This is a genomic window from Polynucleobacter sp. JS-Fieb-80-E5 (genome assembly GCF_018882015.1).
GTDB lineage: Bacteria > Pseudomonadota > Gammaproteobacteria > Burkholderiales > Burkholderiaceae > Polynucleobacter.
Genome location: NZ_JACVPH010000004.1, coordinates 168,528 through 283,870 on the forward strand (window position 1 = coordinate 168,528; position 115,343 = coordinate 283,870).

General features: G+C 45.9%; 108 protein-coding genes and 3 pseudogenes (2 of these 111 cut by a window edge). 78 read left to right on the top strand and 33 right to left on the bottom strand.

Annotated features, from left to right (window positions below; translation table 11 throughout):
* Nucleotides 1-723, bottom strand: the 5' portion of a protein-coding gene (bioF, locus tag ICN44_RS07540; protein WP_216263352.1) for an 8-amino-7-oxononanoate synthase. The gene continues 516 nt to the left of window position 1, outside the view; the window shows 723 of its 1,239 coding nt (coding positions 1-723); it begins with the start codon at nt 721-723; its stop codon lies off the left edge, out of view.
* Nucleotides 720-2,066: an adenosylmethionine--8-amino-7-oxononanoate transaminase gene (gene bioA, locus ICN44_RS07545; protein ID WP_216263353.1), complete on the bottom strand. Its 1,347-nt coding sequence runs from the start codon at nt 2,064-2,066 to the stop codon at nt 720-722. The genes bioF and bioA overlap by 4 nt, the downstream gene beginning before the upstream one ends.
* 89 nt (nt 2,067-2,155) lie before the next feature.
* Between bioA and bioB the strand changes: the two genes are divergently transcribed.
* From bioB to lpxC, 19 genes are all read left to right on the top strand, one after another.
* Entirely contained in the window at nt 2,156-3,205 is a 1,050-nt protein-coding gene (gene bioB, locus ICN44_RS07550) for a biotin synthase BioB (RefSeq protein ID WP_216263354.1), read from the top strand.
* Between the two features lie 12 nt (nt 3,206-3,217).
* Nucleotides 3,218-3,847, top strand: coding sequence for a 2-polyprenyl-3-methyl-6-methoxy-1,4-benzoquinone monooxygenase (coq7, locus tag ICN44_RS07555; RefSeq protein WP_216263355.1), 630 nt, complete (start codon nt 3,218-3,220; stop codon nt 3,845-3,847).
* 303 nt (nt 3,848-4,150) lie between these two features.
* Complete coding sequence (gene mraZ / locus ICN44_RS07560) at nt 4,151-4,579, top strand: division/cell wall cluster transcriptional repressor MraZ (protein ID WP_216263474.1); 429 nt, start codon at nt 4,151-4,153, stop codon at nt 4,577-4,579.
* Between the two features lie 12 nt (nt 4,580-4,591).
* Nucleotides 4,592-5,542, top strand: coding sequence for a 16S rRNA (cytosine(1402)-N(4))-methyltransferase RsmH (gene rsmH / locus ICN44_RS07565; RefSeq protein ID WP_216263356.1), 951 nt, complete (start codon nt 4,592-4,594; stop codon nt 5,540-5,542).
* Nucleotides 5,539-5,805 (top strand): cell division protein FtsL, encoded by a 267-nt coding sequence (ftsL, locus tag ICN44_RS07570; RefSeq protein WP_216263357.1) that lies wholly within the window; start codon nt 5,539-5,541, stop codon nt 5,803-5,805. Before rsmH ends, ftsL begins: the two co-directional genes overlap by 4 nt.
* The gene (locus tag ICN44_RS07575) at nt 5,802-7,574 is read left to right on the top strand and encodes a penicillin-binding protein 2 (RefSeq protein WP_216263358.1); all 1,773 of its coding nucleotides are present in this window, start codon (nt 5,802-5,804) and stop codon (nt 7,572-7,574) included. Before ftsL ends, ICN44_RS07575 begins: the two co-directional genes overlap by 4 nt.
* Nucleotides 7,571-9,121 carry a UDP-N-acetylmuramoyl-L-alanyl-D-glutamate--2,6-diaminopimelate ligase gene (locus ICN44_RS07580; RefSeq protein ID WP_216263359.1) on the top strand — a complete coding sequence of 517 codons (1,551 nt, stop codon included), beginning with the start codon at nt 7,571-7,573 and terminating at the stop codon, nt 9,119-9,121. The genes ICN44_RS07575 and ICN44_RS07580 overlap by 4 nt, the downstream gene beginning before the upstream one ends.
* On the top strand, nt 9,121-10,569 hold the full coding sequence (gene murF, locus ICN44_RS07585) for a UDP-N-acetylmuramoyl-tripeptide--D-alanyl-D-alanine ligase (RefSeq protein WP_216263360.1): 1,449 nt from the start codon (nt 9,121-9,123) through the stop codon (nt 10,567-10,569). The genes ICN44_RS07580 and murF overlap by 1 nt, the downstream gene beginning before the upstream one ends.
* A complete protein-coding gene (gene mraY, locus ICN44_RS07590; protein WP_216263361.1) occupies nt 10,560-11,729 on the top strand; it encodes a phospho-N-acetylmuramoyl-pentapeptide-transferase in 1,170 nt (389 codons plus the stop codon). Before murF ends, mraY begins: the two co-directional genes overlap by 10 nt.
* 52 nt (nt 11,730-11,781) lie before the next feature.
* The gene (gene murD, locus ICN44_RS07595) at nt 11,782-13,365 is read left to right on the top strand and encodes a UDP-N-acetylmuramoyl-L-alanine--D-glutamate ligase (RefSeq protein ID WP_216263475.1); all 1,584 of its coding nucleotides are present in this window, start codon (nt 11,782-11,784) and stop codon (nt 13,363-13,365) included.
* Nucleotides 13,362-14,633 carry a putative lipid II flippase FtsW gene (gene ftsW / locus ICN44_RS07600; protein WP_216263362.1) on the top strand — a complete coding sequence of 424 codons (1,272 nt, stop codon included), beginning with the start codon at nt 13,362-13,364 and terminating at the stop codon, nt 14,631-14,633. Before murD ends, ftsW begins: the two co-directional genes overlap by 4 nt.
* Before the next feature lie 20 nt (nt 14,634-14,653).
* Complete coding sequence (gene murG / locus ICN44_RS07605; RefSeq protein WP_216263476.1) at nt 14,654-15,703, top strand: undecaprenyldiphospho-muramoylpentapeptide beta-N-acetylglucosaminyltransferase; 1,050 nt, start codon at nt 14,654-14,656, stop codon at nt 15,701-15,703.
* Nucleotides 15,700-17,136 carry a UDP-N-acetylmuramate--L-alanine ligase gene (gene murC, locus ICN44_RS07610; protein WP_216263363.1) on the top strand — a complete coding sequence of 479 codons (1,437 nt, stop codon included), beginning with the start codon at nt 15,700-15,702 and terminating at the stop codon, nt 17,134-17,136. Before murG ends, murC begins: the two co-directional genes overlap by 4 nt.
* A complete protein-coding gene (locus ICN44_RS07615) occupies nt 17,129-18,142 on the top strand; it encodes a D-alanine--D-alanine ligase (protein ID WP_304608639.1) in 1,014 nt (337 codons plus the stop codon). Before murC ends, ICN44_RS07615 begins: the two co-directional genes overlap by 8 nt.
* A complete protein-coding gene (locus ICN44_RS07620) occupies nt 18,139-18,993 on the top strand; it encodes a cell division protein FtsQ/DivIB (protein ID WP_216263364.1) in 855 nt (284 codons plus the stop codon). The genes ICN44_RS07615 and ICN44_RS07620 overlap by 4 nt, the downstream gene beginning before the upstream one ends.
* Before the next feature lie 12 nt (nt 18,994-19,005).
* On the top strand, nt 19,006-20,235 hold the full coding sequence (ftsA, locus tag ICN44_RS07625) for a cell division protein FtsA (RefSeq protein ID WP_216263365.1): 1,230 nt from the start codon (nt 19,006-19,008) through the stop codon (nt 20,233-20,235).
* Between the two features lie 48 nt (nt 20,236-20,283).
* A complete protein-coding gene (ftsZ, locus tag ICN44_RS07630) occupies nt 20,284-21,624 on the top strand; it encodes a cell division protein FtsZ (RefSeq protein WP_216263366.1) in 1,341 nt (446 codons plus the stop codon).
* 112 nt (nt 21,625-21,736) lie between these two features.
* Nucleotides 21,737-22,237, top strand: a complete 501-nt coding sequence (locus ICN44_RS07635) for a peroxiredoxin (RefSeq protein WP_216263367.1) — start codon at nt 21,737-21,739, stop codon at nt 22,235-22,237.
* A gap of 47 nt (nt 22,238-22,284) precedes the next feature.
* A complete protein-coding gene (gene lpxC / locus ICN44_RS07640) occupies nt 22,285-23,199 on the top strand; it encodes a UDP-3-O-acyl-N-acetylglucosamine deacetylase (RefSeq protein WP_216263368.1) in 915 nt (304 codons plus the stop codon).
* Between the two features lie 21 nt (nt 23,200-23,220).
* On the opposite strand, the gene ICN44_RS07645 is transcribed toward lpxC, so the two are convergent.
* Complete coding sequence (locus ICN44_RS07645) at nt 23,221-23,748, bottom strand: hypothetical protein (protein WP_255537498.1); 528 nt, start codon at nt 23,746-23,748, stop codon at nt 23,221-23,223.
* A gap of 24 nt (nt 23,749-23,772) precedes the next feature.
* Between ICN44_RS07645 and secA the strand changes: the two genes are divergently transcribed.
* The 6 genes from secA (at nt 23,773) to ICN44_RS07675 (ending at nt 31,925) form a co-directional block, all read left to right on the top strand.
* On the top strand, nt 23,773-26,538 hold the full coding sequence (gene secA, locus ICN44_RS07650; protein WP_216263369.1) for a preprotein translocase subunit SecA: 2,766 nt from the start codon (nt 23,773-23,775) through the stop codon (nt 26,536-26,538).
* A gap of 173 nt (nt 26,539-26,711) precedes the next feature.
* Nucleotides 26,712-27,170 carry a (2Fe-2S)-binding protein gene (locus tag ICN44_RS07655; RefSeq protein ID WP_216263370.1) on the top strand — a complete coding sequence of 153 codons (459 nt, stop codon included), beginning with the start codon at nt 26,712-26,714 and terminating at the stop codon, nt 27,168-27,170.
* Nucleotides 27,171-27,184: 14 nt separating this feature from the next.
* The gene (locus tag ICN44_RS07660; RefSeq protein ID WP_216263371.1) at nt 27,185-29,308 is read left to right on the top strand and encodes a molybdopterin cofactor-binding domain-containing protein; all 2,124 of its coding nucleotides are present in this window, start codon (nt 27,185-27,187) and stop codon (nt 29,306-29,308) included.
* Between the two features lie 81 nt (nt 29,309-29,389).
* Entirely contained in the window at nt 29,390-30,625 is a 1,236-nt protein-coding gene (gene argJ / locus ICN44_RS07665; RefSeq protein WP_216263372.1) for a bifunctional glutamate N-acetyltransferase/amino-acid acetyltransferase ArgJ, read from the top strand.
* A 15-nt stretch (nt 30,626-30,640) separates the two neighbouring features.
* Nucleotides 30,641-31,498: an ATP-binding protein gene (locus ICN44_RS07670; protein ID WP_216263373.1), complete on the top strand. Its 858-nt coding sequence runs from the start codon at nt 30,641-30,643 to the stop codon at nt 31,496-31,498.
* 10 nt (nt 31,499-31,508) lie between these two features.
* Nucleotides 31,509-31,925 carry an NUDIX domain-containing protein gene (locus ICN44_RS07675; RefSeq protein ID WP_216263374.1) on the top strand — a complete coding sequence of 139 codons (417 nt, stop codon included), beginning with the start codon at nt 31,509-31,511 and terminating at the stop codon, nt 31,923-31,925.
* Here the strand turns inward: ICN44_RS07675 and zapD are convergent.
* The 6 genes from zapD to ICN44_RS07705 are packed head-to-tail and all read right to left on the bottom strand — an operon-like array spanning nt 31,922 to nt 37,232.
* Nucleotides 31,922-32,674, bottom strand: a complete 753-nt coding sequence (zapD, locus tag ICN44_RS07680; RefSeq protein ID WP_216263375.1) for a cell division protein ZapD — start codon at nt 32,672-32,674, stop codon at nt 31,922-31,924. The two genes, ICN44_RS07675 and zapD, sit on opposite strands and share 4 nt — an antisense overlap.
* Before the next feature lie 11 nt (nt 32,675-32,685).
* Complete coding sequence (coaE, locus tag ICN44_RS07685; protein ID WP_216263376.1) at nt 32,686-33,372, bottom strand: dephospho-CoA kinase; 687 nt, start codon at nt 33,370-33,372, stop codon at nt 32,686-32,688.
* Nucleotides 33,327-33,827 (bottom strand): A24 family peptidase, encoded by a 501-nt coding sequence (locus ICN44_RS07690; RefSeq protein WP_216263377.1) that lies wholly within the window; start codon nt 33,825-33,827, stop codon nt 33,327-33,329. Before ICN44_RS07690 ends, coaE begins: the two co-directional genes overlap by 46 nt.
* Nucleotides 33,827-34,873 carry a type II secretion system F family protein gene (locus ICN44_RS07695; RefSeq protein WP_216263378.1) on the bottom strand — a complete coding sequence of 349 codons (1,047 nt, stop codon included), beginning with the start codon at nt 34,871-34,873 and terminating at the stop codon, nt 33,827-33,829. The genes ICN44_RS07690 and ICN44_RS07695 overlap by 1 nt, the downstream gene beginning before the upstream one ends.
* Nucleotides 34,864-35,943 (bottom strand): GspE/PulE family protein, encoded by a 1,080-nt coding sequence (locus ICN44_RS07700; protein ID WP_216263379.1) that lies wholly within the window; start codon nt 35,941-35,943, stop codon nt 34,864-34,866. Before ICN44_RS07700 ends, ICN44_RS07695 begins: the two co-directional genes overlap by 10 nt.
* Nucleotides 35,940-37,232 carry an HlyC/CorC family transporter gene (locus tag ICN44_RS07705; protein ID WP_216263380.1) on the bottom strand — a complete coding sequence of 431 codons (1,293 nt, stop codon included), beginning with the start codon at nt 37,230-37,232 and terminating at the stop codon, nt 35,940-35,942. Before ICN44_RS07705 ends, ICN44_RS07700 begins: the two co-directional genes overlap by 4 nt.
* Before the next feature lie 118 nt (nt 37,233-37,350).
* On the opposite strand from ICN44_RS07705, the gene ICN44_RS07710 reads away from it, so the two are divergent.
* Nucleotides 37,351-37,863 (top strand): methylated-DNA--[protein]-cysteine S-methyltransferase, encoded by a 513-nt coding sequence (locus tag ICN44_RS07710; RefSeq protein WP_216263381.1) that lies wholly within the window; start codon nt 37,351-37,353, stop codon nt 37,861-37,863.
* Nucleotides 37,864-37,869: 6 nt separating this feature from the next.
* Here the strand turns inward: ICN44_RS07710 and ICN44_RS07715 are convergent, their stop codons facing one another.
* Nucleotides 37,870-38,844, bottom strand: a complete 975-nt coding sequence (locus ICN44_RS07715; RefSeq protein WP_216263382.1) for a squalene/phytoene synthase family protein — start codon at nt 38,842-38,844, stop codon at nt 37,870-37,872.
* A gap of 118 nt (nt 38,845-38,962) precedes the next feature.
* Between ICN44_RS07715 and ICN44_RS07720 the strand changes: the two genes are divergently transcribed.
* Nucleotides 38,963-40,378, top strand: coding sequence for a sodium:solute symporter family protein (locus ICN44_RS07720; RefSeq protein WP_216263479.1), 1,416 nt, complete (start codon nt 38,963-38,965; stop codon nt 40,376-40,378).
* A gap of 105 nt (nt 40,379-40,483) precedes the next feature.
* The gene (locus ICN44_RS07725) at nt 40,484-41,503 is read left to right on the top strand and encodes a 2-dehydropantoate 2-reductase (RefSeq protein WP_216263383.1); all 1,020 of its coding nucleotides are present in this window, start codon (nt 40,484-40,486) and stop codon (nt 41,501-41,503) included.
* Between the two features lie 82 nt (nt 41,504-41,585).
* Here the strand turns inward: ICN44_RS07725 and ICN44_RS07730 are convergent, their stop codons facing one another.
* The gene (locus ICN44_RS07730; RefSeq protein WP_216263384.1) at nt 41,586-42,353 is read right to left on the bottom strand and encodes a fumarylacetoacetate hydrolase family protein; all 768 of its coding nucleotides are present in this window, start codon (nt 42,351-42,353) and stop codon (nt 41,586-41,588) included.
* A gap of 56 nt (nt 42,354-42,409) precedes the next feature.
* On the opposite strand from ICN44_RS07730, the gene ICN44_RS07735 reads away from it, so the two are divergent.
* Nucleotides 42,410-43,345 carry a glycine/sarcosine/betaine reductase selenoprotein B family protein gene (locus ICN44_RS07735; RefSeq protein WP_216263385.1) on the top strand — a complete coding sequence of 312 codons (936 nt, stop codon included), beginning with the start codon at nt 42,410-42,412 and terminating at the stop codon, nt 43,343-43,345.
* On the opposite strand, the gene ICN44_RS07740 is transcribed toward ICN44_RS07735, so the two are convergent.
* The gene (locus ICN44_RS07740) at nt 43,342-44,346 is read right to left on the bottom strand and encodes a polyprenyl synthetase family protein (protein ID WP_216263386.1); all 1,005 of its coding nucleotides are present in this window, start codon (nt 44,344-44,346) and stop codon (nt 43,342-43,344) included. The genes ICN44_RS07735 and ICN44_RS07740 overlap by 4 nt on opposite strands.
* Before the next feature lie 75 nt (nt 44,347-44,421).
* On the opposite strand from ICN44_RS07740, the gene rplU reads away from it, so the two are divergent.
* From rplU to proB, 4 genes and pseudogenes are all read left to right on the top strand, one after another.
* Entirely contained in the window at nt 44,422-44,733 is a 312-nt protein-coding gene (rplU, locus tag ICN44_RS07745; protein ID WP_011902040.1) for a 50S ribosomal protein L21, read from the top strand.
* 19 nt (nt 44,734-44,752) lie between these two features.
* Nucleotides 44,753-45,013, top strand: coding sequence for a 50S ribosomal protein L27 (gene rpmA, locus ICN44_RS07750; RefSeq protein ID WP_011902041.1), 261 nt, complete (start codon nt 44,753-44,755; stop codon nt 45,011-45,013).
* Between the two features lie 88 nt (nt 45,014-45,101).
* Nucleotides 45,102-46,190: a GTPase ObgE gene (gene obgE / locus ICN44_RS07755; protein WP_072583369.1), complete on the top strand. Its 1,089-nt coding sequence runs from the start codon at nt 45,102-45,104 to the stop codon at nt 46,188-46,190.
* A gap of 21 nt (nt 46,191-46,211) precedes the next feature.
* Nucleotides 46,212-46,991, top strand: a pseudogene (gene proB / locus ICN44_RS07760) (glutamate 5-kinase); the annotation flags it as partial.
* A gap of 29 nt (nt 46,992-47,020) precedes the next feature.
* Here proB and ICN44_RS07765 read toward each other — a convergent pair.
* Both ICN44_RS07765 and ICN44_RS07770 read right to left on the bottom strand, forming a co-directional pair.
* Nucleotides 47,021-47,584, bottom strand: coding sequence for a CNP1-like family protein (locus ICN44_RS07765; RefSeq protein WP_216263388.1), 564 nt, complete (start codon nt 47,582-47,584; stop codon nt 47,021-47,023).
* Nucleotides 47,581-48,180, bottom strand: coding sequence for an RNA pyrophosphohydrolase (locus ICN44_RS07770; protein WP_216263389.1), 600 nt, complete (start codon nt 48,178-48,180; stop codon nt 47,581-47,583). Before ICN44_RS07770 ends, ICN44_RS07765 begins: the two co-directional genes overlap by 4 nt.
* 48 nt (nt 48,181-48,228) lie before the next feature.
* On the opposite strand from ICN44_RS07770, the gene ICN44_RS07775 reads away from it, so the two are divergent.
* Entirely contained in the window at nt 48,229-49,971 is a 1,743-nt protein-coding gene (locus ICN44_RS07775; RefSeq protein WP_216263390.1) for a proline--tRNA ligase, read from the top strand.
* Here ICN44_RS07775 and ffh read toward each other — a convergent pair whose 3' ends face one another.
* Complete coding sequence (gene ffh, locus ICN44_RS07780) at nt 49,972-51,354, bottom strand: signal recognition particle protein (RefSeq protein WP_216263391.1); 1,383 nt, start codon at nt 51,352-51,354, stop codon at nt 49,972-49,974.
* A 20-nt stretch (nt 51,355-51,374) separates the two neighbouring features.
* Between ffh and ICN44_RS07785 the strand changes: the two genes are divergently transcribed.
* The 5 genes and pseudogenes from ICN44_RS07785 to ICN44_RS07805 form a co-directional block, all read left to right on the top strand.
* Entirely contained in the window at nt 51,375-52,223 is an 849-nt protein-coding gene (locus ICN44_RS07785) for an inner membrane protein YpjD (protein ID WP_216263392.1), read from the top strand.
* Nucleotides 52,224-52,226: 3 nt separating this feature from the next.
* On the top strand, nt 52,227-53,045 hold the full coding sequence (ampD, locus tag ICN44_RS07790; RefSeq protein WP_255537499.1) for a 1,6-anhydro-N-acetylmuramyl-L-alanine amidase AmpD: 819 nt from the start codon (nt 52,227-52,229) through the stop codon (nt 53,043-53,045).
* A 374-nt stretch (nt 53,046-53,419) separates the two neighbouring features.
* Nucleotides 53,420-56,284: a ribonucleoside-diphosphate reductase subunit alpha gene (locus ICN44_RS07795; RefSeq protein WP_255537522.1), complete on the top strand. Its 2,865-nt coding sequence runs from the start codon at nt 53,420-53,422 to the stop codon at nt 56,282-56,284.
* 43 nt (nt 56,285-56,327) lie between these two features.
* Nucleotides 56,328-57,512 carry a ribonucleotide-diphosphate reductase subunit beta gene (locus ICN44_RS07800; RefSeq protein WP_216263394.1) on the top strand — a complete coding sequence of 395 codons (1,185 nt, stop codon included), beginning with the start codon at nt 56,328-56,330 and terminating at the stop codon, nt 57,510-57,512.
* Nucleotides 57,513-57,849: 337 nt separating this feature from the next.
* A pseudogene (locus ICN44_RS07805) lies at nt 57,850-58,274 on the top strand (histone); the annotation flags it as partial.
* A 97-nt stretch (nt 58,275-58,371) separates the two neighbouring features.
* Here the strand turns inward: ICN44_RS07805 and ICN44_RS07810 are convergent.
* The 7 genes and pseudogenes from ICN44_RS07810 to ICN44_RS07835 all read right to left on the bottom strand — a co-directional run bounded on the left by ICN44_RS07810 (nt 58,372) and on the right by ICN44_RS07835 (nt 64,041).
* Nucleotides 58,372-59,331: a carbohydrate kinase family protein gene (locus ICN44_RS07810; protein ID WP_216263395.1), complete on the bottom strand. Its 960-nt coding sequence runs from the start codon at nt 59,329-59,331 to the stop codon at nt 58,372-58,374.
* A 53-nt stretch (nt 59,332-59,384) separates the two neighbouring features.
* On the bottom strand, nt 59,385-60,005 hold the full coding sequence (locus tag ICN44_RS12335) for a DUF3426 domain-containing protein (RefSeq protein WP_370624886.1): 621 nt from the start codon (nt 60,003-60,005) through the stop codon (nt 59,385-59,387).
* A pseudogene (prmA, locus tag ICN44_RS12340) lies at nt 59,994-60,914 on the bottom strand (50S ribosomal protein L11 methyltransferase); the annotation flags it as partial. The pseudogene prmA and the gene ICN44_RS12335, both read right to left, overlap by 12 nt.
* Nucleotides 60,915-60,929: 15 nt before the next feature.
* Complete coding sequence (gene accC, locus ICN44_RS07820) at nt 60,930-62,294, bottom strand: acetyl-CoA carboxylase biotin carboxylase subunit (RefSeq protein WP_215362568.1); 1,365 nt, start codon at nt 62,292-62,294, stop codon at nt 60,930-60,932.
* A 52-nt stretch (nt 62,295-62,346) separates the two neighbouring features.
* The gene (gene accB / locus ICN44_RS07825) at nt 62,347-62,808 is read right to left on the bottom strand and encodes an acetyl-CoA carboxylase biotin carboxyl carrier protein (protein WP_216263397.1); all 462 of its coding nucleotides are present in this window, start codon (nt 62,806-62,808) and stop codon (nt 62,347-62,349) included.
* A 36-nt stretch (nt 62,809-62,844) separates the two neighbouring features.
* The gene (gene aroQ / locus ICN44_RS07830) at nt 62,845-63,294 is read right to left on the bottom strand and encodes a type II 3-dehydroquinate dehydratase (RefSeq protein WP_083564265.1); all 450 of its coding nucleotides are present in this window, start codon (nt 63,292-63,294) and stop codon (nt 62,845-62,847) included.
* 219 nt (nt 63,295-63,513) lie between these two features.
* Entirely contained in the window at nt 63,514-64,041 is a 528-nt protein-coding gene (locus ICN44_RS07835) for a TlpA disulfide reductase family protein (protein ID WP_216263398.1), read from the bottom strand.
* Nucleotides 64,042-64,067: 26 nt separating this feature from the next.
* On the opposite strand from ICN44_RS07835, the gene mpl reads away from it, so the two are divergent.
* The 6 genes from mpl to mtgA are packed head-to-tail and all read left to right on the top strand — an operon-like array spanning nt 64,068 to nt 70,857.
* Complete coding sequence (gene mpl / locus ICN44_RS07840; RefSeq protein WP_216263399.1) at nt 64,068-65,468, top strand: UDP-N-acetylmuramate:L-alanyl-gamma-D-glutamyl-meso-diaminopimelate ligase; 1,401 nt, start codon at nt 64,068-64,070, stop codon at nt 65,466-65,468.
* A 29-nt stretch (nt 65,469-65,497) separates the two neighbouring features.
* Entirely contained in the window at nt 65,498-66,232 is a 735-nt protein-coding gene (locus tag ICN44_RS07845) for a beta-ketoacyl-ACP reductase (RefSeq protein ID WP_216263400.1), read from the top strand.
* Nucleotides 66,233-66,234: 2 nt separating this feature from the next.
* Entirely contained in the window at nt 66,235-68,259 is a 2,025-nt protein-coding gene (locus ICN44_RS07850) for a ribonuclease catalytic domain-containing protein (RefSeq protein ID WP_216263401.1), read from the top strand.
* Nucleotides 68,243-69,130, top strand: coding sequence for an energy transducer TonB (locus ICN44_RS07855; protein ID WP_216263402.1), 888 nt, complete (start codon nt 68,243-68,245; stop codon nt 69,128-69,130). Before ICN44_RS07850 ends, ICN44_RS07855 begins: the two co-directional genes overlap by 17 nt.
* Nucleotides 69,131-69,186: 56 nt before the next feature.
* The gene (gene aroE, locus ICN44_RS07860; protein ID WP_216263403.1) at nt 69,187-70,092 is read left to right on the top strand and encodes a shikimate dehydrogenase; all 906 of its coding nucleotides are present in this window, start codon (nt 69,187-69,189) and stop codon (nt 70,090-70,092) included.
* A gap of 9 nt (nt 70,093-70,101) precedes the next feature.
* Complete coding sequence (gene mtgA / locus ICN44_RS07865) at nt 70,102-70,857, top strand: monofunctional biosynthetic peptidoglycan transglycosylase (protein WP_216263404.1); 756 nt, start codon at nt 70,102-70,104, stop codon at nt 70,855-70,857.
* 17 nt (nt 70,858-70,874) lie between these two features.
* Here mtgA and pyrF read toward each other — a convergent pair whose 3' ends face one another.
* Nucleotides 70,875-71,720: an orotidine-5'-phosphate decarboxylase gene (gene pyrF / locus ICN44_RS07870; RefSeq protein WP_216263405.1), complete on the bottom strand. Its 846-nt coding sequence runs from the start codon at nt 71,718-71,720 to the stop codon at nt 70,875-70,877.
* 73 nt (nt 71,721-71,793) lie between these two features.
* Between pyrF and corA the strand changes: the two genes are divergently transcribed.
* Nucleotides 71,794-72,759, top strand: a complete 966-nt coding sequence (corA, locus tag ICN44_RS07875; protein WP_216263406.1) for a magnesium/cobalt transporter CorA — start codon at nt 71,794-71,796, stop codon at nt 72,757-72,759.
* Nucleotides 72,760-72,779: 20 nt separating this feature from the next.
* Here the strand turns inward: corA and ICN44_RS07880 are convergent, their stop codons facing one another.
* Genes ICN44_RS07880 through thiL form a run of 3 tightly spaced genes read right to left on the bottom strand, consistent with a single transcriptional unit; the run spans nt 72,780 to nt 74,841 of the window.
* The gene (locus tag ICN44_RS07880; protein WP_216263407.1) at nt 72,780-73,259 is read right to left on the bottom strand and encodes a CinA family protein; all 480 of its coding nucleotides are present in this window, start codon (nt 73,257-73,259) and stop codon (nt 72,780-72,782) included.
* Nucleotides 73,259-73,819 (bottom strand): phosphatidylglycerophosphatase A, encoded by a 561-nt coding sequence (locus ICN44_RS07885; protein ID WP_216263408.1) that lies wholly within the window; start codon nt 73,817-73,819, stop codon nt 73,259-73,261. The genes ICN44_RS07880 and ICN44_RS07885 overlap by 1 nt, the downstream gene beginning before the upstream one ends.
* Complete coding sequence (gene thiL, locus ICN44_RS07890; RefSeq protein ID WP_216263409.1) at nt 73,819-74,841, bottom strand: thiamine-phosphate kinase; 1,023 nt, start codon at nt 74,839-74,841, stop codon at nt 73,819-73,821. The genes ICN44_RS07885 and thiL overlap by 1 nt, the downstream gene beginning before the upstream one ends.
* A gap of 105 nt (nt 74,842-74,946) precedes the next feature.
* Between thiL and ICN44_RS07895 the strand changes: the two genes are divergently transcribed.
* Both ICN44_RS07895 and ICN44_RS07900 read left to right on the top strand, forming a co-directional pair.
* Nucleotides 74,947-77,268: an NADP-dependent malic enzyme gene (locus ICN44_RS07895; protein WP_216263410.1), complete on the top strand. Its 2,322-nt coding sequence runs from the start codon at nt 74,947-74,949 to the stop codon at nt 77,266-77,268.
* A 128-nt stretch (nt 77,269-77,396) separates the two neighbouring features.
* Nucleotides 77,397-78,017 carry a barstar family protein gene (locus tag ICN44_RS07900; RefSeq protein WP_216263411.1) on the top strand — a complete coding sequence of 207 codons (621 nt, stop codon included), beginning with the start codon at nt 77,397-77,399 and terminating at the stop codon, nt 78,015-78,017.
* Between the two features lie 33 nt (nt 78,018-78,050).
* Here ICN44_RS07900 and ICN44_RS07905 read toward each other — a convergent pair whose 3' ends face one another.
* Nucleotides 78,051-78,812, bottom strand: coding sequence for a 16S rRNA (uracil(1498)-N(3))-methyltransferase (locus ICN44_RS07905; protein ID WP_216263412.1), 762 nt, complete (start codon nt 78,810-78,812; stop codon nt 78,051-78,053).
* 43 nt (nt 78,813-78,855) lie between these two features.
* On the opposite strand from ICN44_RS07905, the gene tkt reads away from it, so the two are divergent.
* Both tkt and gap read left to right on the top strand, forming a co-directional pair.
* A complete protein-coding gene (gene tkt, locus ICN44_RS07910) occupies nt 78,856-80,847 on the top strand; it encodes a transketolase (protein ID WP_216263413.1) in 1,992 nt (663 codons plus the stop codon).
* A 41-nt stretch (nt 80,848-80,888) separates the two neighbouring features.
* A complete protein-coding gene (gap, locus tag ICN44_RS07915; RefSeq protein WP_216263414.1) occupies nt 80,889-81,917 on the top strand; it encodes a type I glyceraldehyde-3-phosphate dehydrogenase in 1,029 nt (342 codons plus the stop codon).
* Between the two features lie 146 nt (nt 81,918-82,063).
* On the opposite strand, the gene fur is transcribed toward gap, so the two are convergent.
* Complete coding sequence (gene fur, locus ICN44_RS07920) at nt 82,064-82,516, bottom strand: ferric iron uptake transcriptional regulator (RefSeq protein ID WP_216263481.1); 453 nt, start codon at nt 82,514-82,516, stop codon at nt 82,064-82,066.
* A gap of 82 nt (nt 82,517-82,598) precedes the next feature.
* Here fur and ICN44_RS07925 point away from each other — a divergent pair, with 82 nt between their 5' ends.
* From ICN44_RS07925 to hemL, 10 genes are all read left to right on the top strand, one after another.
* Nucleotides 82,599-83,282 carry an outer membrane protein assembly factor BamE gene (locus ICN44_RS07925; RefSeq protein ID WP_255537501.1) on the top strand — a complete coding sequence of 228 codons (684 nt, stop codon included), beginning with the start codon at nt 82,599-82,601 and terminating at the stop codon, nt 83,280-83,282.
* A 68-nt stretch (nt 83,283-83,350) separates the two neighbouring features.
* A complete protein-coding gene (gene dapB / locus ICN44_RS07930; protein ID WP_216263482.1) occupies nt 83,351-84,151 on the top strand; it encodes a 4-hydroxy-tetrahydrodipicolinate reductase in 801 nt (266 codons plus the stop codon).
* A 42-nt stretch (nt 84,152-84,193) separates the two neighbouring features.
* On the top strand, nt 84,194-86,866 hold the full coding sequence (gene leuS, locus ICN44_RS07935) for a leucine--tRNA ligase (RefSeq protein WP_216263416.1): 2,673 nt from the start codon (nt 84,194-84,196) through the stop codon (nt 86,864-86,866).
* Between the two features lie 14 nt (nt 86,867-86,880).
* Nucleotides 86,881-87,408, top strand: a complete 528-nt coding sequence (gene lptE / locus ICN44_RS07940; RefSeq protein ID WP_216263417.1) for an LPS assembly lipoprotein LptE — start codon at nt 86,881-86,883, stop codon at nt 87,406-87,408.
* Between the two features lie 14 nt (nt 87,409-87,422).
* Nucleotides 87,423-88,484, top strand: a complete 1,062-nt coding sequence (gene holA / locus ICN44_RS07945; RefSeq protein ID WP_216263418.1) for a DNA polymerase III subunit delta — start codon at nt 87,423-87,425, stop codon at nt 88,482-88,484.
* A gap of 18 nt (nt 88,485-88,502) precedes the next feature.
* Nucleotides 88,503-89,780: a glutamate-5-semialdehyde dehydrogenase gene (locus ICN44_RS07950; RefSeq protein ID WP_216263419.1), complete on the top strand. Its 1,278-nt coding sequence runs from the start codon at nt 88,503-88,505 to the stop codon at nt 89,778-89,780.
* Between the two features lie 29 nt (nt 89,781-89,809).
* On the top strand, nt 89,810-90,235 hold the full coding sequence (locus ICN44_RS07955; RefSeq protein WP_216263420.1) for a CopD family protein: 426 nt from the start codon (nt 89,810-89,812) through the stop codon (nt 90,233-90,235).
* A 67-nt stretch (nt 90,236-90,302) separates the two neighbouring features.
* A complete protein-coding gene (locus ICN44_RS07960; protein ID WP_216263421.1) occupies nt 90,303-91,739 on the top strand; it encodes a class I SAM-dependent RNA methyltransferase in 1,437 nt (478 codons plus the stop codon).
* 29 nt (nt 91,740-91,768) lie between these two features.
* Complete coding sequence (locus ICN44_RS07965; RefSeq protein WP_216263422.1) at nt 91,769-91,939, top strand: rubredoxin; 171 nt, start codon at nt 91,769-91,771, stop codon at nt 91,937-91,939.
* 13 nt (nt 91,940-91,952) lie between these two features.
* The gene (gene hemL / locus ICN44_RS07970; RefSeq protein ID WP_216263483.1) at nt 91,953-93,254 is read left to right on the top strand and encodes a glutamate-1-semialdehyde 2,1-aminomutase; all 1,302 of its coding nucleotides are present in this window, start codon (nt 91,953-91,955) and stop codon (nt 93,252-93,254) included.
* 35 nt (nt 93,255-93,289) lie between these two features.
* Here the strand turns inward: hemL and ICN44_RS07975 are convergent, their stop codons facing one another.
* Complete coding sequence (locus ICN44_RS07975) at nt 93,290-94,129, bottom strand: symmetrical bis(5'-nucleosyl)-tetraphosphatase (RefSeq protein ID WP_216263423.1); 840 nt, start codon at nt 94,127-94,129, stop codon at nt 93,290-93,292.
* Nucleotides 94,130-94,178: 49 nt separating this feature from the next.
* Nucleotides 94,179-95,651 carry a deoxyribodipyrimidine photo-lyase gene (locus ICN44_RS07980; RefSeq protein WP_216263424.1) on the bottom strand — a complete coding sequence of 491 codons (1,473 nt, stop codon included), beginning with the start codon at nt 95,649-95,651 and terminating at the stop codon, nt 94,179-94,181.
* 211 nt (nt 95,652-95,862) lie between these two features.
* Here ICN44_RS07980 and ICN44_RS07985 point away from each other — a divergent pair, with 211 nt between their 5' ends.
* The 8 genes from ICN44_RS07985 to ICN44_RS08020 all read left to right on the top strand — a co-directional run bounded on the left by ICN44_RS07985 (nt 95,863) and on the right by ICN44_RS08020 (nt 102,322).
* Nucleotides 95,863-96,537, top strand: a complete 675-nt coding sequence (locus ICN44_RS07985) for a YdcF family protein (protein WP_255537506.1) — start codon at nt 95,863-95,865, stop codon at nt 96,535-96,537.
* A gap of 126 nt (nt 96,538-96,663) precedes the next feature.
* Nucleotides 96,664-97,203 (top strand): YqgE/AlgH family protein, encoded by a 540-nt coding sequence (locus ICN44_RS07990; protein WP_255537523.1) that lies wholly within the window; start codon nt 96,664-96,666, stop codon nt 97,201-97,203.
* Nucleotides 97,196-97,609, top strand: coding sequence for a Holliday junction resolvase RuvX (ruvX, locus tag ICN44_RS07995; RefSeq protein ID WP_216263427.1), 414 nt, complete (start codon nt 97,196-97,198; stop codon nt 97,607-97,609). Before ICN44_RS07990 ends, ruvX begins: the two co-directional genes overlap by 8 nt.
* Nucleotides 97,610-97,664: 55 nt before the next feature.
* Nucleotides 97,665-98,165 (top strand): bifunctional pyr operon transcriptional regulator/uracil phosphoribosyltransferase PyrR, encoded by a 501-nt coding sequence (gene pyrR, locus ICN44_RS08000; protein ID WP_216263428.1) that lies wholly within the window; start codon nt 97,665-97,667, stop codon nt 98,163-98,165.
* On the top strand, nt 98,165-99,124 hold the full coding sequence (locus tag ICN44_RS08005) for an aspartate carbamoyltransferase catalytic subunit (protein WP_216263429.1): 960 nt from the start codon (nt 98,165-98,167) through the stop codon (nt 99,122-99,124). Before pyrR ends, ICN44_RS08005 begins: the two co-directional genes overlap by 1 nt.
* A gap of 13 nt (nt 99,125-99,137) precedes the next feature.
* A complete protein-coding gene (locus tag ICN44_RS08010; RefSeq protein ID WP_370624884.1) occupies nt 99,138-100,493 on the top strand; it encodes a hypothetical protein in 1,356 nt (451 codons plus the stop codon).
* 15 nt (nt 100,494-100,508) lie between these two features.
* Nucleotides 100,509-101,408 (top strand): DUF6492 family protein, encoded by a 900-nt coding sequence (locus tag ICN44_RS08015; RefSeq protein ID WP_255537508.1) that lies wholly within the window; start codon nt 100,509-100,511, stop codon nt 101,406-101,408.
* Entirely contained in the window at nt 101,408-102,322 is a 915-nt protein-coding gene (locus ICN44_RS08020; protein ID WP_216263430.1) for a glycosyltransferase family A protein, read from the top strand. Before ICN44_RS08015 ends, ICN44_RS08020 begins: the two co-directional genes overlap by 1 nt.
* A gap of 13 nt (nt 102,323-102,335) precedes the next feature.
* Here the strand turns inward: ICN44_RS08020 and ICN44_RS08025 are convergent, their stop codons facing one another.
* Entirely contained in the window at nt 102,336-103,220 is an 885-nt protein-coding gene (locus ICN44_RS08025) for an alpha-1,2-fucosyltransferase (protein ID WP_216263431.1), read from the bottom strand.
* 86 nt (nt 103,221-103,306) lie between these two features.
* Between ICN44_RS08025 and ICN44_RS08030 the strand changes: the two genes are divergently transcribed.
* From ICN44_RS08030 to waaC, 7 genes are read left to right on the top strand one after another with little or no spacing between them, the layout of a single operon-like run.
* Nucleotides 103,307-104,371, top strand: a complete 1,065-nt coding sequence (locus ICN44_RS08030; protein WP_216263432.1) for a glycosyltransferase family 10 domain-containing protein — start codon at nt 103,307-103,309, stop codon at nt 104,369-104,371.
* A 17-nt stretch (nt 104,372-104,388) separates the two neighbouring features.
* Entirely contained in the window at nt 104,389-105,327 is a 939-nt protein-coding gene (locus tag ICN44_RS08035) for a hypothetical protein (protein ID WP_216263433.1), read from the top strand.
* A 15-nt stretch (nt 105,328-105,342) separates the two neighbouring features.
* Nucleotides 105,343-106,401 (top strand): dTDP-glucose 4,6-dehydratase, encoded by a 1,059-nt coding sequence (rfbB, locus tag ICN44_RS08040; protein ID WP_216263434.1) that lies wholly within the window; start codon nt 105,343-105,345, stop codon nt 106,399-106,401.
* A complete protein-coding gene (gene rfbD, locus ICN44_RS08045) occupies nt 106,361-107,383 on the top strand; it encodes a dTDP-4-dehydrorhamnose reductase (protein WP_370624885.1) in 1,023 nt (340 codons plus the stop codon). The genes rfbB and rfbD overlap by 41 nt, the downstream gene beginning before the upstream one ends.
* Before the next feature lie 43 nt (nt 107,384-107,426).
* On the top strand, nt 107,427-108,356 hold the full coding sequence (gene rfbA / locus ICN44_RS08050) for a glucose-1-phosphate thymidylyltransferase RfbA (protein ID WP_216263435.1): 930 nt from the start codon (nt 107,427-107,429) through the stop codon (nt 108,354-108,356).
* Nucleotides 108,357-108,379: 23 nt separating this feature from the next.
* Nucleotides 108,380-108,919 carry a dTDP-4-dehydrorhamnose 3,5-epimerase gene (gene rfbC, locus ICN44_RS08055; protein ID WP_255537515.1) on the top strand — a complete coding sequence of 180 codons (540 nt, stop codon included), beginning with the start codon at nt 108,380-108,382 and terminating at the stop codon, nt 108,917-108,919.
* 41 nt (nt 108,920-108,960) lie between these two features.
* A complete protein-coding gene (waaC, locus tag ICN44_RS08060) occupies nt 108,961-110,043 on the top strand; it encodes a lipopolysaccharide heptosyltransferase I (protein WP_216263437.1) in 1,083 nt (360 codons plus the stop codon).
* On the opposite strand, the gene ICN44_RS08065 is transcribed toward waaC, so the two are convergent.
* Nucleotides 110,024-111,649 carry a TolC family protein gene (locus ICN44_RS08065; protein WP_216263438.1) on the bottom strand — a complete coding sequence of 542 codons (1,626 nt, stop codon included), beginning with the start codon at nt 111,647-111,649 and terminating at the stop codon, nt 110,024-110,026. The genes waaC and ICN44_RS08065 overlap by 20 nt on opposite strands.
* A 120-nt stretch (nt 111,650-111,769) precedes the next feature.
* On the opposite strand from ICN44_RS08065, the gene ICN44_RS08070 reads away from it, so the two are divergent.
* The 3 genes from ICN44_RS08070 to trmB are packed head-to-tail and all read left to right on the top strand — an operon-like array spanning nt 111,770 to nt 113,895.
* Nucleotides 111,770-112,615 (top strand): undecaprenyl-diphosphate phosphatase, encoded by an 846-nt coding sequence (locus ICN44_RS08070; RefSeq protein ID WP_216263439.1) that lies wholly within the window; start codon nt 111,770-111,772, stop codon nt 112,613-112,615.
* Nucleotides 112,616-112,654: 39 nt separating this feature from the next.
* On the top strand, nt 112,655-113,119 hold the full coding sequence (locus ICN44_RS08075) for a DUF2721 domain-containing protein (RefSeq protein WP_216263440.1): 465 nt from the start codon (nt 112,655-112,657) through the stop codon (nt 113,117-113,119).
* Nucleotides 113,116-113,895, top strand: coding sequence for a tRNA (guanosine(46)-N7)-methyltransferase TrmB (trmB, locus tag ICN44_RS08080; RefSeq protein ID WP_216263441.1), 780 nt, complete (start codon nt 113,116-113,118; stop codon nt 113,893-113,895). The genes ICN44_RS08075 and trmB overlap by 4 nt, the downstream gene beginning before the upstream one ends.
* A gap of 44 nt (nt 113,896-113,939) precedes the next feature.
* On the opposite strand, the gene ICN44_RS08085 is transcribed toward trmB, so the two are convergent.
* Nucleotides 113,940-115,343: the 3' portion of an NAD-dependent succinate-semialdehyde dehydrogenase gene (locus ICN44_RS08085; RefSeq protein WP_216263442.1), read on the bottom strand. 69 nt of this gene lie beyond the right edge of the window; the window shows 1,404 of its 1,473 coding nt (coding positions 70-1,473); the start codon falls outside the window, past its right edge; its stop codon occupies nt 113,940-113,942.

The window sequence follows — 115,343 nt, forward strand, 5'->3', positions numbered from 1 at the left end:
GATATTTTCCTGCTCCAAAATGCCATGACCTTGTTTGCCCAATACTCCGAAACCATGAGCATCATCCACAAGTAACAGCGCATCGTATTGCTCAGCAAGTTTTAATAATTCTTTTACTGGAGCGAGGTCACCATCCATGCTAAAGACGCCATCGGTAACGATGATCTTTAGTGGATGTTGATCTGTTTTTAGTAATTCATTTAATGTGTTAAGTTGCGTGTGATCAAACAGCGCGACATTTGCCTGAGTCTGCGCAGCCGCTAAACGAATGCCATCAATTAAAGAAGCATGGTTGAGCTTGGCCGAATAAATGCTAGTGGACTTTTGCGGCGCAAGTCTTGCTAGACCTGTGATGGCGGTAAGGTTGGCGAGATAGCCGGTACTAAAAAATAGGGCACGCGCATTCGGAATATGTTGCTTTTGAAAAGAGGCCAATTGGTTTTCAAGCAGCTCATGAGCCCTGCTGTGACCGCTAATGAGATGGGAGGCGCCGCTGCCTACCCCATACTTCTGAGCGCCTTCAGCAAACGCTTGAATTAACGCAGGATGGTTTGCTAGCCCTAAATAGTCATTGCTACAAAATGCTTTGAGCTCGCGTCCATCGACTAAGGCTTTGGTATCGCATGGAGATTCTGTTGCTCTGAGTTTGCGTTTGAGTAATTGCGACTCAAGATCTGCAATTTGCTCTTGCGCTAACTTTAAGGCCTGATATGTATTTGTCATGCCAAGGTTTTCTCAAGGGCAACTTGCACAGCATGACCTAGTTGCGCGGTTTCTACTGTAGACAAAATATACGGTGGCATGACGTAAATAGTATTTTCGATTGGTCTAATTAATACACCTTCGCTTAAACAGTTTGAGAACATCGTTCGGGCAAACATCTTAGGCTTTTTTAGAAACTCATTTTTAATATCGAATGCCAAGATCATTCCTTGCTGGCGCCAATGCTCAATGCGGGAATCCGTTTTTGCCCACGCAAATGTATTTGCTAAATCCTTTGAGCGCTCAATATTTTTTTCTAATACTTTGTCAGTTTCGAAAATCTCTAGACACGCCAGTGCAGCAGCGCACGCTAGTGGATTACCGGTATAAGAATGAGAATGTAAAAACCCTTGCTGAGTTTGATCCCCATAAAAAGCTTGATATATCTGGTCTGTAGTGAGGCAGAGTGATAGTGGGAGATAGCCGCCGCTAATCCCTTTAGACAGGGTTAAGAAGTCTGGCCAGATACCAGCATGCTCACAGGCAAAGAACTTGCCACTCCGCCCACAGCCCACCGCAATCTCATCTGCAATCAGATGTACTTCATAGCGATCACATAAATCCCTGACTAACCGAAGGTATTCAGGAGAATGCATGGCCATTTGCCCTGCGCACTGGACCAAAGGTTCGACAATGATGGCAGCAATATTGTCATGTTCTTTTACAAATAATTCTTCGAGTTGTTTTGCTGCATATCTTGCTACATCTTTTGCGCTCTCACCAGCTTTTGCTTTGCGTGCATCAGGTGATGCGATAGTAAATACATCTTGCAAGAGTGATCCATAGGCTTCCCGGAAAATAGCAACATCCGTTACTGCTAATGCACCAAGCGTTTCTCCATGATAACCATTTTCCAAACAAACAAATTTCTTCTTTTGTGGTTTGCCGTTGAGTTGCCAGTAGTGGTGACTCATCTTGAGCGCTATTTCTACTGCAGACGCACCATCAGAAGCGTAGAAGACATGGCCTAAATGGTGATTGGTGAGTGCAGACAGTTTTTCAGATAGCTCTACTACGGGCGCATGCGTAAATCCGGCGAGCATCACATGCTCAATTTTTTCGAGTTGCGCGGTAATGGCTTGATTGATGCGTGGGTTGGAGTGGCCAAATAAATTCGTCCACCAAGAACTAATGGAGTCGAGTAAGGCTTTTCCGTTTTCGTCATAGAGCCAAGCACCCTTACCTTTTGTAATGGCAACCAGCGGAAAGGACTCATGCTGTTTCATCTGAGTGCATGGGTGCCATACGGCTGCAAGGCTGCGATCAACGAGGGGAGCTTGATTTAAATCAGAAATAACCTTCATGTTTGATATTTGAACACTAGTTTTTCCAAATTCAGGCCTGTATCTGTTATGTTTATGACTTGAATCCCCTCATTTTTTGGAATTTACCCATGCAGGACACTCAAACCGTTGAAAAACCCTTAACCCAATTCAAATCTAAAGCAGATTTGCATCAGGGCGTAAACGTAGGTGTCGAGGCATCTGGCGAGTGGTCGGTGGCTCAAATTGAGGCCTTATTTGCACTCCCTTTGAATGAATTGATGCTGAAGGCTCAGGAGACTCATAAAGCCTATTTCCCAGAAGGTGATGTTGAATTAGCCACTTTACTGTCAATTAAGACGGGTGGCTGTCCTGAGGATTGTGGTTATTGCCCGCAAGCTGCTCGTTATGACACCGATGTTAAGGCTGAGAAGTTAATGGGCTTAGAAGAGGTCTTAGAGGCTGCCAAAGCTGCTAAAGCCGCTGGTTCTAACCGTTTCTGTATGGGTGCCGCTTGGCGCGAACCCAAAGACCGCGATATTGAAAAAGTGACTGCCATGATTAAGGGCGTAAAAGCCTTGGGCCTGGAGACCTGTGCCACCTTAGGCATGCTGGAGGCAGACCAAGCCCAGGCACTGCAAGAGGCTGGGCTAGACTTTTATAACCATAACTTAGATACCAGCGAAGATTTTTACCGCTCTGTGATCTCAACCAGGGGCTACCAAGACCGCTTGGATACGATATCCAATGTCCGTACCGCTGGCATGTCCGTTTGTTGTGGCGGCATTGTTGGCATGGGCGAGTCTAGGCAGCAGCGCGCCGCATTTTTGGCACGTTTGGCGAATTTGAGTCCTTATCCAGAGTCCGTTCCCATCAATCATTTAGTGCCAGTAGCCGGTACGCCCTTAGCTGAACAAAAGCCTTTAGATCCACTGGAGTTTGTGAGAACGATTGCGGTTGCTAGGATCACGATGCCTAAAGCCCGTGTGCGTTTATCTGCTGGTCGTCAGCAGCTTGGCAGGGCAGTTCAGGCCATGTGCTTTATGGCTGGAGCGAACTCTATTTTTTATGGTGAGCAACTACTCACTACCGGTAATCCCGAGGCAGAACAAGATCGTGAGCTTTTGGCAGAGTTGGGCTTAAATACTAAAAAAAGCTGCAAAGCAGAGGTTTTGGTTTAATTTCCCACACGCATGTCCCCGATTGATCGCCTCATCCTGGAATTTGATACCGCCCTTCGGTCAGTGGTCGGAGGCGCTCATGCCCATAGACCTACCCCAGGATCTGATTTTGGAGGTAATTCCGGTTTAGATGGAGCCGAACGTAAACATGCAGCAGGACTCATGCGAGTCAATCATGTGGGTGAAGTTTGTGCACAAGCGCTGTATCAATCGCAAAAATTGGCTGCTCGAAATCCTGAAATTCAGGAGATGTTAGATCACTCTGGGCAAGAAGAAATGGATCATCTAGCATGGTGTGAAAATCGTCTTCAAGAGCTCGGGTCACACACTAGTTATCTCAATCCACTGTGGTACGCGGGATCCTTTGCAATTGGCTTGGCAGCAGGCTTAGCGGGCGATAAGTGGAGTTTAGGTTTTGTTGCTGAAACAGAAAAACAAGTCGAGAATCACTTAGAAAGTCATCTCGAAAAATTACCAAAAGAAGATCAACGATCTCGTGCAATTGTGGATCAAATGCGCATAGATGAAATTGCTCACGGACAAGCCGCAAAAAATGCTGGCGGTGCAAATTTGCCAGAACCTATTCAAAAAATAATGCAGGCAATGTCCAAGGTAATGACCACTACTGCTTACAAAATTTAATACGGAAATAGGTTTTTATTCTCAAAACTCACCTCTGATTAATTTTGAGATATTTTTTTACGTATTACTGTTTTTAAATACAGTGTATTTAGGTATTATCTAGCGCAATAGCTAAGATCTATTCTTAAGTATATTTTCCAAGCCATTGTTTCAAGTAGCTATTTTATTATCACCATTTTCTTAACACATGACGCTAAGTGTTTGTAAACACTAGAGAAATTCCTAAAAAAACACCTAAAAACACTTGACCCTCTTACTGCGATCCTCTAAAGTGGGAGGAAGTGTGAAAAAGTGGGGTAAATGGTGTTTCAAGGTGCGTCAGCTCTCAATTTAGATGCAAAAGGCCGCATGTCTGTGCCGGCCAAGCATCGTGACGCCTTGTTGGTACAGGGCGACGGCCGCATCACGCTTACAAAACACCCCGATGGCTGCTTGCTTCTCTTCCCAAGGCCTGAGTGGGAAACCTTCAGAGCAAGAGTTGCGCAGCTTCCGATGGATGCACATTGGTGGCGCCGTATTTTTTTAGGCAACGCAGCAGAAATGGATTTGGATGGTGCTGGTCGTGTGCTCGTAAGTCCAGAGTTGCGCGCTGCTGCCGGCATTGAAAAAGAAGTGATTTTGCTTGGCATGGGAAGTCACTTGGAGTTGTGGGACGCAGCCACATACGCTGCAAAAGAACAGGCTGCGATTGCGCAAGGCATGCCTGAAGCACTCAAGCAATTTAATTTTTGATGACAGGGTGCCATGAATATAACTCATCGCCCAGTGTTACTGGCCGAGGCGGTGACAGCGCTAGTTGGCGGTCCGCTGATTCGGAATCAAGATACAGAAAACAAAATTTTGGTGATCGATGGAACCTTCGGGCGTGGCGGTCATACACAAGCTTTGCTCAAGGAGTTGAATCCTTCGGCGCGCATGATTTCTTTCGACAAAGATTTGGATGCGATTGCAGTGGCGCAAAAAATCAACGACCCAAGATTGAAAATCGTGCACGACAGTTTTGCGCAGATGGATCAGTACGCGGAAGCGGAATCAGTCGATGGAATTTTGTTGGACTTGGGTATCAGTTCGCCCCAAGTGGACGAAGCGCATCGAGGATTTTCTTTTCGTCGCGAAGGTCCGCTTGATATGCGCATGAATACCGATCATGGTTTAACTGCGGCAGCGTGGTTGGAGCAGGCACCACCAGAGGAAATCACTCACGTGATTAAGACTTACGGAGAAGAGCGCTTTGCATTTCAGATCGCAAAAGCCATTGTGGCTAAGCGAGAAGAGGGCCTTTCCCCTAAAACGACTACTCAGTTGGCAAGCCTAGTTGCAAGCGTGGTACGTACGCGCGAAGCTGGCCAGGATCCTGCAACTAGAACTTTTCAAGCATTGCGTATTTTTATTAATCGCGAGTTAGAAGATTTGGAGCTCGGTTTGAAGGCGGCTTTGAAATTATTAAAGCCCGGCGCAAGACTTGCAGTGATTAGTTTTCATTCGTTAGAAGATCGCATTGTGAAGCAGTTTATGCAAGCACATGCAAAAGTAGAAGTGCCTCGCGGTTTACCGGTACGCGAAAAAGACTTGCCACAAAGTGCTCTAGAAATTATTGGTCGAGTTAAGCCAAGCGATGCCGAGGTTTCCGAGAATCCTCGTGCCCGCTCGGCAATCATGCGCGTAGCTGAAAAGCGCACAGGAGTGTCTGCGTGAATCGTGCTACTTTGACTCTGCTCGCATTGCTATTGATTTGTTCCCTATCTCTGGTTGCAGCTCAGCAGAGTGCACGAAAATTATTCATCCTTCAAGAGCGCGCTCAGATAGAAGAGCGTAAGTTAAACCAAGAATGGTTACGCTTAGAGTATGAGCAGCGGAATTTATCAAAGTCTGCACGTATTCGTGATGTTGCTCGCAATCAATTACATATGTCTCCGATTTCTCCTGAGCGCACCTTGTATCTTAAGGAAACGAAATGAGACCGGTTGGCTTCTCTACTACGCCAAATTTAGTTTTACGTCTGCCAATGTGGCGGTCGCGTTTGATGCTATTCCTCTTGTTCTTTGTATTCATGATGCTGCTACTTCGTGCGTTTTGGATTCAGGGCCCAGGAAATGCGTTCTATGAAGCTAAAGGTGTGCGTGGCACTCAGCGCGAATTAGAGCTACCCGCTAGTCGCGGAAAAATTTTGGATCGTAATGGACAAGTGATTGCAACGAGCTTGGAAGCCAAGTCGGTGATTGCCTATAACGACACCGTTCCAGATGACTTGGCTGCAGATAAAGTGCAGAAATTAGCTAGTCTTTTGCAAATGAGCGAGTCTGATCTGCGCAAAAAGTTGAAAGAAGAGCGCAAGCAAGTTTTCTTAAAGCGCCAAGTAGATCCAGTTGTAGCTCAGCAAATTAAACAGCTAGAGATCCCTGGCATTGGTTTAAATAATGAATATCGTCGCTTCTACCCAGAAGGTGAGGCGATGGCGCACGTGGTTGGTTTTACGAATGTGAATGACAAAGGTCAAGAAGGGATGGAGCTTTCTCGTGAGAATGAGCTTGCCGGTCATCCTGGTCAAAGACGTGTGGTGGTTGATCGCTTGGGTCGTGTTGTTGAAGATGTTGCGATCTTGCAGTTGCCACAAAATGGAAAAGATTTAAACCTATCTATTGATAGCAAGATTCAGTTCTTGGCTTATAACGCAGTAAAAGATGCCGTACTGCAACATCACGCTAAAGCGGGTGGTGCAGTAGTTCTCGATACACAAACGGGTGAGATTTTGGCATTGGCAAATTACCCAAGCTATAACCCAAATGATCGTAGGCACTTAACAGGTGAGCAACTACGAAATCGCGTCTTGACAGATACTTTTGAGCCTGGCTCGACTATAAAACCATTAACCATTTCGATTGCATTAGAAAAAGGCGTAGTCAAGCCAGATACCAATATGGTGATTGGTGCGAAATATTTAGTAGGTCCTAAGCCTATTACAGATACCCATCCTTATGGAAATCTAACAGTTGCGCAAATTATTCAAAAGTCGAGCAACATCGGTACTGCCAAGATTGCAATGAATAATCTTTCCGCTGAAGAAATGTGGGATTTATATACTGCGGTTGGTTTTGGTCAAGCGCCGAAAATTGGTTTCCCTGGCGCTGTTTCTGGCACAGTGCATCCTTTCAAAAAATGGGTCCCTACTGATCAAGCACGTATTTCGTTTGGTTACGGTATTTCTGCGTCACTCTTTCAGGTGGCGCGCGCATATACAGTCTTCGCACGCGATGGCGAATTGGTCCCCCTGACAATTGAGCGTAGTCCTGAGTTCAAGCCAGGCGTTAAAGTACTTTCACCAAAAACTGCCATCGAGATGCGCAACATGATGGAAGCAGTTACTGAGCCTGGTGGCACAGCTGTTAAAGCTCAGACAGATGGCTATCGTGTTGGCGGTAAAACAGGTACAGCACACAAATTAGTTGGCAAGGGATATGGCAATTCGTATCGCGCTTACTTTGCTGGACTTGCCCCCATTAGCGCGCCACGTATTGTCGTAGCGGTAATGATTGATGAGCCTACTGGCGAAAGTCACTACGGTGGTGATGTTGCAGCACCCGTATTCTCGACAATTGTTGGGGAGACGCTGCGTTCCTTAAATGTCTCGCCAGATAACAAAGTCAAGCAAATGGTATTGGAGGATAAGGCTCCAGAAGAAATTCGGCCAACAGCTGCACAAGCCCAACATGTGGTTTTGAAACGATGAGGGTGGATTTGAAAATAGACACCAATCATTTGATTGACCACTTACATGCTCTAGCGAACTCCTCAGCAAAAGTATGTGCGGATAGTCGCCAGATTCAGCCTGGCGATATCTTTTTTGCCTACCCTGTAGGTAATGTCAATGCCTTGCGTGATGGTCGTCAATTTATTGAGGCGGCATTAGAGTGCGGGGCAGTCGCAGTAGTGTTCGATCCAGCGGGTATGGATAAGCAATTTTTAGATCATCCACAATGTTTTCCTGTTGAACATCTTGCTACAAAAGCGGGTGAGCTATGCGCGCAATGGTATGGCCATCCGAGTAAAGCATTAAAAATCATTGGTGTCACTGGCACTAATGGCAAAACTAGCATCACGCAATGGTTGGCCCAGGCATTAGATACAAGTAGTCATCGCACGGCAGTTTTGGGCACCCTAGGTGCTGGATTCCCTAGCGCACTGGTTCAAAATGGCTATACCACTCCAGATGCGCCTAAATTACAAACTCAGCTAGCAGAGTTACGTAGTGCTGGAGCAAAACAAGTGGCGATGGAAGTGTCTTCGCATGCTTTGCATCAAGAGAGAATCGCTGGAACAGATATCCACTGTGCAGTATTTACGAATCTGACGCAGGACCATTTGGATTATCACGGCAGCATGGCTGATTATGCTGAGGCAAAGGCTAAGTTATTTCAGCAAACCGGCCTTGAGCACGCAGTCATCAACTTGGATGATGCGTTTGGTCGTGAGCTTGCCATGAACGTGTTGGCAAAAGATGGCTTGAAGGTTTGGGCATATGCATTGTCTCAATCCGCATTCCAAGGATTTGAAAAATTTGGTGATCGTTTATCCCGTATCTATGCAAAAGATATTCTGCTGAGTGGGGCAGGTTACAACGCAAGTTTCATTAGTGACGGAGCAGGAAATGCTCAATTGCATATTCCTTTATTGGGTGAATTTAATTTAAGTAATGCGCTTGCGGTGTGGACGGTATTACTTTCACAGGGTTTAAGCTTTAAAGTGGCCGCTCAAAAAGTGAGCCAATTAAATCCAGTGCTTGGTCGTATGGAATTAATTCCTTTGGGAAAATCTCAAAAGACAGAGGGTTTGTTAGCAGTTGTGGATTATGCGCATACCCCAGATGCTTTGGAGAAAACCTTACAAGCATTGCGCCCTATTGCTGAGCAGCGTGGTGGAAAAATTTGGTGTGTCTTTGGTTGTGGCGGTGATCGCGATGCTGGTAAGCGTTCGCTAATGGGCACTGTCGCAGAACGCCATGCCGACCATATTCTGATTACAAGTGACAACCCTCGTTCTGAAGATCCACAAGCCATTATGGAGATGGTGCGCGAAGGTATTAGCAAGGATGCACAGAACGTTCAAGTTATAGCCGATCGTGCATCTGCCATCATGGCTGCAATTCGTCATGCGGATACCCAAGATATTGTTCTGGTTGCCGGCAAGGGCCATGAAACTACTCAAGAAATCAATGGCAAGAAGTTTGATTTTTCTGATCAAGAGCATATTCGCTTGGCCGCAGGAGGTGGAGTCTGATGTCCATCATGACTACTCTTGCGCAAGCACAGGCAATGTTGCCTGGAAGTAAATTGCTAAATACATCTGCACAGACTTCCCAGGAAATCTCTATTTCTCGAGTGGGTACTGATAGTCGTCAGATCAATCGCAATGAATTATTTGTCGCTTTAGTTGGCGAGCACTTTGATGCGCATGACTTTTTATCTGATGTCGCTAAGGCGGGCGCTAGTGCTGCCCTAATTAGTGCGCAAGATAAATGTCCACCGGACTTACCTGCTATTTGCGTTTCGAACACGCGTGTTGGTTTAGGGAATTTAGCAAAAGCATGGAGGGCTAATCACCTCATTCCTTTGGCGTTGGTTGCTGGCAGTAATGGTAAGACTACCGTTAAAGAGATGATCGCTTCTATTTTTAAAGCCGCAGTGGGCGAGCAACATACTTTGGTTACCAAAGGAAATTTGAATAACGATATTGGTTTGCCATTAACTCTGTTGAAATTGCGCGCAACGGATCGCCTTGCTGTGGTTGAGCTTGGCATGAATCATCCTGGTGAAACAGCGCAGTTAGCTGCGATTGCACAAGCGAATATTGCAGTAATTAATAATGCCCAGCGCGAGCATCAAGAGTTCATGGCTACGGTAGCGGCGGTAGCAGAAGAGCATTCTGATGCTATTCATACTTTGCCAAGGGATGGTATTGCAGTATTCCCGGCAGACTCAGAATTTTCAAGTGTTTGGCGTCAGGCGGCTGCTGGTCGCAAAGTCATTGATTTCGTTTTGTTGTCTGCTCAGTCCAATGCTTCGGCTGCTGTGACCGGAAGCTTGCTAAGCAATGGGCATATTCAGATTAAAACTGAACAAGGGACTATCGAGGTTCAATTAAATACTTTGGGCAGTCACAATGTTCGCAATGCCTTGGCTGCGAGTGCGGTTGGTATCGCAGCAGGTGTAAGTCTTGAAAAGATTAAGCAGGGTCTCGAATCATTCTCGCCAGTAAATGGGCGTATGCAGGCAAAAGTGATTGATTCAAATCACACCTTAATTGACGATAGCTATAACGCTAACCCAGATTCCGTAAGAGCTGCCATCGATGCTTTAAAGCAATCGGGTAATTTATCTTGGTTGATTTTGGGTGATATGGGTGAGGTTGGCAATCAGGGCCCCGAGTTTCATCGTGAAGTTGGTGCCTATGCTGCTGAGCAAGGAATCTCAAAACTATTTGCTTTGGGGGAGCAATGCCAATTGGCTCTTCAGGGATTTAATGAGGTTGTAGGTAATAGTACGGCTGTGTCTAGTGCAACTCATTTTGCCGATATGGATAGTCTCATCATGCAATTAAAAGATACATTGCATGCCCAGTCTAGCTGCAGCAATCAGCACTTAAATATTTTGGTTAAAGGTTCACGATTTATGCGCATGGAGCGTGTAGTGCAGGCCTTGTTAGAGGAGGCTAAAACATGCTCTTAATGTTGGCGCAATGGTTGCAAGATGATTTTGGATTCTTCCGAGTATTCAATTACATCACTTTCAGAGCTGTGATGGCAACGGTGACAGCATTATTGATTGGTTTAGCTGCGGGACCATGGGTGATTCGTAAATTAAGCGCCCTGAAAATGGGTCAGGCAGTCCGCACTGATGGGCCACAAACCCATTTAGTGAAATCAGGCACCCCAACTATGGGCGGTGTTTTGATTTTGATCGGCATCTTTATCTCATGCATGTTGTGGGCTGATCTCAGCAATCGATTTATTTGGATTGTGATGATTGTGACTTTTGGTTTCGGTTTAGTTGGCTGGGTAGATGACTATCGCAAAGTGGTTTACAAAGATCCTAAAGGTATGGCTTCAAGAGAGAAGTTCTTATGGCAAACACTAATTGGTTTATTTGCCGCTATCTATCTTGCATTTTCAGTTTCTGAAGTAAATAACCTAAAAGTATTGCAATTATTTTATGAATGGTTAAGAAGTGGATTTGCTTTAGATCTGCCTGCAAAAACCAACTTGCAGCTGCCCTTCATGAAAGAGGTGAGCTATCCATTGGGTGTGATGGGCTTCATTATTTTGAGTTACTTAGTAATCGTGGGTAGTAGTAATGCAGTGAACTTAACCGATGGTCTTGACGGCCTTGTCATCATGCCGGTGATCTTAGTAGGGGCTGCTTTGGGTGCTTTTGCTTATGTGATGGGTAATGCGATTTATGCAAAGTATCTCCTCTTCCCTTACATACCAGGTGCTGGTGAACTCATGATTTTCTGTGGAGCTATGGGCGGTGCTGGCTTAGCCTTCCTTTGGTTCAACACACACCCAGCACAAGTATTTATGGGTGATGTGGGCGCACTTGCTTTGGGCGGAGCTCTTGGCACCATCGCTGTGATTGTTCGTCAAGAAATTGTGTTGTTTGTGATGGGCGGCATCTTTGTTGCTGAGACTGTTTCGGTAATGATGCAAGTATTTTGGTTCAAGCTCACTAAAAAACATTTTGGAGAGGGTCGTCGCATTTTCCGGATGGCGCCATTACATCACCATTTTGAATTGGGTGGTTGGAAGGAGACGCAAGTAGTTGTGCGTTTCTGGATCATTACCATCCTTCTAGTCTTAATTGGCTTATCTAGCTTGAAGTTACGGTGATACAAAAGTAAATATGTTGATTTTAGAAAATACCTTTGCAAATGCAGCCTTCATGAGTGACGAAGGTTACCAAGCTCCAAACCGTTTTCTTATCTTAGGATTGGGTGAGTCTGGAGTAGCTATGGCGAAGTGGTGCCTACGAAATGGTGCCGAAGTCCGCTTAGCGGATACGCGTGAGCAATCCTCTTTTACTGTGCGTCAAAATGCTTGGCTGGAAGAGCTTCGGATTGCTGGCCTCAAAGATGTTTGTTTTGGTCCCCTGGATGAGGGCTCACTAAAGAATATTGACGTGATTGGTATTAGCCCGGGACTTTCTCCGGTGCAAGACCCAACCTATGCTTTCTTGGTTAAGGCTGAGCAGGCTGAAATCGATGTGTGGAGTGAGATTGAATTTTTTGCTCGCGCAATTTCTGCTTTAGGTCGTATGTCACAAGCGCAAGAGGTGAGTTATGCGGCAGCAGTACTGGCTGTGACTGGCACCAACGGTAAAACAACTACCACCGCATTAACCGGGCAACTCTGCGAGCGTGCGGGTAAGAAAGTTGCTGTTGCAGGAAATATTAGTCCTTCAGCATTAGACAAGCTCATGAGCTGCTTGGATATTGCCGATCAAATCGTAGATATGCCGGATGTTTGGGTCTTGGAGTTATCTAGTTTTCAGTTGGTCTATACCCATACTTTGAATGCTACGGCAGCAACAGTGTTGAATATTACTCAAGACCATTTAGATTGGCATGGCGACATGCAAGCATACGCGCAAGCTAAGTCACAGATATTTGGTGTTGATACAGTTTGTATTCTGAATCGCGATGATTCTCTTGTAATGGGGCTGCTGTCTGAAGAGCAAAAAGCAGAGAGAGCCATTGTGACCTTTGGCTCAAATCGCCCAAATGAGCAAGGCGCTTTTGGAATTGAGCATGACTTACGTGCTGGCGGAATTGATTGGCTAGTTTGGGCTGAAGTAGATGAAGAGGTTGAGCCTAAGCCTAAGCGTCGTCGTAAATCCGCAGTAGTTGAAGAAGATGAGCCATTACGCCTCAAGCGCCTTATTCCAGCTGACGCCTTAAGAATACGTGGCCGACATAATGCATTAAATGCGCTAGCAGCCCTAGCCTTAGCACGCGCCGCTAATTTACCTATGAATGCACTGTTACATGGCTTGCGTGATTACCATGGTGAGCCACATCGTGTGCAAAGTATTGCGATTGTTAAAGACGTTGAGTACGTAGATGACAGCAAGGGCACTAATGTAGGTGCGACTGTCGCTGCATTAAATGGCTTGGGTAGCAACGAATCTGGCAAACGCATTTGGTTGATTGTTGGTGGTGATGGCAAAGGTCAGGATTTCAGCCCATTACGTGAGCCTGCTTTACGTTTTGTAAAGGGCGCTTTCCTAATTGGCAAAGATGGCGCTGCAATTGGTGAAGCTCTTGGCTCTGGAATTCAAAGTGCAAATTGTGGTGATTTAATTTCTGCAGTTCAGGCTGCCGCCTCAAAAGCAGTATCAGGAGACTTGGTATTGCTCTCACCAGCCTGCGCAAGCTTAGATCAGTTCCATGACTATATTGAGCGTGCCCAAGTATTTGCTGCAGAGGTTGAAGAGCTAGGCATGCGCTTTGAAGGGGTCCAGGTATGAACTTAAAAGAAAAATTCTTTCCTGAAAATCGGCTTGGACTAAATCGCTTCTGGAATTTTTCAAGAGGCGGAATTGATAACTTCCGTACTGGCTTGCGAGATGCTGTTTCAGGCGTAGAACAAACCCGTTCGCGCATGATGGACTATGACCAGTTGCTCGTATGGGCAATTTTGTCGCTGATGTTAATTGGCCTTGTAATGGTGTACTCCGCTTCGATTACTTTGGCAGATGGACCGAAGTATGCAAATTACAGTAGTAATTTTTTCCTGATTCGCCACGTGATTTCTTTGGTGATTGCGATTGGTGTCGGTATCTGGGCTTTTAAGATCCCTACTAAGGTATGGGATCGTTATTCACCAGTCATTTTTGGGTTTACCGTTTTATTGCTGATCGCCGTTCTAATTCCTGGTGTAGGAAAGGGTGTGAATGGTGCGAAGCGTTGGATTCCTCTGGGATTGATGAATTTTCAGCCATCTGAGTTGATGAAATTTGCTGCCGTGATCTTTGCAGCAAGCTACACCGTTCAACGTCAGGAATATCTCCATTCCTTTGTGAAGGGCATGCTACCGATGGGTATTGCAGTTGCTCTGGTAGGCGGTCTATTGATGGCTGAGCCAGACATGGGCGCATTCGTAGTGGTTGCTTTGATTGCATTCGGCATTCTCTTTTTGGGCGGTATTAATGCCAAGTTATTTGGCGGCTTGATTTTGGTTGGGTTGATGAGTGGCGCAACGATGATTGCGCTCTCCCCATTCCGTCGCGGACGCATGCTAGCCTTTATGGATCCATGGCAAGTAGATAACGCTACTAATAAAGGCTATCAATTGACCCATTCGTTGATGGCATTTGGTCGTGGCGAATGGTTTGGTACAGGACTTGGTGGTAGCGTAGAAAAATTGCACTACTTACCAGAAGCGCATACCGATTTCATCATGGCTGTGATTGGCGAAGAATTAGGATTTGTTGGTGTGGTCGTAATGATCTTCTTGTTTTATTGGATCGTTCGTCGCGCCTTCTTAATTGGCCGTACCGCTTTGCAGTTGGATCGCAGTTTTGCTGGTCTTGCTGCTAAAGGTGTTGCCATTTGGATTGGTTGGCAGGCCTTCATCAATATGGGGGTGAACCTTGGGTTATTACCAACCAAAGGCCTGACTTTGCCCTTGGTAAGTTATGGCGGCTCTGGAATTTTGATGAATGCGGTAGCTGTAGCAATGTTACTGCGTATCGATTTTGAAAATCGCATCCTCATGCGTGGAGGGAAGCTTTGACTAAACCCTCAATCTTAGTGATGGCTGGTGGTACTGGTGGGCATATCTTTCCAGGTCTCGCTGTCGCTGAATATCTGCGGATATGCGGTTGGAAAGTCTCTTGGTTGGGTAATCAAGCTGGCTTGGAGTATCGCCTCGTGAAGTCTTGTGATTTTCCATTTGAGGCGGTCGAGTTCAGCGGTCTACGCGGTAAGGGATTAAAAGCAAAGTTGATGTTGCCTATTAATCTTTTGCGCGCTTGCCATCAAAGTTGGAAGATTATGCGACGCTTAAAACCAAATGTGGTTTTAGGTATGGGCGGTTATATTACTTTCCCTGGTGGTTTTGTATCTAAATTATTGAAGCGCCCATTGGTTCTGCATGAATCAAATTCAGTAGCTGGTAGTGCTAATCGTGCGCTAAGCAAAATTGCAATGCGGACTCTGACTGGATTTCCCAACACAATGGATCATGCAGAGTGGGTAGGCAATCCGATTCGGGAAGAGTTTGATCACATGCCGGCACCTGCAGCACGTTACGACCAGCGCCAAGGGCCTTTATCTATCTTGGTGGTAGGTGGTAGCTTGGGTGCCGCTGCCCTTAATGAAAATATTCCAGCTGCGCTGGCATTAATTCCAGCAGAGTCACGTCCCAAAGTAATTCATCAGGCGGGCGACAAGCATTTAGCAGATCTACAGAAGCTTTATGCCGACTTAGGTGTAACAGCAGATATTCGTCCCTTCATTGATGATATGCCGGCTGCATATTCTCAGGCCGATTTAGTAATTTGTCGTTCAGGCGCCATGACAGTTTCTGAAATAGCAGCTTGTGGTATCGCCTCTTGTCTTATTCCATTCCCATTTGCAATTGACGATCACCAAACTGCGAATGCGCAATTTTTATCAAATGCGAATGCAGCAATTTTGTTACCGCAGCCATTACTAAACCCGCAAGATTTAGCAATGATGATTCAGAACTTTAATCGTAAAGAATTAAAAGAGATGGCATTACGTGCGCATGCTTTAGCAAAAACAAACGCTACCCAGCGCGTAGCTGAGGTATGTGCAGATTGTGCGGGAGTAGGAATATGAAGCATATCGTTCAGCAAATTCACTTCGTCGGTATCGGTGGTGCTGGCATGAGCGGCATCGCTGAAGTGCTATTGAACTTGGGTTACCAAGTTTCAGGGTCAGACTTAACGGATGGCGCAGTCACTAAACGCCTTAGAGATTTGGGCGCAGTCATTCACATTGGACATGACCCTAAAAATATTGGTACGGCAGAAGCGGTAGTGATTTCCACTGCTGTTGCAGGCAATAATCCAGAGGTTTTGGCAGCACGTGCGGCGAAGGTGCCAGTGATTCAGCGCGCAGTCATGTTGGGTGAGTTGATGCGCCTAAAGCAGGGTATTGCAATTGCTGGCACACACGGTAAAACAACCACAACTAGTCTAGTCGCATCAGTCTTGGCTGAAGGCGGCCTCGATCCGACATTTGTGATTGGCGGCAAACTCAATTCCGCAGGCGCCAATGCGCGCTTGGGCCAGGGAGATTTTATTGTGGTTGAGGCGGATGAATCAGATGCCTCTTTCTTGCAATTATTTCCAGCCATGGAAGTGGTAACCAATATTGATGCTGATCATATGGATACCTATCAGCACGATATGGCTCGATTGAAACAGGCATTTGTTCAGTTTATTCAGCGTATGCCTTTTTATGGTGTGGCAGTACTTTGTATTGATGATGCTAATGTGCGCGATATTATTCCGTTTGTATCTCAGCCAGTACTTCGCTATGGTTTATCGGAGGACGCAGACATTCGAGCAAGTAATGTTCGTGCGGATGGTACTCAGATGCGTTTCACGGTTGACCGTCGCACTGTGCGCAGGCATGGCAATAAACCGGGCCCATTAAATATCACTTTGAATTTACCAGGCTTGCATAACGTTCGTAACGCTTTAGCTGCTATTGGTATAGCAACAGAGTTGGGTGTGGGTGATGAAGCAATTACCAAAGCGCTATCTGAGTTTGGTGGTGTTGGTCGTCGCTTCCAACGTTATGGAGAGATTCCTTTAGTAGATGGTGGTAGCTTTACCTTGATCGATGATTATGGCCATCACCCAGTAGAAATGGCTGCAACCTTAGCTGCAGCAAGAGGTGCCTTCCCCGATCGTCGCTTGGTCTTGGCATTCCAGCCACACCGCTTCACTAGAACGCGTGATTGTTTTGGCGAGTTTGTTCAAGTTCTCAAAAATTTTGATGCTTTGGTGTTGACTGATGTGTATCCAGCGGGCGAAGCAAAAATTCCGGGGGCTGATAGTAAGAGTTTGATGAAGGCCGCTATCGCTGAAGACAAAAATTCCAAAGCCTTATTAGATTCATGCGCAGTTGCTTATGCTGCAAATGTTGCAGAGATGCCAGAAAAGTTGAGTCAAGTTCTAAAAGATGGAGATGTGTTAATTACGATGGGTGCGGGATCAATTTCTGCTTTGCCTCATACGTTGTCGGAGGCGAAGCATGTCTAAGGTAGGTGCTAATTTGATTTCCTGGGGTGATCGCGTTAAGTCTAGCTTAGCTAGCTTAGAGCCGATGGCATTTGGTCGTGTTGGCGTTTTGCTGGGCGGTAAATCTGGAGAGAGGGAAATCTCGCTCATGTCTGGTAATGGCGTATTAGAAGCTTTGCGCTCAAAAGGAGTTGATGCCCATGCTTTTGATACGGGTTTGCGCTGCCCCACTGAGTTAGTAAAAGAAAACTTCGATCGCGTATTCATTTCTTTACATGGTCGTTTTGGTGAAGATGGCACTATTCAAGGATTACTTGAGCTATTAGAGTTGCCTTATACAGGCAGCGGTGTTTTGGCCTCTGCTCTGGCAATCGATAAAATTGTTACTAAGCAAGTCTGGATTAGCAATGGACTCGCCACCCCTGAATATGAAGAGCTGACAGTTGATAGCGACTGGAATGCAGTTGTGAAACATCTGGGCTTGCCTTTGATTGTGAAGCCTGCGCATGAGGGATCCTCTTTAGGCTTAACAAAAGTGAAGTCAGTAGACGACTTGCCAGCTGCATACAAGCTTGCTGCTGGATTGGATAAAAAAGTGATTGCAGAGACTTGCATCATTGGGGATGAATTAACTTGCCCATTGGTTGGTCAGGGTAAGACGGCTGAAGCTTTGCCGGTGATCAAAATTATTCCACCACAGGCAAATTACGATTTTCATAATAAATATTTCTCTGATGAAACTCAGTACTTATGCCCTACCGGGCTGGCGCCTGAAGTCAATGCCGCCGTTCAGGATTTGGCCTTGGCAGCATATAAAGCCTTAGGCTGTTGTACATGGGGACGTGCTGATGTGATGCTGGATCAAAAGACCGGCAAGCCTTACTTATTGGAAATGAATACTTCTCCTGGTATGACTTCCCACTCTTTGGTGCCAATGGCCGCCAAAGCTGCTGGTATTGAGTATGCAGATCTAGTGCTTTGGTTGCTTAGTCAAACATTGCAGCAAAAAGAAGGTGCAGCTGCATGAGTAACTTCATGGACCGCTTCGGTGAAATTTTCTCTATGTTGATGTCTCCTCTTTGGAATCATTCAGAGCGGATGGAGAAGCTGAGTCGTTTCCTACTGCGTTGCTTTGTAGTTATGCTCGTCATTGGTATTTTGGTTTGGCTAAGTCAGCGACCAGTTTTCGCTTTGAAGGAGATTCAGATTGAGCCAGTTGCTGGCCAAACGTTGAAACATATTAATAAGCCTATTGTTAAGCAGCAAGTTTTAGAAACGGTACAGGGTAATTTCTTCAGCGTTCGCTTAGAAGATGTGAAGCGAGGCTTTGAGAGTATGCCTTGGGTGCGACATGCCAATGTCCGTCGTGTTTGGCCAAATGGTTTAGTGGTGAGTATTGAAGAGCAGAAGCCTTTTGGGACTTGGGGTGGCGCCGAGAGTCACACCCTCATGAATACCCATGGTGAGCTCTTTGCTGGACGTGTTACTGAGGTGAGTGAGGATGTACGTTTAGTCGACTTTTCTGGTCCTGAAGATGCAGGCAAAGAGGTAATGAGTCTTTATGAAAAAGCCAACAACTGGTTTAAGCCATGGGGCGCAGAAGTCACTAGCCTTGCACTGACTGAGCGTTACGCATGGCACGTCAAGCTCTCAAGCGGAATGAAAGTAGAGTTTGGCCGCGATGAGGAAAGCTCCGATAAAAATTTAACGGAAGAACGTGTGGCGCGTTTATTTAAATATTGGCCACAAGTACAAGAGAAATGGGCGAATCGAGTAGATGCAGTCGATTTGCGATATGCAAATGGTTTTGCGGTTCATCTTGCTGCTGCAAGTTTGAAAAAGAATGAAGTAGATGGCAAAAAAAGTGAGCTGAAGTAATGAGGAATGGAAATGAGTAAAGACAATCGCGATATTTTGGTTGGTTTAGATATTGGAACTTCCAAGGTTGTTGCCTTAGTTGCTGAATTAGCTCCTGATGGTCAATTCAACGTTGTGGGCGTTGGTCAAACTGCATCTAAAGGATTAAAGAAGGGCGTTGTAGTCAATATCGAGGCAACCGTCCAGTCCATTCAGAAGGCTCTTGAAGAGGCTGAGGTAATGGCTGATCGCCAGATTGTGCAAGTCTTTACAGGAATTGCGGGTAATCACATTGTGAGCTTTAACTCAAGCGGCATGGTCGCAATACGCGACAAAGAAGTTGGCTCTGGTGATGTTGAGCGCGTATTGGAGACGGCTAAAGCAATCAATATTCCAACAGATCAACAAATTCTGCACATCCTGATTCAAGAATTCATTATTGATGGTCAAGAAGATGTGCGCGAGCCAATTGGTATGAGCGGTCTTCGCTTAGAGGTGAAGGTCCATATTGTTACTGGCGCCGTAAGTGCCGCACAAAATATTGTGAAGTGCGTACGCCGTTGTGGCCTCGTAGTTAACGACCTCATCTTGCAGCCTTTAGCTTCAAGTTTGGCGGTATTGACCGAAGATGAGAAAGAGCTTGGTGTGGTGTTGGTTGATATTGGTGGCGGCACAACTGATATTGCAATTTATTGCCAGGGATCAATTCGTCACACTGCAGTGATTCCAATTGCAGGCGATCAAATTACGAATGACATTGCGATGGCATTACGCACGCCAACGATTGATGCTGAAGATTTAAAAATTGCGCATGGTATCGCTCGTCAAGAAATGGCTGATCCAACTGCGATGATTGATGTTCCTGGTGTCGGTGACCGTGAGCCACGCCCGATCTCTAAACAAGCTCTGGCAGCAGTAATTGAGCCGCGCGTTGAAGAGTTATTCACGCTGGTAAGAGGCGTAGTACGTGACTCAGGTTACGAAGATATGGTTTCTTCTGGAATTGTTTTAACGGGCGGCACAGCATTAATGCCGGGCATGGTGGAGTTGGCCGAACAAGTCTTTTTGAGGCCTGCTCGTATCGGTACCCCCGAATATCGTGGCCATCTGCATGAAGTCTTACGTAGTCCCAGATATGCCACCAGCATTGGTTTGCTGATGGAAGGCCAAGCGCAGCTATTGCGCGGTCGTCGTGTTTCTCAATCAGGCGCGTTGCAAGGTGTTATATCGCGCATGAAGGAATGGTTTGCAGGAAATTTTTAAGTTTTTTTCGTCGTCGTCAATGTAGTACGTATTTACCTAGGAGGGTATATGGAATTTGAAATGTTAGATCAAGAAACAGCTGGCAAGACCATTATTAAAGTGGTTGGAGTCGGTGGCGCTGGTGGCAATGCTGTCCAGCATATGATCCGTCGCGGTGTTAATGGCGTAGAGTTCATTTGCATGAACACCGATGCTGGCGCTTTACAGCGCTCTGAGGCATCTGTGAATTTGCAACTGGGTTCTAGCGGATTGGGTGCTGGTGCCAAACCAGAAATCGGCGCAGCTTCTGCTGAAGAAGCGCGTGCTCGCATTGCTGATACATTGCAAGGCGCACACATGGTGTTCATCACTGCTGGTATGGGTGGCGGCACAGGAACTGGTGCAGCCCCAATCGTGGCTCAAGTAGCTAAAGAAATGGGCATTTTGACTGTTGGCGTCATTAGTAAGCCATTTGACTTTGAGGGCGTAAAGCGCTTGAAGGTTGCTGAGAATGGTGCTACAGAGCTCGAGTCATATGTAGATTCATTGATTGTTGTGCTCAATGAAAAACTCTTTGAAGTGATGGGTGAAGATGCTGAGTTCGATAAGGCATTTGCTTGTGCGGATGATGTATTGCATAACGCAGTATCTGGCATTGCAGAAATTATTAATGTTCAGGGCTTGATCAACGTTGACTTTGAAGACGTTAAAACAGTAATGGGCGAGCAAGGTAAAGCCATGATGGGAACGGCAACTGTTTCCGGCATGGATCGTGCACGCTTAGCTGCTGAAGCTGCAGTAGCATCACCATTACTCGAAGGTGTTGATCTGTCAGGTGCGCGTGGCGTATTAGTGAACATTACAGCTAGCCGTTCACTGAAGTTGTCTGAGACTCGCGAAGTTATGGCGGCGATTCGTGGTTATGCTGCTGATGATGCAACCGTAATCTTTGGTACTGTTTATGACGAGAGCCTAGGCGATGCCTTACGTGTGACTGTGGTTGCTACTGGTTTGAATAACCCTCAAGCTCGTAAAAACAACCAACCTGAAGTAGTTTGGAGACAAGCTACTGGTACCCATGATGCAATGCCAACGATGGCAGACCTCAATAGCTTTGCTCCTGCTAGCGCGTCAGCAGCAATGAGTAAGGTAAGCGTGGACTCTGCTTTAAGTACTAGCGCAGGTTTGGCTCTCACTGGAACAGGTAGTGCTCCAGCAATGGCAACTCAACCGGCAAGTACTGGCGTTGACTATAGTCAATATGACTTGCCACGGGTTTTTCGTAGCTCTCGTGAAGCGACTCCTGCGCCTACATTAGGTGCGGATAGTTCTCCTCAGGCTAAATCCATGTTGGATAAAGGGGCTGATTACTATGAAATTCCAGCCTTTTTACGTAAACAAGCAGATTAATTAACTGCTTAATACAATAGGTAATTGCGAAATGCCAGCGCGACGCCCCTCCGGACGACGAATCCCGCGCTTGCGTTGGCATACTTACTAACAATTATTTATTGGAGATGTCATGATTGCTGTTGGACAAAAATTACCAAACGCTACTCTTTATGAATTTATGAATGAAGAGACTGAAGGCTGTTCCTTAGGACCAAATGCTTTTGAAGTTGAAAAGCTAGTAGCTGGAAAAAAGATTGTATTGTTTGCATTGCCTGGTGCATTTACACCAACTTGCTCTGCTAAGCACGTGCCTGGTTATGTTGAGCACTACGATGCTATTAAAGCTAAAAGTGTTGACGAGATTTGGTGTGTTTCTGTAAATGACCCGTTTGTGATGGGCGCATGGGGACGCGATCAAAAGGTTGGCAAAAAGATTCGTATGTTAGGTGATGGTAGTGCTGAGTTCACTAAAAAGCTTGGTTTAGAGCTGGACTTAACTGCTCGTGGTTTTGGTGTTCGCTCAGATCGTTATGCCATGATTATTGAAGATGGTGTTGTAAAGTCTCTTGACCGTGAAGCTCCAGGAAAGTTTGAAGTTAGTGATGCCGCTTCCATCTTGAAAAAGCTGTAATCCAAACCCTTACATAAAAAATACCCCCTGAATTTAAATACCAAAATATGATGAAGCAACGCACTATCGCCACTCCGGTTAAGACCGTGGGGATTGGCTTGCACTCGGGTCGTAAGGTGACGATTTCTATCAAGCCTGCGCCAGTAAATTCAGGGGTTCAGTTTGTTCGGGTGGATACACCTGAACAGTCAGTTGTGCCAGCAACCGCTTTAGCTGTATGTGACACAAGATTGGCTTCTGTTATTCAGAAGGATGGTGTGCGTGTTTCCACCGTGGAACATCTGCTTTCAGCCTGTGCTGGTCTTGGTCTTGATAATTTATTGATAGAGCTTGATGGTGAAGAAGTTCCCATCATGGATGGTAGCGCCGCTTCATTCTTATTCTTAATTGAATCTGCTGGCATTGCAGAGCAAGATGCGCCACGTCAATTTGTAGTGATTAAGAAACCAGTAGAGGTTCGCGAGGGCGATAAGCTTGCGCGCTTAGAGCCATTCTTTGGTTTTAAGTTAGATTTCACGATTGACTTCAAGCATCCGGCGGTGGATAAAACAGGCCAACGTTTTGTGGTTGATTTTGCAGAACAAGCCTACCGCAGTGAAATTGGTCGTGCACGTACTTTTGGATTTGCGCATGAAGTTGAAGCATTGCGCGAAATGGGATTGGCGCGTGGCGGCAGCTTAGATAACGCGATTGTTTTAGATGAGCACCGCATTTTGAATAACGAAGAACTTCGTTATGAAGACGAATTTGTGCGTCACAAAATATTAGATGCGATTGGCGATCTGTATCTCATCGGACACCCTATTGTGGGAGCTTATATTGCAGAGAAATCTGGGCATGCTCTCAATAATGCACTTTTGCGGAAGCTTTTAGAAGACTCTAGCTCTTATGAAATCATCTCCTTTGCTGAAAATAAGGCTCCAGGGGCCTACTCTCAAGAAAGCCAGCCTCTCTTTTTCTAAGGGAGCTGAAGTAGTTTTGAGCTACTTTGGTTTATTTTTCAGCAGCTTCTCAATGGAGGAGCGTAAACCAGAGTCTGGACCTAACCTTTCCAGTAGAGATTCCCAGGATTTTTTGGCAGCCTCATTTAATCCTCTTGGCTTTTCACGCTGATCTTGGCGAGGTTTAACTTCCCAACTGGGCGGAGCGGGTTTAACTCGTACTTTTATTGCCTTACAAGGTAGCCCAGATTTACCTAACTCATTGATTAGACTGGGTAATATTTGTTGTAAGCGGCTGGCAATGCTGGCGCTACTGACCAGTAAAAATAGCTCATCTTGCGAGCCAGACCGCCAACCAGCTTCAATTTTTGGGCTCAAATGGTCTAAATCGAGTTTCGTTAGGGCTGAGTTAATGATTGTCTTGAGTTTGGCTAGATCTTCGGTTTTAGCCAAAATTCCCCCAAGACCATCGGATTCACGTAGGTAATCCATCCAGTCGTGAGCTGTGGGCTTGCGGGATGATTTAGGGCTAAAGTTCATAAAAAATGGGGTTGCGGGTGATAAACTCAAGGACTTAATTTTCTTCAATATCCCATGGTAATCGGTCTTCTTAAAACCCTGGTCGGCAGTCGTAACGACCGCCTCTTAAAACAGTATCGCAAAGTCGTTGCTAAGGTCGCCACATTTGAGGCGAGCCTGCAATCTTTGGATGATTCTGCACTTGCTGAAAAAACTGCAGAATTCAAGTCACGCCTTGCCGCTGGAGAGTTCTTAGATGACATCGCTGCAGAAGCATTTGCGGTAGTTCGAGAGGCTAGTACACGCGTTATGAAGATGCGCCACTTTGATGCGCAAATTCTGGGTGGTTTAGCCTTGCATCAAGGCAAGATTGCCGAGATGGGTACAGGCGAAGGAAAAACTCTTACAGCGACTCTTCCAGTCTATTTGAATGCTTTGACTGGTAAAGGTGTTCATGTTGTTACTGTGAATGATTATTTAGCACAGCGTGATGCTGAATGGATGTCCAAGTTGTATAACTTCTTGGGTATGAAGGTGGGTGTGAACCTATCTCAAATGGACCACACTACTAAGCAAGAAGCTTATGCCGCTGATATTACTTACGGCACCAATAATGAATTTGGCTTCGATTACTTACGCGACAACATGGTTCAGGATTTGGATCAGCGCGTACAACGCGGTTTAGCTTATGCAATCGTTGACGAAGTCGACTCTATTCTGATTGACGAGGCTCGTACCCCATTAATCATTTCTGGTCAGGCTGAAGATCACACTGATCTCTATATCAAAATTAATGCTCTGCCATCACATCTAGAGCGTCAAATTGGCGAAGAGAAGGCAGATGGCACAGGTGTTGAGAAACCAGGCGACTACTGGGTAGATGAAAAGTCTCAGCAGGTTTATTTGACCGAACAAGGTCATGATAAGGCTGAGTCTGTATTGGTTCAACTGGGCGCGCTCAATGATGGCGACTCTCTCTATGCACCGCAAAATATTACTTTGATGCATCACGTGTACGCCGCTCTGCGTGCACATACGCTATATCACCGCGATCAACAATACGTTGTTCAGAATGGTGAAGTGATCATCGTGGACGAATTTACCGGCCGTTTAATGCAAGGTCGTCGTTGGTCTGATGGATTGCATCAGGCTGTCGAAGCCAAAGAAGGCGTACAGATTCAGAATGAGAATCAAACTTTAGCGACGATTACTTTCCAAAATTATTTCCGCATGTATGGCAAGTTAGCCGGCATGACTGGTACTGCCGATACTGAGGCATATGAATTTAAAGAAATCTACAACTTAGAAACTGTTGTGATTCCACCAAATCGTATTAGCCAAAGAAAAGATAAACAAGATCAGATCTATAAGTCATCTCGTGAACGCTATGATGCGGTGATTAAAGATATCGAAGATTGCTATGAACGTGGCCAGCCAGTGTTGGTAGGCACTACTTCGATTGAAAACTCTGAGTTAATTGCGAACCTATTGGATCAACGCAAATTACCACATCAAGTTTTAAATGCAAAACAGCATGCTCGCGAGGCGGAAATTATTGCTCAAGCTGGTCGGCCAAAAATGATCACGATTGCTACTAATATGGCAGGCCGTGGTACTGACATCGTGCTTGGCGGTAACGTAGGCAAGCAGTCTTCTTTGATTGAGGCTGACGGCGCACTAGCTGATGCTGATAAAGCAGCCAAAATTAAGCAGTTACAGGACGAGTGGCAAAGCATTCATGACCAAGTTCTAGCGGCTGGCGGTTTACATATCATTGGTACCGAGCGACACGAGAGTCGTCGTATCGATAATCAGTTAAGAGGTCGTTCAGGTCGCCAGGGTGATCCTGGCTCCTCCCGCTTCTACCTTTCATTGGATGATCCGCTGCTACGTATCTTTGCAGGCGATCGTTTACGTTCAGTCATGGAGCGTCTCAAGATGCCTGATGGTGAGCCGATTGAAGCGGGCATGGTGACGCGCTCTATTGAGTCTGCTCAACGCAAGGTTGAGGGTCGCAACTTTGATATTCGTAAGCAATTGCTGGAATATGACAACGTTGCTAATGATCAGCGTAAAGAAACTTACCGCCTCAGAAATGAAGTACTTGAGAGTGCCGACATTGGCGAGTTAATCGCCAATTTGCGCGAAGATGTTTTGCGTTCCGTTTGCTCAGTTTATGTTCCTCTGGAGTCTATGGAAGAGCAGTGGGACCTAGTTGGACTGGAAAACGTTTTAGCCAGCGAGTGGGGTCTCACAATTGACCTCAGAAATTGGGTTGAAGGTGCGCAGACTGTAGATGATGCAGAAATTGTTGATCGTATATTACAGGCCGCTAAAGAGGCTTACGATGCAAAGGTTGAACTCTCTGGACGTGCATCTTTTGCAGGCTTTGAGCGCTCTGTACTCCTGTATAGCTTGGATAGTCACTGGCGTGAGCATTTAGCTGCCTTGGACCATTTGCGGCAGGGTATTCATTTGCGCGGGTATGCGCAAAAAGATCCTAAGCAAGAATATCGTCGTGAAGCATTTGAGTTGTATGGTGAATTGCTTAATGTCATTAAGAATGATGTTGTGAAAAACATCATGACCGTGCAGATTCAGAGCTCAAGCGAGTTAGATCAGGCTTCGGAATCTATGAATGAAGATCTGGCAAAGCTTTCAGATGTTCAATATCAACATGCTGATGCCGAAAAGGAAGTAGCAGGCTCAACTGGTGATCGCGGTGCTGCAGTGGATATTCAGCCGGCCCCCCTTCGCGCAGGTCCAAAGGTAGGTCGCAACGATCCCTGCACTTGCGGTAGTGGTAAGAAGTATAAAAACTGCCACGGTGCCTTAGCTTAGATTTTTAATCTTCACGCGACACTACTTAAATGGCTCAGATTTATCTGAGCCATTTTTCTTGGTGGAATCCCTAATAATTTAATGCCCCTAGAGACCCTGAGATCTGTCATGATTTGTAAGTGCAAAAATATTTGCTTTGTCTGCAAAATCTCAAATTTAACTAAGGGGGCGTTATGGCCGTGTCTTTTACTCTCAATGGCAAAGCTATTAATTTCGACGGAGATCCTGAAACGCCAATTCTCTGGGTCTTACGCGACCATTTAGATGTCACGAGTCCGAAGTATGGCTGTGGCGCAGGACTTTGTGGTGCATGTACTGTTCACTTAGAGGGCGCTGCCATCCGTTCTTGCTCCGCCCCTATATCTGCTGCGGGTGGAAAGGCAGTCACCACTCTCGAAGGCTTAACAGCAAAGGTTGGAAAAGCACTTCAAGATGCTTGGATCGAGTTCGATGTACCTCAGTGTGGATATTGTCAGACTGGGCAAATGATGTCTGCAGCTGATTTGTTGGCAAAGAAAAAACAGCCTAGTAGTGATGATATTAAAAATGCCATGAGCGGAAATATTTGTCGCTGCGGTACCTATTCCCGGATCGAAAAAGCAGTCAAACGTGCCGCAGATAAATTGGCATAAAGGGTAAAGATCATATGAAAAACCAATCTTTAAAAAGTAACGGCCGTCGTCAATTTATTCAGCAAAGTGCCGCTCTTGGCGGTGCCTTTGTTATCGGCATACATCTGCCGTTGACAAGTCAAGCCGCTGTAGGGGATGCTGCAAAGCCTGTCTTAGCAAACGCTTGGGTACAAATTACCCCGAATAATCAAATTACGCTCATTTGTGCTCGCTCAGAGATGGGTCAGGACGTATACACCTCTTTACCAGCTTTGCTGGCTGAGGAATTAAATTTGCCTCTCTCAATGATTCAGGTGCAAATTGCTGGAGTTGCCCCTGTTTATATTAATGCGATGTTGGGCGGTCAAATTACTGGGGGTTCAACTTCAGTGCGCGAAGCTTTTGATAAGTTAAGAACCGCTGGAGCTGCAACTCGTATGGTCTTAATTCAGGCCGCAGCTCAACGTTGGAACGTTTCAGCTGCCGACTGTAAGGCTATGAATGGCAAGATAACGCATTCAAGTGGCAAATCAGCTACCTACGGAGAATTGGCTGCAGATGCAGCTAAGTTGCCTCTTCCAGAAAAACCAGCCTTAAAGTCGCCTGCGAATTTTATGGTGATTGGCAAAGAAACGATGCGTCGTTTGGATACGCCAAGCAAGGTTGCTGGTAAGGCAGTTTATGGAATTGACGTCAAGATTCCAGGTATGGCAATTGCATCTTTAGCGCAGTGCCCTGTTATTGGAGGTACGCCTACATCCTTTGATGCTTCCGCTGCAATGAAAGTAACTGGAGTAATTAAAGTTGTCCAGATTTCGGATGGTGTTGCAGTATTGGCTAAAGATTTTTATACCGCGCGCAAGGGTAGAGATGTCCTGAAAATTACCTGGAACGAAGGATCTAATGCCAACCTCAGCAATGCGGTTATTCGTAAGTCATTGGAGGATGGTTTATCTAAAAAAGGGGCTGTGATTAAAACAGTGGGTGATTCCAATGCTGCCGTTGTAAATGGCAAGCCGCTGAGTGCCCAATACTTTTTACCGTACTTAGCCCACTCCACCATGGAGCCCGTGAACTGCTCTGCTGATGTATCTAATGGCAAGTGCAGAATTATTGGCCCAATTCAGTTTCAGCAAGGTGGGCAGGCTGTGGCTGCAGCTGCAGCCGGCGTTAAGCCAGAAGATGTCACGATTGAAACCACTTTCCTTGGCGGTGGTTTTGGCCGCAAGTTGGAGTTGGACTTTATTCGTCAGGCCGCTGAAATTTCTAAAGCAGCAGGCATGCCAGTCAAGATGCTCTGGACCAAGGAAGATGACATTACCCATGACTTCTATCGCCCTATGAGTATTCATAAGGTAGATGGAATCTTGGGTGCCAACGGTCAGTTAGCTTCTTTGAAAGCCAAAATGGTTTCTCAGTCAGTGACTGCGCGAGCCTTTCCTGGTTTTGTAAAAGATGGGTTTGACCCATTCATGGTTGAAGGTTCCAACAATATTACTTATGAAATACCTAATCTAGAAATCACTAACGTGATTACGGATACCGGACTTCGAGTGGGTTATTGGCGCTCAGTCAGTAATGCGTTAAATGCATTTGCAATTGAGAGTTTTGTAGATGAGGCCGCCAAAGCCGCCGGCAAAGATCCTGTAGCGTATCGGATGGCGGCTTTAAGCAAACACCCTCGAGCAAAAGCTGTCCTTGAGTTAGCAGTGAAAAAGTCTGGATACGTGCCCGGTAGTAAGCGTTTTGGTGTTGCGCAGATGGAGTGTTATGACACCTATTCTGCTTGCATACTTGAGTTGGATTCTGCGGCTAAAGAGACCAAAGTTAAGAAAATTACTTTCGTTTCTGACTGCGGAATTACGGTGCATCCTGACCAGGCGAGAGCGCAGCTTACTGGCGGTGTGATTTACGGCCTGAGCGCAGCCCTAAGCAATGAAATCACGATTGAGAAGGGCCGGGTTCAGCAGAATAACTTCAATGACTACCCTAGCTTGCGACAAAATCAAGTGCCTGTGGTTGAGGTGCATCTGGTGCCCAGTCAAGAGAAGCCGGGCGGCTTGGGTGAGGTTGGAGTGCCTTTGGTGGCCCCAGCTTTGGTAAACGCTATTGCAGCTGCTACAGGCAAGCGGATTCGGGAGTTGCCAATCAAGGTATAGCATTTGTAGCAGAGAGTAAGCAAATAAAGCGCGCCCAGTAGGTGCGCTTTATTTTTGAGCCTCATCTACAATTATCAGACTATGACCGTTAACTTAACCCTCCCCCTAAAAGCCGAACTGAAACCTATTAAAGGTTTTGAGATGGGCATCGCCGAAGCTGGTATTAAGAAGGCAAACCGTAAAGATTTATTGGTGATGACTTTAGCCCCTGGTTCTCAGGTTGCTGGTGTTTTTACTCTAAATCGTTTTTGCGCTGCTCCAGTACAAGTTTGTCGCGAGCATCTGGCGCAAGAAGGTCGTAATGGTGAAATTCGAGCTCTGGTGGTGAATACTGGCAATGCTAATGCTGGCACTGGTGAATCTGGTATGAAACATGCCTTAGAAACCTGCGCAGCCTTAGCCAAGGATTTAAAAATTAATCCAGAGCAAATCCTGCCTTTTTCTACGGGCGTGATTCTTGAGCCGCTCCCGCTTGAGAAAATTATTAGCGCTTTGCCAAAGGCAGTGGCAAACCTTAGCGAGGACAATTGGTTTGATGCGGCTGAATCCATCATGACCACTGACACTCAGCCTAAGGCTACTTCAGTGACCGTACAAACGCCTGCAGGGTTGGTGACCATCACTGGTATCTGTAAAGGTGCTGGCATGATTCACCCCAATATGGCAACCATGCTGGGATTCATTGCTACTGATGCTGGATTTGCGCCTGGACTCTTAAGTAGCCTGACTCGTGAGATAGCGAATCTTTCATTTAACGCGATCACTATTGATGGTGATACATCTACTAATGACTCTTTCATCATTATGGCGACGGGTCAGTCGTCAGTGCAAATTCAATCAGCGAACGATCCTAGTTATGCCATCTTGCGAGATGCCTTAATTGCTTTAGCTAGAAAGCTGGCACAAATGATTGTGCGCGATGGTGAAGGTGCAACTAAATTTATAACGATCGAAGTGCTTGGTGGGAAGACTCAAGAGGAGTGCCACTTGGTTGCCAAGGCGGTTGCACACTCGCCCTTGGTCAAAACCGCTTTCTTTGCTAGTGATCCTAATTTGGGCCGCATCCTGGCAGCGATTGGCTATGCAGGCATCACCGATTTAGATGTAAATCGTGTGCAAATGTGGTTGGGTGATGTTTGGGTTGCTAAAAATGGTGGCCGCAATCCCGATTACCAGGAGGCTGATGGTCAGAGGGTCATGCAGGCTCCAGAAATCACCGTCAAGATTGACTTAGGTCGCGGCAACGCTACGCAAACTATGTGGACTTGTGACTTATCGCATGACTATGTATCCATTAATGCAGATTACCGCTCATAAAAGACCATCCGAAATATGAATGAAAAATTAGACCGTCTTTTAGACCATCTCGATACTTTTTTACCAAAGCCTTTGACTGAGGAGCAGTGGAAATCTTCTACTGCGTATAGATGGCGTCGGCGCGATAGCATCTTTGGCAGTATTGGATTTTTGCAACCTGTAAAGCATGTTGCGGACATTACTTTTGAGGATTTGCAGAATATTGATCGTCAGCGTGACGCCATACGCGATAACACTAAAAACTTTATTCAAAAAAAGCCTGCCAATAATATTTTGTTGACTGGTGCTAGGGGAACTGGAAAGTCCTCACTGATCAAAGCGAGTTTGCATGAGTTTGCTAGCCAAGGCTTGCGTCTGGTTGAGGTTGAGAAAGAGCATCTATCTGATTTGGCTGATATTACCGAGCTCTTGGCTGATCGCCCAGAGCGTTTCATCATTTTCTGTGACGACCTCTCATTTGAGGATGGTGAATCTGGCTATAAGGCGATGAAATCAGCCTTAGATGGCTCTGTTTCTGCGCAAGTCGACAATATTTTGATTTATGCCACCTCTAATCGCCGTCATTTATTGCCTGAGTATATGAAGGATAACGAGACATACGTTCATAACGATGATGGTGAAATTCATCCTGGTGAAGTGGTTGAGGAGAAGATTTCTTTATCAGAGCGCTTTGGTCTTTGGTTGTCTTTCTACCCGCCAAAACAAGATGAGTATTTGGCGATCGTGGCGCATTGGTTGCAGCATTTTGGTTTAAGCGCTGCGCAAATTGAGGCGGCACGTTCAGAAGCTTTAGTCTGGGCATTGGAGCGTGGTTCACGCTCAGGGCGCGTTGCCTGGCAATTTGCTAAGCATTGGGCTGGTTCAAAAGCTTAAGATCTTTTTGATGAGTGAAATCAAGCGCCCAGTTACTGAAGTGGCAGCAGGAATCTTGCTGGATTCTGACGGCCGCTATCTTTTAGGGCAAAGACCTGAAGGCAAACCCTACGCTGGTTACTGGGAAGTTCCCGGTGGAAAAATCGAAAAAGGGGAAACTGTTTTCGAGGCACTGAAGCGTGAACTTCAAGAAGAGCTCGGCATTGATATTCAATCAAGTGAAGAGCTTACCGTCCTGGAGCATGATTACCCGCATGCCTATGTTCGCTTGCATGTGAGCATTATTCGCGAATGGAAAGGAATTCCCAAAGGTTGTGAGAATCAAGCCTTATCGTGGGAGTTACTTGCTGCTGAAAAGCCTAGTGTTGAACCCTTATTGCCGGCCGCCTGGCCCATGCTGGAAAGGCTAAGAGCCCTTTTGACTTAAAACTGGCAGAGGGTGAGTTTGAATGGAATGTCAGCACTTACCAACTGTGCTTTTTTATCGCGTTCGGACTTTAAGAAGCGCACTGAGAGTAAATATTTATTTGCGCTAATTTCAGAAAATAAAGCATCATCTTCTACGGCAATGCGCATTAACTGATACACCTTGCCAGATGGAGCTTGCTGAAAAGATCCATTGTGCGCGACCACATCTTTAGCCTCGCCTGATTGACGTAACAGTCGTAAAAATAATTGGCATGCCTCATGCCATGGCAAGAGCGGCCCAACGTATTTTTCAAGCAATTCACGTCGCTCAGATGATGGACTATTTTTCCAGGCATGATAGCTAGGCAAATCAATTGGACTGGTGCCACCTGGAATATTTAATCTGGTGCGAATCGCATTTAACCATTCACTTTCAGTAATCACAGAGTTGGGTCTGCCTGTTGATTGATTAATACACTTAGCAACGGAATCAATTTCTGAAAGCGTTTGTGTCAGCGCCTCTTGATCAACTTTTTGGGATGACTTCAATCCATTGAGTGTATATTTTTGACGCTCAAATTCTTTGAGTAGTAAAGACTTGATGTCACCGCGTGCACCGATGTCACCAAGATCAAACAAAATAGAGATGGCATTGTGGTGCAACTCTGGGTCATCAGAGCGGACAAAGTGGTTGAAGCGGGCGAACAAATACTCCAATCGAAGCATGCTTCGAACTAATTCGTTAAAGGGGTATTCGTAAACAATCACAAGCCCATATTCTATGACGAACTGGTGCGATCTTTCTGAATCTGTAAGATTTTTTCGTTCAACTTTAATACTTCAGTTTTTAAGTTCTCAAGAGAGCCCTGATTCTCAATGACCATATCCGCCCTGGAAATACGCTCTTCTCTGCTGGCTTGAGCCTTCAGAATCCTCTCAACCTCGTTTCGGGGTAATTTGCTGCGGTGCATCACACGTTCAATTTGAGTTTCCTCTGGACAGTCCACTACTATGAGGTAGTCCAAAAGGGGCGCCCAATTGCCTGATTCAACCAACAGAGGGACCACAAAAACAAGGTAAGGCACCTGATCTTCTATGAGCTGTTTGGCTTGCCGAATGGTTTCTTCCCTTATAAGGGGGTGGGTGATTGCTTCCAGAGACTTTCTAGCTTGGGGATTGGCAAAGACCAATGTACGCATCTTGACTCTATCAAGCGCCCCGCTTGAACCAACAAAATCAGAGCCAAATTGTTTTTGAATGAAGGGGATAGCCACTCCATTTGGGGCGGTGATCTGATGGGCGATGAGATCGGTGTCAACAATACCTGCGCCCAGTTGAGCGAGCTGATCGCTCACGGCGGTCTTTCCTGAGCCAATGCCACCAGTTAGACCTACAAAGGGTACATGCCCTTTGAGGATGCCTAGATCAGCTTGCTCAGAAGGAGGGTTTGTAGGGTTTGTGGCCATAACAACTCAATAATGCCAGCAATAGTCAGAAAAGGGCCAAACGGAAAAGCTGAGCGATGATTTTGTTTATTCCACTCCAGCCAGAAAATGCCGCCAATCAGTCCGGTCAGGGATGCCATTAGTAAAATACTGGGTAATGCAAACCAGCCAAGCCAAGCACCCAGGGCTGCCAATAGTTTGGCATCACCCATTCCAATCCCATCTTGCTTTTTGACTGTCCGATAAAGAAGGTTGAGGAGCCAAAGACAGGTGTAGCCTAGGGTCGCTCCAATGATTGCGTCTTGAGAAGAAATAAAGCGTTGATTTGAAAGGCTATTAAACAAGAGACCCAGCAAGATGAGCGGTAAGGTGATGACATCAGGCAAACGAAAGGTGCGCAAATCGTAATACGCTAAGTACACCAAGATCGCTATAAGGGATATTCGGATCCAGTCGAGCAAAACAAAATTACCCATTAAACAATCTGTCCTAGGTTAAAGATGGGGAGATATAAGATTATGACCAGACTTCCAATAATGAGTCCAACGATAATGATTAACAAGGGCTCCAAGCTTTGGCTAAGGGTGCTTAAGCGATTGCTTAATTGAGAGCCCAATATTGATGCGCGCTTTTGTAGCATTTCAGCGAGCGCACCACTTTCAGATCCTATTCGTAAGAGCTGCAATGTTTCCTGATCAAATAGTAGGTGCTTGGGATCTGCTTTTGTTATGGCATCTCCGAGTGACCAGCCGCGAGTGAGGTGTTTGAATATATCAGCGCTGAAATCATGGCTGAGCCAGTGGTTAGATGATTGTGCGGTAACTCTCAATGCATCTGGAAGGGGTAATCCAGACTTTAGGAGATGACCCAATGTCCGACACCAGTAGGTAAGTGTTGCTAATCTGAGAAGCTGGCCAATCATCGGTATAGAGAAGCTCAGTCGATCACAATATTTTTGAATTTTGGGGATCCTGGACCAAGCAAGGCTAAAGAGCACAGCAAAGCCAATGAGGGCTATCACTATTTCAAGGTAGAACGCTTGAAACCATGAGGATGTTTGAATTAACACTTTAGTCGGGGCTGGCAACTCCGCTTGAAAATGAGCAAAAACATCCTTAAAGACGGGTACAACCCAAATCATCATTACTATCACCAGAAGGCAAGAGCTAGTAAGGGTGATGGCGGGATAACTCATTGCCTGTTGAATTTTTCGACGCAATTCAATTTGGGCTTCCAGTTGCTGGCAGATGGTTTTTAGCGCCAGATGAAAGTCACCAGTACGCTCACTGACGCGAATCAGATTAATAAATTCCATAGAAAATAGATTTCCTTGGGCACGCAAGCATTGAGAAAAACTTTCACCCTTTTTGAGCTGGGTGTGAATGCTAGTCACCCAAGGAATCCAGGCCTTTGGGGCGGTTGAGTAAATGAGTTCAATCGCATTGAGGAGCGGTAGACCTGCCTCTAGCAAAGTTACAAGTTGCTCGGCAAAATGAAGTTGGTTCTGCTTGTTTAATGCCATGTGCCCACTTCTGAATCTAGGGCTGCTTGATTAATAAGACCTGCTTGCATATGGATTAATCCGGCATCTCGCATGCTGACGTATGAGGTGGATGAGTCAAATAAATGGGTTTTGCTTAGTACTTCATGAACTCCAATGCGCCCAAGGTAGCCGCTGCCTTTGCAGAATGAACATGGCACGTTATTTTTGATCTTTAATCCAAGACATTGAGTGCAGGTTTTACGAACGAGACGCTGTGAGCTGACGCTTAAGAGACAGGACTCCAGAGATTGTTGATCTACTCCTAGATGGCCAAGTCTAGGAACTGCTCCACAAGCATTGCGGGTATGCAAGGTGCTGAGAACAAGATGCCCAGTTTGAGCCGCCTGAATAGCAAGCTGAGCTGTAGCGGCATCGCGGATTTCTCCAATCATGATGACATCCGGATCTTGTCGAAGAAGGGCGCGAATGATCGTTGGAAAATCCAAACCTGCCCGCGGGTGATAGGCCACTTGGTTGACTCCAGCAAGACGAATTTCAATGGGGTCTTCTATCGAGCAAAGATTGCGATGATTTTGATTGAGCTGACGCAGACAGCTATAGAGCGTTCGAGTCTTGCCGCTCCCAGTCGGTCCTGTCACTAGAATCAGCCCGTTGGATTGAGCAAGGGCTTGCTGGAATATCTCAAGTTGTTCCGAGAGCAGGCCAATGTCTTTAAGATCAAGCTCTTCTAAGCAACTGGGCAGTATGCGAATAACCGCCTTTTCTCCATGAAGAGTTGGCAAGATTGAGACCCGGCAATCAATATTGGGTTTGGAAAAATTATGGCCAATGCAAAGGCGTCCATCTTGCGGCAGGCGTTTTTCTGCAATATCTAAGCGCGCCAGAACTTTGATTCGTGTGATGAGGCGGTCATGAAATTCAATCGGGTAATGCGACTGTATTTGTAGCAGGCCATCGACCCGAATACGAATGAGTGTGGCTTGAGCCCCAGCCTCTATATGAATATCACTCGCTCTAGCATCTAGGGCATATGTAGCGATTTCATACCAAGTGCGAATGATTAGTGAGTCATCAGCGGCAACGCTCAATCTTGGTCTTGAGTCCGAATGGCGGGACGATAAAGCTTCACTGTTTTAACACCATGTTCGTCAAATTGAACAATTTCCATGACGATGCCAGCAATGCGAATGCTGACATCATGATCGGGGATAGCCTCGAGTTTTTCGAGAATGAGCCCGTTTAAGGTGCGCGGCCCATCCAAGGGGAGGTCGAGGTTGAGTAAGCGATTGAGATCTCGTAGCGAGGCACCACCTGTTGCTATATAGGTTCCATTCGGGAGCCAATGAGGATCAGTTGAGAGGTTGGAGAAAGAGGTCGTAAATTCACCAATGAGCTCTTCTACGATATCTTCAAAAGTCACTAGCCCCAGAACTTCACCATATTCATTTACAACCAAACTTAAGCGCTGTTGGTTATCTTGGAAAAACTGCATTTGCTGCAATACGGGGGTGCTACTGGGGATGAAGTAAGGCTCGTTTAATAACACCCTAAAGTCTTCATGCTTAAGGTCTGTATCGCCTAGCAAGGACAAGGCCTTTTTGACAGAAAGGATCCCGACAATACGCTCAGAGTCACCATCGCAAACGGGTAATTTGTTGTGATAGCAAGTTTCCAATTGTTGGACTACTTCATCAATAGGTCTTGAGAGATCCAAAACCTCAATCTTCGACCTGGGTGTCATCACATCATCAACGGTAATGTTTTCCAAGTTGAATAAGTTGAGTAGGATGTTGCGATGATGATTGGAGACAAAACGATTTGACTCTAAAACGAGACTGCGTAACTCTTCTTTGCTCATAGCCCTGCTATCAGTGGAGGATTGCAGGCCAGATACTTTCATAAGACCAGAAACAAAGTTATTGATAAACCAAAGCAAAGGTTTTAATGCAAAAGTGAGTGGCAAAATAAACCAGCCAACATGGGAGGCAATCTTTTCTGGAAAAGCGGCGCCAATGACCTTCGGAGTAATCTCGCTAAAAATAATGATGAGTAAGGCCACAACTAAAGTAGCAATTGAGAGTACGAGACCGCTATCACCAAAAATATGCAGCGCAATCCCCGTAACCAGAATAGGAAGAACGGTATTGATCAGGTTGTTCGAAATCAGTAACACCGACAACAATGAATCAATACGCTTTAGGAGTCTCTCAGCTAGCGCTGCACCGGCATTGCCGCCATTGGCCATCGCACGTAGGCGATGACGATTCGAGGACAGCATGCTGGTTTCTGCCATCGAGAAAAAGCCAGATAGTGCAAGTAAAAATAGGACTAGAGCAACTTGGCTGTAAAGCGGCCAATCGTCAAAAAAGGTGTCCATGAGGTCTGCCTGAAAAAAGTAAGGATGAGTCAATATAGCAAAGTGGCATTTCTTAAGCTATAGCCATGGAATAAAGGCCTGTCATCCCTCTTGTTTATTTGTGTAAGAATCACTTGATATGGCTTCCATACCAACCCCTTTGAGCTCAAATGGCGCTAACTACTGTGTTATTGCGGCACCTTTTGGGTGTCTAGGCATTTCGACGGAAATGGTGGAGGGCAGCCTGATGCTTTCTAGAATGGATTATTTGCCCGCCAATACAGCGTTAATCACCCCACAGAATCAGCTGGCTAAAGAGGTTGCGCGGCAGTGCAAGGCTTACTTCCAGGATCCTCATTGGCAATTTGACTTACCCACAAAACCTGTGGGTACTGAGCATCAAAGAAAAGTGTGGGCGAGCATTCAAGATATACCCGCCGGCCAAACAAGAACCTATGGTGAATTGGCGCGGAAGATTCAGAGTGGGGCGCGTGCAGTAGGTACAGCGTGCGGTGCCAATCCCTACCCCCTAATAGCACCTTGCCATCGAGTGGTTTCTGCTCAGGGTATTGGCGGCTTCATGAAAGAAAACTCCCCAGGCCTATATCGCCAAATCAAGCTCTGGCTTTTAAAGCATGAGGGTGCTTTGTAGGTTTGTTTATTTAGCGAGTGATCTGCTGCTAAGGCTGAAAAAAATCTTCATCACCATATCGCTTTTAACGGCCCACTTTGTAAAGCCGTAGAAACTCATGACGGTGTTTCTGGAAAGCTTTACTTCATCTTTACTATCGAATTCTTTGCGATCTGCAATCTTTGACAGAGTCATTACCGCTAAGCCAAAAGCCAAGAAGCAAAAACGTCTCATACCCGGCTCCTCTTTAGGAATCAACAGAATGTAATGCAGCGATTCTTGTAGCTTTTCATAGGCCAGCCTTAGAAGTGCTTCATGACTAACATTGATTGGCTTCCAGGAGACGCCACGGGCCTTATCCTCTGGCGAGTCTTTGAGAATATTAGTCATTTGCAGCGCTTGACCAAATGCGATTGCCAAATTTTCATGCCCGGCCATTTTTTCTTTAAAGGCTTGGGAATGATTGCTAAAGATGGTTGTTAGCAGTTCGCCAACTACACCTGCCACGACATAGCAATATTGCTCAAACTCAGCAAGATCTTGAAGGCCGGCTTGGTTTTGTCTTCCATGGAAGAACGACATTCCTTCAGACATGATGGAAACGCAACGACTGACTGCTACTTGATCCTGGATAGAGCAGGTATGCAAAATTCGCAGAACAGTGGGTGTATGAGAAATTAAATCCAACTCATCTTGATTGCTGTAATTTTTTAATGCGTTGAGGCAAGGCGCAACAAATGTCTCAACTGGAGCCTTCTCAAGCACCGCATCTAAAAATAGCGCCGAAAGAGCTTGCTTGCTCTGCGGGCTTAAATCTGCGGCATCCTCAATGGTGTCAACAATGCGGCACAGCAAATAGGTGTTGCCGACTACCTTTTCGATGCTTGGGGGTAGAAGTGGGATGGTAAGAGCAAAAGTACGTGAGACAGATCCTAGGATGGCCTTTTGGTAGTCCAAATCGTTAGTTGGGCTCAATGTCGGGGTTTGCTCAGGTGTTCTCACTCTTGAATTATGTCAGACCGATGCTCTCAGTGGAGCGATCCAAATTGGTACTTTTTACTAACTACCAAAAGTGACATAGCCATATAATTTCATCAAATTTCACAAGGAGTATTTGGGCGTGCTAATTTGGTTTGTAATTATTTACTGGGTTATCTCAGTTGGCATTGGCTTATGGGCAGCCCTCAGAGTTAAAAATACTGCTGACTTTGCGGCGGCTGGTCATAGCCTTCCTTTGCCGATTGTGACCGCCACTGTATTTGCGACCTGGTTTGGCTCTGAAACCGTTTTAGGAATTCCAGCCACTTTTCTCAAAGAGGGCTTGGGGGGAGTGGTTGCAGATCCCTTTGGCTCCTCTCTTTGTTTAATTTTGGTAGGGCTCTTTTTTGCTCGCCATCTTTATAACCGTCGCATGCTCACTATCGGTGACTTCTTTCGTGAAAAGTATGGCCGCACAGTTGAGGTTTTAGTAACCCTTTGTATTGTTGTTTCTTACTTGGGTTGGGTTGCTGCACAAATTAAAGCTCTGGGATTGGTGTTTAATGTTGTCTCTGAAGGCGGTATTTCTCAGACGGGTGGCATGATGATTGGTGCTGCTAGCGTATTGATTTACACCCTATTTGGCGGCATGTGGTCCGTTGCCATTACGGACTTCATTCAGATGATCATTATCGTGGTTGGCATGCTCTATATCGGTGGTGAGATGACCTCGCAGACTGGCGGCATAGGCGTGGTCATTGAGCATGCTGCTGCTGCTGGCCAATTTAGCAACTTCTGGCCGGATATGAATTTAGCTTCGATCTTAGGCTTTGTTGCTGCCTTATGCACCATGATGCTGGGATCCATTCCGCAGCAAGATGTCTTTCAGCGAATTACCTCATCTAAGAATGTGAACATTGCCGTCCAAGCAGCTTTGCTAGGTGGCGTGCTTTACTTTATTTTCGCTTTTGTGCCTATGTATTTGGCTTACTCGGCAACCTTGATTAGCCCGGATTTGGTCAAGGAATACCTCACCACTGATCCACAGATGATCTTGCCTAAGCTGATTCTGAATCACGCGCCACTGATTGCTCAAGTGATGTTCTTTGGTGCACTCCTCTCAGCCATTAAGAGTTGTGCCAGCGCTACCCTATTGGCGCCATCGGTAACGTTTGCTGAAAATATTGTGCGAGGTTTTTTCAAACATTTATCTGATCATGATTTGTTAAAGGTCATGCGGATTACGGTTTTATGTTTTGCTGTAGTGGTCACTTTCTTTGCGGTGAACTCGGAGCTTTCTATTTTTAAGATGGTGGAAAGCGCCTATAAAGTGACTCTAGTTGCCGCATTTGTGCCGTTAGCGTTTGGGGTTTACTGGCCTAGAGCAAACTCCTTGGGGGGATTATTAGCTGTAGTTGGAGGCTTAACCATCTGGATTAGTTGTGAGATTTTGGCTCCGAATGCCATTCTTCCGCCTCAATTAGCTGGCCTAATGGCTAGTATTGTTGGTATGATTTTAGGAAGCTTGGTTCCAAAAGACTCCTTAAAAGCGGTTTAGAGTGCGATTTGCCTAATATTTAGGCAAATGAGATTAATTTCCATTGCAAAAAAATCTCCTCTAATATGAAACTAATTCAAAATTTTTTGTTCTTAAGGGGTTCCTATGAAAATCTGTGTGATCGGCGGGGGTGGCGCTATTGGCGGCTACTTGGCTGTCATGTTGGCGCGCGCCGGCAATGAGGTAACGGTTGTTGCGCGCGGTGCTACTTTAGCCGCAATTAAAGAGCGTGGCCTGGCTTTAATTATGGATGACCAACCAGAACCTTTGGTTGCACAAGTTAAAGCGGTAGAAAAAATTCGTGATGCTGAAACTCCTGATGTTGTGATTCTAGCGGTGAAGGCTCATCAAGTGGAGCCGATCATTGATGATTTGGCGGCCATCATGGCTCCCGAAACTATTTTGATCCCAATGCAGAACGGAATTCCTTGGTGGTATTTCCAGAAGTTGAGCGGCGAGTATCAAGATCATGCAGTGGAAACAGTAGATGCTGGTGGTGTTGCTAAGAACGCCATCAATCCAGAAAACATTATTGGTTGCGTCGTATATCCAGCCACCTTTACGCAGGCTCCTGGGGTCATTCGTCACGTTGAAGGGAATCGTTTCCCATTGGGTGAGTTGGACGGCAAGAATACTGAGCGCATTCAGAAGATATCGGAGATGATGGGCGCAGCTGGATTTAAGTCTCCAATTTTGGATGACATTCGCTCAGAGATCTGGCTCAAGCTTTGGGGCAATATGACTTTCAATCCAATTAGCTCTCTGACGCACGGCACCTTGGAAGGTATTTGCCAATACCCATTGACCAAAGAGCTGGCTCGCAACATGATGGCCGAAGCGCAGACGATTGCTGAGAAGTTGGGCGTGACTTTCCGTGTGGATATCGAGCGTCGTATCGCTGGTGCTGAAAAAGTGGGTAAGCACAAAACCTCGATGTTGCAAGACTTGGAAGCGGGCCGTAGCTTGGAGATTGATGCTTTGTTAGGGTCGGTGATTGAGTTAGGCAAGATCACCCAAACCCCAACACCTTGCTTAAATACTGTATTTGCTTTGACCAAGTACTTGGATGAAAATGTTCAGGCTTCTAAAGGAAGCTTGGCCTTGCCATCGGTATCGGGCTACTAAAAAAGTAAAGTTTCTCCAAATAAAAAACCCTTGCTACTGATCATGGCAAGGGTTTTTTTGGCACTAGAAGTTATTCGAAGTATTACTCGAAGCGATTATCTAGTTGTCCAACACCATCAATAATAATGCTGACATTGCTACCAGGTTTCATGGAGCCAACACCAACGGAAGTGCCGCAGGCAATGATGTCTCCAGCTTCAAGCGGCACATCCTGGGAAATCAGACTCACTAATTTTGCGGGCGCGAAAATCATGTCCGTAATCGGATAGTTTTGACGCTCTTGACCATTGAGAATGGTTTTGATCGTTAGCTTGCTCGGATCTACATCGGTAGTGATGTAGGGGCCGAATACGCCAAAGGTATTAAAACTCTTAGAGCGAGTCCACTGTGCATAACCAGGGTCGCGGTTCAGGATTTCAATTGCGGTGACATCATTGATGCAGGTATAGCCAAAGATGGCTTTAGCTGCTTCCGCCTCATCTACTTCATGACAGCGTTTGCCGATCACAATACCAAGCTCCCCTTCATAAACGACTTTTCCGGAATAGGACTTGGGAGTGCGAATCACTTGGTTGGCTGCTAAGAAGGAGTTATTTCCTTTGAGAAAGTACAAAGGCTCTACAGGTACGGCATGCTCAAGCTTCGTTACCAGTGCATGGAAGTTATCGACCATGGCAACCATCTTGGAAGGAGTGCATGGGATATCAATCGTTACATCAGCCAGCTTGAGGGTTTCGCCGGTGGCCTTAGGTCCTTTAAATAAGTCACCTTCATACACTGCGATTTGGTCGCCCTGTACTTGTCCTAAACCACTTTTTCCTTGATGTTGAAATCTAAGCCACTGAGCCATAATGAGTTCCTATGAGGTTAAATATTTGATATGCAATATCTTACAGGGATGAATTGATGTCTAAGACTTCTGAGCTCATATTTGCACCAGAACAGGATCAGCCGATTCGCTATATGGATCGCACCCGCAGCTACTACTTGGGTTTGGGTTATGAGAATCCTTATGTTTGGGCTCACTATGGTGATGTGCCATTTACTCCGCTGAAAAGGCCACTTGCACAATCTGTTTTGGGCCTCATTACTACAGCCGTTCCTCATGATCCCAGTAAAGGGCCGCAGGGCCAGGGAGCTTCTTACAATGCCGCAGCCAAGTTTTATCAGCCATATCAACAATCGAGCGAAGGAAGTATCGATTTACGAATTGCCCATGTGGGGGTTGATCGCAAGAATGCCAATATGGAAGACGGCAATTGCTGGTTCCCACTGGACGCTGCCAAACGAGCGCTTACAGCTGGAAGGATAGGCGCGGTTTCAGCAAACTTCTATGGCTTACCAACTAATCGCAGTCAGCGCCACACATTAGAGAGTGATGCCCCTCGCATTTTAGAAATGATGAAAGCCGACGGTGTCGATGTAGCGGTATTAATTCCGAATTGTCCAATATGTCATCAGAGCCAAAGTTTATTAGCACGTTATTTAGAGACTGCAGGAATTTCAACAGTTGTGATGGGCGCCGCTAAAGATATTGTTGAGTATTGCGGTGTGCCACGACTTTTATTTAGTGATTTGCCGTTGGGTAATGCGGCTGCAAAACCAAATGATGTGCCTTCGCAGGATTTGAATTTTGAGTTGGCCTTGCGGCTTTTAGAGTCGGCTCCTGCAGCCCGCACAACGGTTCAATCGCCATTGGTATGGTCAGAAGATCCGTCGTGGAAATTGAATTATTCCAATCTAGAGCAGTTATCACCGCAAGAAATTGCACGTTTGCGTGAAGAGGCCGAGCAGGTGCGAATGACTGCGCGTGAACTCAGATTGAATACTTTGGGATCTTAAGTTTGTCTCGTGAGAGAGTATGCGCACAGGGCTTGTAGCGCAGTGCTGGCTTGATTTGCCGGGAAGTCTTTAAGACAAGCCAAGGCGAGATCTGCTTCACGTTTTGCTGCAGCTTGGGTGTAATCAAGAGCACCAGAATTTTGGACGGCGGCAAGGATTTGCGCAAACACATCATCTGGTAAATCTTGGTTTTGTTCAATTGCTGCACGTACTAAAAGACGCTCTTCATTACTGCCGTTTTCTAGCAAGTAAATCAGTGGCAGCGTAGGCTTACCTTCGCGTAAATCATCCCCAGCATTTTTTCCCATCTGTGCAGCATTGGCGGTGTAGTCTAGCAAGTCATCCATTAACTGAAAAGCAGTGCCGATGTGACGTCCAAATGCAGCAGCTTGTTCACGCTGTGCATCGGTGGCATTAGCCAGGATGGCACCTAGCTCAGTAGAGGCTTCAAAAAGCTTGGCTGTTTTATAGCGAATGACCTGTAAATAACTTGCTTCATCCACTTCTGGGTCATTCATATTGAGAAGTTGCAAAACTTCGCCTTCGGCAATCGTATTGGTTGCGTCTGACAAAATTTGCATGACGCGAAGGTCATTTGGGCCAACCATCATTTGGAAGGCTCGGGAATATAAGAAGTCGCCCACTAAAACACTGGCAGCATTGCCAAAAGCGGCATTGGCAGTCTCACGACCTCTTCTGAGGGTAGATTCATCAACTACATCATCATGAAGCAGGGTAGCGGTGTGGATGAATTCAACTACAGCCGACATTTCCAGGGTGTGGGGTGCTTCTTTGCCGTTGGCCAGAGCTTTGGCCACCAACATCAAGAGGGCGGGTCTGACCCGCTTACCGCCAGCCTGGATGATATAGCTCGAGATTTGGTCGATTAATGCGACTTTTGAGGCTAAACGCTGACGGATTACCTCGTCTAAGGCCTTGAAATCTAAGGCAATTGGGGCCAGAATTTGGCTTAAGTCATTGGTTTTGACAGTGCTCGTCATGCAAGATATAATAATGGGCTTAGCTGGTCCAGGGTGGATTAGCTTAAATGTAGATATTAATTGAGGTTTCAAACCATGTACGCGGTCATAAAAACCGGTGGCAAACAATATAAAGTTGCTGCAGGCGAAAAATTGAAAATAGAACAGATACCAGCGGAAATCGGCAGCGAAATCACTCTTGACCAAGTCCTCGCCGTTGGCGAAGGCGCTTCACTGAAATTAGGTGATCCATTGGTTAATGGTGCAGCTGTGATGGCCACTGTCGTCTCCCAGGGACGTCACGATAAAGTGACAATCTTTAAGATGCGCCGTCGCAAGCATTATCAAAAGCACCAAGGCCATCGTCAGAATTTCACTGAAATTTTGATCAACACGATTAAAGCCTAATTCAGGGTAGGAGAAAGATATGGCACAGAAAAAAGGCGGCGGCTCAACACGAAATGGCCGCGACTCAGAATCGAAGCGCTTAGGCGTTAAGGTATTTGGCGGCGAGCATATTAATGCTGGCAGCATCATCATTCGTCAACGTGGCACACGTGTTCATCCAGGTGCTAACGTTGGTATTGGTAAGGATCACACTTTGTTTGCCTTGATTGACGGACAAGTGGAATTCGGCGTTAAGGGTGCTTTGAAGAAGGCCCAAGTTTCAGTCTTGCCTCGTTCATAAGGCTGCCTGACTGAGACACGTTTGATTCAGATTTATTCCGAATTTAACTCTTAGGAACAGGCCTCGCTAAGCGAGGCCTTTTTTATTCATGAAATTTATAGACGAAGCACGTATTGAAGTGATTGCCGGGCAAGGTGGTGCCGGAAGTGCCTCCATGCGCCGCGAAAAGTTCATTGAATTTGGCGGTCCAGATGGTGGTGACGGCGGCAAGGGCGGAAGCGTCTGGGCGATAGCCGATCGCAATATCAATACTCTGATTGATTACCGTTACGCAAAAACGCACACCGCAAAAAATGGTGAGCCTGGTCGTGGCGCTGACTGCTATGGTCGCGCTGGCGATGATATCGAGTTGCGGATGCCGGTTGGCACAATCATTGCCGACTATGAAACTGGTGAACCCATTGCTGACTTAACTACACATGGTGAGCGCCTTTGTTTGGCGCAGGGCGGTGTTGGTGGTTGGGGCAATATTCACTTTAAGAGTAGTACGAATAGAGCGCCACGCCAAAAGACAAATGGCAAAGAAGGCGAACGTCGTAAGCTCAAGCTTGAATTAAAAGTATTGGCCGACGTTGGTTTATTGGGCATGCCTAATGCAGGTAAATCTACCTTGATTACTGCAGTTTCGAATGCGCGTCCAAAGATTGCGGATTATCCATTTACCACTTTGCATCCAAATTTGGGTGTAGTGCGTGTGGGAGCTGAGCGCAGTTTTGTGATTGCCGATATTCCTGGTTTGATTGAAGGTGCGGCTGAAGGCGCTGGTTTGGGCCATCGCTTCTTGCGCCATTTACAACGCACAGGGGTATTGCTGCATTTGGTTGATATTGCTCCATTTGATGCGAATATTGATCCAGTGGCAGATGCTGTAGCGATTGTGAATGAATTGCGTAAGTACGACGAAGCTTTGGTTGAGAAGCCACGTTGGCTAGTCTTAAATAAAGTGGACATGATTCCCGAGGAAGATCGCAAGACAGTAGTTGCTGACTTTATAAAGCGCTTCAAATGGAAAGGCCCCGTCTTTGAGATCTCAGCCTTAACAGGCTTGGGTTGCGATAAGCTTTGCTATTCTTTGCAGGATTATTTAGATTCTGTACGTCGTGACCGAGACGATGCGGATGAGCGCGCTCAAGATCCGCGTTATCAAGGTCAGCTAGAAGATAAAAAACCAGATTAAATATTTCACTCGCCTTTTGCTATGAATACTAAAAAAACTCAACGGATTGTTGTCAAAGTGGGATCTAGCCTAGTCACCAATAATGGTGAAGGCTTGGATCACGCTGCGATTGCGATGTGGGCTGAGCAAATGGTTGGGCTATTAAAGGCGGGTCATGAGGTATTGATGGTGAGCTCAGGTGCTATTGCTGAAGGTATGCAGCGTCTGGGTTGGACTAAGCGTCCACAAGAAATTCATCAACTGCAAGCCGCTGCTGCAGTTGGTCAGATGGGCTTGGTTCAGGTTTATGAAAGTTGTTTTGCGCGTTTCAATCTTCGCAGTGCTCAGGTCTTGCTAACCAACGCAGACTTGGCCGATTCTGAGCGTAATGCCAATGCTAGAGCTACCCTCGATACTTTATTGAAATTGGGTGTAGTTCCCATCATCAATGAGAATGACACTGTAGTAACTGATGAAATTAAGTTTGGCGACAACGATAGTCTTGCTGCTTTAGTAACCAATTTAATTCATGCAGATCTTTTGGTGATTTTGACTGATCAAGGCGGCCTATTTACTGCGGATCCACGTCAAAATCCAAATGCCACCTTGCTTGCGGATGCTATTGCGGGAGATCCTGCTTTAGAAAAAATGGCAGGCGGCGCTGCTAGTGAGCTCAGTAAGGGCGGCATGTTGACTAAGGTGCTGGCAGCAAAGATTGCAGTGCAAACTGGCGCAGCAACAGTGATTGCCTCTGGGCGCGAACCCCATGTGCTTACCCGCTTAATGGCAGGCGAGAAAATAGGTACCCACTTGAGCGCTCAGTAAGCGCCAGTTACGCAGACTTCAAATTTTTATTGAATACCGTTTGAATTCGTTGGCTTTTGCCCGCCAATAAAGCCATTCGGATTGAGAGAATGCAAAATGGTTTTGATGTTCTTTTCTTGATTGCTAAAGTTGCAAAAAGCGCCTTGAGCTAACGAAGCCTGATAGCGATTAGGTATATCGCTTTGAATATTTTTCCAGCTACCTAAAGGATTTTCTTTCCAAACACCGCTCTCTAGATTGCCATAAAGACGCCACTGAAAAGAATCGCAGCGAATACCCTCATATTGAGTTTGTTGACTTCCACTGGGGCTGCTAATAACAACAATATATCGAGTGATACCATCTGCGCCAATCAATATTGAGTCAGTATCCACTGCAAATTTAAAGATAGTGCGTTGAGAAACGTAAAAGGGCACCAAGGTAGATTGGTTTGGTGGGTTCAGGGGCATGGCGGTTGTACCTTCTTTAAACACCATGGGCGCAAAAGGATCTACACCACTAATAAGGGCGTCTCCACCGCATGCAGATAATGCAAGGCCGAGGATTGCGGTACTGCATGAGAGATAGAAGCGCTTTAAAGAAATAGTCATGTGGATTGATCGTTTGGGTTGTCGTCTTTCGGATGTTCGTGAGGGCCACCGTAAAAAGACTGAATTAAATCAAGAGGGGATCCCCAGGCGAGTTGCTGCATGCGCATGCCACGGGATAGGAAACGCGCTAATTCTGAAAGCGCTAGTTGATAAACTTCACGCTTAAAGCCAATGACGGCATCTAATTGAATCCAGAAGGGGACCCAGCGCCAAGCATCGAATTCAGGGTGTTCTGAAGCGCGTAATTGGATATCGCTATCTAGGCCTACTAGGCGCAAGAGAAACCAAATTTGTTTTTGACCGCGGTATGCTGCCCTATGGACCCGAGTGGCGTGTTGACGGCGCAAGTATTCCTCAGGGACGTCGTAGCGAAGCCAATCCCTAGTGCGTCCAATAATTTGGACATGCTCCGGCAGTAAGCCAACCTCCTCTTGCAATTCGCGGTACATAGCCTGTTCAGGGCTTTCACCATGCTGAATCCCGCCCTGCGGGAACTGCCACGAATGCTGCCCAACGCGTTTTCCCCAGAAAACCTCGTTACGGCTGTTGAGGAGGACAATGCCGACATTCGGGCGATACCCTTCACGGTCAAGCATGATCGTGCCTCAAATCCTTTAAAATCAACGATTTGATTATATCCATACATGAAAGCCTCACAATCATTTCTCGCCACGCTAAAAGAAGCCCCCTCCGACGCTGAGGTGGTTTCGCACAAACTTATGGTGCGTGCAGGTTTAATTCGTAAGCTCAGCGCAGGCATTTACAACTATTTGCCGCTGGGTTTGAAGGTGATTCGCAAAGTAGAAAACATCATTCGCGAAGAAATGAATCGTGCTGGCGCAATTGAATTGCTCATGCCAATAATTCAGCCTGCTGAATTGTGGCAAGAGACTGGTCGTTGGGAAAAGATGGGTCCAGAGTTGCTGCGCATCAAAGATCGCCATGATCGTGATTTTTTGATTCAGCCAACTTCTGAAGAGGTGATCACTGATTTGGCTCGCAATGAGATTAAGAGTTACAAGCAATTGCCAGTGAACTTCTATCAAATTCAAACAAAATTCCGCGATGAGCGTCGCCCTCGTTTTGGCATCATGCGTGGTCGCGAATTCAGCATGAAAGATGCTTACTCATTTGATCGCGATGTTGAGGGTCTCAAGAAGTCTTATCAAATGATGTTTGATGCTTACACCCGCATCTTTAAGCGTATGGGTCTGCAGTTCCGTGCAGTAACCGCAGACAATGGCGCCATTGGGGGCTCTGGTAGTCAAGAGTTTCACGTGATTGCCGATACTGGTGAGGATGCGATTGTGTATTGCCCTAGCTCTGACTACGCAGCTAATTTAGAGGCGGCCGAGTCTTTGGCTTTACTTGCCACACGTCCCGCTGCAGCTGCTGCGATGGCCAAAGTGCCAACGCCTGACAAGACAAATTGCGCAGAGGTAGCGAAGTTCTTAAATATTCCTCTTGAGAACACAGTGAAGTCATTATTGTTTGCTGCTGATCAAGAAAAAGGTCCGGCCAAACTATTTATGTTGCTAGTGCGTGGCGACCACGAGCTTAATGAAGTGAAGGCGACCAAGATTCCTGGTATGGCAGAATCACGCTTTGCTACTGAAGCAGAAATCAAACAAGCTTGCAATGCGCCAGCAGGTTATTTAGGTCCTGTTGGGGTAAGCACTGAAGTGGCTGTTGTTGCTGATCGCACCGTTGCCAATATGGCTGACTTTGTCTGTGGCGCTAACGATGCTGGGTATCACTTGACTGGCGTGAACTGGGGTCGTGATTTGCCTGAGCCTTTGGTGCTGGATATTCGTAACGCGGTGATAGGTGATCCCTCACCGGATGGCAAAGGGGTTGTGGATATTTGCCGCGGTATTGAAGTCGGGCACGTATTTCAATTGGGCACTCGTTATTCAGAAGCAATGGGTTGCACTTACTTAGATCAACAGGGCAAAGCTCAGCCAATGGTGATGGGTTGTTACGGGATTGGTGTTACTCGTTTGCTTGGTGCTGCCATTGAGCAGGGGCATGACGAGAAAGGCATTATCTGGCCAATCTCAATGGCGCCATTCGAGGTGGTCATTTGCCCAATGGGTTACGAGAAATCAGAAGCAGTTAAAGCCGCATGCGATCAGTTGCACGATGAGCTCTTAGCGGCTGGAATTGATGTGATCCTGGATGACCGAAATGAGCGTCCAGGCGCGATGTTTGCTGACTGGGAGTTGATTGGGGCGCCATTCCGCGTAGTGATTGGCGATCGCGGCTTGGCAGATTCTCAAGTGGAATTTAAGGGTCGGACTGATGCAGAGTCCCAGAACATCCCACTAAATGACATCAAAGCAAAAGTGCTTGCTGCAGTTCAAGCAGCAAAGAGCTTAGTTAATTAATTATTTCTTAAAGAGCCCGCCAATACCCTTGGCGGCTCCTTTTGCAGCCATGGTGGCCATGGTGCGCGCCATTTTTCCACCCTTGAATTGCTTCATCATGGTTTGCATTTGCTCGAACTGAGCTAGCAGACGATTGACCTCTTGCACTTCTACGCCGGAGCCGGCAGCAATGCGACGCTTACGACTGGCTTTCAGTAATTCAGGCTTTCTGCGCTCGCGAGGAGTCATGCTATCAATAATGCCGCGCATACGCGTAGTTTGTTTATCTGCATTACTGAGATTTGCTTTGGAGGCCGCTTGGGCAACTTGGCTGGGTAACTTGTCCATCAGGCTAGCCATGCCACCCATCTTTTGCATTTGCATGAGTTGATCTCGAAAATCTTCTAGATCAAAACCACCTTTAGAAATCTTGCTAGCTAATTTTTCTGCTTTGGCAACGTCAACGTGTTGCTGGGCTTGCTCAACTAGAGCCAGAATATCGCCCATGCCCAGAATGCGATTGGCCATGCGTTCAGCATCAAATGCCTCTAGACCATCCATCTTCTCGGCGACACCGATAAATTTGAGTGGTACACCGGTTACTTGACGTACTGAAAGTGCCGCGCCACCGCGAGAGTCACCATCTAGCTTCGTTAGGATCACGCCGGTGAGTGGGAGCGCTTCATGGAAGGCTTTAGCAGTATTGACCGCGTCTTGACCAAGCATGGCGTCAACTACGAACAAGGTTTCGATTGGATTGAGGTTGGCATGCAAAGTTTTGATTTCTTGCATCAGAGCTTCATCAATGCCAAGACGTCCTGCGGTATCCACAATTACCACATCAAAGTAATGACGACGTGCCCAATCCAGAGCAGCTACAGCAATGTCATTTGGCTTTTGACTAATGTCGCTCGGGAAAAACTCAGCACCAACCTGCTTAGTAACAGTTTCTAATTGCTCAATCGCAGCTGGACGATAGACGTCACAAGAAACAGTCAGAACCTTCTTTTTCTTTTTCTCTTGCAACCACTTGGCGAGTTTGCCAACGGATGTCGTTTTACCCGCACCTTGTAGGCCGGCCATCAAGATGACTGCAGGAGGTTGGGTAGCAAGATTGAGTTCGCCGCTTTGATTGGTGTCACCCATCATGACTTGGGCGAGTTCACGTTGAACTACGCCAACCAGAGCTTGTCCAGGACTGAGGCTTCCAACCACTTCCTCGCCAAGGGCTTTAAATTTAATTTGTTCCAGTAAAGACTTGACTACCGGTAGCGCTACGTCAGCTTCCAATAGGGCTAAACGGATTTCCCGTAGCATTTCTGCTGTATTGGTTTCGGTGAGGCGGGCTTGGCCCCGCATTGTTTTAACAACGCGAGATAGACGGTCGGTGAGGTTTTCTAGCATTTATCGATTAGACTTTCCACATGGATATTTTAGGTTACTCAAGTTACGGATGGCTTCCTTCCGCACTTTATTTAGCGCTTTTACTCATTTTGAGCTTCAAAGCCAAGAGCGGCGTTGAGTCTGGGGTGTCTGGCACTTTGGTGCAAGCTGCAATTTTTGTAATTTTGGTGATTCATGGGGCGCAACTTCATGATTCCGTATTCACCCCACAAGGCTTTGTATTTGGGTTTGCACAAGATTTGTCCTTAATTGCGTGGGTTGGCTTGGCTTTTTATTGGTTTCAGTCTTGGTTTTTACCCATTTCCAGCTTGCGTTGGATGGCATTAATGTTTGCAATGATTTGCGCGTTTCTTCCCAGTGTTTTCCCAGGTATCTTAATTTCTCCCAAGGCTGTTGCAGATCCTTGGTTTAAAGGCCATTTTGTTGTTGCAACGGTCGCGGTGGGGTTGCTGAGTTTAGCGGCAATGCATGCCATGCTGATGAGCATACAAGATCGTGCTTTGCATCGTCAGTTGGCCATTATTCCTAACAGTCGTTTTGCGCATTGGCTGGAAGAACTTCCACCCTTAATGACTATGGAAAGTATCCTATTTAATTTGCTTTACGTTGGTTTTGGATTGCTTAGCTTGACTGTTTTCTCCGGATTACTGTTCTCGCAAACCTTGTTTGGTAAACCTCTAGTGTTTGATCACAAAACGATTTTTGCTTTGATCTCTTGGTTTTTATTTGCAGGTCTATTGATAGCACGTTGGCGAGTTGGATTGCGTGGCAGGGCTGCTATTCGCTGGGTATTGAGCGCTTACACCGCCTTATTGCTTGCATATGTCGGTAGTCGCTTTGTAGTTGAAGTCATCCTTCAGAGAGCTTAAGCTTTGTTTAAGTGGCTTTTATTATTTGCAGGTGCTGGACTTTTTTACCTCTGGATTAAGAGCAAGAAGCAGGCCGCAACGAATGTAGGGCATACCTCTGAGCCCAATAAAAATAAGGCTGAGAAGCCGGCTACACCTGAAGTGATGGTTCAATGTCAGTGCTGCAAAGTGCACCTACCCAAGTCAGAAGCCTTAACTTATGACGACCGTTTTTATTGCTCAAAAGAACATCTCCAGACTTTGGATTCGCAAGGTTGGGTCGGTGATGCGCGCTGGAGAATTTCACCTAACCAAGACTTTAGACCAGAAAGTGTTATCCCCGATCTAGTGGTGATTCATCACATCAGTCTTCCGCCAGGCGAGTTTAGAAATCAATCGTCTAGTCAGCATATTGTGGATTTTTTCCAAAATAAGCTGGACTCAAATGCGCATCCTTATTTTGCAGAGATTGCTGACCAAAAGGTATCCAGCCATTTCTTGATTGCCCGCTCTGGAGAGTTAATCCAGTTTGTCTCTACACAGAACAAGGCTTGGCACGCTGGTGTTTCATCATTTTTTGGCAGGGAAAAGTGCAATGACTTTTCGATTGGTATTGAGGTAGAGGGGGATGGAGATTCGCCATTTGAAGATACTCAGTATCAAGTCTTGGTAAATCTCATTCAGAAATTGGCAGTCACATATCCTCATTTGCAATTTGCTGGACACAGCGACATTGCACCTGATCGCAAAACAGATCCTGGAATTTATTTTGACTGGAAAAAGTTCCAAAAAGAGACAAGCATTCCTTCTGAACGACTACCTTTTGGTCTAAGTCCTCGATAGTCTTCCTTTTGTATGTGAGCGTACGCTTACTTTTTTAGCCTTTATCTAAAACGGGCTAAAAATCCCACACCAAAATCACCCCAAAATAAGTGGAAAACTTAGTAAAAGTACTAATAAATATTTGTCATAAATAGCTTACCAATTATCAAATATTTCCCTATACTTAGTGCCTAATCCGCTTCAAGACACTAGATGTAGTGTTTGAATCTAGCAATACCCCATTGTTTTTTAACGATATTTTGTCCAAATAACTATATATACGCAGGAGCAACATGACATACGCTAATCCACAGACAGCAGGCCAAGCAGCTGGAGCGAATAATCCAGGAATGAGTCCTGCAGGGGCGGTAAACCAAGCTCCTTCTGCCAGCTTTATGGCTGGTGGTGTTGGTGGCACTCAGGCAACTCAATTGTCTGATTACAAAATTATTCGCCGTAATGGCTCAGTTGTAGCATTTGAGCCATCCAAAATTGCGATTGCAGTAACGAAGGCATTTTTAGCGGTTAATGGTGGACAAGGTGCTGCATCAGCACGTGTTCGTGAACAGGTAGAGCAGTTGACTCACTCTGTTGTGCGAGCGTTGTTGCGTAGTCGTCCAAACGGTGGAACCTTCCATATTGAAGATATTCAAGACCAAGTTGAATTGGCTTTGATGCGAAGTGGCGAGCACAACGTTGCTCGTGCTTACGTTCTCTATCGTGAAAAGCGCAACCAAGAGCGCGCCGCTCAGCAAGAAGTTTCCCAAGAAGCACAGAACGCAAATCAAGCTGGCGAGTCTGGCATCAAGGTAACTGACAACGGTGTTGAGAAGTGGCTTGATATGGCCGCTTTGCGTACTGTAATTGAGGCAGCCTGTGAAGGTTTGGGTACTCATATTGACGCTACTCCAATCATTACTGAGACTATCAAGAACTTGTACGACGGCGTACCAATGGCGCAGGTATATGACTCTGCTATTTTGGCTTCCCGTACTTTGATTGAAAAAGATCCGGCCTACAGCCAAGTAACAGCACGCATCTTGATGCACGTGATTCGTAAAGAAATCTTTGGCAAGGAAGTATTGCAAGGTGATACACAAGCTGAATACAGCACTTACTTTGCGAAGTACATCAATGAAGGTATCTCTGCTGAGTTGCTGGACCCACGCATGCGTGAGTTTGACTTGCCACGCCTGGCTGCAGCCTTGAATGCCAGCCGTGACTTGCAGTTCAACTACCTTGGCTTGCAAACTTTGTATGACCGCTATTTCTTGCATATTGAAGAGCGCCGTATTGAAATGCCACAGGCTTTCTTTATGCGCGTTGCAATGGGCTTGTCTTTGAATGAGATGGATCGCGAACGTCGTGCAATCGAGTTCTATGAAATCCTGTCTACATTTGATTTCATGTCCAGCACACCAACATTGTTCAACTCAGCAACAACTCGCCCACAGCTCTCTAGCTGCTACTTGACGACAGTGGATGATGATTTGGATGGAATTTACGAAGCATTGAAAGAAAATGCGTTGCTGTCTAAGTTTGCTGGTGGTTTGGGTAATGACTGGACTAATGTTCGTGCGTTGGGAAGCCATATCAAAGGAACTAACGGTAAATCACAAGGTGTTGTGCCATTCTTGAAGGTGGTGAACGACACTGCAGTTGCTGTGAACCAAGGCGGTAAGCGTAAAGGTGCGGTATGTGCCTACTTAGAAACATGGCACTTAGATATCGAAGAGTTCTTGGAGTTACGTAAGAACACTGGTGACGACCGTCGTCGTACCCACGATATGAATACCTCAAACTGGATCCCCGATTTGTTCATGAAACGTGTAATGGAAGGTGGCGATTGGACGTTGTTCTCACCATCAAATACTCCAGATTTGCATGACAAATTCGGCAGAGCATTTGAAGAGGCTTATGTTGCCTATGAACAAAAAGCGGATCGTGGTGAATTGAAGCCATTCCGCCGTATTCCAGCGCAGCAATTGTGGCGCAAGATGCTCGGTATGTTGTTTGAAACAGGTCACCCATGGATTACTTTCAAAGATCCTTGCAATATCCGTAGCCCACAACAGCACATTGGCGTAGTTCACTCATCTAACCTCTGTACTGAGATTACCCTCAATACAAACGAGACCGAGATTGCAGTTTGTAACTTGGGTTCTGTGAACTTAACTGCTCACATGACTACAGATGCCAACGGCAAGATGATTTTGGATCACGAGAAGCTCCAAAGAACCGTTCGTACTGCAATGCGTATGTTGGATAACGTGATTGATATCAACTACTACGCAGTAGCTAAAGCGCGTAACTCCAACTTGAAGCACCGTCCAGTGGGCATGGGCATCATGGGCTTCCAGGATTGCTTACATATGCAGCGTATTCCTTATGCTAGCGATGAGGCTGTGAAGTTTGCTGACTCTTCAATGGAAGCGGTTTGCTACTACGCATACCAAGCATCCAATGAATTGGCAGCTGAGCGCGGCGTTTACAGCACCTATAAGGGTTCTTTGTGGGATCGTGGCATCCTCCCACAGGATTCAGTGGCCATGTTGGCAGCTGAGCGCGGTGGTTATGTTGAGGTGGATAACTCTTCTACTATGGATTGGAGCGGTTTACGTGCAAGCATCAAGCAACATGGTATGCGCAACTCTAATTGCGTAGCGATTGCCCCAACAGCAACGATTTCAAACATTATTGGTGTTTCAGCTTGTATCGAGCCTACATTCCAAAACTTGTTTGTGAAATCCAACCTTTCAGGCGAATTCACAGTGGTAAATGAGTACTTGGTTCGTGATTTGAAAGATCGCGGTCTTTGGGATGAAGTGATGATTGCTGACTTGAAGTACTTTGACGGCACTTTGTCCAAAATCGACCGCATTCCACAAGATTTACGTGATTTGTATGCAACTGCTTTTGAAGTTGAGCCAAGCTGGCTGGTTGAAGCTGCTTCACGTCGTCAGAAATGGATCGACCAAGCTCAGTCACTCAACATCTACATGGGTGGCGCTTCCGGTAAGAAATTGGATGACACCTATAAGTTGGCTTGGTTACGTGGCTTGAAAACCACTTATTACCTCCGCACAATGGCTGCAACTCACGTTGAGAAATCAACCGTTGCTAGTGGTCAGTTGAACTCGGTTTCTAGCGGTGGTGGCGTAAATGGTACAGATGCGGCAGCCGCACAAGAAGCTGATGGCCCAGTTTGCACAATGCGCCCAGGCGATGCTGGTTTCGAAGAATGTGAAGCATGTCAATAAGCGATTTGCTTATTGGTCAGAATAGAAGAATTAGGAGAACGTTATGTTGAATTGGGAAGAAGAAGTCGCTCCGGCACTAGCCAAGGCGAATCTTGCACCGCAACCGGTTGCGGTCGAGCCACAGCGCCCACAGGTAGATCAGGTTGCTCAAGTAGCCCCTCAAGTTGCTGCTACTGCCCCAGCGCAAGCTGCTGCAGTTGGTGGCGCTGCCTTGCGTGTTAATGCGGCTGACAAGCGCGTCATTAATGCCAAGACTGACGTAAATCAGTTGGTTCCATTTAAATATAAATGGGCTTGGGAAAAGTATTTAGCTGGTTGCGCAAATCACTGGATGCCACAAGAGATCAATATGAACCGCGATATCGCGCTTTGGAAAGATCCGAATGGCCTGACAGAAGATGAGCGTCGCATCATCAAGCGCAATCTGGGTTTCTTTACAACTGCAGATTCTTTGGCAGCAAACAACATTGTTTTGGGTACTTATCGCCACATTACTGCTCCAGAATGCCGTCAATACCTATTGCGCCAGGCTTTTGAAGAGGCAATTCACACCCACGCGTACCAATATATTGTGGAATCTTTAGGTTTAGATCAGGCTGAAATCTTCAATGCGTACAACGAAATTGAATCTATTCGCGCTAAAGATCAATTCTTAATTCCGTTTATTGATGTTTTAACTGATCCGAATTTTCAGACTGGCACATTAGAAAACGATCAAAAGTTGCTCCGATCACTTATTGTTTTTGCTTGCGTGATGGAAGGTTTGTTCTTTTATGTTGGTTTTACGCAAATACTTGCAATGGGTCGTCAAAACAAAATGACGGGTGCTGCTGAGCAGTATCAATACATCCTTCGCGACGAGTCAATGCACTGCAATTTCGGTATCGATTTGATTAATCAAATCAAGCTGGAGAACCCGCAGTTATGGACTTCTGCGTTCAAAGACGAGATCAAATCCATCTTCGAAAAAGCAGTTGAATTAGAGTACCGTTATGCCGAAGATACGATGCCTCGCGGAGTACTCGGATTGAATGCTCCGATGTTCAAAGGGTACCTAAGATACATCTGTAATCGCAGATGTTTGCAAATAGGACTTGACGCGATGTTCCCAAATGAAGAGAATCCATTTCCATGGATGTCAGAAATGATTGATCTTAAGAAAGAAAGAAACTTTTTTGAGACACGCGTTATTGAGTATCAAACTGGCGGTGCGCTAAGTTGGGAGTAGTCAGCAGTAAGTAAGCGCATAGCCGGCTAAATTGGAGATTAGACGGTTGGATAGTTTAAGAAGTCAGCAAAAACAGACTCAAATCCGAAAACCCTTGCTCAAGGGTGCCAGGGCTATTCTCTCCATTTTTTCCAGCACATTTAAGAAGCCGTTGTCCTTTGGGACCACGGCTTTTTTTCCAGGATTCATTAGCGTGCAGCACCTAGCATCAAGCCGTGCGCCGATGAATGGCTCGCTCGTCAGATCCAAAAGGTTGCAAAACCAGGTGGAAATGAATGGTCGGGTCTTCTTAATGTAGTTTGTACTAATCCTCACGTGAAGGAGTATTAATATGGCAATCGCCAAGAAAAAACCTGCTGCAAAGAAACCAGCTGCTAAAAAAGTAGCTGCAAAGAAACCAGCTGCTAAAAAAGTAGCTAAAAAGAAGCCTGCTGCTAAGAAGCGTGTAGCTGCTAAGAAGCCTGCTGCTAAAAAAGTAGCTGCTAAAAAGCGTCCTGCTGCTAAGAAGCGTGTAGCTGCTAAGAAGCCTGCTGCTAAAAAAGTAGCTGCTAAAAAGCGTCCTGCTGCTAAGAAGCGTGTAGCTGCTAAGAAGCCTGCTGCTAAAAAAGTAGCTCGTAAAGTAGCAAAAAAAAAGTAAGTAAGCCTACTGCGAAGAAAGCGGGCTCTGCTGTAAAAAAGCCCGTGGCTAAGAAAGCTGCACCAGCGACTAGTGCGTTGAATCCTGCTGCTGCTTGGCCCTTCCCAACTGGCACACGTCCTTAATCGGATGGGTGTTACTAGAAGGGGTCTCTCACGAGACCCCTTTTTTATTTTTAGAAGAAGAAATAAGTAATCCTATGCTGCCTAGGATTATTTCGATTTAGAAGCTAAAGTCAAACGCCGCTTTAAATTGTTCTGCGATTTGATCTTTGCTGAGTTGGTGATTTTGTGGTCCCTGGTGGGTAATTTTGATTGAACCCATGAGACTAGCGAGACGGCCAGTGGTGTCCCAGTCCATGCCATTTTCTAAACCAAAGAGCAATCCACCGCGGAATGCATCTCCGCAACCTGTTGGATCCACTACTTTTGCAGCCGGTACCGGTGGAATCGCGATAACCTTGCCATCAACATAAATATCCGCCCCCTCGGCGCCTTTAGTAACGATCAGTGCCTTGACTCGCTCAGCCACTTTGACCAAGCTCAAGCCTGTTCTTTGAGAAAGCATTTCTCCCTCATAGTCATTTACCGCTAAGTAGCTAGCGATATCTACCAATTCCAGAAGCTCGGGACCATTAAACATTGGTAAACCTTGGCCTGGATCAAAGATAAAAGGAATATTGGCATCGGCTAGTTGATGGCAGTGCTCCCACATTCCTTGGCGACCGTCGGGCGCAACGATTCCTAATTTCGCTGGAGCCTTAGCGTTCTTGCTACGCTCAGTCATAACTGCCGAGACTTGGTTCAGGTGGGATTCATCCATGGCGCCAGGGTGGAAAGCAGTGATTTGGTTATTAGCTTGATCGGTGGTGATCATCGCTTGCGCAGTAAAGGCTTGATCGATCTGGCGAATATGGCTTGCATCAATTTTGAGTTGCTCAAGGCGGCTCATGTAGGGCGCAGCATCACCACCCACCGTAGCCATGATGATCGGATCGCCGCCCAAAAGATTGAGGTTGTATGCAATATTGCCAGCGCATCCGCCAAATTCACGGCGCATAGTTGGTACCAAAAAGGCTACATTCAGAATATGAATCTGCTCAGGCAGGATTTGATCGGCAAATTTGCCTTCAAAGTTCATGATGGTGTCGTAGGCGATAGAGCCACAAATTAAGCTAGCCATAAATTACTTTCTTTATAAAAAATTGGGGGTAAATATAGTGTTTATGAATCGATTTAGGGATAGAGCACTCGAACACGATAGCCCGCAGCATTTGGTGGCAGAGAAATAGGCAACTCAAGTTGAAGCAATTCGCCAGAAGGAATCCCTTTTTTTAAAAAATCAGGATGAGATTCTTGCCAAGTTTTCGGTAACCACTCTTGTGGAGTGAATTGCAGTGATTTGATTTCAGATTCTTCTGCATCAGTCAAAGAAATTTCTAAATTTGGAGCTAAAACGGCAATAGCTAGACGATTTTGTATCTCCACTTGCAACAGAGATTGATTTGCAGGGTTTTTAAGGCCTTCTCGCGCGTTTTCTGGCGCAAGTGCGGCTGAAGTTATTTTCCATGCGGAAAAATCGCTCACAGTGCGATCTAGACATCCTAGTGCACGACAAAGTTTTGCATCGATATGTTGTAAAACATGAAACGCACTAACGGAAATGGAATTCGATGTCCCATCAATGCGTGGAGCTAATGCGGGCAGTAATGAATTTCTGGAGAGATGCTCTCCAAAAACTAGGAGCAGCAGAAGTAAAGCAGTTAAAAGGGCGAACTTAAGAATTTTTTTTTGAGCAGGTGCAGCAAAAGTAGATTCAGAATGACTTTGCTTATCCTTGTTTAAGGTGCCGTGCAAGCAAACCCAGCCCTCACTCTCTTTCCAAACGGAGAGCTTGAGCCACTGGCTATAGGTAGCAATCACTTCTTCTGCTTGACGCGCAAGCACGCCAGACAAAACAATACGTCCGCCTACTTTTATCTTGTTGACTAAGGCAGGAGCAAGAACTTGCAGTGGATTTGCCAGAATATTGGCCATCACGATGTCATATTTGGTTTCGGCAGCCAGTTCGAGTGCGCCTTCGTTTGGCAAGACGAAGCGAATGGTGGTGTTATTGATTTCTGCATTGCTGCGAGCGGCAACCATCGCTTGTGGATCAATATCGGTGCCGATCACTGGGTTACAGCCCAGCTTTGCGGCAGCAATTGCCAATATGCCTGAGCCACAACCGTAATCCAAGAGACTTTGATTCTGCAAATGAGTTTGTTGTTCAAGCCAAAGAAGACACAAATGCGTAGTTGGGTGACTACCAGTGCCAAATGCGAGACCTGGATCAACCGCAAGGCAAATCGCATTAGGATCCGTTGGCGCATCGTGCCAAGATGGCACTACCCAAATCCGCTCACCAATCTGAATGGGTGCAAATTGACTTTGGGTTAAGCGAACCCAGTCTTGTTCTTCAACTGTTTTTTCTTGAGGAGGTGCTAGATGAAAGCCTGCCTCTTTAAGGGATGCGAGTAGTTCGGGAATAAATTCCGCGCTGCCTGAAGCATCAATCTCTGGATTAAAGAGAGCGGTTACTGCTGATCTATCCCACGCTTGCACTTCTGGAGAGAGGCCTGGCTCACCATAGAGTGGATTTTCGTCATAGCCACCAGCAGCATCATCTTCAACAGTGACGGACAGGGCGCCCAAATCCAAAAGCGCGTCACCCAAAGGCTCGGCGGTTTCAGCAGCTACCGTGAATACCAGTTCACGATAAGACATGAAGCGCTTTCATCATTAGGATTTACCGCGACTCGCAGCTTGCTCTTCTAAGCGATGCTCTAAGTAGTGAATGCTGGTGCCGCCTTCAATGAAGTTCGGATCTAGCATGAGCTCACGGTGAAGTGGAACGTTGGTTGTAATGCCGTCAATCACCATCTCAGAGAGCGCAATCTGCATGCGGCGAATGGCTTGCTCACGAGTATTGCCGTAAGAAATCAATTTACCAATCATGGAGTCATAGTTTGATGGCACTACGTAGCCGCTGTAAGCATGCGAATCAACGCGAATGCCAGGTCCACCAGGCATGTGGAATGAACCAATTTTGCCTGGGCTTGGGGTGAACTTGAATGGATCTTCAGCATTCAGACGGCACTCAATGGCATGACCACGGAAAACAATGTCTTTTTGGCGATAGCTGAGTTTCAGGCCAGCCGCAATACGAATTTGTTCCTGAACGATATCCACACCAGTAATCATTTCTGTCACTGGATGCTCCACCTGAACACGGGTATTCATCTCAATGAAGAAGAATTCGCCATCTTCGTAAAGAAACTCAAAGGTACCGGCGCCACGATAGCCAATCTTGCGACAGGCTTCTGCGCAACGCTCGCCAATTTTGGCGATAAGACGACGATCAATGCCTGGTGCCGGCGCTTCTTCAATGACTTTTTGGTGGCGACGCTGCATAGAGCAATCGCGCTCACCCAACCAAATCGCATTACCATGGGTGTCGGCAAGAATCTGAATCTCAACGTGGCGAGGTTTTTCTAAAAACTTCTCCATATAGACTTCTGGGTTGCCAAAGGCACGACCCGCTTCTTCTCGGGTCATATTGACAGCGTTGATCAGCGCAGCTTCAGTGTGAACCACTCGCATGCCACGACCACCACCACCACCAGCAGCTTTAATGATTACTGGATAGCCAACTTTTTTTGCGGTTGCAATAATTTCTTTTGGATTGTCAGGAAGTGCGCCCTCTGATCCAGGTACGCAAGGAACACCAGCTTTAATCATGGCGCGTTTTGCAGAAACCTTGTCACCCATCAGGCGAATAGACGCAGCTGTAGGTCCAATAAAGGCAAAGCCAGATTTCTCAACCCGCTCTGCAAAGTCTGCGTTTTCAGAAAGGAAGCCATAACCAGGGTGAATTGCTTCTGCGTCGGTAACTTCCGCCGCAGAAATGATCGCTGGCATATTCAGATAGCTGAGCGGGGATGGCGCTGGTCCGATACAAACAGCCTCATCAGCAAGCTTTACATACTTGGCTTCTTTATCTGCTGTGGAGTACACCACCACAGTTTTAATTCCCAACTCGCGGCATGCGCGTTGGATGCGGAGAGCAATCTCTCCCCGATTGGCAATCAGAATCTTATCGAACATGTCGGCTCTGAGTTAAGTAACGGTGAATTGGAATTGAACTAAAGGTAGTCAATTAAGCGATGATGAAAAGCGGCTGGTCAAATTCAACACCTTGACCGTTCTCACAAAGAATTTCTTTGATCACACCAGCGTGCTCGGATTCGATTTCATTGAGTAGCTTCATTGCTTCAATAATGCAAAGCGTTTGACCCACCTTGACAGTGTCGCCAATGTTGACGAAGTTCGGAGACTCTGGATTTGGGGCGCGGTAGAAAGTGCCAACCATTGGTGAGCGTGCAATAGAGCCAGTTTCAGCCGCGGGAGCTTCAGCGATAGGAGCTGTTGCAACAGGTGCACTAGCTGCTGGTGCAGCTTGCATCGCAGGTGCTGGATTGGCGTAAACCATTTGGCCAGCGGGCGCAGAAGATCCGGCGTTCACAATGCGAACACGATCTTCGCCTTCATTTACCTCTAACTCTGAAATGCCTGATTCAGAAACTAGGTCGATCAAGGTTTTTAGTTTTCTCAGATCCATATGAGTGCTTCCTCTCTTGTAATTCTTTAAATTGTTTTATTTCTGCAAGCGAGCAATAGCTGCTTGAAGAGCTAATTCATAGCCAATCGCGCCAAGACCACAAATCACCCCAGTCGCAATGTCGGACAAATAGGAATGTTTACGGAATTCTTCGCGCTGATGAATATTGGATAAATGGACTTCGGTAAAGGGAATAGCTACCCCAGCCAAGACATCGCGTAATGCAACGCTTGTGTGGGTAAAGGCGCCTGGGTTGATGATGATGAAATCAACCCCATCTTGTTTAGCCTTTTGAATGCGGTCAATTAACTCACCTTCATGATTGCTTTGAAAGGTATCGAGATCAACGGACTGCGCTTTTGCCAGTTCGCCGAGCCTTTGGTGGATATCTTCTAGGGTAGTTTTTCCGTAAACATCGGGTTCACGGGTGCCTAATAGATTTAGGTTTGGGCCTTGAATTACGAGAATTGAAGCTTTTTTCGACATAGATCCCTGTTTTTAGAGGCAGTTAAGCGTAAATTGCTAAATAACTTCATGCTCGATTGCTTATGAAGGGAAGTATACCTTTTAAAAGCTAGAAAAAGACCAAAAACTCGCTGCAAAAATAGGAATTTTCATCGCTTTTAGGGGCGGATATCAAAATAAATGCTTAATTTTTAGGCAAAAATTAATGGTTCGATAAATCCATTTACAGCTTAAAACTTCCTATAAAGCAGATTTAATGGCACTTCTGATGTCATCTTCGCTTATCTTACCTAATTTACTATAGCTGGCCTTTCCCTTGGCATTGATGATGATGGTGTATGGAAGGGCGCCTTGGGAATTTCCTAGTTGCTTAGAAAGATTGCTACCTTCAAGACCGCCAATCACAATCGGATAGCTCACTGGGGTTTTTGAAAGAAATTCACGAATATTAGAGGGTGAATCAATGCCGATGCCGACAAATAAGACATTTTGCCGCAAAAACTCTTGCTGAAGTTTATCTAAAGCTGGCATTTCCTCAACGCAAGGGGGGCACCAGGAGGCCCAAAAGTTCACCACCAGCACTTTTCCTTGCCAATCTTGGGTATTGACTGTTTTTCCATCCGGCGTTTGCCAAGAATTGGCAAAAAATGCTTTCACAGCAGGATCGCTGGCCAAACCAGTTTTATAAATCCACTGGGAGGTTAGTACGCCCCCAAGGAGTGCCAAAAGACTAATTGCGACGATGATGATCAATTGTCTACGGTTCATTGCAACTCCTTCGCTAAAATTCGCTAATGCATATACATATCTTGGGCATTTGCGGTACTTTCATGGGCGGCATTGCCGCAATCGCGAGGCAGGCTGGGCATCGTGTTACTGGTTGCGATGCCAACGTCTATCCCCCAATGAGTACGCAGCTTGAAGCTCAAGGCATCGAACTGATTGAGGGATTCTCACCTGAGCAATTATCTCAGTTTGAGACCATGCCCGATTTATTTGTGATTGGCAATGTGGTTTCTCGCGGCAATCCATTGATGGAAGCAATTCTCAATCAAGGGCTACCCTATATCTCGGGCCCGCAATGGTTGGGCGAACAAGTTTTGTATGGACGACATGTTTTGGCCGTAGCGGGTACGCATGGCAAGACAACCACTTCAGCTATGTTGACTTGGATTTTGGAATTCAACGGTTACAAGCCGGGTTATCTCATTGGTGGCATACCTCTGAATTTCACAGTGTCTGCACGTTTAGGTGAAAGTAAATATTTTGTTATTGAAGCTGATGAATATGACACTGCTTTCTTTGATAAGCGCAGTAAATTCGTTCACTATCGACCACGTACTGCCCTATTGAATAACTTAGAGTTTGATCACGCCGATATTTTTGCTGATCTTGCGGCAATCGAAACGCAATTTCATCATTTAGTGCGCACTGTTCCTGGCCATGGTTTACTGGTCGTAAATGGTGAGGAGCCTGCATTGGCGAGCGTGATCACGCGTGGCGCTTGGGCGCCTGTAGAGCGGTTCGGGCAAGAACTCACAAACGAATGGTCTTTGATTGCTCAAGAGGCTGATGGCTTCATCGTGCGCAAGACAGGTGAAGAAGTGGCCACTGTGAAGTGGGCGCCTGATTCTGGTGTGATGGGTAGACACAATCAACTCAATGCACTTGCAGCGATTGCTTGCGCAAATCATATTGGTATCTCTCCAGCAGATAGTGCACGTGCGTTGGCGGAATTTAAGAATGTAAAGCGTCGCTTGGAAACGATTGGTGTTGCAAATGACATCACGATCTATGATGATTTTGCCCACCATCCAACCGCGATCACGACTACAGTTGATGGTCTTCGTCGCCGTGTTGGTAAAGCACGTATCTTGGCGGTACTTGAGCCACGTTCAAATACGATGAAGCTCGGTGTGATGAAAGCTCAACTTCCTGGAAGTCTAGAGGCTGCTGACAAAGTGTTTGCCTATGGCGCTAATGCCGGCAAGGAATCATTGGGTTGGGATTTGGCAGATGTCTTATCTCCACTCAACAAGCAGGAACAGGGTAAAGCACATGCCTTTGATGATCTTGAGGCATTAGTGAATGCGGTTGCGCATGAGGCTCAGCCTGGTGATCATATTTTGGTAATGAGCAATGGCGGGTTTGGTGGCGTACATCAGAAAATATTAAAAGTCATTTCGGCGCAGTAAAAAATACAAGTAAATACAGAAAGCAAATCATGGGCAATAGACTAAAAGACAAAGTAGCCATCATTACCGGCGCGGCAAAGGGTATTGGTTTTGCTACTGCTCAGTGTTTTGCAGAAGAAGGCGCAAAAGTCATCATTACGGATATTGGCCTGGAGGCTGTTAATAGCGCGGCTGAAAAAACGCCTAATGCAGAAAGCTATGCCATGAATGTCACCGATCGCGCTAGCATTCAGTCAGTCGTAGACCAGGTAATGCAAAAGCACGGACGGATTGATATCTTAATCAATAACGCTGGCATTACTCAAGATGCACGCTTGATTAAGATGACCGAAGCACAGTTCGATACCGTGATTGATGTCAATCTGAAGGGCGTATTCAATTGCACTCAGTTAATCGTACCGCATATGCTGGAGGCTGGCTCTGGCGCAGTGGTTAATGCATCAAGCGTTGTGGGTCTCTACGGTAATTTTGGCCAAACCAATTACTCAGCTACTAAATTTGGTGTGATTGGTTTTACAAAAACATGGGCGCGTGAATTGGGGCCTAAAGGCATTCGAGTCAATGCGGTGTGCCCTGGTTTTATCGCCACTGAAATGGTCATGGCCATGCCAGCAAATATTGTGCAAGACATTGAAAAACGCAGTTGGCTTGGTCGTCTGGGTACCCCCGCTGAAATGGCAAATGTGTATTTATTCTTAGCGAGCGATGAGGCAAGCTATGTCAATGGAGTGGCATTAGAGGCCAGCGGCGGGATCTCGCTCTAAGCATGAATCTTTTATACGAAGAAGGTGGCGATATTAAGATCGCCACAGTCCAGTCTGCTTCAGGGGCTGGCGATGCAGAGTCTTGGCAAGCAACCAGTCTGTCTGGAAAAAAGATCAAACTCAAATCCAAGGAAGTGTGGCTGCGTTTTGAAAAGCCTGAAGCACAAATGGCTATGGATGAAGCCAGCACACTCACTGCCGATATTGATTTGCAGTTCCTTTGGGACTGTGCACCTGATGAAGAGTTTGGCTTGGTTGATGTGGCGCATGAGTACTTTGGCTCACAAGCGAGTATTCCGCAGCAAGTTGCTCTGGCAATTGCCTTGCAAGGTGCGCCAGTATTTTTCCGTCGCAAGGGGCGTGGACGGTTTCAGAGAGCTCCACTAGAGCAGTTACAGGCTGGTTTAGCTGCTTTAGATCGCAAGCAAAAAGAGCTCGAACAGCAATCCATTTGGCAGCAAGAGTTGGTTGCTGGTACCTTCCCTGAAGTGCTGAAGTCTTCAGCCAAGCAATTACTTTTCTCGCCCGATAAAAATACCTCTGCCTATAAGGCATTGATCGCAGCCTGCACTGAAACCGGGGAGTCTCCGGCGCAGCTGATGATTCGCTGTGGCGCAATTGACTCACCTTTAGCGTATCACCAGGGCTTGTTCCTAAAGGTGCATTTTCCGAATGGAGCGGATCACAACCTTGCTATCGGAGTTGATCAAGCAGCATATGCAGCTGCTATTGCTGAGCTGCCGCTTGCTCAGGTACAAGCATTCTCCATTGATGATTCGGGCACTACAGAGATTGATGATGCTCTATCCGTTACGGTAATCGAGGGTGGGCATCGAGTAGGTATTCACATCGCCGCTCCTGGATTGGTCATTGCAAAAGATGATCCATTAGATCTAGCCGCACGCAATCGCATGTCCACGGTGTACTTTCCGGGTGACAAAATTACAATGCTGCCCGATTCAGTAATTGAGCAATTTTCATTAGATGAGGGTATGCCTAGACCAGCCTTATCAATCTATGTTGATATTGATGCTGAGGGCATTGCCAATCGAGCGAGCTTGCAGATGCGTACCGAGATGGTGCCGATGGCTGCTAATTTGCGCCTGGAAAACATTGAGCATCTCGTGAGTGAGGAAAGTCTGCTGGATGAGGGTTCTAACTACCCCTATCGCAAAGAGCTGGCGACTCTATGGCAAGCTGCTAAACATCTGCATGCAGGGCGTCAAGAGAAGCGTCTAGCAAATGGTTTGCGTGCTGAGCAGTTAGGTGTCATAGATCCAAATGCCCTGGCAAGAGACTTTCATTTTCAGATTCAAGATGTTGATGGGGTGCAGCGCGTAGAAATTGTGCCACGTCAACGCGGTTCTATTTTGGATACGATTGTTGCGGAGTGGATGATTTTCTGTAATAGTGCCTCAGGACAGCTTCTTGCAGATCATGGTCTTCCTGGATTATTCAGAACTCAAAAGGGTTGGGGTCCATTGCGTACCCGGATGCAAACCACTCCTGGACCTCATGAGGGTCTTGGTTTGGACTATTACGCCTGGTGTACATCTCCTTTACGTCGGTATTCTGATTTGGTGAATCAGTGGCAATTAATTGCGCTGGCAAAGCATGGTGTCGCTGCCAAGATGGTTGCCCCTTTCCCACCGAGAGATGCTACCTTGATGGGTATTGCTGCTGACTTTGAGTCTTGCTATCAAGCTTATGGCGAGTTTCAGGATCGTTTGGAAAAGTATTGGTGCTTACGTTGGATCGCTCAAGACGGTGATTCGAAAACAGTGCATGTGCGCCATTTAAAAGAGGGTATGTCCAGAGTGGAGTTAGTACCCCTACATCTACCTATCCCTGAATTGGCAACCCATCCACGCATGACCCGTGCGGAAGTGGTGATCGCAGATGTAGATTTGCTGCAGCTAAGTGCTGGTGTTCGTGTGTTGGAGATCGAAGTTAAGGTCGACGCTCCTGAAAAGGCTGTAGAGCAGGTGCCATCAGAAAATTCTGAAGAAGATGCTAGCCCAGATTAAATCGCTAGAGTTTCCATGCCCCCAAAGGCTTGGCAAGGCTTGGCGTTATTTACGCAGGGCCTGGAATCGCTACCCATTCCGATTTGCCTTGTGCACTTCGATACTGATTCATGTTCTCTTTTTATCTTTCCGTTGGGGTGTGGGAGAGATCCAGAATCGCAGACTCAATACCCCGCTGAGCGTGGTTTTAGTAAACGCCAGCAATAAAACGCCACCTCAAAAAGCAAATAAGTTGGCGCAGGCTGATTTGCAGGGTGGCGGCAAAACAGAAACTCAAGATGCCACAGCAATGCACCGCGCAAGATTGGGTGCAGAAGCGCGACTAGAGGTTTTAGAAAAACAGCAAAAGCAAATGCTCGCAAAGCTGGACGAGCAGCGCACTCTTTCAGGTGGTCGAAAAAGTGGCGACGAACAAAAAATTACTCCCCAATTAAATTCTTTAGAGGCTGAGTTAGCTAAACGCTTACAGGCTGATGGCAAAGAGCCTAGACGTAAGGTATTGACTGGAGCCAATACCAAAGCAGTCACGTTTGCGCATTATTACGATGCGATGCGTCAGAAGATTGAAGTTTACGGTAGTGCTTTTTTCCCAAGGGCGAATGGACGCCCTTTGTACGGTAGTCTAGTGATTGTTGTCAGTGTTGATAACCAAGGCAGAATTACTACAAATGCTCAAGGAAAGGATGGGCTCTCGATTGGACGTAGTTCTGGCAATCCCGAGTTAGACCGCCAAGCGCTGGCAATTGTGAGAGCCTCCGCACCATTTGGCCCTTTTCCTTCAGAAATGCGCAATCAAATCGATGTCTTAGATTGGATCTCTACCTTTGAGTTCACGCGTGATGGTGTGGATCGTCTAGAGCTACGCCATTAATACTATTTAAAAAGTTTACTAACTCAGCTTACAAATTAGCTTATTCTGTAGTCATCATGAGCTCTACTGATACCGCCTCCCTACACACCGATCCAAGCCTTTTTGCTGACGTGGATGTCTATGCGGTTGCGGGTAATCCGATTTCTCACAGCAAGTCCCCAGCAATACACCAACGCTTTGCGCAACAGGCAAAGCAACTAATGCACTATGGCCGTCTTCAGCCGGATATAGATTCATTTGCTCAAGCAGCAGAATCTTTTTTTGCTTCGGGGGGTAAAGGCATGAATGTCACTGTGCCTTTCAAGCTAGATGCTCAAAATCTGGCTGATGTATTAACACCACGCGCTCAATTGGCTGGTGCCGTTAACACTTTGTGGAAGACGGAAGGCAAAATTTTTGGTGACAATACCGACGGTGCTGGTCTAGTACGCGATTTACTGGCTCAAGGTATTGCACTGCATAGCGCTCGCATTTTATTGATAGGTGCTGGTGGGGCCGCTCGTGGTGTGATTGGCCCTTTGCTAGAGCAATCTCCTAAGTCTCTCATCATTGCCAATCGTTCCAGCGCAAAGGCGGATGAGTTGGTTAAGCTATTTGCAGATTTAGCCGGCTCTAAGGAGGTAGCGCTAGAGTCGCGTACTTTGGCGGATTTAGCGGATGTTGCAAAAACTCAGCACCCATTTGATTTGGTCATTAACGCTACTGCTGCTGGTTTAACCGATGAGTCCCCATTGACGCCCGAAGCGGTAGCTAATATTTTTGTGCCCAGCTCTTTCGCCTATGACATGGTTTACGGCAAAACTACTGCCTTCATGCAGCAGGCCTTACAACGAGGTGCGCGCGTGAGTGATGGTCTTGGAATGTTGGTTGAGCAAGCGGCTGATGCATTCTTGCTATGGCGGGGCGCGCAATTAGCGAGTGCAATTGACCCCCGCGCAGTCTTAGCAAAGTTACGCAGTTAATTTGCCCTGATGCGCTGGCTTCTATATCCAGTGAAGTGTTTGCTCGCAGGATTTATTGCCATGCAAATCTTTTTCGCCCTGCAGATTGCTTTATGGATGAGCTTAGATCCCAGTAGCACTGCATTTCAGAGGGCTGAGCGTTGGCGCTTATGTACTTGGCATTGGACCTGTCCGGTGCAGTCTTATTGGGTGCCTTATGACAAGATCTCGAACAATCTCAAGCGCGCTGTTTTAGTCAGTGAAGACGATATCTTCTTTCAACACAAGGGTGTGCGAGTTGAGGATATGCAAAAAGCCTGGCAGAAAAATCAACAGCAGAATCAGCAAAAAACCCAAGCAGGCAATAAATCCAAAATAGCGTTACGGGGTGGATCTACTATTACTCAGCAATTAGCAAAAAATTTATTTCTCTCTTCAGAGCAACATTATTTGCGCAAGGGCCAGGAGCTCATCATCACCGGGCTTTTGGAGTTAATACTTTCTAAGCAGAGATTATTTGAGATCTATCTCAATTCGGTAGAGTGGGGTGAGGGCATTTTTGGAATTGGTGCTGCCTCTCAGCATTATTTCGCTACAAGTCCAGCAGCCCTAGATCGGGACCAAGCTGCTGCTCTAGCTTCAGCGCTGCCAGCGCCCAAGTGTTTTGACAAGCAGCAGTATTGCCGTCGAGGAAGTATTAACTATTCCGCTCGCCAAGAATTTGTCTTGGAAAGCATGGATAGAGTTGCCTTGGCGCCTTACCCAAAGAGCGGTTCAGGTAAATAATTTCTTGTTTTACTGAACTATTTGTTTGCAGCAGCTCGAAGTGCATCACGAGTACTCATGGCAACTGCCCTAGCCGCTTCTGCAAAATCAGCGCCTGAGCTGGCATACAGAATCGCTCGGGAAGAATTGATGATCATCCCTGTTCCTGGTTTGCCAGTTATTTTTCCCGCGCTGACAGTGGCATCAATATCACCACCCTGAGCACCGATCCCTGGAATCAATAAGGGCATATCTCCAACAATGGCGCGTACCTTGGCAATTTCTTCTGGGAAAGTAGCGCCGACTACCAGGCCGATCTGATCGGAACTATTCCACTGTTGTGAAGCCAGCTTAGCCACATGCAGATAAAGAGGCTCGCCATTGGGTGCTACATTCAGGAACTGCAAATCTGACCCGCCAGGGTTGGATGTGCGGCAGAGGACAATAACTCCTTTGCCTGTGTGCTTGAGGTAGGGCTCAATGGTGTCAAAGCCCATGTATGGATTCACGGTCACAGCATCAGCGCCGTAGCGATCAAAGGCCTCCAGGGCGTAATGATCAGCAGTACTGCCGATATCTCCACGTTTGGAATCCAGGATGACTGGGATGTGGGGGTATTTATCTTTGAGGTGCTTGATTAGTTTTTCTAGTTGAGCCTCTGCTCTTTGGGAGGCAAAGTAAGCAAATTGCGGCTTGAAGGCGCAGACCAAATCCGCGGTCGCATCAGCGATTTCTCGGCAGAACTCATAGATGCCCTCGGTATTCCCTTGCAGGGAGGGTGGCAAGCGCTTTGGATCCGGGTCAAAACCAACACACAGCATGCTACCTTGGGAAGCCCATGCGGACTGGAGTTGCTGGTTAAAGGTATTTGAGCGAGAGTTCATTGGTTTTAGCTTATTTTAGTGAAACTGTCATGTCCTATAGGATAAACTAGCGCACATTCCTTAGGAGTTCACCATGATCAACTTGTTCGTCCTGCAAAATGGCCGCCTCTCTCAAGAGCAAGTCGAAGATCGCAATGAATTGTTGCAATATGCCAATCCTATCTGGATTGATGTGGTTGATCCAGAAGAAGAGGAATTAATTTGGATTAAAGAGGCATTTGGCGTACTTTTGCCTGAGTTAGATGACTTGGGTGACTTAGAAGCATCTGCGCGTTATTTTGAAGCAGATGATGGCCACCTCCACATCCGTACTGATTTCTTATTGGATGAAGAGGAAACCTCTCGCAACGTTCGAGTGGCGTTTGTTCTGACCAAGCAAGTATTGTTCTCAATTCATGACGAAGATTTGCCAGTGTTCCGTTTAGTTCGCTTGCGTGCCCGTTTGCGTCCTGGTTCAGTGAGCAATGCAAAAGATGTATTACTAGATTTGTACTCAACAGATGCTGAGTATTCTGCCGATGCTTTGGAAGAGGTTTATGAAAACCTGGAGCAAGCTGGTAAACGAGTACTTTCTGACAGTATTAATGATGCTGATGCTGCAGAGGTCTTAGAGACTATTGCCAAGGAAGAGGATACCAATGGACGTATTCGTCGTAATGTGATGGATACCCGCAGAGCCTTATCCTTTCTCATGCGCAGCAAGCTGCTCTCTGATGAGCAGCAAGAGGAAGCACGTCAAATTTTGCGCGACATTGACTCTCTGGAAAACCATACCGCCTTCTTATTCGACAAGATTAACTTCTTGATGGATGCTACCGTCGGTTTCATTAACTTAAACCAATCCAAGATCATCAAGATCTTCTCGGTGGTATCCGTAGCCTTAATGCCACCAACCTTGCTTGCCAGTATTTGGGGAATGAACTACAAGCACATGCCTGAGCTAGATGCCACTTGGGGTTATCCAATGGCAATTGTTGCAATGGTAATTTCAGCAATCATCCCTCTTTGGTATTTCCATAGCAAAGGATGGATGAAGTAATTGGCGGCCTAGATTTGCGCTTAGCTTCTGAGTAGTGCGATTAACTCAGTCAGTGCAAATTCGGTTGCTTGCTGCCTTACTGCTTGACGATCACCGTCAAAATGTGTGGTTTTAGTGAGGGTTTGATTTTCAGTCGCCCAGCCAAAACAGACTGTACCTACGGGCTTCTCAGTAGTCCCGCCTGAAGGGCCGGCAATCCCAGTGATAGAAATAGCCACATCACTTCCCGAATTGATTCGCGCACCTTCGGCCATGGCCTTGGCTACTAGCTCGCTGACAGCCCCATGGGACTCAATTAACTGGGCTGGGACGTCCAGGCACTCCGTTTTTGCTTCATTGCTGTAAGTGATATAGCCACGTTCAAACCACTCACTTGAGCCTGCAAGTTCAGTCAAGGTGGCAGATACAAGACCACCAGTACAAGATTCTGCGAGCGACACTGTCCAATTTCTGGAAAGCAAAATCTCGGCTAAGGTTTTGGTGAGATCAATTGAGTTCATTATCTAATGAGAAACTGTATCAAGGCTACTGCAAGCAGCGTACAAAAGGCGGCGGCAAGATCATCCACCACAATTCCAAATCCCCGCCAAATAATTTGCAAGAAGCTTGATCGCTGAGCGCTATCACTCGAAGTATTTTTAAAGTGACGATCAATCATGCCAATAGGGCCTGGTTTGATGGCATCAAAAAATCGGAATAGCGCAAAAGCAATCAACTGCATCCAAATATTAGCTGGCATGATGAAGATAAGCACCAGCCAGAACGCGACGATTTCATCCCAAACAATACCGCCAAAATCTTTTTTACCCAGCTCTTCGCTGACATGGCCGCAGATCCAGCAGCCGAGCAACATGCCGCCACCAATGATCCAGAGAAAGTCTGCCGTGCTGAAAAAGTATTCGCCTATTAGAAATGCAGCCCAGGCCCAGAGGGTGCCCGCAGTGCCTGGAGCTATAGGGCTTAGCCCGCTACCAAAGCCAAAGGCAATAGTGCGACTAGCAGTTTGAAAAACCCATTTAAGGTTTGGTTTCACTTCTGTGGAATGCTCAACATTAGTCATCAGGCAAAGTGGTCAAATGAGTTGAGGAAAGGAGCTGCTTGTGAATCGCTCAGTAGTACTCCTGATGCATCTAGTAAATATACTCTTGCCTGATCATCTTTTCTCGGAAGTATTTTTCCAATGAGCGTTAGTGGCAAGTTCAGTGACTTACCAATCTCCTGTATTTTTTTCTGCTGGCTTGACGGCGCAGTAAAGCAAAGCTCGTAATCATCACCGCCGCATGCGGCAAATAAATTTTGAATAGAAGATTCTTGTTTTTTCAAGATGTCCGATTTTGGTAATTGATCCAACTGAATTTGTGCGTCAACTTGCGATTGCTTCAAAATATGGCGTAAATCACCCAACAACCCATCAGAGATATCTAAAGCTGCGCTCGCCACATTTCTCAATTGAATGCCTAATTCAATGCGCGGCATTGGTTGATGCATACGGTCTTCGATTTGTTGTAAATCTTCGCTAGATAGATTTATTTCATGACGCAGTGCAGCAAGAGTAAGTCTGGCATCTCCAACTTTTCCTGAGACCCAAATATCATCACCCGCCTTTGCTCCAGATCTGCGAATAGCATTGCCGGCGGGAATACTGCCAAAGGCGGTGATAGAGATGGTGAGGGGGCCAGCAGTGGTATCGCCGCCGATAAGGGGGCAGGAATACTCCTTAGCAATGGCAAAAAGCCCTTTAGAGAAAGCTTCTAGCCAGACTTCATCTACTTTTGGTAGGGCGATTGCCAAAGTAAACCCCAGCGGACTTGCCCCCATGGCTGCGAGGTCTGAAAGGTTGACTGCTAGGGCTTTACGGGCCAATAGGGCCGGATCGGCGCCAGCAAAAAAATGCCTGCCCTCCACCAACATATCGCTGGTAATGGCTATTTCTTCATTTTCTGGTGGTTTGATTAGGGCGCAGTCATCACCAATACCTAAGGTAACGCCTTGATCTGTTTTAGTGCGCATTGAATCCGCACCCGTTTTGAAAAAACGTTCAATCAGGTCAAATTCACCGAGGGGGGTAGAGCGAGAAGACATGCCCCATTTTATGGTGCTTCTGAGACGAATGTCCGAGAGGAATAGAATTGAAGTCTTATAAGTCTTAGATAAATGAAGATAAGACAAAACTTAGCGAGTTAGTGGATGAGCAAAGAAAACAATAAAGAGCAACAAATTGCAGCCTTAAGAGAGGCAGCGCTTCAGTACCACGAGTTTCCGACTCCGGGAAAAATTGAAATTGCTCCAACAAAACAATTAACGAATCAACGAGACTTAGCCCTTGCATACACGCCTGGCGTTGCAGCTCCTTGCGAAGAAATTGTTAAGGATCCGGCAAATGCATTCAAGTACACAGCACGTGGAAATTTAGTTGGCGTTATTACGAACGGCACTGCTGTTTTAGGTTTGGGAAATATTGGACCTCTGGCGAGTAAGCCAGTGATGGAAGGTAAAGCAGTTCTTTTTAAGAAGTTTGCTGGCATTGACGTTTTCGATATCGAGGTCAATGAGAATGATCCCGATAAATTAGTAGAAATTATTGCGGCACTAGAGCCAACGTTTGGCGGCATTAATTTAGAAGATATTAAAGCGCCTGACTGTTTTATAGTCGAGCGTAAGTTGCAAGCACGTATGAAGATTCCGGTCTTTCACGATGATCAACACGGTACAGCGATTGTGGTTGCAGCCGCCATCATCAATGGTTTGAAGGTGGTTGGTAAAAAAGTAGAGGAAGTAAAACTCGTTACTTCTGGAGCGGGTGCTGCTGCCTTAGCCTGTTTAGATCTATTGGTTGATTTAGGTATTCAGCGTAAAAATATTTGGGTTACTGACTTGGCTGGAGTTGCATACAAGGGCCGTAAAGAGTTGATGGATCCTGAGAAGGAGCCATTCTGCCAAGAGACGGATCTGCGCACGCTTGATCAAGCGATTGAAGGTGCAGATATTTTCTTAGGTCTTTCCGCTGGCGGTGTGCTTAAGCAAGACATGGTGAAGAAGATGGCGCCAAAGCCATTAGTTTATGCCTTGGCAAACCCAACCCCAGAAATCTTGCCTGAAGAAGTAAAAGCGGTTCGTCCAGATGCAGTGATGGCAACAGGTCGTACTGATTATCCGAACCAAGTGAATAACGTTTTGTGTTTCCCGTTCATCTTCCGCGGTGCATTAGATGTGGGTGCAACAACGATTACCCGTGGCATGGAAGTCGCAGCGGTCAAGGCTGTAGCGGAATTGGCTCAAGCAGAACAGAGCGAAGTGGTGGCGTCTGTTTACGGTCTCGATAACTTATCCTTTGGCCCAGAGTATTTAATTCCGAAGCCATTCGATCCTCGCCTCATTACTGTGATTGCTCCTGCAGTTGCTAAGGCGGCGATGGATGATGGTGTAGCTCTACGTCCAATTAAAGATTTCGATGCCTATCGCAATCAGTTGCAGCAATTCGTGTACCACTCAGGTACTTTGATGAAGCCACTCTTTAGCATTGCTAAACGTGTACCAGCAAATCAAAAACGTATTGTGTTCGCTGAGGGTGAAGATGAGCGTGTATTGCGTGCAGTGCAGATCATCATTGATGAGCATCTTGCTACCCCAATTCTGATTGGTCGCCCAGCGGTGATCGAACATCGTATTGAGAAGTTTGGCCTGCGCATGAAAGCGGGCGATGACTTTGAAATTGTGAATCCAGAGAATGATTCACGCTTCCGTGATTTCTGGCAAACCTACCTTGGACTCACAGAGCGTAAGGGCGTAACTCAGTCGTTTGCTAAGTTGGAAGTGCGTCGCCGCAACAGCTTGATTGGAAGCTTGTTGATTCAAAAAGGCATGGCCGATGGCATGATCTCCGGCACGGTCGGCAATATCGCTACGCACTTGAAATATATTGATGAAGTGATTGGGCATGAGCCTGGTGCAAATGTATATGGTGCGATGTCAGGTTTGATCCTTCCGGGTCGCCAAGTATTTTTAGTGGACACCCATATCAATCTTGATCCTACTGCTGAACAGTTAGCAGACCTCACTCTCATGGCGGCAAGCGAAATGAGAAAGCTAGGGCTAGCGCCTAAAGTTGCGCTTCTGTCCCATTCGAATTTTGGTTCTAGCAACGCCCCTTCCGCAGTCAAAATGCGCGAAGTATTGGCATTGCTTCAGAAGGCGGATCCAACTTTAGAGGTTGATGGAGAGATGCATGGCGATAGCGCCTTAGATGCAAGCATTCGTGAAGGTGCAGTATCTTCATCTTCACTGAAGGGCGATGCCAATCTATTGGTTTTGCCAAATATCGATGCTGCCAATATTTCTTACAACTTGCTAAAAACAGCAGCAGGCAATGGCATTGCAATCGGCCCGTTGTTGCTGGGTGTTGCTAAGCCAATTCACATCCTCACTCCGGCCGCAACTGTGCGCCGTATTGTGAATGTGACAACTTTGGCGGTTGTAGAGGCAGCAAGTAACGCCAGAGGCATTTCTTAAGAATGGGTAATTTATGTAAGTTAGTAATAACTTACATAAATTATTTCTATATAAATCAGTGCTTTACATAAAATGCACTGTATTTGGGCTTGATTTGATGGCGTGTTACGGGTAACCTAGCATCCATCATGAATAATAGCTCTGAAAACAGCAATACAGCCAGCTTCGATGAACATAGCCGTGCTGAAAGTTGGGATAGCAATGATCGCCTAGAAACCGAATCATCCGCTGCCAACATTTATGCTGAAGGCGGTTTATCTCGTTTACAAACCTATGCAGCAAATCAAGTTTCGGGGAAAAAAGTGACAGCTTCTTGGCGTGCCGCTTTGGCCGTTCGCGATGCCGGACCGCCGGCAATGTTGCGCAGTGTGCGCCCTAATATCGTTCAATCCATTCGCGCTTTCCGCACTCCTGATTTGCAGGAAGCGGCAACTGAATTGGGTCAACACTTCATTTATGCCAATTGCGCAAATGCAATGACTAAAGGTGAGGTTTTGGAATCTATTGCTATTGCTTACTCATTTACTAAGCAGCAGGCAAAAAATTACGATCCTTTGTTAGATGCTTTGACAACTACCGTAGACAAGTCTGGTCCACAACCTGGATTTGTAGTGGTGCTCGAAGGACTGCCTTGCACTCAGAAGTTCGACAAAGAAGCTCGTGAAACGCTTTTAGATGTTTTCCGCGATGCCGTTGATTTCTGGGCAGAGCGCCGCACTCCATACCGCGTCTTCTATTCTTTTGCTTAACCGCTAAAGTCCTGCAAGCCTTATAAATCGCCTCTATTTGAGGCGATTTTGCATTTCAGGATTCCATATGCTGTGTACGGCTGTAATAGCCACTACACCCGCTGTTTCTGTTCTGAGTACCCGCTCCCCCAGTGAAACCAATTGATAGCCTGCTGCTTGCGCTTGCGCCTCTTCTTCAGGCGAATGACCGCCTTCAGGGCCGATCATTAAGACGATATCTTGTGGATCATTTTCAAAGAGTACTGAATACAGGCTTTTCGACGCATCAGGACTGAGTAGTAGTTTGAGTGCAGGCTTAGGAGTTGCTTTTAAATAACTTTCAAAAGTTTGAATGGGCTCTAGGGTGGTAAAGACGGTACGGTCGCATTGTTCGCATGCAGCTTGAATAATCCCTTCCCAGTGTGCTAGACGCTTTTGGGCGCGTTCTTGGTCGCTAGAGCGGGTGAGCTTGAGGATGGAGCGCTCGCATTGCATCGGGGCAATATTTTGGACGCCAGTTTCTACCGCTTTTTCAACAATCCAGTCCATTTTGTCGCCACCAGCCAATCCCTGGGCCAAAGTAATGGCATATGGGGTCTCACGATGGGTGTCGGTGCGGATATCCGTTAGCTGGACTTGACCCGTTTTCCCACTCAAAGAGAGGAGCTCACCCTTGGCAACTTGCCCCTTTCCATCAAATACGGGGAAAAATTCCCCGGCTTGGACACGTCTAACGCGCAAATGGTGGGCGACCTCTGGGGTGAGGGCGGTTGGCTTTTGGGATTCCCATGGTCCGGGAAGATAAAATTGAGGCATTACTGAAATATAGCCAATTAATTTTCCAGAGACCACTTTTACGATGTCAAATCTTCAAATTCGTATGGCCAATGCCATTCGCGCCTTATCCATGGATGCAGTACAGCAGGCAAATTCAGGTCACCCTGGCATGCCAATGGGTATGGCAGATATTGCTGTTGGTCTTTGGAATGAACATTTAAAACATAACCCAACAGATCCCCATTGGATTGATCGCGATCGTTTTGTTTTATCTAATGGCCACGGATCTATGTTGTTGTATTCACTCTTGCATCTTTCCGGTTACGACTTGCCGATTGAAGAGTTGAAAAATTTCCGTCAATTGCATAGCAAAACTCCAGGACATCCTGAGTATGGAATTACTCCTGGCGTAGAAACAACTACTGGTCCATTGGGTCAAGGAATTTCGAATGCAGTGGGAATGGCGCTTGCTGAAAAATTATTGGCAGAAGAATTTAATCGCCCTGGCTTTAATATTGTTAATCACTTCACCTATGTATTTTTAGGCGATGGCTGTTTGATGGAGGGCATTAGCCATGAAGTATGTTCTTTGGCTGGCACACTCAAACTCAATAAGCTTATTGCATTATGGGATGACAACGGCATCTCGATTGATGGCAAAGTCGTTTCTTGGTTTAACGAAGATACCCCTAAGCGTTTTGAGGCTTATGGTTGGAATGTGATTCGTGCTGTTGATGGGCATGATGCAGAAGCTGTATCTGCCGCGATTGCCAAGGCTAAAAAGAGCGATAAGCCAACCCTGATTTGCTGCAAGACCGCGATTGGTCAAGGCTCGCCAAATATGGCTGGCAGCGATAAAGTGCATGGCTCGCCATTGGGCGCGACTGAAATTGCAGCTACTCGTGTTGCATTGAATTGGCCATACGCACCATTTGAAGTTCCAAAAGATATTTATGCTGCTTGGGATTTTAAAAAGCGTGGTCAAGCAGCTGAACATGAGTGGAATAAAGAATTTCAGAAGTACAAAAACAAATTTCCAGAACTTGCTGCTGAATTGCAACGTCGTATGGCGGGTGACTTATCTAAAGATTTTTCATCTACATTAAGTGGGTACTTAAAAACTTGCCAAACTAAAGCAGAAACCATTGCGACTCGTAAAGCAAGTCAGAATGCTATCGAAGCTTTGGCACCTGCTTTACCAGAATTAATGGGTGGCTCTGCTGACTTAACGGGTTCCAACTTAACTAATTGGTCTTCATGCAAACCTGTGCGCGCTGATCAATGGGGTAACCATATTAATTATGGTGTGCGTGAATTTGGTATGAGCGCCATCATGAACGGCATTGCCTTACATGGTGGTTACATCCCATTTGGTGGCACATTCTTAACCTTCTCTGATTACAGTCGTAACGCTTTGCGTATGGCTGCATTAATGAAATTACGCAGTACTTTTGTCTTTACCCACGACTCAATTGGCTTGGGTGAGGATGGTCCAACCCATCAGTCTGTGGAGCATGTAGCTAGTTTGCGCCTCATACCGAACCTGATGGTTTGGCGTCCTTGTGACACCACGGAGAGCGCTGTAGCCTGGGGCTCAGCCATTGAACGTAAAAATGGACCTAGCGCCCTGATCTTTAGTCGTCAGAATTGTCCATTTGTATCTCGTACTCCTGCACAGATTAAAGAAATCGCACGCGGCGGTTATGTTTTGCGTGACCCTTCTGGCAAGATTGATGCAGTCATTATTGCGACTGGTTCTGAAATTGCTCTCGCATTACAAACTGCGCAGCAATTAGAAAAAGAAGGTTTAGGTATTCGCGTGGTTTCGATACCTTCAACCACTGTTTTTGATCAACAAGATGCTGCCTACAAAGCAAAAGTATTGCCTGCGAATATTCCGCGCATTGCAGTTGAAGCGGGCGTGAGTGATTTCTGGTGGAAGTATGGTTGCGCAGCAGTTCACGGTGTAGATACCTTTGGTGAATCAGCGCCTGCGCCAGTGCTATATGAATATTTTGGTTTAACGGCTGATCAGATTGCGAAGACAGTCAAACAATGCATTGCAAAGAAATAATAGAAATACGAAATAAATTCAATATTAGTAAGGGAAAATAAATGACAATTCGTGTCGCAATTAATGGTTATGGGCGTATTGGCCGCATGGTATTGCGTGCTTTGTATGAAGATCAAGTAAATGGTAAGCCACGTCGTGATATCAAGATTGTCGCAATTAATGCGATGGGTGATATTGCTATTAACGCCCACCTTACAAAATATGACTCTGCTCATGGCCGTTTCCCAGCCGATGTATCCGTTGATGGTGATTGCATGGTAGTCAATGGCGATCGCATCAAAATGTTCTGCACACGTAATCCTGCAGAAACCCCATGGGGTGAGTTGGGTGTTGATTTAGTTTTGGAATGTACTGGTAAGTTTACTTCCAAAGAAAAAGCCATGATTCATATTGAGCAGGGCGCGAAGAAAGTATTGATTTCTGCTCCTGGCGAAAAAGATGTAGACGCAACTATTGTGTACGGCGTAAACCAGAATGTATTGAAGCCAGGCGATGTGGTTGTATCTAATGCCAGTTGCACAACAAACTGTTTGGCTCCATTAGTTAAACCGCTCTTAGAAAAGATTGGTATTGAATCTGGTTTGATGACTACGATTCATGCATTTACTAATGACCAAGTATTAACAGATGTGTATCACAAGGATATGCGTCGTGCACGTTCTGCTGTTACCAGCATGATTCCAACGAAGACTGGTGCCGCTAAGGCGGTTGGTTTAGTTCTGCCAGCTTTGGCAGGTCGCTTTGATGGTTTCGCGATGCGCGTACCAGTGATTAACGTGTCTGTTGTCGACCTCACTTTTGCTGCTAGTCGCGCCACCAGCGTTGACGAAGTGAATGCCATTCTCAAGACTGCTAGCGAAGGTGATCTCAAAGGTATTTTGGGCTTCAATACTTTGCCATTGGTATCCATCGACTTTAACCATGACCCACGCCCAAGTATTTATGACGCCTCCCAAACTCGCGTCTCTGCAGACGGCAAGTTGGTCAAAGTACTAGCTTGGTATGACAACGAATGGGGTTATTCAGTGCAGATGCTCAATGCTGCTGAAGCATTAATGGCTGTCAAGTAAGAAAAAATAGATGAGAGTAGTTAAGAGTGCTTAAAAGTTGTTAAAAAACGCTTAAATCTTCTTTTTAGGCTTCATTTTGTAAAAAAGACCTCAATTTGAGGTCTTTTTTGCTTCTATAGTGCTGAAAACTGCTTATTTTGGCTGTTTTATTTAGCTTGTTTGTTGCGGCAATTTTTCTTCAGGCACTGGCCATACATGGCCAAAGAATGCTCTTGGAGCTTAAAACCCAGGTTTTTGGCAATATCGCGCTGCCTTTTTTCAATGGCTTCGTCCACAAATTCCTCTACATGCCCACAATCAATACAAACCAGATGGTCGTGGTGCTGACCCTCATTTAATTCATAAATGGCCCTGCTATCGCCTTTGCTAGATTCAAAATGGCTGCGCAGTAGAAGGCCAGCCCGCTCAAATTGGGTAAGTACCCGGTAAACCGTTGCCAGGCCGATCTCTTTGTCTTCTTTGGCCAGGGCCATGAAGACATCTTCGGCGCTAAAGTGGGTTCCGCCGTTTTGATGAAAAAAATCGAGGATTTTCATCCTTGGGCCGGTAGCTTTTAGGCCAATATCGCGTAAATCTTCAGGACTAGGGTTTTGGGTCATATTTATGGCATTGGGAGCTAAAATCAATGTCTTAATGATACGGCCAGCCATGCAAAATTGCCTTGAACTTTTTACCCGCTTTTTGAACCCGTTTTTGAAGGGTGTTTATTCCCCTGCCCGATTGGGGCTGGTCTCCCTGGCCCTATTGGGATTGATGGGGGTGGTTGGATGCACTTCTGCCGTTGATGAAACTCAACGCGCTTGGATGAATAAGGTTTTTAGACCTTATGTTCCGGATGTTGTGCAAGGTAACTTTATTTCTAGCGAGCAGTACGCTAAGTTGCAATTGGGCATGACTCGTGAACAGGTGCGCCAAATTTTAGGTACACCATTATTGGCAAGTTATTTCCATGCGAATCGCTGGGATTATATTTTTGAATTCAAGCGCGCTGGTCAGGTCATGGGCAAAGATCGTCATGTCACAGTGTTCTTTGATGGCGACAAAGTAGTGAAGTTTGAAGGTGATGCTTTGCCTACAGAAGTTGAGATGGTTGCCGAGATTGATAACTACGCCAAAACCAAGCGTTCGTTCTGGGAAGTCATCACGGGCTCCAATAAGCCACCAGTTACCCCGCCATTGCAGCAACCTGAACTGATGGTGCCAAGTAAAACGGATAATTTAGCGGCTGGTGTAGCCATACCGCCAGCTAAAACTGGCAGTTCATTCTGGGACTATTTTAGTTTTTCTAAAAAGGATCCAAATGTTCAGTCTGAGCCATTGGGGCCTGGCGCTCTTAATGTTCCGCAGGCTAGTGAAGCCAAGTAGAAATTACTTATGTGTTGATGCTGAAGTCAGTTTCTTCAGCCACTTTTAATCAGAAGCGAAGAAAAATGATGAAGATTGCAATAGCAGGCGCAACAGGCCGTATGGGTAAGATGTTGATTGAGGCTGTTCTCAATACAACTGATGCGCAGTTGGTTGGTGCGCTTGAACATAATGCTTGCCCACAGTTGGGTGAAGATGCTGGCGCCTTCTTGGGTAAAAAAACTGGCGTGCTCATTTCCTCTGATGTTGCCCAGGTTTTAGCTAATGCACAATTCTTAATTGACTTCACTAGGCCTGAAGGCACTATGGCCCATTTGGCTTTTGCGGAAAAGGCCGGCACCAAAATGATTATCGGTACAACAGGCCTAACTACCGATCAAATTGCTAGCTTGAAAAAAGCGTCGGCAAAGTTAGCGATCGTTTTTGCGCCAAACATGAGTGTGGGTGTGAATGCGACTTTTAAGTTACTAGAGATCGCTGCAAAGATGCTCAATCAAGGTTATGACATTGAGATTATTGAGGCTCATCATAAGCATAAGGTGGATGCTCCTTCTGGTACTGCACTCAAGATGGGTGAAGTGATTGCGGATGCTTTAGGTGAAAAGCTCGATGACGTTGCCGTGTTTGCACGTGAAGGTCATACCGGTGAACGTAAAGAAGGCTCTATTGGTTTTGCAACGATTCGCGGTGGCGATATTGTTGGTGACCATACTGTTTTATTTGCTGGTGATGGCGAGCGTATTGAAATTAGTCATAAATCTTCAAGCCGTCAGTCCTATGCGCAAGGTTCATTGCGTGCAGCCCGTTTCTTGCAAAACCAAAGTGCAGGTTTATTCGACATGCAAGATGTTCTTGGCTTACGTAAATAATTAGTCAATCAATCAAAAATAGAAGAAAAGAGTTGTTGAAGAATGAGTAAGGATTACGACTACCGCAGTATTGAAGCGGCAGCGCAAGCTGATTGGGAAAGTGCGCAAGTCTATCAAGTAGCCGAGAACGCAGTGGATGCGCAGGGTAAGCAGAAGCCAAAGTATTACGCCTGCTCAATGTTGCCTTATCCATCTGGCAAGCTCCACATGGGGCACGTACGCAACTACACCATTAACGATGTGATGGCACGTCAGCTCCGCATGCAAGGCTATAACGTTCTCATGCCTATGGGTTGGGATGCCTTTGGTATGCCGGCTGAAAATGCAGCGATACAAAATAAAGTTCCCCCCGCTAAATGGACCTACGACAACATTGCTTATATGAAAAAGCAAATGGCTGCGATGGGTTTAGCGATTGATTGGTCGCGTGAAGTGGCTACCTGTAGCCCTGACTACTATCGTTGGAACCAGTGGCTCTTTTTAAAGATGCTCGAAAAAGGTATCGCCTATCGCAAAACGCAAGTGGTGAATTGGGATCCAATTGATCAAACTGTTTTAGCAAATGAGCAGGTGATAGATGGTCGTGGTTGGCGCTCTGGTGCTTTAGTAGAGAAGCGTGAAATACCCGGTTACTACTTCAATATCACTGCCTATGCAGAACCATTGCTTTCTGGCTTAGATAGCTTGGGCTGGCCTGAGCGCGTCAAGACTATGCAGCAAAACTGGATCGGCAAAAGCCGTGGTGTACGTTTTGCTTTTAAGCACGATATTGCTGATGATCATGGTAACTTTATTCAAGATGGCCTCTTGTATGTATTTACTACCCGTGCAGACACCATCATGGGTGTTACGTTCTGCGCGGTAGCGGCTGAGCATCCATTAGCTGCCAAGGCAGCCGCTAACAATCCCGAGCTCGCCGCATTTATTGAGAAATGCAAAACCGGTAGCGTGATCGAGGCTGATTTAGCTACTCAAGAAAAAGAGGGGATGTTTACTGGCTTATACGTTACACATCCTTTGACACATGAGCCAGTGCCTGTCTGGGTTGGTAATTACGTATTAATGTCTTATGGCGATGGCGCAGTCATGGGCGTGCCGGCTCACGATGAGCGCGACTTTGCTTTTGCGTTGAAGTATGACTTACCAATTAAGCAAGTAATTGCGCTCAAAGGCGAGTCGCCAATGTTTAATGCCACTCGCTGGGAAGATTGGTATGCCCAAAAAGAAGGCGTAGTTTGTTTTAACAGTGCTCAGTTTGATGGCTTGTCGCATGAAGAGGCAGTGAGCGCTGTTGCGAAAGAATTTGAAAAGCTTGGCATTGGCGAAATCAAGACTACCTATCGATTGCGTGATTGGGGTATTTCTCGTCAGCGCTATTGGGGTACGCCGATTCCGATTATTCATTGTGGCGATGAAAGCAATTCAGGTTGTGGTGCTGTGCCCGTGCCGGAGGCAGACCTGCCAGTAGTATTGCCGGAAGATTGCGTACCTGATGGCAGTGGTAATCCACTCAATAAGCGCACTGACTTCTTGAATGTGAAGTGTCCGAAGTGTGGCAAACCTGCGCGTCGTGAAACTGACACCATGGATACCTTTGTGGATTCCTCTTGGTATTTCATGCGCTATACCGGACCTAATGCTAAGACCATGGTCGATGAGCGCAATGAATATTGGATGCCGATGGATCAGTACATTGGCGGCATTGAGCATGCGATTTTGCATTTACTCTATGCGCGTTTCTGGATTAAGGTCATGCGCGATCTCAATCTCATCACGTTTGACGAGCCCTTCCAGAATTTGCTGACCCAAGGAATGGTCCTCAATGAGACCTATTACTCTGAAGATGCTTCGGGTAAAAAGACTTGGCTTAATCCCCTGGATGTGGAATTAGATCTTGATGAGAAGGGTCGTCCGCAAGGCGCCAAGTTGATAGGTGACGCTTCAAATACACCAGTCATTATTGGCGGTGTTGAGAAGATGTCTAAGAGCAAGAACAATGGCGTTGATCCTCAATCATTAATTGATCAATATGGCGGAGATACTGCGCGTTTATTTGTGATGTTTGCCGCCCCTCCTGAGCAACAGTTGGAGTGGTCTGGCGCTGGCGTAGATGGCGCCTCTCGTTTTTTGCGTCGGGTCTGGATGTATTCCAGCAGTCAAGCTGGCGCATTGCATGACGCTTCTGATAGCTTGCCTAGCAACTTGAGCGATGCTGAAAAAGAACTTCGCCGTGAAGTACATACGATTTTGAAGCAAGCTAATTTTGACTATCAACGTCGTCAATACAACACGGTGGTTTCTGCAGCGATGAAGATGCTCAACATTCTTGAGCCTATCAAGTTGGAGCAGAATGCTGCCATTAGTGCGCCTGTCTTGCGTGAATGCTTAAGTATCTTATTACGTGTTCTCTATCCTGTAGTTCCACACATGACTCATGTGTTGTGGAAAGATCTTGCTTATACAAAGACTTATGGGCCTTTGCTTGATGCTTCATGGCCTTCGGTAGATGAAGCGGCATTGGTGCAGACTGAACTGACTTTGATGCTGCAGATTAATGGCAAGTTGCGTGGTGATATTAAGGTGCCAGCAGATGCCAGCAAAGAGCAAGTTGAGTCATTAGCTTTACAAAGCGAGCCCGCACAAAAAGCTTTGAATGGCAATTCACCGAAAAAGGTAATTGTGGTGCCTGGACGTTTAGTTAATATTGTTGCTTAAATAGAAAAAGAGACATGAGAGTAAATTCCCTTCGTCGTGCAATCCTAGGCTTAATTGCTACTGCTCCATTCAGTGGATTGATCGCTTGCGGCTTTCGTTTGCGCGGTATGGTGGATTTACCATTCAAGGTCATTGCGATTACTGGTAATCCATCCCCACCTCTCAGGGCGGACTTGCAGACGGCGATTCTGACAGGCACGGATGCGAAGGTTGCTATCAATCCTAAAGATGCAGATCTCATCTTGGAAATTACTAACGATATCAATGGTCGCGAGATTTTGGCTTACAACTCCAACGGTCAAGTCTCCGCATATCGCCTCAATATTCGTGTTGGCTTTAGAGCCTACGACTTGGCGGGCGCAGAAATCGTGCCTGAGGCAGAGATTTACATGACTCGCGATATGGACTTCACGGTTTCAACGGTGTTGGCTACCGATGTTCAAATTCAGCAATTCTTAACTCTGATGCGTAAAGATTTGGCTATCCAGATCTTGCGCCGTGTTGCAGCGGCTGCAAAAGCCCCGCAATCAAGAGCGTTTTAGAGGCAGATTAAGGCATGGTTAAAGTTGATGCCTTACAAGTGCACCTCAAGTCTTTGAGTTCTGGTGGCGCCATGTTGCCGCTATATGTTTTCAGTGGTGATGAACCGTTGTTGATGATGGAGGCTATGGATCAATTACGAGCTTCTGCTAAGAAACAAAACTTCACCGAACGCGAAGTGCTATTACAAGAGCGTGGATTTGATTGGAGTGCTCTTCTGAGTGCTGGTCAGACCATGTCTTTATTTGGCGATAAGCGTTGGGTCGAACTACGCATTCCAACTGGTAAGCCTGGGCGTGATGGAGCTGATGCTCTTAAGCAGTTCGCATCTCAAATTGCTGCGCAGCCTATGGGGTCAGATGGTCCAGATACGGTTGTCTGTATTGTGTTGCCTCGCCTGGATGGCAAAACCAAGACTTCTGCGTGGTTTAGCGCTTTAGATGATGCTGGTATGGCAATTCAGGTTGATTCTTTGGATCGTAGCCATTTGCCACAGTGGATCGCTGGACGACTTAAACGTCAAGACCAAGCAGTGGAAGCGGGGCCGGAAGGTCAGCGGGCGCTTGAGTTTATTACCGATCAGGTAGAGGGCAATCTCATTGCTGCTCATCAAGAAATTTTGAAGTTGGGATTGTTATACCCCGTAGGAAAATTGACTGAGGAGCAAATTCGGTCATCCATTTTGAAGGTGGCGCGCTACAACGTCTTTGAGCTGACTGAAGCAATGCTGGCTGGAGATCTGGCTAGGCTCAATCGCATGCTGGATGGCCTCAAAGGTGAGGGTGAGCCGCTGGTATTGATTCTATGGAGCGTAACTGAAGAGCTTCGGATACTATCTAAATTGAAGGCTGCAAGCGATGCTGGCGAATCAGTGCAGAACTTGATGCGGGCCAACCGAATTTGGGGAAATAAAGAGCGTTTATACCCAGCAGCATTGAGAAGGGTTCAGCCCCTCAAGTTGCGAAGAGCGATGCAGGTTGCGGCAGGATTAGATCGCCAAGTAAAGGGTTTGTATGCGGCTGAATTGCCTGCCGATCCATGGGATGGTTTGCGTTTAGTTGGAAATTTACTCCGTTAAGAAATAAGAGATTAAGAAATGAGTTCATCCATTCAAGAAATGATGCAAGACATTGGGATGCGAGCACGTGCCGCATCGCGTGCAATGGCGCGCGCATCTAGCGAGCAAAAGAATCAGGCCTTATTACATATTGCTAAAGTAGTTCGTCAGCAGGCTGCCAAGATTCAGAAGATTAATCAAGTGGATGTAGAGCGTGCAAAAGCAAATGGGCAAGATCCCGCTTTTATTGATCGCCTCACTATGACTCCAAAGACTATTGAAACTATGGCTTTGGGTTTAGAGCAAATTGTTTCTTTGGATGATCCGATTGGCAAAATTTCTGCTTTGCAAAAGCAGGCTTCCGGTATTGAGTTAGGTCAGATGCGCGTACCTTTGGGCGTTATTGGCATTATTTATGAGTCTCGCCCAAACGTCACCATCGATGCAGCTGCATTGTGCTTAAAGTCTGGCAATGCCGTGATTTTGCGTGGTGGTTCCGAGGCAATTGATTCAAATACCTTATTGGCTCAAATTATTCAGGATGGTTTGGCCGCCGCCGGCTTGCCTAAAGACGCAGTGCAAGTGGTGACCACTACGGATCGTAGTGCCGTAGGCGAGATGATCACCATGACTCAATATATTGATGTGATCGTACCTCGTGGTGGTAAGAGTCTCATCGCACGCTTGATGGCTGAAGCGCGGGTGCCAATGATTAAGCATTTGGATGGTATCTGCCATACCTATATTGACGCCGATGCTGATGTAGCGATGGCTGTGAAAGTGTGTGATAACGCTAAGACTCAACGCTATGCGCCATGCAATGCGATGGAGACCTTGCTAGTGAATCAAGAAATCGCTCAGATGGTACTACCAACCCTTTGCAAGATTTATCAAGATAAAGGTGTGGAGTTACGGGTTGATGGTTTGACTCGCAAAACCCTTGAAGCAAATGGCTTTCAGAATCTGGTCGATGCTAAAGAAGAAGATTGGCAAACTGAGTACTTGGCTCCCATCTTATCTATTAAGACAGTGGCTAATATCGATGAAGCCATGAATCATATTGAGCAATATGGCAGCAAACATACGGATGCCATTATTACTAATAACAAAGCGCAGGCCGATCGCTTCTTGCGTGAAGTGGATAGCGCCAGCGTGATGGTCAATGCCAGCACTCGCTTTGCAGATGGCTTTGAATATGGCTTAGGGGCTGAAATCGGCATCTCTAATGACAAATTGCATGCCCGTGGCCCCGTAGGCCTAGATGGCTTGACTTCATTAAAGTATGTGGTTATGGGCCATGGCGAGATTCGAACCTAAAGTAAAAAGATAATTAGAGCTAACTACATATGAGCAACGCCTACCTCTGGGTAAAAACCTTTCACATCGTATTCATCACCTCTTGGTTCGCCGGTTTGTTTTACCTGCCCAGAATTTTTGTGAACTTGGCCGAAGAGAAAAACTCTGACGCTTATGCCCGTTTATTGGGTATGGCGAATCGACTCTTCCGATTCATGACCATCTTGGCTGTGCCAGCAGTACTACTAGGTCTGACACTATGGCTTTACTTTGGTATTGGTGCTGGCGATATCTGGATGCATGCCAAATTAATCTTTGTGATTTTGGTGGTTGGGTATCACCATGCCTGTTTAAATCTGCTCAAGAAGTTTCGTGCAGGCATCAATAAACAATCTGGCGTTTGGTTTCGTTGGTTTAATGAAGTCCCAGTGATCTTGTTGGTCATTATTGTTGCCTTGGTGTTGTTTAAACCTTAAGACCAGCTTTTTAATACTGTTCAATACTGTTTTATTTTTAACTCCCCATTTAAAGACTATTAGCCTCATGAGATTTTTTGTTGTTTGTCCAGGCGGCTTGGAAGTGCCGCTTACCCAGGAGCTGGCAGAGATTGCTGGACGCCCAGAATGTAAGGCCTTGGGGGCATGGGTAATTGATCCTACGCCAACTAGCCCTACGGGTGGTGTTGGTCTTGCTGCGCCAATTTCTGCTGCAATGGCGCTGAACCTACATTCCCGTATTGCGAGTCGAGTGTTATTACAAATGGCCCAAGCGCCTTATCGGCAAGAAGAAGACTTATATAAATTAGCGAGCGGCTTGGCGTGGGAGGAATGGTTTAGTTCAAAGCAAACTTTACGAGTTGATGTGACGGCACATCGCTCCCCATTAAAGAGCTTAAATTTTGCAACGCTCAAAATTAAAGATGCCATCGTTGATCGTTTACGTGACGTGACTGGCGATCGTCCTAGTATCGATACTGCCTTTCCAGATGTGCGCGTGCAGGCCCATTTAACCGCTAATCAAATCACGATTTATTTAGATACTTCAGGCGAAGCATTGTTTAAGCGAGGTTGGCGCGATGAAAAGGGTGATGCACCTCTAAAGGAAAATTTAGCCGCTGGCATCTTGTCGATTACCGCTTGGAAACCAGGGCAAGCTTTATTTGATCCTATGTGCGGTAGCGGCACCTTCTTAATTGAGGCTGCGCAGATAGCGCTAGGCGTTCCACCGGGCGCTATTCGTGCGGGCATGTATGGTGATGATGCTAAGCCAAGTCGATTAGCTTATCGCCCCTTGGTGACTTCCGCTCATGGCTTTGGGTTTCAAAGACTCAAGCCGTTTAATGAAACTGCTGAGCAAAAGCGTTGGGTAGATTTGAAAGAGGTAGCACTAGCTTTGATGTTGGAAAAGCGTAAGCAATATCCAAATGTTGATGCTCTGAAAATATCCGGTGGCGATATCAACGAGAAATTGGTGTCGATGTTCAAAGGTAATTGGCAAAGAGCCCAATTGCCCGATCAACCGGTGGTGCGTCAAGTTGATGCCTTGGCAGCCAAAGCCCCAGGCAATCTGAGTGAGGGGGTGATGTTATTGAACCCTCCTTATGGCGAGCGTCTGGTCATTAAAGGGGGACGTGGTCAGGATCGCGCTCCTAGTGAAGATACTAATTACGATGATGAACCTGATAATCGTTTTGAATTGAACTTAGAGACTGGTCGTCAAAGTGCTAAACGTTCAAGTCGTGAATCTTTGAAGAAGCTTCAAGCCCAAGAAGAGCAGGATCCAAAGTTTGTGGAGTTTTTGCGTCAGTTTGGCCAGCATCTCAAAGACGATTTTGGTGGCTGGAATATCTTTGTGTTGACAGCAGATATGGCGCTGCCAGGTCAGCTACGTATCAAAGAATCTAAGCGTACCCCTTTATTTAATGGCCCTTTGGAGTGCCGTTTATTCAAGTTTGAGATGTATGCTAAGCGACCAGCTTAAAGTAACTAAAATTTTCGGAGAGTTAGGTAATGGAATTTAAAACGTATATGTGTTTGATCTGCGGTTGGGTGTATGACGAAACCGCTGGTTTGCCTGATGAAGGTATTGCACCTGGAACCCTTTGGAAAGATGTTCCGATGAACTGGACTTGTCCAGAGTGCGGTGCCCGAAAAGAAGATTTTGAAATGATGGCAATTTAATTCGGAAGCAATGATGACAAAATTAGATCAAAACGAAGTTTTATTTGCGCGCGCACAAAAGACAATTCCTGGGGGCGTTAATTCTCCAGTGCGAGCATTTCGTCAGGTGGGCGGAACTCCCCGTTTTGTTACTAGAGCCCAAGGTCCTTATTTCTGGGATGCTAATGATCAGCGTTATATCGACTTAATTATGTCTTGGGGCCCAATGATTGCGGGCCACGCTAATCCTGAGGTGGTGGCTGCGGTTCAGAAAGCTGCTGAAACTAGCTTTAGTTATGGTGCCCCTACGGAAGGCGAGATTGAATTGGCTGAGCGTATCTGTGCACTTATGCCGAGTGTCGAACAAGTGCGTATGGTTTCTAGTGGAACTGAAGCAACGATGAGTGCTTTGCGTCTCGCTCGTGGTTACACTGGCCGTGACTTGATTATTAAGTTTGAGGGCTGCTATCACGGCCATGCTGATAGTCTATTAGTCAAAGCAGGTTCGGGTTTACTTACCTTTGCAGACTCTACCCAAAATGCACCTTCTTCTGGTGGCGTTCCACAGGATTTGGTGAAGCATACTTTAGTTCTGCCATATAACGATGTGGCAGCAATTGAGGAAGTCTTTAAAAAGCAGGGAGATCAGATCGCCGCTGTGATCTTGGAGCCGATTGCCGGCAATATGAATCTCATTCAGCCTTCAAAAGAATTTTTATCGACTATTCGAAGTTTGACTAGTAAGCATGGCAGCGTCTTAATCTACGACGAAGTGATGACTGGTTTTAGAGTCGCTCTAGGTGGCGCTCAGTCCTTGCAGGGCATAACCCCTGATCTCACTTGCCTAGGTAAGGTCATGGGCGGCGGCATGCCTATGGCGGCGTTTGGTGGTAAGAAAGAGATCATGAATAAGCTTGCCCCCTTGGGTAATGTTTATCAGGCGGGTACTTTATCTGGTAATCCAGTAGCAGTTGCTGCAGGATTAAAAACTTTGGAGATTATTTCTCGCGAAGGTTTCTACGAATGCTTGACTGGCCAAACAGAAAAGTTAATGGCAGGCTTAAAACAAGCTGCAGATAAAGCCAACATTCCTTTTGCTGTGGATAGCGTTGGCGGTATGTTTGGCTTTTACTTCGCTGATCAGGTGCCAACTACCTATGAAGCAGTTACTAAAAGCAATATTGAGGCGTTTAAGAAGTTTTTCCACTTCATGCTGGATGAGGGTGTGTATTTGGCGCCATCTGCCTACGAAGCTGGCTTTACTTCCATAGCGCATGACAATGCAGTAATCGATGCCATCATTGCTGCTGCCGAGAAATCCTTTAAAAAGCTTTGAGCTTTAACGATTAAATAATCAATATTTCTGATTGTTTACATTCTGAGTGGGTGGTCGTAACCACTTACCTGAATGAGCTCTAGATTTTTAGAGTCTTTATTTGAGCTAGAAATTTCTAGGGCAGAAAGCTTGCCACCCCACACACAACCAGTATCAAGGCCAATCACATTATCTTGCCGCAATAAGCCCAGGGTTGACCAATGACCGAAATAGGTAAGAACGTCTTGAGTCTTCCTGCCTGGGACTTTAAACCATGGGATGTAGCCTTTGGGGCCTTTCTCCAAGCCTTCTTTGCTCTCAAATTCCATTTTTCCAGTGGGTGTGCAGAAACGCATTCTGGTTAAAGTATTCGTGATCACACGTAGGCGTTCATAACCTTTCAGTGATTTGCTCCACTGATTTGGTGTATTTCCATACATATTGGCCAGAAAATCTTTATACGATTTGCTACGTAAAGTTTTTTCTACTTCTTGCGCGCATTCAATGGTTTGCTGCAGATCCCATTGCGGTAACACTCCCGCATGCACTGTTAATACTTTGCCATTGCTTAAGGCCATGGGTCGATTACGAATCCAGTGAATCAGTTCTTTGCGATCTGGTGCCGACAGTATGGGTTCAATAGTGTCCAGGCCTTTGGATTTTCGAAGTCCTGCGTCGATTGCTAGGAGATGTAGATCATGATTGCCTAAGATGCATTCAGCGCGACCTGATTCTTGTAAAACTTTTAGCTGGCGTAATGCACCAAGCGAGTCTGGGCCGCGATTGACGAGGTCCCCCAAAAAAATCATCTTCGATTTTTTTGGAAGTTTCTTGACTAGGGCTTTGAGAGAGGGCGCACAGCCCTGCACATCCCCTACGGCGTAGATCTTGCTCATACCCTATCTTAAATCGGAACTGTGAATAGGGCGCTAATGATTCTGTGTATTAGGCGACTTTTTTAACCACGCTGTAACGCACCAAGGTGTTTTTGCGCGCTTCATCGTGATCCACTACCGGCAGTGGATAGTCACGCCCAATTACGATCCCGGCAGCCTCTAGCTCAATATGGCCGGCTCTCCAGGGGGCGTGAATAGACTTTTTGGAGAGCTTTTCCAGCTGCGGTAAGTAGCGTTTAATAAATTTACCCTCTGGATCAAATTTTTCTGACTGGGTAATGGGGTTAAAGATCCGGAAGTAGGGTTGCGCATCACATCCTGATGAGGAGGCCCACTGCCAACCACCATTGTTTGAGGAAAGCTCAAAGTCATTGAGATGTTCTGCAAAGTAGGCCTCGCCCCAGCGCCAATCTATTCCCAAATCCTTGGTCAGAAAGCTGGCAACCACCATACGTAGGCGATTATGCATATAGCCACTTTGATTTAGTTGATGCATGGCGGCATCAACTAATGGGTAGCCTGTTTTACCTTCGCACCAAGCGGCAAAAAGTTTCTTTGCCTTTGGACCAGATTCCCAAGTGATATTGTCATAATCGGGTTTAAAAGAGGCGCCTTTTGCTAAGCGAGGATGATTGGCCAGAATCATGAAATAAAAGTCTCGCCATATGAGTTCGCTTAACCAAATAGTTGCACCCATGCTGCCAGCTAACATGCGACGATGAGCTTCGCGTACTAAGCCACGAATAGAAAGCATCCCAAAGCGTAGATGGGTTGAGAGATAGCTAACACCCTTAATTGCCGGGAAGTCCCTACCAATCTGATATTGATCAATGCGATGGAGGAAGTCTTCTAAAAAGGTTTGACCGCCCTCGGAGCCAGGTGGTAGATAGCTTTCAATGCCGGTAGGGCAAAATCCCATCGACTCTAGAGAAGGCAGTTTTTGATCTAATTTTTTTGGTAAGACCCCTAGTTGCTTAGGCTTTGGATTGCACTCATATGCAGCAAGATCTTTTTCTTGGAGAGTCTTGAGCCAGTTATTTTTATAAGGCGTAAAGATTGAAAAGACAGTATTTGAGTTTGTAAGAATTTCTTTTTTCTCAAAAATCACTTGATCTTTAAAACTTTCAAAATCAATTCCTAATTTTTCTAGAGATGCTTTAACGGTTTGATCTCTCTCAATCGCTGAAGGTTCGTAGTCACGATTGGTGAAGACGGCTTCCACACCTAGCTCTTTTGCAATTTCTGGAATACACTCAGTAGGTTTTCCAAAGCGAACAATGAGCCCACCACCTTGCTTGCGAAGCTCGTCATCAATTTGCTTTATGCCCTGCCAGATAAAATCTACGCGGCGGTCATGCTTGAGTCCGTTGGCGTCTAAATCACCCTTCAATAAGGGTTTGAGAATGTCTGTATCAAATACGAAGGTAAGCCAAACTTGGCCACTTTCTTTTAGGGCGTGGTGAAGCGCAGCATTGTCATAGAGGCGGAGGTCACGGCGGAGCCAAACGAGAGCTTTTTGCATAGCCCCTATATTAGGGCTTATTCAAGGTAAATGCAGGCGGCTAGGCAGGGCAGACAGGTTAAGATCCTAAGGAATTATGGATACGATCTTTTTTATTCTCTCGAAGGTGGTGCAATTTTGCATTGAGCCCCTCAATTGGGCGATTGTTTTTGTCTTTCTAAGTTTACTTTTTTTATCGCTTAGAAAGTCAAACCTGTGCAAACGATTTTTATTGTTAGCACTACTAGATCTATTTATTGTCGGCTGGCTCCCGGCCTCAGAGGTTTTATTGAGGGGTATTGAGAATCTCGTTCCTAAAGTAGGGCTATCTAAGAATTTAGCAGATGATGTTGGCGGGATTATTATTTTAGGTGGAGCTATTTCTGGTGGGGAAATCGCAGTAGATCGCGCTGAGGTATCTATTCATGCTTCAGCAGAACGCATTACCAAAGCCTTCGAGTTGATTCGAAAATACCCTACGCTGCCTTACATATTTAGCGGCTATTCGGGTCGAATTACCCCAAGAGGCATATCTGAGGCTGATGCGTTCAAGCAGCTTGTCCAAGAGCAGGGTTTAAATGAGGAAAAGGCTCTTTATGAAAATCGGTCTCGTAATACTTACGAAAACGTACTTTATATGAAGCCGATGATTGAGGAATTGGGGGTCAAGAACGCATCTGGGCAATTGAAACCGTGGTTATTGATCACCTCCGCAAGTCACATGTATCGATCTACGAAGATCTTCCAAAAACAGGGCTTGTTAGTGCTGCCCTTACCGGTGGATTACCAGACGGCCAACAGTCTTCAATGGACCTCTTTTAATTTGGTTGATGGGGCCCAAAATTGGCATGATGTTATTCATGAGCTGGTTGGCCTTTTTGCTTACTGGATTACCGGAAAAATCTAGATATTCTGTAAAATAAGCCATATGACTCCGGCTAAAAAAGCACCCCCTGCTTCAGAACGAGCTTCTGTGTCAGAGTCATCAATTTCCTTTTCCGCAGACCATCTCGCCAATCAGTTTTTAATTGCTATGCCGGGCATGGTGGATCCTAATTTTGCTGGTTCTGTGATTTACCTGTTTGAGCATACCGAGAGGGGTGCGATGGGCTTAGTCATTAATCGCCCTACCGAGGTCGATTTGGAAACGCTCTTTGACAAGATTGAGTTGAAATTGGAGATTGCTCCATTATTAAAGCAGCCAGTATATTTTGGTGGCCCGGTTCAGATAGAGCGCGGCTTTGTTTTGCATGAGTCTGATGCACTATCGCCTTATAGCTCTTCTTTGATTATTCCAGGCGGCTTGACGATGACCACATCCAAGGACGTACTTGAAGCGGTAGCTGTCGGCAAAGGCCCGCAACATTTTTTGATGACCTTAGGTTATGCCGGCTGGGGCGCTGGTCAGCTTGAAGAAGAAATTACGCTGAATGGCTGGATGAATGTGCCATTAGCACGCGAACAAATGATTGAGATCATTTTTAATACCCCATCAAGTCAGCGTTACGAAAAAGCGGTGAGTCACCTAGGTTTTGATTTGTCTCATCTGTCTGGAGAGGCTGGGCATGCCTGACGCATTGACGGTGATGGCATTTGATTATGGAACTCGTAGAGTGGGTGTGGCAGTTGGAAACTCCGTTACAAAAGCAGGCCAAGCTTTGAAGACCATTGCAGCGCCAAGTGGGGATGTTCTTTTTCAGGTAATTGAGAAACTCTTGAAAGAGTGGCAGCCCGATCAATTAGTAGTTGGTAGGCCGGTGCATCCAGACGGCACACCCCATGAAATGACTGCAAAGGCAGTCCGCTTCGGCAATCAGTTGCATGGCCGCTTTCAGTTGCCGGTTTCCTGGGTGGATGAGCGCTATACCTCAGCAGTTTTGGAGGGGGACTCCAAGATGCACGACAATCTAGATGCGCACTCTGCAGCCCTTATTTTGGAGCAGTATTTTGCAGAACACAGCGTGAAGCCCCTGAGTTAGATTAAGTTAAACGCCAGAAAAAGAAATAGATCTTATATAGAGCCCGGACCAGAGAATGAATGCTGAACAGTTATACGGAAAATTACTAGAGAACTTGCGCAAGAGAGCGCAAGAGGGTTCTTTCGAGCTTGCTGGGCTTGCTATGGGCGGTGCATGGATTGCAGAGCGGCTCGCCCATGATTTAGGGCTTCCACACTTTGGGATCATTAATGTCGCTTTTCATCGAGATGACTATGCGGAGAAGGGCATGACAGCCTTGCGTACCGCTAGCACCATGACCACGCATTTACCTTTTGATGTCAATGGCGCCAATGTGGTTTTGATAGATGACGTATTGCTCACTGGTAGGACTGTTCGAGCGGCTCTCAATGAATTATTTGATTTTGGAAGGCCTGCGCAAGTTGAACTCATGGTCCTCGCTGATCGAGGAAATCGTGAATTACCAGTAACTGCTAATTTTGTAGGTGAGCAGGTGCAGGTTCCAGAAAACCAAATTCTGGTTTTAGAAAAAGATACCGCTGGCAAGTTCAGCTTTCAGCTAGAGGAGCGTGAGTAATGAGTCAGCTAGTGAATCAATTTAATGCGGCTGGAGAGCTAACGCATCTTCTCACTCTAGAGGGCTTGCCTAAGGAGCAGATTCTGCATATTTTGGATACTGCGCAACAGTTTGTTAGCGTGACAGATCCTGCTCGCGAGGTGAAGAAGGTCCCATTACTGCGCGGCAAAAGCGTATTTAACTTGTTCTTTGAGAACTCCACACGTACTAGAACAACTTTTGAGATTGCTGCTAAACGCTTATCCGCAGATGTCATTAATTTAGATATTTCTACATCTTCCACCGCTAAAGGCGAGAGCCTTCTAGACACCATTGATAACTTAGTGGCAATGCAGGCTGATATTTTTGTTGTGCGTCATAGCGTATCTAAGGCTCCAATTGAAATCGCGAATCACGTGCCTGCGCATGTTCACGTCGTGAATGCAGGTGATGGTAGCCATCAACATCCAACGCAAGGCTTGTTGGATATGTATACGATGCGTCACTTTAAGAAAAACTTTAAAGGTTTGAAGGTGGCGATTGTGGGGGATATTGTTCATAGCCGCGTTGCTAAATCGAATATCCATGCGCTCACGACTTTAGGTTGTGAGGATATTCGGGCAATTGGTCCAGAAAGTTTGCTTCCAAGCGATCTAGATATGTTGGGTGTCAAAGTCTTCCACAGCATGGAAGAGGGATTAAAGGATGTGGATGTCGTAATGACACTGCGTATTCAAAAGGAACGCATGGAAACTGGTCAGGTTCCCGAGGGTGATGCTTTCTTTAAACAGTATGGCTTAAACCCTACTCGCCTAGCTTTAGCCAAATCCGATGCCATCGTGATGCATCCAGGACCCATGAATCGGGGTGTTGAGATTGATTCAATCGTTGCTGATGGTCCTCAATCGGTGATCTTGAATCAAGTAACCTTTGGGATTGCAGTACGTATGGCCGTGATGTCCATTGTTGCTGGTAACTAGTCGAGCTGCTTGAGTGACCATTTCTTTGCCTGCTGTGACTGAAAAAAAGCGTTGGCTGATTTTGACCCATGCATTCAATATGGATGGCCGCGCAGCGAGCTTAACCATTACTGACAAAATCCCTTATTTGTTAGAAGCGGGTGTTGAGCCAATTGTATTTAGCGCCATCACCGGCATCAAAGATCAACGTTTTCCACATTACCAATTTATTGCTTGGGGCCCTTCAGGTTTTCGTTTTGACTTTCGTCATTGGGTGGCCAATAAATATGGTCGTGGATTTATTTACAAGATCACCACGAGAACAGTTTCGATCTTGTTGGCACCACTTATTGCGGTTGAGAAGCTTTGCCTTGGCTACTCCAGTCAATGGTCATGGGCATTACCAGCCTTTTTACATGGCTGGAGACTAATTCGTGCCGGTAAAGTTGATGTGGTGATGTCTGTTGGTAGCGCTTGGTCTGCTCACTTGGCAGGTGTATGGCTCAAAAAAGCAACCGGCATTGAATTAATTTCTGAAGTTCATGACCCATTGGTGATTCGTAAGAATCCTAATGATCCAGGGTTTGAGAAACCCAAAAACCGCGATGCCCGATTTAGACATTATTTAGAAAATCAACTCACTCGTTTTTCAGACAAGGTCTGGTGGTTTACTGAAGGTGCCTTGCATTATGCTAAGGTACGCAATCCCAATCTCAATACACCCCATAATGCCCATGGATTTGTAGTAACCCCTGGCGCTGAGCCTCCGGGCAGTCTTAATGCCAATAGGGCGCATGCCTATACATCTCAACTCAATCTTTGTCATTTTGGCTCGCTAGCCAATGATCGATCACTCTCAACTGTTTTAAATGGTCTTGTTCCTCTGTTTGAGAAATATCCAGAGGCTAGAAATTTAATTCGAGTCCATGCTTATGGCGCTCCTCTGGATTCTCTATCGCTTGATGCAATCAATCAACTGGGATTCTCTGATGTATTGCTGGCGCATGGTCGTTTAGAAAAAGATCCTGTCAGCGGTAAGTCTGGGCGCGAGCGGGTTGTTGAAAAGATGCAAGAGGCAGATGTTTTAATATTGCTGCATGGTAATGATGAGTGGTGTGCTGAGTACATTCCATCCAAGTTCTACGATTACCTCTGGGCCGGTCGCCCGATCTGGGGCATTACCCACCGCAATCCCCAGTTAGATCAAATGTTGCTCGATCGAGGGGCATATTTAAGTGCTGAAGGCGATTCCGGGGGAATTGCCATGGCCTTAGAGAGAATTTGGTTAGACTGGCAGGGAAAACATTTGATTGAGCCAGCCTGGAAGCCGATTGGCGTTGATCAGGCTGTTAATACCATATTGACGAATGTGCAAAGTCACGCTCAATAACAACTGGAAAATCATTTGAAAGATTTTGTTCTTTACTGCAAATCCTATTCAAGGGATTTCCTGCGTCTAAAGCGCTTGCTGGACTCCATTAGCAAGTTCAATGTTGATCACCTGCCTTTTTATATCTCCACTCCAAAAGCGGATAAAGCCCTTCTTATAGAAGTTTTGGGGCAAGAGGGTTACACCTGGGTGGCTGATGAGGATATTGTGGCCGCCAATCCTAAGTCGAGTTTCGAAAAATATCAGGCTATGCCAGGTGGCTTGTCACAGCAGATTGTGAAATCTGAGTTTTGGCGCTTAGGTCTTGCTGAAAACTATTTATGCCTAGATTCTGATAGTTTATTTATTCGAGATTTTCATCAATCTGATTTCTTATCTTTAGATGGCGTACCTTACACAGTCCTGCATCAGAACAAAGAACTTTTTCAAATAGCAGCTAATCGTGGGCAAGATAAGGTTGAGAGAGATCTTAGGGCCGAAGCAGACCGCGTACAAAAATTATTTGGCCGAATAGGCCCAAATTTTTATTGCGCGCCAGCCCCTTTTATTTGGTCGGCCAAAGTTTGGCAATCATTGGATACACAATTTCTCCAACCTCAAGGTATGAGTATTTGGGATTTGATTACCTCTGAATATCCTGAGACTTTGATTTATGGAGAAGCCCTCCTGAAGTTCCATGCTATTCCGCTTATAGCGATTGAGCCCTTGTTTCGGATCTATCACTACGATTGGCAATATTTCCTAATGAAGCGCCTTGGTGAAACCGAAGCTAAGGTTGCAAAGCATTACATGGGGATTATTTATCAGTCCGCTTGGGAATCTGAGTTGAATTTTGGCGCTTCGCAGAAATCACTTCCTTCCCGTCTGCTTAAGCGTATAAAGCGCTTTGGCCGATATTTACAAAGCTTTATCTAATGAAGCTACCTGTAGTTAGTGTGCTCATGCCGGCATTCAATGCTGAGAAATATATTGCACAGGCAATTGAAAGTATCCTCAAACAAAGTTTTTCTGATTTTGAACTCATTATCTTGAATGATGGATCAAGAGACAACACAAGTCATATGATCAATCACTTTAATGATCCCCGTATTTATAAAATAGATCTTCAAGAAAATCAGGGCTTAGTTAAATCTCGCAACCAACTGGTCGCCGCGGCTCGCGGAAGCTATATTGCTTTTTTAGATGCGGACGATATTGCTATGCCTCATCGCCTACAGACTCAAGTTGACTTCTTAAACACCAATCAAGCTGATATCTGTGGAAGCGCTTATGATTCATTGAATGAGCTTAGTGGTAAGGTAAAAGCCTCTAAGCAGCGCTATTCAGATGCGGATATTCGTGCGCTTATTACGATCTCTAGCCCACTGTGTAATCCAGCGGTTATGGGTAGAGCGGAGATATTCAAAAGCCACCCTTATCAAAAGGGCAGGGACTATGCCGAAGATTATTCATTATGGGCAGAACTGGCTTTAGCAGGATATCGTTTTGCTAATCTCAAAGAGAGGCTGATCACTTACCGTATTCATTCTAAGCAAACCAGTCAGGTTCAAAATTCTGAGACAAATACTATTTTTGCAAATAGTCGTGAAAATTATCTCTTAGGCTTGGGTATATCGCCGAAGTTAACACCAAGAGCAATGGGTTTCGCTGATCGAATCAAGGTTGCTATTCCATTTTTAATGCAATTGAATCAAAAAATTTGCGGTATTTCAGTGGCGGCCAATTATGAGATTTATGCTCGCTTTCAATATCGTGGAAATAGTTTATTAACACCATTCACGAGGCTAGAGCGTTTGCTGGTATCGATGTTTGCTTCTTTTACATCCTAAATTAAATATTTTTTTAAATTCGTTGCCAGGTATTAGGTAATAAATCATCCCAATTCATGCTCAGATCATTGGTCCATTTTTTTGGGCATAGAATGACTCCGTTTGATTGCTTGCTTAACCAAGCAGCCCACCAACTTAAAGAGCTGTTTGCAATCAAATGATTTTGGCAGTGAGTCATGAGTTCAAGCTCTTGAATTACTGCATCGCTATTATCGAGTGATTGTATGAAGGTAGTTCTCTCTGAGTGAGGGAGGTTTTCCTTTGCCCATTCAAGATCATCCGAGAATACAAAAAAATGTATTTCTGGATTTTGCTCTAGCAATAGCTTCATACCCGCATGATAGTAATCAAGGCCAATAAATCCATGCACTTTTGCAGCGCTCGCTAGATTGACATAATCACAGCGACGCACGTGCACCATAGCCGATGCAGTCGCTTGAATGTGTTGAAGATAGTTTTGGTAATGGGTATCGAGCGACTTCTTGGGGCTGATCTCGCTTTGGAGAATGGCTTTAATGCTCTCAAAGTATTTATAAGATTGCCAATAACCCATGAGGTAGAGGTTTTGTTGCTTAAAAGCAGGCGACTTATTTAGTCGGGGGTCAAATCGATAGGGGGCTTGCTCTGCAAAGACAAACGGATTGATGGGCCAGAATTTTTGGGCAATGCGTTGTATACGTTTTGGGCGCTGAATCTTTGGCTGAAAGGAAATCAGAGACCCTTTGGTATTTAATTCACTCAGCATTAGCTCTCGAGGAGTCACATCATCATAGGTTTGGGTATACCAACTATGGTCTAGTAGTAAAGGAACTTGCTTTTGCAGGGCAAGAGCCCTTCCAGTGGCGTATTGAAAGAGTTGGTTGCCAAGTCCACCCTGTAGCTGTGCGATGATATTCATAACTTTATAATTAAAACATCAGATGGGGCTTTCGGTATGTTTACTGAAAACTGCAAACCCTCTGATTCCATATAAATAGGTAATTTATGCTCATTGGCAGTATTTACGGTTGGGAAAATGGGGGAGATGACATTTTCAACCCTCACAGCCTGCGTAATCGAGACAATTGTCTTGAGCCAATGCGTGTTTTGCAGGAAGTGGCACTGAGTCAAGATGTCGAGTTACATACTGCAGACGTCAATGAGAAGAATGGTGTAAGTCTAGATTTTGGGCTCTATGTTGAGTCAGTCGACTTTGTTTCTGCATCCATCAAGAAGAATTACTTAATTCTGTATGAAACACCACTAACAGTCCCCAGAAATGCTGAATATCAATACCTCAATCATTTCGATGGCATTTTTACTTGGAATAAGGATTTACTTGAAAAAGGCTTTTCGGATGATCAAGGAAGAATCATTCCTGCCGAACGCTTCATTGAGATATTTCACCCCAACCCCATCCCAGCGGAATGTGGGCAAGACTTTGTAAGTCCGCCTTTTTCTCAGCGACCTCATTTGGTGTGTTTGATTGGGAGCAATCGGCATGCCAACGCGCATGATGACCGAGAGCTCTATTCGGAAAGAGTGCGAGCGGTTCGTTGGTTTGAAAAGCACGCGCCTGGAGAGTTGAAGCTCTATGGCAATGGCTGGAAAGTTCCACAAAAGCGATTAGGTAAATTAGGCAAGCTTCGTTATCGCATGGAAAAAATTTATCCATGGATTACATCAAGGCCAGTGTTTCCCAGTTACCAAGGGCCCGCAACAACTAAGCATGAAGTTTTGAGTAAGACCAAGTTTTGCATTTGCTTCGAGAATGCGAGAGATATTCCGGGGTATTTAACTGAAAAGATCTTTGACTGTTTATTTGCTGGCTGCATTCCTATTTATTGGGGTGAAGCTAATGTGGTTGATGTAATTCCGCCCGGTTGTTTTATTGATTTCCGAAAATTCGCTGATTATGGTGCCCTAAATCAATTTATTAGCACCATGACTGCGCAAACCTTTGCTTCTTATCAAGAGGCTGCCATTCAGTTTTTAAAGAGCTCGGGCTTTACTCCATATAGCTCAGAGAGCTTTGCCAAGTGCATCGTTGCCGGGCTCAAGCACAACTAGCCGTGCAATAATTCGTTATGACTTTAATAAACTTAAGCTCACGATCTAGAAAGCCTATCGCTGATTCGGAGATATTGTTGGCTGGCCCCGTCAGAAATGCCTCTAATCATATTGCTAACGATATTGAAAAGGTTCTGACGAGCCTTGGTCAATTTAAGGCAGTCTATTGTTTTATTGTTGAGAGTGATTCTAGTGACGACACTCTGCAAAGACTGGAAGAGATGTCTAAGAAATTCAAGAATTTCTCATTCATCACTGCTGGTCAACTCAGCAAAAAACTTCCAAAAAGAACGGATCGGATTGCATACGCTAGAAATTTAATTATTGATGCGGTGGCTAGTGATCCAAAATATCAAAATATAGATTACGTCGCTATGGCCGATTTGGACGGTATGAATGGTCTGGTGACTCAAGAAAAAATTGCGCAATGCTGGGAAGTGGATGAGCCGTGGGATGTCATTACGGCCAACCAGCTTGGTGGTTACTATGATATTTGGGCATTAAGCCATCCCCATTGGAACCCCATGGATTGCTGGGAACAAAAGCATCGCTTAGAAGCAATCCTGGGCGACAAGGCAGCTACCGAGATTGCGCTTGGTTGCAAACAAGTGGTAATTGATCCTCGCGCAGACCTCATTGAAGTGGATTCTGCATTTGGTGGCCTAGGAATCTATAAGCGCGAAGCATTTTTGGCGGGTAGATATGCTGGGACAGATGCACAGGCTGGAGGCATAGATGTTGCTGACCACACCCCCTTTCATCGAGAGTTGCGACAAAAGGGTTTCCGCATCTTTATTAACCCTGCCTTGATTAACTGCAATAAGGCCTCTGGATCTGATGAACCTTTAGTGCTTCCTAAGCCTAGAGGCGCAGTAAAGCTCATTAAAAAATTAGGCATTTTGATATTTGGTAAGAAACGCTTTAACAAGTATCTACAATTGATGCATACCCCTTAAATTAGAGGCAATCAAATGATTTTGGTAACAGGCGGCGCAGGTTTTATTGGTGGTAATTTTGTCTTGGACTGGCTCAAGGTTCCGGGCAACGAGGGCATTATTAATTTAGATAAATTAACGTATGCCGGCAACTTGGCCACCCTTGACTCTTTAAAAAATGATCCACGCCATATTTTTGTTCATGGCGATATTGGAGATAAAGAGTTAGTTGCTAAGTTATTAAAAGAGCATAAGCCGCGCGCCATCGTCAACTTTGCTGCTGAGAGTCATGTGGATCGTTCAATTCATGGTCCAGCTGAATTTGTAACAACGAATATTGTTGGTACATTTAATTTATTAGAGTGCGCACGCGAGTATTGGAATACTCTTGAGGGAAAAGAGAAAGAGGGATTCCGCTTTCATCATGTGTCTACCGATGAAGTGTATGGTTCTTTATCGTTGACTGATCCTGCTTTCACAGAAACCAATCCTTACGAGCCAAACAGTCCTTATTCAGCGTCCAAAGCAGCTTCAGATCATTTGGTGCGCGCTTGGTTTCATACCTATGGGTTCCCAGTAGTCACTACCAATTGCTCCAATAACTATGGCCCTTATCACTTCCCAGAGAAGTTGATTCCCTTAGTGATATTGAATGCACTTAATAGCAAGCCTTTGCCAATTTATGGCGATGGTCAACAGATTCGAGATTGGCTGTACGTTGGCGATCACTGTTCGGCAATTCGTGAAGTATTGGCTAAAGGTAAATTGGGTGAGACCTATAACATTGGCGGCTGGAATGAAAAAGCCAATATCGATGTTGTGAAAACGATTTGCCGTATTTTGGATGAGCTCAAGCCACGCGCTGACGGCAAGCCATATGCTGAGCAAATTACCTTTGTAAAAGACCGTCCTGGTCATGACCGTCGCTATGCAATTGATGCTGGCAAAGTAGAGCGTGAGCTTGGCTGGCGCCCGGCGGAGACTTTTGATACAGGAATTCGTAAAACGGTTCAGTGGTATTTGGACAATCCAGTTTGGATCGAGGGCGTAGTGAGTGGCTCTTATCGCGACTGGGTCCAAAAGCAATACAACTAAGTTCCCGATGAATATTCTGGTGTTTGGTAAAGATGGTCAACTAGGTAAAGCCTTCCGAGTGCTTTTTGATGCTGTAGCACTTCCGGATAAAGTGAACATTCAATATGTTGGTCGCACTGAATGCGATCTCAGTAACGGCGAGGCTCTTAATGCTTTGCTTGCTAAAGAAAAGCCAAGTCTCATCATTAATGCTTCCGCTTATACAGCCGTTGATAAAGCTGAGACTGAGATTGATATGGCATACGCCATTAATGCGCGAGCACCAGAATTTATGGCGCAATATGCTTCTCAACATGGCGCCACTTTCTTGCACTATTCCACTGACTATGTGTTTGATGGCAGTAAAGATGGCTGGTATGTAGAGGACGATGTACGCAATCCCTTAGGTGTTTACGGAAAAAGTAAAGCAGCTGGCGAGCTTGCTATAGAAAAGGCTTTTGCAAATTCATCGCTAGGTCAGTTTGCTATTTTCAGAACAAGCTGGGTTTATGGTGATGGCGGTAATTTCATCAGAACAATGTTGCGCTTAGCAAAGGATCGTGAAGAGCTCAAAGTCATTCATGATCAGCATGGTGCTCCAACTAGCGCAAATTGGCTCGCAAAAGTAAGTCTTAGTCTAGCTCTGGATGAGCACTTCAAGATTAAAAAGTTTGCTTCTGGCATCTATCACGCCGTGCCTGCTGGAGAAACCACCTGGCACGGATTAGCCTGTTTGGCGATTCAGACTGCCCTTGATGCGGGAATCACGCTGAAAGCAAAACCTGGGGCTATTAAGCCTATTCCGGCTATCGAATACCCCTTGCCAGCCCCACGACCAATGAATTCCCGTATGGAGAGCGCTAAATTGCGTCACGCACTACAAGGCAGCCTTTTGGAAGCTTCAAACTCTTATAATGAACCCCAAAATATGCCAAATTTCCCAGTTTGGGATGGCATAGTTCAAGAATACGTATCCAAGCTTGCTGCGGATGGTTTGATCTAAAAACCCCTCTTGCTGCCTGAGGTACTAAATAGGGGTAATTTGCATGGCTGTAAATCGTAAGGGCATTATTTTGGCTGGTGGGTCTGGAACTCGTCTGTACCCAGTTACTCAGGCTGTCTCTAAGCAACTAATGCCGGTTTATGACAAGCCGATGGTTTATTACCCTTTAAGCACTTTAATGTTGGCTGGTATTCGTGACATTTTGCTTATCTCCACCCCGCATGACACACCTAGATTCTTAGAGTTATTGGGTGATGGTTCGCAGTGGGGTCTCAATATTGAATATTGTGTGCAGCCTTCACCAGATGGTTTGGCACAAGCATTTACTTTGGGTAAGAATTTCGTAGGAAATAATCCTAGCGCCTTAGTTCTTGGCGACAATATTTTTTATGGTCATGAATTGGTTGACCAATTGGATAGTGCAAACGATCGCGGTACTGGCGCAACAGTATTCGCTTATCACGTGAATGATCCTGAGCGCTATGGCGTGGTTGAGTTTGATAAAGATTACAAAGCACTCTCGATTGAAGAGAAGCCTCTAAAGCCAAGAAGCAGTTACGCAGTTACTGGTTTGTATTTCTATGACAACCAAGTGTGCGACATTGCAGCCTCGATTAAGCCTAGCGCTCGTGGGGAGCTTGAGATTACCGACGTAAATCGTGTTTACCTGGAAAAGAATGAATTAAGCGTAGAAATCATGGGCCGTGGCTTTGCCTGGTTGGATACGGGAACTCACGACTCATTGCTCGATGCTGCTGGCTTTATCGCCACGCTGCAGAAGCGCCAGGGACTAATGGTTGCCTGCCCCGAAGAGATTGCTTATCGTCAAGGCTGGATCACTGCAGAAGCAGTTCAAAAAGTGGCAGCACAGCTAAGTAAAAATAGTTATGGACAGTATCTCAGCAAGATTTTGAATGAGCTCAACACTTCTGCGCAACCCATCTCTCTATCCGCCAAGAAGACTAGCAAATGAGCACCCCTTCTAAATTGCAAATAATGCCAACCGCTATTCATGATGTTTTCATCGTAGAACCCAAAGTATTTGGTGACGAGCGCGGTTGGTTTACTGAATCGTTTAATGCAGAAGACTTTGCTAAAGCAACCGGGCTGGATGTTGAATTCGTTCAGGACAACCATTCCTTTTCTCGTCAATGGACTTTGCGTGGGCTGCATTATCAGTTGGAGCAGACTCAAGGTAAATTAGTGCGAGTCGTCGCTGGTAGCGTCTTTGATGTTGCAGTAGATATCCGCAAAGATTCTCCAACTTATGGCAAATGGGTTGGTGTTGAACTCAGCGCGCAGAATCATAAGCAGTTATGGATTCCAGCAAAACTTGCACACGGCTTTTTAGTGCTTTCAGAAACGGCAGAATTTTTATATAAAACCACTGATTACTACCACCCGCAAAGCGAAGCCTGTCTTGCCTGGAATGATCCAACGATTGCTATTGAGTGGCCTTTGCCTACTGGTATTCAGCCCAATATGAATGCTAAAGATGCAGCTGGCCATTCATGGGATGCGGCTCCGAAGTTCTAATGCGATATCAGGCGCTCTTAAAAAGATAAGATAATGCTCATATGAGCGCTGTATCTTCTACCTCCGTGGTAAATCATTCTTCTGATCCTAAGATTTTGTTAGTGAAGCTTTCCTCGTTGGGGGATGTGCTTCATAACTTACCGATTGTTTGGGATTTGCGCGCACGCCTACCGCATGCCCAAATTGACTGGGTAGTTGAGGAAGGTTATGTTCATTTGCTTGAGCCACTTTTAAGTCGCGATGGATTTAGAGGTATAGATCGCATCATTCCATTTGGTTTGCGTCGCTGGAAAAAGAATCTTCTCAAGGCGTCAACATGGCAGCAATTTTTTAGATTCAAAAAAGAGCTGCAAGAAGTTTCTTATGACGTCATTATTGAAACTCAAGGACTGCTTAAATCGGCCATTGTTTGTTATTTGGCTAGCAAATCCCCAAATGTTGTGATTGCAGGACTTGCCAATGCAACTGAGTTTTCTGGTTACGAGCCGATAGCCCGTTCTTTCTACAACCAATCGGTCCAGGTCCCCACTCAGTGTCATGCGGTAGACCGTTCCCGTTGGGTCATGTGTTCTGCGTTAGATTGGCCTTTGGTTGATCGTGCTAGCGCCCCAAAATTCTATCCACAGACTTACGTTGATTCTCTGAATACGACTTCATTAAGCATCTTCGAGAAATTGAAGTCTCCCTATGTGCTATGTTTTCATTCAACAGCTAGAGAGGCAAAACGTTGGCCCAATGAAAATTGGGTAATGCTGGGTAAGGAGTTATCCGGCAAGGGCTTACAAGTGGTATTTCCTTGGGGAAGTGCTGCGGAGAGAGATGTCAGTATTCAAATTGCAGGTCAAATACCGGGCGCGATAGTGCCACCTGCATTTTCAATTGAAGATGCTTTCTCAGTCATTACGGGTGCTGCACTCACAGTTGGTGTAGATACTGGCTTGACCCATTTAGCAGCAGTGTTGGGTAAGCCAACAGTAGAAATTTATTGTGACTCACCTAGATGGAAGACCGAAGGTTATTGGTCTGAGAGCATTCGCAATGTCGGTGATATTCAGACGCCACCAAGTGTGGCAGAAGTGATTGAAGCCTCTATGAATTTGCTACTTAACGCAGCAGAGAATTAATCGCCAACAAATCCTCATCGGATAGACTGGACGCACTTGCTTTGAGTTTGAGCGCATTTAAGACTGTGCTGTAGCGCGCTTGCTGCAGCAGGGAGCGGGTAGTAAACAAGGTATCGACTGCAATTAATACGTCGATATTAATTAAAGTCCCAACCTGAAAGCCTAGTCGACTAGATTCCACGGCGGACTCTGAAGATCTCTCTGCCGCTTCATAGGCTTTAACACTCGCTAGACCACCATAGAAGCCAGTGAATGCTGCGCGCGTATTTTGTGCTGCAGTACGTCTTGCATTGTCATAGTTGGCTTTAGCGGTATCCACCAAAGCAGCATTCTGTCTAATGACGGAGCTATTGAAGCCACCAGAAACTAATGGAATGCTCATCTGTAACGCAATAGTATTGTTATAGACGTTAGTTTGAGCTGGTGAGTAATTATTCGGTGTGCCGTTTGAGGTGTTATAGCCTGAAGTGCCCACTAAATTGAGTGATGGATAGTTCAAGGCCTGGGCTGCGCGATAAGTGCTTTCGGCCAAGCTAACTGAAAGCTGACTTGCTAAGACTTTAAAGTTTGCGGCTTCCGTTTGATTAATCCAGTCATCTAAAGTTTGACCAGGTGGCAGTACTGGATTGACGTTATCAACAAGAGGGGTGCTTTTATTTTCTTTGCTTTTACTTCGAGGATCTTTCAGCACACCATCAATTTTGGCTGCTTTTACTAAAGGCTTGAGTGCGGCAACTGGATGTCCAACCAATTGCTCCAGCACACCCTTCTTTACAACTAAATCTGCTTGTGCAGCAATCTCTTGAGAGATGGTAAGGTCATAGCTAGCTTGGGCTGTATTAACGTCTACGATCGTTGCTAAACCGGCATCAAATTTGGCTTGTGCAACATCTAGCTGCTGCTTAATCAGATCTTTCTTGTTGCGATAGAGCGCCACATTGTCTTGACTTGTTAGCGCATCAAAGTAAGCTTGTGAAACTCTCAGAATTAAATCTTGCTGAGCTTGAAAGAAATTCATATCAGCAATCTTGGTATTCAGATCGCCTTGCTTAAATGCCTCTAATGCCGCCATATTAAAAACAGGCTGGGTAAGGGTTACGGTGTAGCTCTTCTGGTCAAAGACACGGGAGTTGCCCGGGCCTGTGGAGACAACTGTAGACCCAGCACCATGCTGGTAGTACCGAGTACCACCAGGTGTTGCATTGGCTTGAGGTAGTAATAAAGAGAGGCCCTGCCAGAAGAGTTCTTTGCTCGCCTGATAGTTAAAGCGCGCAGCGTTTAAAACTGGATCGCTAAACGCGGCATCTTGATAAAGCTGAATGAGGTCATTGTATTGAGCATTGCTATTACCTGACTTGTTATTTCCAAGATAGGATGGGGTTGCACTATCAGGTAACGCGGTCTTATTGGGTGGAGGTGCTATCTGTGGTGGCTGCTCTAAGCCAATCAGAGTCGATGCACTCATTGGGGTGGGTAAGGCTGGTCTAGGGGCCGCGCTGGGGCTTTGCGCAAGGGCGTCGAATGACCAGGTGCCGAGACCGAGCGCTTGACTGAGGATCAAACCAAAGGCGGTAAGTCGAGAAAGTCTAAAGCGGGTTGGGGTCATGTAATTCGGATACTTTTCAATGTGCCATGCAGTTTAAGGCTAATTTATTCAAAATGCTCATTTAGACGCTATTTTGCCAAATACCCTGCTTTACCTCTAGATACCTATAAAATTTGGTCTATGGATCTAATTTTGTTAATAAAAGCAGTCATTCTGGGGGTGGTAGAGGGGCTAACGGAGTTTTTGCCGATCTCTAGTACTGGGCATCTGATTTTGGTTGGAGATTTGCTCAACTTTAATGATGATCGAGGCAAGGCTTTTGAGGTCATCATTCAGTTTGGCGCTATTTTGGCGGTTTGCTGGGAGTTTCGCCAGAAACTCATAAAGGTTGCTACCTCATTCTCGGGCAGTCCCATTGCGCGTCGCTTTGTACTGAACTTATTAATCGCTTCTATTCCTGCAATGGGCTTGGGCTTCTTGTTTGGTAAACATATTAAGGCGGTGTTGTTTTCGCCGATTCCAGTAGCGAGCGCTTTTATTGTGGGGGCCTTAGTTATTTTTTGGGCTGAACGTCGTCAGCAAAATCGTGCGGATGTTTCTAGTCACATTAAATCAGTGGATGACCTTACTCCCTTGGATGCACTCAAAGTCGGCTTAGCGCAATGTGCGGCCTTGATTCCGGGAACGTCTCGCTCGGGCGCAACCATTATTGGTGGCATGCTATTTGGCTTACCTCGCGCTGTTGCTACAGAGTTCTCATTCTTCTTGGCTATACCAGTGATTGGTGGCGCTACTGCTTATGAGTTGCTCAAGCTTTGGAAGGCGCCGGTGGCTTTCTCTGGAGAATTCACTCTAGCTACTATTGTTGGTTTCGTTGCCGCCTTTATCTCTGCATTTATCTGCGTTCGCTGGTTAATTCATTATGTTGCCCACCACAACTTCATTCCATTTGCTTGGTATCGAATCGCTTTCGGCTTGTTAGTGTTATTGACTGCTTACAGCGGATTAATAGCTTGGTCTCACTGATCTAACCAATACCCCTCATCAAAGTTAAGGTATTTCAATATGGATGTATCAATAGACGCAATTACCAATAACATTCAGCTGGCACTGGCCCCTGTATTTTTGTTAACTGCTGTAGCAACTCTGATTAATGCGATTTCTGGACGCTTAGCTCGTTCAGTCGATCGTATGCGGGCGATTCGACATTCTATTAACCTGGGTGAGGTAAAGGATGCGGCAATACTGCAGCACATGCATAAAGAGGCTGATGAAGCTCAAATCCGGGGTCGACTTTGTACCGCCGCAATCTTTTTTGATGTTCTCAGTGGTGTTTTTATTTCCTTAACGGTGCTTGAATTATTTTTCTTTCAAGCGGGTGCGGTGCGTTCATTGCAGACAGCCTATGTCATTTGGACATTTGTACTTGGCCTCATCTTTTTTATGACCTCTTTATCCATTGTGCTAGCTGAGGTTGTTTATGCCTATCGCTCAGCTGGCTGGAATACGCCGAATGGCTTTGATAAATGAAGAGAGTGGATAGGATTCGCTCATTCGTATTAAGGGCTGGAAGAACTACCGCTGGTCAGCAGCGCGCAATTGAAGAATTGGGCCCCCAGTTTTTACTTCCTTATCAAGCATCCAATCTCAACTTAATTGAATCATTTAACGGCTCAACTAAACCAAAGATATTGGAGATTGGCTTTGGTATGGGCGAGACTACTGCCAAGATTGCCGCCTTAAGATCGGGCGATGATTTTTTAGCTATCGAGGTTCATCCTCCTGGCGTCGGCGCCTTGCTGAAGCTCATAGGTGAGAACAATCTTAGTAATCTCAGACTCATACGCCATGATGCTGTTGAAGTTTTGGAGAATATGCTGGCGCCGGATTTACTGGATGGTATTCATATTTACTTTGCAGATCCTTGGCATAAGAAGCGTCACCATAAGCGTCGTTTAATTCAGTCTGAATTTATAAGACTTTTAGTCTCTAGATTAAAGCCGGGCGGGTATTTACATTTAGCTACCGATTGGCATAACTATGCCGAGCAAATGCTCTTGGTGCTGAATGCCGAAACTACTTTGCAAAACACTTCGACTGAATTGATGCAAGTGGAAACTTTCACTACTGAGGATGTTGCTAAGTCTGGTGAGGTTTGCAATGAATTTAAGCCTACCCTTGAACAACTCAATGCAGAACATCAGGGTTATGTCGTACGACCAGACTACCGCCCAGTGACGAAGTTTGAAAACCGTGGCGTTAAGCTAGGCCACGGCGTTTGGGATTTGGTCTACAAGAAAAAATAAACCAAGTAACTAAAAAATAAATCAATAAAAAGAGATCTATGGGCTTATAAGCCCACGCAGACGTATTTCATCTCAAGGTATTCATCCATACCATAGACACTACCTTCGCGTCCCAGGCCAGATTGTTTAATGCCACCAAAGGGAGCAACCTCGTTAGAGATTAATCCAGTATTAACGCCCACCATGCCGTACTCCAAGGCCTCAGCTACTTTCCAGACACGGCCAATGTCACGACTATAGAAATACGATGCCAAACCAAACTGACTACTATTCGCCAACCTGATAACCTCTTCATCACTCTCAAAAGGAATGATTGGCGCTATCGGGCCAAAGGTCTCTTCATAGGTAATCAGCATTTGACTGCTTACATTGGCCAGAATGGTCGGCTCATAAAAGTTCTTGCCTTCAATAGACTGTTTGCCGCCAGTAACCAGCTTGGCACCTTTACTAAGTGCATCGGCAACATGCTTTTGTACTTTCTCAAGAGCAGCGGTTTCAATCAGGGGGCCTTGAGTAATGCCGGTGTCCAACCCATTACCCACTTTAATAATGGAAAGTGCCTTAGCAAACTTTTCAACAAACTGATCATGTACTTTTTTATGAACATAAAAGCGGTTTGCACAAACACAAGTTTGACCAGAGTTTCTAAATTTAGAAGCCATGGCACCACTGACGGCGGCATCGATATCGGCATCTTCAAAAACAATAAACGGCGCATGCCCACCTAATTCTAGAGCGATTTTTTTGACGGTTGGCGCACACTGTTCCATCAGGATACGGCCGACTTCTGTAGATCCTGTGAACGATAGATGGCGCACTGTTGGTGAGGAGCAAAGTGTTTTACCAATGACAATGGATTGATTGGCATCTGCAGTAACAATATTAATCACCCCATCTGGAATACCCGCACGCTTGGCAAGTTCAGCCAAAGCTAAAGCGGATAGCGGTGTCAATTCAGCAGGCTTAATCACGATGGTGCATCCCGCCGCTAATGCAGGTGCAATCTTGCGCGTGATCATCGCAATCGGGAAGTTCCAAGGCGTAATAGCTACGCAAACACCAATCGGTTGTTTGAGAACCATGAGGCGCTTATCACTCCAGGTAGTTCCGAGGATGGAGCCTTCAACTCGCTTTGCTTCTTCAGCAAACCACTCCACAAATGAAGCGCCATAAACAACTTCACCGGCAGCTTCGCTTAGAGGCTTGCCTTGCTCGAGCGTCATGAGCTTTGCAAGATCTTGTGTATTTTCGATAATGAGGTCAAACCACTTGCGCATAATTTGCGCGCGTTCTTTGGCTAATTTGCTGCGCCATGCAGGCAGTGCCTTTTCAGCTGCGGCGATAGCGAGCTCAGCATCTTTGGTTTCTAAGTTCGCTACCGAAGCAATGATCTCATCAGTGGCTGGATTAGAAACGGCAAAGGTATTTTTAGAGCCAACCCATTTGCC

Bases quoted from the DNA above. Each gene is read 5' to 3' on its own strand.
- bioA (WP_216263353.1), bottom strand. From the start codon at position 2,066: ATGAAGGTTATTTCTGATTTAAATCAAGCTCCCCTCGTTGATCGCAGC.
- bioB (WP_216263354.1), top strand. From the start codon at position 2,156: ATGCAGGACACTCAAACCGTTGAAAAACCCTTAACCCAATTCAAATCT.
- coq7 (WP_216263355.1), top strand. From the start codon at position 3,218: ATGTCCCCGATTGATCGCCTCATCCTGGAATTTGATACCGCCCTTCGG.
- rsmH (WP_216263356.1), top strand. From the start codon at position 4,592: ATGAATATAACTCATCGCCCAGTGTTACTGGCCGAGGCGGTGACAGCG.
- ICN44_RS07575 (WP_216263358.1), top strand. From the start codon at position 5,802: ATGAGACCGGTTGGCTTCTCTACTACGCCAAATTTAGTTTTACGTCTG.
- ICN44_RS07580 (WP_216263359.1), top strand. From the start codon at position 7,571: ATGAGGGTGGATTTGAAAATAGACACCAATCATTTGATTGACCACTTA.
- murF (WP_216263360.1), top strand. From the start codon at position 9,121: ATGTCCATCATGACTACTCTTGCGCAAGCACAGGCAATGTTGCCTGGA.
- mraY (WP_216263361.1), top strand. From the start codon at position 10,560: ATGCTCTTAATGTTGGCGCAATGGTTGCAAGATGATTTTGGATTCTTC.
- murD (WP_216263475.1), top strand. From the start codon at position 11,782: ATGAGTGACGAAGGTTACCAAGCTCCAAACCGTTTTCTTATCTTAGGA.
- ftsW (WP_216263362.1), top strand. From the start codon at position 13,362: ATGAACTTAAAAGAAAAATTCTTTCCTGAAAATCGGCTTGGACTAAAT.
- murG (WP_216263476.1), top strand. From the start codon at position 14,654: ATGGCTGGTGGTACTGGTGGGCATATCTTTCCAGGTCTCGCTGTCGCT.
- murC (WP_216263363.1), top strand. From the start codon at position 15,700: ATGAAGCATATCGTTCAGCAAATTCACTTCGTCGGTATCGGTGGTGCT.
- ICN44_RS07615 (WP_304608639.1), top strand. From the start codon at position 17,129: ATGTCTAAGGTAGGTGCTAATTTGATTTCCTGGGGTGATCGCGTTAAG.
- ICN44_RS07620 (WP_216263364.1), top strand. From the start codon at position 18,139: ATGAGTAACTTCATGGACCGCTTCGGTGAAATTTTCTCTATGTTGATG.
- ftsA (WP_216263365.1), top strand. From the start codon at position 19,006: ATGAGTAAAGACAATCGCGATATTTTGGTTGGTTTAGATATTGGAACT.
- ftsZ (WP_216263366.1), top strand. From the start codon at position 20,284: ATGGAATTTGAAATGTTAGATCAAGAAACAGCTGGCAAGACCATTATT.
- ICN44_RS07635 (WP_216263367.1), top strand. From the start codon at position 21,737: ATGATTGCTGTTGGACAAAAATTACCAAACGCTACTCTTTATGAATTT.
- lpxC (WP_216263368.1), top strand. From the start codon at position 22,285: ATGATGAAGCAACGCACTATCGCCACTCCGGTTAAGACCGTGGGGATT.
- secA (WP_216263369.1), top strand. From the start codon at position 23,773: ATGGTAATCGGTCTTCTTAAAACCCTGGTCGGCAGTCGTAACGACCGC.
- ICN44_RS07655 (WP_216263370.1), top strand. From the start codon at position 26,712: ATGGCCGTGTCTTTTACTCTCAATGGCAAAGCTATTAATTTCGACGGA.
- ICN44_RS07660 (WP_216263371.1), top strand. From the start codon at position 27,185: ATGAAAAACCAATCTTTAAAAAGTAACGGCCGTCGTCAATTTATTCAG.
- argJ (WP_216263372.1), top strand. From the start codon at position 29,390: ATGACCGTTAACTTAACCCTCCCCCTAAAAGCCGAACTGAAACCTATT.
- ICN44_RS07670 (WP_216263373.1), top strand. From the start codon at position 30,641: ATGAATGAAAAATTAGACCGTCTTTTAGACCATCTCGATACTTTTTTA.
- ICN44_RS07675 (WP_216263374.1), top strand. From the start codon at position 31,509: ATGAGTGAAATCAAGCGCCCAGTTACTGAAGTGGCAGCAGGAATCTTG.
- coaE (WP_216263376.1), bottom strand. From the start codon at position 33,372: ATGGCCACAAACCCTACAAACCCTCCTTCTGAGCAAGCTGATCTAGGC.
- ICN44_RS07690 (WP_216263377.1), bottom strand. From the start codon at position 33,827: ATGGGTAATTTTGTTTTGCTCGACTGGATCCGAATATCCCTTATAGCG.
- ICN44_RS07695 (WP_216263378.1), bottom strand. From the start codon at position 34,873: ATGGCATTAAACAAGCAGAACCAACTTCATTTTGCCGAGCAACTTGTA.
- ICN44_RS07705 (WP_216263380.1), bottom strand. From the start codon at position 37,232: ATGGACACCTTTTTTGACGATTGGCCGCTTTACAGCCAAGTTGCTCTA.
- ICN44_RS07710 (WP_216263381.1), top strand. From the start codon at position 37,351: ATGGCTTCCATACCAACCCCTTTGAGCTCAAATGGCGCTAACTACTGT.
- ICN44_RS07725 (WP_216263383.1), top strand. From the start codon at position 40,484: ATGAAAATCTGTGTGATCGGCGGGGGTGGCGCTATTGGCGGCTACTTG.
- ICN44_RS07730 (WP_216263384.1), bottom strand. From the start codon at position 42,353: ATGGCTCAGTGGCTTAGATTTCAACATCAAGGAAAAAGTGGTTTAGGA.
- ICN44_RS07735 (WP_216263385.1), top strand. From the start codon at position 42,410: ATGTCTAAGACTTCTGAGCTCATATTTGCACCAGAACAGGATCAGCCG.
- ICN44_RS07740 (WP_216263386.1), bottom strand. From the start codon at position 44,346: ATGACGAGCACTGTCAAAACCAATGACTTAAGCCAAATTCTGGCCCCA.
- rplU (WP_011902040.1), top strand. From the start codon at position 44,422: ATGTACGCGGTCATAAAAACCGGTGGCAAACAATATAAAGTTGCTGCA.
- rpmA (WP_011902041.1), top strand. From the start codon at position 44,753: ATGGCACAGAAAAAAGGCGGCGGCTCAACACGAAATGGCCGCGACTCA.
- obgE (WP_072583369.1), top strand. From the start codon at position 45,102: ATGAAATTTATAGACGAAGCACGTATTGAAGTGATTGCCGGGCAAGGT.
- ICN44_RS07765 (WP_216263388.1), bottom strand. From the start codon at position 47,584: ATGACTATTTCTTTAAAGCGCTTCTATCTCTCATGCAGTACCGCAATC.
- ICN44_RS07770 (WP_216263389.1), bottom strand. From the start codon at position 48,180: ATGCTTGACCGTGAAGGGTATCGCCCGAATGTCGGCATTGTCCTCCTC.
- ICN44_RS07775 (WP_216263390.1), top strand. From the start codon at position 48,229: ATGAAAGCCTCACAATCATTTCTCGCCACGCTAAAAGAAGCCCCCTCC.
- ffh (WP_216263391.1), bottom strand. From the start codon at position 51,354: ATGCTAGAAAACCTCACCGACCGTCTATCTCGCGTTGTTAAAACAATG.
- ICN44_RS07785 (WP_216263392.1), top strand. From the start codon at position 51,375: ATGGATATTTTAGGTTACTCAAGTTACGGATGGCTTCCTTCCGCACTT.
- ICN44_RS07795 (WP_255537522.1), top strand. From the start codon at position 53,420: ATGGCTGGTGGTGTTGGTGGCACTCAGGCAACTCAATTGTCTGATTAC.
- ICN44_RS07800 (WP_216263394.1), top strand. From the start codon at position 56,328: ATGTTGAATTGGGAAGAAGAAGTCGCTCCGGCACTAGCCAAGGCGAAT.
- ICN44_RS07810 (WP_216263395.1), bottom strand. From the start codon at position 59,331: ATGGCTAGCTTAATTTGTGGCTCTATCGCCTACGACACCATCATGAAC.
- accC (WP_215362568.1), bottom strand. From the start codon at position 62,294: ATGTTCGATAAGATTCTGATTGCCAATCGGGGAGAGATTGCTCTCCGC.
- accB (WP_216263397.1), bottom strand. From the start codon at position 62,808: ATGGATCTGAGAAAACTAAAAACCTTGATCGACCTAGTTTCTGAATCA.
- aroQ (WP_083564265.1), bottom strand. From the start codon at position 63,294: ATGTCGAAAAAAGCTTCAATTCTCGTAATTCAAGGCCCAAACCTAAAT.
- ICN44_RS07835 (WP_216263398.1), bottom strand. From the start codon at position 64,041: ATGAACCGTAGACAATTGATCATCATCGTCGCAATTAGTCTTTTGGCA.
- mpl (WP_216263399.1), top strand. From the start codon at position 64,068: ATGCATATACATATCTTGGGCATTTGCGGTACTTTCATGGGCGGCATT.
- ICN44_RS07845 (WP_216263400.1), top strand. From the start codon at position 65,498: ATGGGCAATAGACTAAAAGACAAAGTAGCCATCATTACCGGCGCGGCA.
- ICN44_RS07850 (WP_216263401.1), top strand. From the start codon at position 66,235: ATGAATCTTTTATACGAAGAAGGTGGCGATATTAAGATCGCCACAGTC.
- ICN44_RS07855 (WP_216263402.1), top strand. From the start codon at position 68,243: ATGCTAGCCCAGATTAAATCGCTAGAGTTTCCATGCCCCCAAAGGCTT.
- aroE (WP_216263403.1), top strand. From the start codon at position 69,187: ATGAGCTCTACTGATACCGCCTCCCTACACACCGATCCAAGCCTTTTT.
- mtgA (WP_216263404.1), top strand. From the start codon at position 70,102: ATGCGCTGGCTTCTATATCCAGTGAAGTGTTTGCTCGCAGGATTTATT.
- pyrF (WP_216263405.1), bottom strand. From the start codon at position 71,720: ATGAACTCTCGCTCAAATACCTTTAACCAGCAACTCCAGTCCGCATGG.
- corA (WP_216263406.1), top strand. From the start codon at position 71,794: ATGATCAACTTGTTCGTCCTGCAAAATGGCCGCCTCTCTCAAGAGCAA.
- ICN44_RS07880 (WP_216263407.1), bottom strand. From the start codon at position 73,259: ATGAACTCAATTGATCTCACCAAAACCTTAGCCGAGATTTTGCTTTCC.
- ICN44_RS07885 (WP_216263408.1), bottom strand. From the start codon at position 73,819: ATGACTAATGTTGAGCATTCCACAGAAGTGAAACCAAACCTTAAATGG.
- thiL (WP_216263409.1), bottom strand. From the start codon at position 74,841: ATGTCTTCTCGCTCTACCCCCCTCGGTGAATTTGACCTGATTGAACGT.
- ICN44_RS07895 (WP_216263410.1), top strand. From the start codon at position 74,947: ATGAGCAAAGAAAACAATAAAGAGCAACAAATTGCAGCCTTAAGAGAG.
- ICN44_RS07900 (WP_216263411.1), top strand. From the start codon at position 77,397: ATGAATAATAGCTCTGAAAACAGCAATACAGCCAGCTTCGATGAACAT.
- ICN44_RS07905 (WP_216263412.1), bottom strand. From the start codon at position 78,812: ATGCCTCAATTTTATCTTCCCGGACCATGGGAATCCCAAAAGCCAACC.
- tkt (WP_216263413.1), top strand. From the start codon at position 78,856: ATGTCAAATCTTCAAATTCGTATGGCCAATGCCATTCGCGCCTTATCC.
- gap (WP_216263414.1), top strand. From the start codon at position 80,889: ATGACAATTCGTGTCGCAATTAATGGTTATGGGCGTATTGGCCGCATG.
- fur (WP_216263481.1), bottom strand. From the start codon at position 82,516: ATGACCCAAAACCCTAGTCCTGAAGATTTACGCGATATTGGCCTAAAA.
- dapB (WP_216263482.1), top strand. From the start codon at position 83,351: ATGAAGATTGCAATAGCAGGCGCAACAGGCCGTATGGGTAAGATGTTG.
- leuS (WP_216263416.1), top strand. From the start codon at position 84,194: ATGAGTAAGGATTACGACTACCGCAGTATTGAAGCGGCAGCGCAAGCT.
- lptE (WP_216263417.1), top strand. From the start codon at position 86,881: ATGAGAGTAAATTCCCTTCGTCGTGCAATCCTAGGCTTAATTGCTACT.
- holA (WP_216263418.1), top strand. From the start codon at position 87,423: ATGGTTAAAGTTGATGCCTTACAAGTGCACCTCAAGTCTTTGAGTTCT.
- ICN44_RS07950 (WP_216263419.1), top strand. From the start codon at position 88,503: ATGAGTTCATCCATTCAAGAAATGATGCAAGACATTGGGATGCGAGCA.
- ICN44_RS07955 (WP_216263420.1), top strand. From the start codon at position 89,810: ATGAGCAACGCCTACCTCTGGGTAAAAACCTTTCACATCGTATTCATC.
- ICN44_RS07960 (WP_216263421.1), top strand. From the start codon at position 90,303: ATGAGATTTTTTGTTGTTTGTCCAGGCGGCTTGGAAGTGCCGCTTACC.
- ICN44_RS07965 (WP_216263422.1), top strand. From the start codon at position 91,769: ATGGAATTTAAAACGTATATGTGTTTGATCTGCGGTTGGGTGTATGAC.
- hemL (WP_216263483.1), top strand. From the start codon at position 91,953: ATGACAAAATTAGATCAAAACGAAGTTTTATTTGCGCGCGCACAAAAG.
- ICN44_RS07975 (WP_216263423.1), bottom strand. From the start codon at position 94,129: ATGAGCAAGATCTACGCCGTAGGGGATGTGCAGGGCTGTGCGCCCTCT.
- ICN44_RS07980 (WP_216263424.1), bottom strand. From the start codon at position 95,651: ATGCAAAAAGCTCTCGTTTGGCTCCGCCGTGACCTCCGCCTCTATGAC.
- ICN44_RS07990 (WP_255537523.1), top strand. From the start codon at position 96,664: ATGCCGGGCATGGTGGATCCTAATTTTGCTGGTTCTGTGATTTACCTG.
- ruvX (WP_216263427.1), top strand. From the start codon at position 97,196: ATGCCTGACGCATTGACGGTGATGGCATTTGATTATGGAACTCGTAGA.
- pyrR (WP_216263428.1), top strand. From the start codon at position 97,665: ATGAATGCTGAACAGTTATACGGAAAATTACTAGAGAACTTGCGCAAG.
- ICN44_RS08005 (WP_216263429.1), top strand. From the start codon at position 98,165: ATGAGTCAGCTAGTGAATCAATTTAATGCGGCTGGAGAGCTAACGCAT.
- ICN44_RS08020 (WP_216263430.1), top strand. From the start codon at position 101,408: ATGAAGCTACCTGTAGTTAGTGTGCTCATGCCGGCATTCAATGCTGAG.
- ICN44_RS08025 (WP_216263431.1), bottom strand. From the start codon at position 103,220: ATGAATATCATCGCACAGCTACAGGGTGGACTTGGCAACCAACTCTTT.
- ICN44_RS08030 (WP_216263432.1), top strand. From the start codon at position 103,307: ATGCTCATTGGCAGTATTTACGGTTGGGAAAATGGGGGAGATGACATT.
- ICN44_RS08035 (WP_216263433.1), top strand. From the start codon at position 104,389: ATGACTTTAATAAACTTAAGCTCACGATCTAGAAAGCCTATCGCTGAT.
- rfbB (WP_216263434.1), top strand. From the start codon at position 105,343: ATGATTTTGGTAACAGGCGGCGCAGGTTTTATTGGTGGTAATTTTGTC.
- rfbA (WP_216263435.1), top strand. From the start codon at position 107,427: ATGGCTGTAAATCGTAAGGGCATTATTTTGGCTGGTGGGTCTGGAACT.
- rfbC (WP_255537515.1), top strand. From the start codon at position 108,380: ATGCCAACCGCTATTCATGATGTTTTCATCGTAGAACCCAAAGTATTT.
- waaC (WP_216263437.1), top strand. From the start codon at position 108,961: ATGAGCGCTGTATCTTCTACCTCCGTGGTAAATCATTCTTCTGATCCT.
- ICN44_RS08065 (WP_216263438.1), bottom strand. From the start codon at position 111,649: ATGACCCCAACCCGCTTTAGACTTTCTCGACTTACCGCCTTTGGTTTG.
- ICN44_RS08070 (WP_216263439.1), top strand. From the start codon at position 111,770: ATGGATCTAATTTTGTTAATAAAAGCAGTCATTCTGGGGGTGGTAGAG.
- ICN44_RS08075 (WP_216263440.1), top strand. From the start codon at position 112,655: ATGGATGTATCAATAGACGCAATTACCAATAACATTCAGCTGGCACTG.
- trmB (WP_216263441.1), top strand. From the start codon at position 113,116: ATGAAGAGAGTGGATAGGATTCGCTCATTCGTATTAAGGGCTGGAAGA.